Here is a 114,185-nt window from a genome sequence, read left to right on the forward strand (position 1 = left end):
GCCGCCAAAGTGCTGGCTGCCGAAGCCTTCCGCTTCGTCACGGAAGAGATGGTGCAGCTTCACGGCGGCATCGGCCTTACTGACGAGCATCCCTGCCACCTGTTCCTCAAGCGCGCGCTGCTGAACCTGCAGCTCTGCGGCAATGCAGACCTCTGGAACGAGCGCGTGGGGCGCGAAGCACTCGCCTGAAAAGGCGGGACTTGCGCAACCTTGCGGGGGCGGTGACAGTTGGGACTCCCAAGTCCCCGCAGGAACCGTCCCCGATGAGCGAGCCAGCCAGCGTTACCGCGCACTTCAAGGCCAATATCGTCCTCTACGGCGCGCTCGCGGCCAATCTCGGCATCGCCGGCGCCAAGTTCACGGCCGCCGCGATCAGCGGTTCCTCCTCGATGCTGACCGAGGGCGTGCACTCGCTGGTCGACAGCGGCAACCAGATCCTGCTGCTCTACGGCCAGAAGCGCGCCAGCCGCCCCGCCGACCTTTCACACCCCTTCGGCTATGGGCGTGAACTCTATTTCTGGGCTTTCGTCGTCGCCATCCTGATCTTTGCGGTGGGCGCGGGCGTGTCGATCTACGAGGGGCTGCTCCACATCACCAACCCGCGCCGGATCGAGGATCCGACGCTGAACTATATCGTGCTGGCCATCGCTTTCGTCTTGGAAGGCGCCTCATGGACCCTTGCCGTCCGTGAGTTCAATGCCGGTCGCGGCGACCAGACCTGGTGGCGCGCGATCCACCGCAGCAAGGACCCTCCCGGCTTCATCGTGCTGTTCGAGGACAGCGCCGCGCTGATCGGCCTCGTCATCGCCGCGATCGGCATCTGGGCCGCGATCCACTTCGACGATCCGCGCATCGATGGCGTGGCCTCGGTCCTGATCGGCTGCGTGCTGGCGGGTGTGGCCATCGTCCTGGCGCGCGAAGCGAAGGGTCTTCTGATCGGCGAAGCGGCCGACCCGGTGCTCATCGGCCAGCTTCGCGGCGTGCTCGACGGCCATCCGCGTATCGATGCCGTCAATCACATCCGCACCATCCACACGAGCCCGCAGGCAATCTTTGTGGCCATCAGCGCCGACTTCGCTGACGACCTGCTGATGGGCGAGGCGGAAACCCTGATCGAGGAACTGGAGCACCGGATGAAAGCGCTCTCACCGTGGATCACCTCGATCTACATTCGGCCCGAAAAACGGGCGGATGCGATGGTGTGGTAGACTAACTCGGCAATTCCGACATCGTGGCCCGGCCTGGCTTGGCTTGGCTTGGCTTGGCTCTGCTCTGCCTCGCACCCTCCCCCAGACACCGTCGCCCCCGCGAAGGCGGGGGCCCCGCTGCCTTTTTGCCACGCGCGCAAGAAAAGCGGGGTCCCCGCCTTCGCGGGGACGACGGGAGAGGTCTGGTTTGGACTAAGTTGGATGGGTTAGATGTGTGGCGGTCTACAGCGGTCCCGGCCTCAAGCTTGGTCAGCACAAAATCGCCACGTTCAACACCTTTGCCATTCCCCGCAAACGAAAAGGCCCCCGCATTGCTGCGGAGGCCCTTCGTTTTCGTAACGCGGCGCTGCCGGATCAGCCCATCGCGACGAGGCGCTGCGCCTCGGCAATGATTTCGGGCGGCTGCACGAGGAAAGCGTCTTCCAGCTTCTTGGCGAAAGGCACCGAGCAATAAGGCGCGCCAAGGCGGCCGACCGGGGCCTTGAGCTTGCCGAACAGCGTTTCCTGCACGGTCGCGGCGATTTCCGCGCCCGGGCCGAAGTTGCGGCCGGCTTCGTGAACCACGAGCAGGCGACCGGTCTTCTCGGCCGAAGCCAGCACGGTTTCCTTGTCCCACGGCGAGATCGTGCGCAGGTCGATCACTTCGACCGAGACGCCTGCCTTGGTCAGTTCTTCATAGGCCTGCATCACGGTGAACATCATCTGGCCATAGGAAACGATCGTGATATCGCTACCCGGTGCAACGACGTTCGCCTTGCCCAGCGGGATCGGGCCCTGGTTCACCGGCACGTCCATCGGCACGAACAGCGTCTTGCCGCTTTCGACGATGATGACCGGATCCGGGTCCTGAATGGCCGAGAGGTAGAGGCCCTTGAAATCCGCCGGGGTCCAGGGGATCACCACCTTGATGCCTGCGGTGTGGCAGAACCATGCCTCGTAGAAGTCGGCATGCTGGCCGGCGGTCTGGTTGCCCGCGCCGGTCAGGGTGCGGATCACCATCGGCACCTGGCTCTGGCCGCCCGACATGAAGCGCAGCTTGGCCGCGTGGTTCACGATCATGTCCATGGCCACGGTCGTGAAGTTCATCAGCATGATTTCGGCAACGGGCTTGTAGCCGCCCATGGCCGCGCCGATGGCCGCACCGATGATCGCCTGTTCCGAGATCGGCGTCGAGCGCACACGCATCGTACCGAACTTGGTGGAAAGACCGCGCGTGACGCCGACGACGCCGCCGCCTTCGTTGTCCGCAATGTCCTCGCCCAGCACGAGAACCTTGGGATCGGCCTCCATCGCCTCCATCAACGCGGCGTTGATCGCCTGGAGGCCGTTCATCTTCACCGTTTCGACGGTGGTGGTTTCAAGGGTATCGGTGCTCATGCCGGAATCTCCTCGGCAAAGACGTCGCGGCGCAGTTCGTCGTCGGACGGGAATTCGCAGGCCATCGCGAATTCGATGGCGTCGTTCACTTCGGCCTCGATCTTCGCGGTCAGCGCGTCGAGTTCCTCAGCCGTCGCAATGCCGTCGTCGATCAGCTTCTGGCGGTAGATCGGCAGCGGATCCTTGGCCATCGCCTCGGCCTTCTCTTCCTTGGTCATGTAGCCGTCGGCATCGCCGAAGACGTGACCCATGAAGCGGAAGGTCTTGCATTCAAGGAGCGTCGGCCCCTCGCCCGCGCGGGCACGCTCGATGGCGGCATGGGCGTGGGCATAGACGTCGACCGGGTCGTTGCCGTCCACGGTGTAGCCCGGCATGCCGTAGCCGATCGCGCGCTTCGAGATCTGGTCTACCGAAGTGCCGTTCTCGTAGCGAGTGTGCTCGGCAAAGCCGTTGTTCTGGCACACGAAGATCACCGGCAGCTTCCACACGGAGGCCAGGTTCAGCGCTTCGTGGAACGCGCCGATGTTGCTGGCGCCGTCGCCGAAATAGGCGACCGTCACCTGCTTGGTGCCGTCCAGCAGCGCCGCCCAGCCGAAGCCGTTGGCGATCGGCATGGACGAACCGACGATGCCGGTGGTGACCATCACGCCGGTTTCCGGGTGGGTAAGGTGCATCGGGCCGCCCTTGCCCTTGCAGGTGCCGTCGACGCGGCCGCAGATCTCTGCCCAGAGCGGGCGGAGCGGCATGTCCTTGGCGACCATGTCGTGGATGCCGCGATAGATCGTGCAGATCTTGTCGTCGTTATTCAGCAGCACCGAGATGGCCGAAGGAATGCATTCCTGCCCGCGCGCCGAGTAGTACGGCGCGGTAATGCGGCCGCGACGGATCTGGGTGCGGGTGGCGTCGTCGTTGCGCTCGATCCGGATCATCCGGCGATAAATGTCGAGCTGGGTCTTGGCGTCGGGCTTGGCCCGGTTCTCCAGTGTCTGGCTCATAAGTCCTCTCTAGAACAGCCTCATTCCGCCCAGTCATGAACGGGGCTGGCTGAACTCAAGTTCAGTACCCCAAGGCCGCCTTCACGCAAGGGTGGGCCGGACCGCCTCGGCGTTATCCGCCGCCAGCCGGGCGACCGCCAGCGCGCGAACTTCGCTTGACTTCACTTTTTCACTGCCGGTGATGGCGTAGTCTTCATCGCGGAAGAACAGCACCCGGCGCGGCACCTTGAAGCTGGCGATCTCCGCCTTGCAGGAGGCGATGACAGTCGCTTCGTCGAGCGCCGCCCCGTCGATCGGAACGATGCAGGCGACCACCATTTCGCCCAGCAGATCGTCCGGCACGCCCACTGTCTGGGTCCGTTTCACCCCCGGAATCCGGGCGATCACATCGTCCACCTCGATCGGTGCGACATTGGCCCCGCCGGTCTTGATCATCTCGGTCATGCGCCCTTCCCAGAAGAAGCGCCCCGCCTCGTCGACCCGTCCGGCGTCTCCCGTGCAGAAGAAACCCTCTGCATCGAAGCATTCCTCCGGCGCCTTGCCGAGGTAGCCGGACATCAGCGTCGGCCCCTTGATGCACATCTCTCCAACCGTTCCGACGGGTACCGGACGGCCCGATATCGGCTCTACGATTTTTAGGAAATTCCCCGGCAAAGGGGCCCCGAACGAGCCTTCGAAGCCATGTTCGGTGTCGCCCGCAACGAAGGACGTGCAGATCGTCATCGTTTCGGTGCAGCCGAACGACATCGGCACTTCCCACTCGGTGTTCACAGTCGGGTGCTGCCAGATCAGTTCGCCGCGCGGCACATATTTCACGCTGGAGAGGTCGGCGCCCGCCCACTTCGGAGAGGCCTGAAGCCGCGCCCACTGGTGCGGCCGCCCATTGAGGAAGGTCACGTGCTCCTTCTCTGCCAATTCGAGCGCCTCGTCGGCATCGAACACGCGCTGGAGCACCACCGTACCACCGGTCGAAAGCGCCGTACCCACCACCATCGAGACATTGCCCGACCAGAAGAAGCCGTTGCCCGTCCAGCTTCGCACCGGTTCATACATCGCGAAAAGCCGGGGCCAGCGCCACCACTGCACCGCGAAAGCCCGCTGTGAATGGACCACGCCCTTGGGCAGACTAGTCGTGCCGGATGAGAAGAAGATGCCGCCGACATCAGCCGGATGCACGTCATCGGCCCGCGCCAGCACGAGATCGTCGGCGATCCCGGTGCCATGGGCAACGAATTCGTCCCACGTCTCCACCGCGCCGCCCGCTTCTACCGCGAAAGGCTCCGCTTCGCCGCGCAGCCCGCCGAGCGCCACAAGCTGCCGCAGATAAGGGAAATGCGCCGAAGCCAGCTCCCCCCGCCGCGCGGTGGCAATCGCCGGCTCCAATTCGCGCAGCATCGCGCCGAAGTCCTTCTTGAGCACCCGCGCCTCATAGAGCAGCAGCGTGATCTCGGACGCGCGCAGCAGGTGATCCAGCTCCTGCGGCGTCGAAAAAGTGCTGAGCGCCACCGGCACCCCGCCCGCCAGCGCCGTGCCGAACAGGCTGGAGAGAAACTCCGGCCGGTTGGTCATCAGGATGCCTACGCGTTCACCCTTGCCGATTCCGCAAGCGATCAACGCGCGGGCCACGTCCATCGAACGCGCCAGAAGCTCGTCGTAGGACCATGCAATGCGGTGCTCGCACTTGCGCAGAACGACAGCCTCGCACGGCCCATGGCGGCGGACGACCTCGCGCAAATAACCGGCGATTGTATGCGCGCCCTGGCCCTCTTCCTGAGCCAAAGGCGGCGCCTTCACCAGTGATTGCCCGCGATCCGGCAACTCGCAAGCGCCCGTGCCGGCTTGATGCATGATCCTTATTCCTTCCCAGTCGTGCGTCTTTATATTACAACAGCGACTAGCAGCGGCGCATAGTACGGTTAAAGCTGAGATCATATGCAAGGTCAGCGCAGTCACTTCGCTGCGCCGATGCAGACAACCAAATAGTTTGGAACCGATCGAACGCACATCACTTATTGCCTTTGGAAGGCCCGTTACATCCATTCATCTCAGTGGATGCACGGTCGACCAGAATCGCATTGTTCGCGCTCTCACGCTCGGCTTGGAGCGTATTGGGGCGGTTACACGGTAGAAACAGTAGGAGTGAATGCGATGTCATTACATCTGACGAAATTTGCCCCTGTCGCAGTAATCCTCGCGGGATCGATTGGTCTCAGTGGCTGTGCCACCGAGAAATATGTGAACGATCAGATCGCGACCGTGAACCAGCGCATCGATGGGCTGGATGCGAAGCTCCAACAGACTGACGGCACTGCCAAACAGGCCCTTTCCGAGGCGCAGGCCGCCTCAGGTCAGGCTCAGCAGAACAGCCAGCGGATCGATCAGCTGAGCGGCCGTGTCGACGGTGTCGAACAGCAGTTGGCGGCCATGAAGACCAAGCCCAAGAAGGCTCGCAACTAAGCGAACCTTCGGCTCAATTGATGATGTGATGTGTCGGCGCCTTCGTGACGCCGACCATTCCTGTCGATTATTTCGAGTACGTGTTTTCTGCGACCTATTTTCCACGCGATTTTCTTCGAGTACACTTACACAATGATCAGTGTCCCCATGGCGTTTGCAGCGCTAGCGCTGGCTGGTGCCGCTCCGGCACAGGCGAAGCCGCCCGTCCACAAGCCGGCGACTTCCGAACAGACGGCCAAGAAGAAAACCGCCCCGAAAAAGGCCAAAGCCGCACCGGCAGATGCTTCAGCAAAGGAAGCAAAGCCCGCGAAGACGTTGGAAATTTCCGTCGATGCCGCCCGCGTGGCCGACTGGGTCGGTTCTTCGGGCGACAACCAGTCGCTGCCTTACGTCATCGTCGATAAGCCGGCCGCGCGTGCCTATCTGTACGATGCCGATGGCAAGTTGCTGGCCAATGCGCCGGTACTGATCGGCAAGGCGCTCGGCGACGAAGCAACCCCCGGCATCGGCGCCAAGTCGCTGTCCGAGATCGGCCCGGCCGAGAAGACCACACCTGCCGGCCGTTTCCTGGCGAAGTTCGGATTTGCCGCGGGTCAGCAGAAAGTGCTCTGGGTCGATTATGCGACGTCGGTGGCGCTCCACACGATTCCGGTCGGCAACAAGGAAAACCGCAAGGCGCGAATGCTGTCGCCGACGATCGACGACAACCGCATCACCTTCGGTTGCATCAACGTGCCGCAGGCCTTCTACAAAAGGGGCGTAGAACCCCTGTTCGCGAAGAAGGGCGGCTATGTCTACGTGCTGCCCGATAGCACGCCGATCGAGGACGTCTTCCCCCGCCTACGCGTTCAGTCATTCGTGACCACCACGGCTGCTGCAGGTAACTGATGTCCTGAAGCCGACATCGGCGGATTCGCGGCCCGGACCTAAAATGCGTACAATAGAGCGGTGACCCGTCCCCAAACCGCATTCGCCATCAAAGCCAAAATTCGCGATACCGAAGCGAGCACGTTCGCGTTCACCGCACTAAAGACCATGTACGGCGGAAAGCATATCCGTGCCGGTGACATCATCTTCCTGTTCGCGAGCGAGAATGAGGGAGGATCCGGACTATTTGCATGCGGCAGGGTCACCGCCAGCGAAGCGATACCCAAACGCGAAGACGCCGCCCGTGAAACGCCCCGCGTATCGATCCAGGTCCAGCGCATTGCGACGGCAAAGCGGCCACTGGGTCGATCCGAATTGCGCGGCTGGGTGAACTGGGACGACGGTCACGCCGAAACGGAACTGAACTTCAAGTTTTACCGTCAGGCCACCAACAAGATCGTCAGCCTGACGGAAGCGACCGCAAAATTCCTGAACGATTTTTTCTAACCGATTTCAAAAACCGGAGGCGGCAAGAATCAGGCGGGAGGCGGGAGTCGTTGCGAAGCCGTCGCATGGAGTGATGACCTTCGCTTTCTGCCTCAATGACAAGAGGCGCGATCTCGTCACCTAGCACCGTCATTTTTCGCAATTCAACAGGTTGCATGCCCAGCCCACCATGATGGATGGCGCCGCCTTATCCCATGCCCGGCACGCAAGCGCTCTCCGCCCAAACTCACATTCACGGAGCATCCCGGCGCCACCTCGCGGGACGCCGGGCCGAACGGATCAAAGCTGGTTGCCGAGCCCCGCCGCATGCTTCGCCGCGACCCAGCCGAATGTCATCGACGGCCCCACGCTCGCACCCGCACCGGGGTAGACCCGGCCCATCGGTGAGGCCGTGACGACGCCGCAGGCATAAAGCCCCTCGATCGGCGTACCGTCCGCCTTCAGCACCCGGGAATCGCAGTCGCAGATCACGCCGCCATAAGTGCCGACATCGCCGGGAACCACGGGAATGGCGTAGAATGGCCCCTTCTCAATGGTGCCCATGCAGGCATTGGGGCCGTCCTTGAAGAACGGGTCGCCCAGCCAATTGTCATAGGCGCGCTCGCCGCGGTGGAAGTCTTCGTCCTTGCCGCCGCGAACGAAGCCGTTCCAACGCTCTACCGTGGTTTTCAGGGTCTCCGCCGGCACGCCGATCTGCTGGCCGAGCGCTTCCACCGTATCCGCCTTGCGCATCCAGCCGGAAGCGAGCCAGCTTGCCATGTTCTTCTTGGCCGTGCCTTTACCGGCCACGGCGTATTCGTCCATGTACTGCTGGTCCATGATCGCCCAACTCGGGATCGCGGGAACCGTGCGGTTGCGCACCAGCATGTTCTCGCAGAACTCCTCGTAGGAGCCGCCCTCGTTCATGTAGCGCACGCCGGACTGATCGACCTGAATCGCGTGGGGCTTGCCGGTGGTGCTCTGGGTGCCGGGCTTGACGTAATCGGTATCCCAGCCGGGCGCCTCGCTCATCTGGAAGCCGACCATCTGGTCCATCTGTGCGAGCACCGCGCCCTTGCGCTCCAGCTCGACGTGCATGTCGCCCGCATCGCTCTCGATCCCGTTTGACCACACCGCACGGGTGCCGGGCATGTACCGGTCGCGCATGGGCTGGTTCTGCGAGAAGCCGCCCGCGTTCATCAGCACACCGAGACGGGCGCCCACGCGCCAAGGCTTGCCGTCCTTCTTGGTGACAACGCCAACGGCCTTGCCGTCCTCGATAATCACTTCGGAAACCGGCGATTCCAGACGGATGTCGGCGGCGTCCTTCTCGATGACGGCCTTGAGCATCCGCCCTTGCAGCGCCGCCCCCGCCGTGACCCAGTGCTTGCCGGTGAGCTTGCCCGCAATGATCTTGAGCCCGATGCGCACGAGCAGCATCTTGATAGCCCACGAGTGCTTGGCAAACGGCAGCTTCATGCCGTCGTCCAGCTTGACCGGCACTTCGGCGAAGCCCTGACGCAGCCGGGGCGCCCATTCCTTGCCCAGCTGGTTCTTGTCGAACGGCAGCGCGGTGACGGTGCGGCTGGTCTTCATGCCGCCGGGAAGATCGTCATAATAGTCCGGCCAGAAGGCGGAGCCGCGCTCCATCGCCACGCCTTGCGAGACGATGAAGTCCAGCATCTTCGGCGCTTCGCGCGCATAGGCGCGGCGGCGTTCGGGACTGGTGCCGGGGCTGTCCTCGCCATCGGGGACGACCGCGTCGAGGTACTGGCAGGCACGCTCGAAGCTGTCCTCGCCGGGATCCATGAAGCGGTTGTTCGGAATCCACATGACGCCGCCGGACTTGGCAGTGGTGCCGCCGACCCATTGCGCCTTTTCGAGAATGACGACCGACTTGCCCGCCTGCTTCATCAGCAGAGCCGAAGCCATCGAGCCCGCCCCGCTGCCCACGACCACCCAGTCGAACGTCTCGTCGAACTCAGCCATCTCGCCCTCTCACCCGTGCCCCGCGCTTACATGCGCGGGCTTTGGGCGAGGTAGATCGGACTTGCCGCCCAATGGCAAGCGAAGCGGACCATCAAGGCCTTGTCACCACGCATGTTTCGCCCCGGCGAAGGCTTCGCTCACCGGACGATTGCAGGTGGCCGAACGCGGCGAGGCGATTATGAGCGAGGGAAACGAAGGGAGACACGCCGAAAATGAGCGACGATCTGCTGCCGCTGCCGGAGTTCGGCACCATCCTGCTTGCCCGTGAGGGGCGGCTCCTGCGCATCACGCTCAATCGGCCCGATGCGATGAATGCGGTGAACCTCCAGCTTCACGACGAACTGGCGGAGGCGCTGTGGTTCGCCCAGAACGATGCCGGGTCGGACGTGATCGTGCTGACCGGCGCCGGTCGCGCCTTCTCGGCCGGGGGCGACCTTGACCACATCGAGAACTCGGCGCGCAATCCGCACCTCTTCGATCACGAGGCCCGCGTCGCCAAACGCATCGTCCTGACCCTGCTCGACATCGACAAGCCGGTGGTGTGCCGGCTGAACGGTCATGCCGTGGGCCTTGGCGCGACGCTGGCGCTGCTGTGCGACGTGATCTTCGCCGCCGAAGGCGCCAAGATCGGCGATCCTCACGTGGGCATCGGCCTAGTCGCCGGTGATGGCGGCGCGGTGATCTGGGCCCAGCGCATCGGCCTGACCCGCGCCAAGGAATACCTGCTGACCGGCGAATTGCTCACCGCGAGCAAGGCCGCCGAAATCGGTCTGGTCAATCACTGCGTGCCCGCAGGCGAACTCGACGAGAAGGTCGATGCCTTCTGCGCGAAATTACTCGGCGGCGCGACCATGGCGATCCGCGCGACCAAGCTGCTGACCAATCTGGAACTGAAGCGCCTCGCCACGGCGCTGATGGACGCCGGCATCGCCTACGAAAGCGTCAGCGTGCGCAGTGCCGACCATCTGGAGGCGGTTCTGGCGCTCAAGGAAAAGCGGGCGCCGAAGTTCATCGGCCGCTGAAAGTCGTACGGAGAATGCCCCGCCCGGGGCATTCTCCGCTGACGGTTCAGGCCGGCAGCACCGGTGCGCCCAGTTCCGTGAACAGCGCGGTGTAGCACACCGCCATGTCGGAGGCGTCGCTCTGGGTGAGTTCGCCGGCAGCGGTCGCCTTGCCGATCGCGCCGAGCAGGGCCATCGGGTCCTCGCACTCGATGTCATAGATGGCGAGATAGGGGTTGGTGTCGTTGCCGATAAGTTTGGCAACCAGCTCGTAGCGCTGCGCGCCGTTCATGCCGAACTTGTTGACCAGCTCGGGCAAGTGCTTGGTATTGTACCACTCGTGGTAGTCGTCCTCACGGCCAGGCAGCGGCGTGGTCAGCGCGACAAGCTTGTAACGGGGCATCGGAAATCATCCTCTCATGCGTTTGCGGGCGAACATCGCCCTGCCCCGCACGCCTGCGCAAGCGCCGCGGCGAGACGGACGAAGGCATCGCCGGGGCGACATGCACCCCGGCCGCGGGAACAGGAATTACTGGAGCAGGCTGGAGCCGGAGACGAATTCGCCAAACCCGGCCGCCCCGGTGGATGAGGGTGTGAGCGCGGGCCGCACAGGCACTTCCGATCCGCAATCGCCCCGATATTCGCGAGGATTGGCCCCGAAGACCCGCTTGAACATCCGGCTGAAGTGCGCCGGGCTCTTGAAGCCGACGCCATAGGCGATCTCGCTGATCGAGATGTCGCGAGGGTCGGAATCGGTCAGCCAGTCACGCGCCTTGGTCAGCCGCTGTTCCCAGACCAGTTCGGAGAACGACGTCTCGCGCAGCCGCAGCAGGAAAGAGAGGTAGCGCGGGCTGATTCCACAGCCCTTGGCCACCATCGCGGTCGAGAGCTGCGGGTCGGACAAGTGCACCTCGATGAAGCGCAGAACATCCTCGAGCCGCCGTTCGGCTATCGATTGGCGGGCCGGACGCGGCTCTTCCAGCGCGCGCACGGCATGGCCGATCAGCCCGAAAGCCGTTTCGACCAGCAGCCGCGCCGAATTCTCGCAAAGACGGCCGTCATCCGCAAACACGTCGCCCAACAGTTGTTCGGCAATTGCCAGTTCGGGGACCATCCGCGCCCGCAGCGCCGGCACGACCAGCGCGCTGTTGCAATCCTGCGCGACATGCGAGCGCAGCAGGTGCGTGGGCACGGTGACGTGCAGCACTTCGCTCTGCCCCGCCTCGTCCGTGCGGCATTCGATCAGGAACGGCTCCATAGAGCGGGTGATGACGAAATCACCCTCCACCGCGACTTTGGCGCCGCACTGGTTGGAGAACGCGAATTCGCCGCGCCGGACGAACCACAGGATCGAAAGATCGGTGGCATCCTCGCGAATATGCTGGCGCGAGCGGCGGAAAAACAGGTTGCTCGCCGAACGCTGGCGAATGATCGAAACCGGGCCGACGGCCCGGCGTTCCGACCGGACGTCGACATTGGGTGCATCTTCCACCCAGAAGTCGCCGCGATAGTATTCCTGCGCCCGGTCCCCCCGGAACACTTTCTGACCTTCGTGAACATTGCGCCTGTCCAGCGCGAACAATGTTTCAGCCATGACCCTCTCCTCGGGTGCTGGGGCCGGTGCATTGCTGCGCGCGACCCGTTGTGGCGAGGCTGCGGCCGACTGCTGACGGTCTCGCAAGCTCTCGATGAACCTATCATCAGAACGCGCCGCAACTCTACATCTCATGCACCGCAATCTGCAATGCGTGCATATATTGGCCAAAGCTGCAATTTGACGCGTCTGTTGCAGCCGCGCGCGGCTTGTCCGCGCACGACTGCGGGCCCAAAATCAGCCCTTCCGGCCCTTCATCGAGAGACGCCATTCGGGCGGATAGTTCTCGTCATGGCCCTTCACGACTTTGCCGATGCCCTGCTTGAACGTGCTGCCCTTGCCGAGATTGACGTCGTTCTCGCCATCGTCCTTCATCAGCGGCAGCATGCCTTCCAGCCAGCCGGTGAGCAGGCTGCCCATATATTCGCCGCGATACTGCTTGTAGGCTTCGATGAAGGTCTTCTGCGCCACCACCACGTCGGTCGGGCGGGTGATCGAGCAAGCGTGCGCATACTTGGCGGTCTCCGCCTCCAGCTGGTCCCTGGGCACGACCGAGTTCACGAAGTTGCAGTTGTTCATCTCGTCCGCCGTGAACGGGCGGCCGGTGAACAGCATCTCCGAGAAGCGGCGCAGGCCGACCATCTCCAGCCACTGCCACATGCGCGGGCCCCAGCCGGCGTAGCGGAACGAGGGATGACCGAACAGCGCATCGTCGGACGAGACGATGATGTCCGCATCGGCGCACTGATAGAAGTGCCAGCCATAGCAATAGCCCTTGGCCTCTATGATCGAGATCTTCTTGAATTCCTGAAGCGGCCGGTTCCCCGAACGCGCCTTGGCGTAATAGTCGGTCAGGCCGTGGAGATAGCGGAACGAACCCGGCGGCGGGTACTTCACGTCCGGATCCTCGATCTCCAGATCGACAAGGAAACCGTCGCCCGGCTGCGGATTCAGGTAGAGATCGCCATGCTCGTCGAGATCGCCGCCGCTGCCGAGGTGATCGCCCATGCCGCGGATCACCAGCACTTTCACGTCGTCGTCGATGTTCGCCTTGAACACCAGCTCGCCAAAGCGCGCGCGCATGCCGATCGTGGCGGTATTGTGCTTTTCCAGACGGTTGAACGTGATCGTGGCGATCTTGGTCACCGGGTCCTTCTCGTAGAGGACATGCTGTTCGGCGACCTTCTTGTGGTCGGCAATCGTCTTCATGGTTCTCTCCCATTCTCCCGCATGGCGCCAAAGCTGACCCCCGGGGCTTGCCCGAGTGCTGCCACAGGCAAGGCAAGGGGGATTGGCATTAGGCGCGGCATTCTCGATATTGGATGCGCGACATGAAGAGGCGGAACTGCCCGAAATACATGCGCGAGAGGACGATGCCGAAAAGGACGCCGATGGACCGCAACAGCTTCTTCAGCCTCGATGGCCCGCTGGACGTCACACCCAGCGGCGGGCAAGTGCGCGCGGCCAATTTCGCGGGGCTCGCCAATCTGGCGCGCAGCCACGGACGCGATGCGCGCGGCATTGTCGAGCGGCACGGCATGGAAGCGCGCGTGCTGACCGATCCGGAAAGCCTGATCGCCCCGCAGCAAGTGGCGGACACTTTCGAATATTGCAGCGCGATCTTCGACGATCCGCTGTTCGGCCTCCACTTCGGCTCGATGCAGGATCCGGAAGTGTTCGGCTGCGTCACCGCGCTGTGCCGCGCCGCGCCCACCGTGCGCGCAGGCATTCGCTGCCTGATCGAGTTCCTGCCCGTCGTCCACGCGCCCGATTGCGAGGTCGTGCTGATCGAGGGCCGCGAAACCGCCGAACTGACCTGGCTGGTGAACACCGATATCGGGCTGAACGATCAGGCCAATTATCAGGCCGCCATGCTCAACCTGAAGCTGCTGCAAGCGATCGGAGGGCCCGCGTTCCGGCCGAACTGGGTAAGTCTTTCGGCCGATCCGCGTTCCAGCGACTTGCCGGAAATCGAGAAACTGCTGGGCTGCAAGGTACGCGGCCATTCGCCGCGCAATTCGGTAGCCTTCCCGGTGCGCACGCTGGAACAACCGGTGCCGAGCGCCAACCGGCTGCTCTACAAGCTGCTGGGGTCCTATCTCCAGCAAGTGAAATCGTCGCACAGCCCTTCGATCGTCGACAAGGTGAACAGCTACATTCGTGGCGCGCTCGCCTCGGGAAGCTGCTCGATCGAGCGCTGCGCGGAAAAGACCGGAATCTCGGTGCGTACCCTGCAATCGCGACTGGCCGAACAGGGCATGCGCTTCTCCGAATTGGTCGAGAAACAGCGCGAGGCGCTTGCCCGCGCCCACCTTGCCGACCGCCGCCTGTCTTTGGACGAGATCGCCGACAGGCTAGGCTATGGCGAACAGACCAGCTTCGGCCGCGCATTCAAGCGCTGGACCGGCATCACGCCGCAGCAATTCCGAGCTGGGTCCTGATTGAAGCGAAGGCGAATACCCGCCTTCACCCCCAATCCCCGTCGTCCCCGCGAACGCGGGGACCCCGCTTTTCTTCAGATAACACGCCGCCCCCGCCAAGCGAGGGCGACGCTGGAAGCCTACTTCTTCTCCACTTCCGCCAACATGACCTTCGCCAGCGTCAGGAAATTCTCGGTATCCTGCTGGGCCGAGGGGATATCCTTGCGGAACGTGGTGAAGCCGTGGACCAGCCCCCTGCCCTCGTAATAGACCGTCGGCACCCCGGCCTCGACCAGCTTGGCGGCATAGGCGCGGCCCTGATCGCGCAGCGGATCGAGCCCGGCGGTCACCAGAACGGTCGGCGGCAAGCCCTTGAGATCGCCCAGAAGCGGCGACGTGCGCAGGCTGTTCGGATCTGCCGCATAATGCTTGCGGAACAGGTCCGTCGAACTCTTGTCCAGCCCGTAGCCGTTGGCAAACAGGTGTGTGGAGGGATAGTCGCCGACGAAATCCGTCGCCGGATAGATCGGCACTTGCATGATGACCGGAACCGCTGCCGGCTTGTCGCGCAACGCAGCGGCGACGATCAGCGTCAGGTTGCCGCCCGCGCTGTCTCCGCTGAGCACCAGTCCGGTGACGTCGCGGCCCAGCGCCTTGCCATTGGCGGCGATCCAGCGGGCGGCGGCTTCGCCATCGTCCGGCGCGGCGGGCCAGGGATTCTCGGGCGCAAGACGATATTCGATCGAGACCACCGGCAGGTCGAGGCGGCGGGCGATTTCGGCCGCTAGCGCGGCATGGGTGTCGATGCTGCCGAGAATGTAGCCGCCGCCGTGATAGAACACGAGCACCGGCCCGGGTCCGCGCTTGGCGCGCGCGTCGAACAGGCGCAACTTGATGGGGCCCGCCGGTCCGGGCATCTCGAGATCCTTGCTTACCGCGATCTCACCGACCGGCACGTCGCGCGACGGCAGGGCGCCGGGTGGAAGCTTGCGGATCTGAGCCAGCACTTCAGCGGTCATCGCCGGCAGAGGATGGGCCTCCTGCGCCTTCAGATAGGCCGCCACATCGGGGCGAATGTATGGCGTATCGGCGGTTGCAACGGCCGTTGTCGAAGTGGTGGCGGGCGCATCGGCCAGCGCAAGGCTCAGTGGCACCAGCGCCGCGGCAGCGAGCGCCATGGCCAGAGCAGACTTCCGGTAACCCCCTGCACGATCGATCTTATTCATCGATGGATCCTCTCCCTGTTCCGGAAGCGATCCTAACCACGCTAGGTGTAACTGGCGAGACGGCCCGGGCAATCGCTTGCCCGGGCCGTCAAATCATCCATCTCGGACAGTCAGTAAACTCCGCCCTGCTCTTCGACGAAGTCAGTCGTGTCGCCGGAATTGGCGCCTGCCGCCGCTTCGCGCACGTCGCGGGCATGGCGGATTTCAGCCACCAGCGCGTCACGGCGACGGGTGAACTCATCCTCGGGCGTATACTGGCGTGGTTCCGTGTCGGGCTTGAAGGCCTCCCAGATCACCGCAGCCTTGGGATCGTCGCTGGGCTCCACGCCCATGACCCGCTTGCCGGTCACGCGGTCGATCCGGACCATGCGGATACCGGCAGGCGCGATGAAGGGCTGCATCGACCAGCGCGGGCGGGTGGTATCGACGACCTGCTTGAAGATCGGTGCCGCAATGCGGCCACCCTGCGCATAGCCGCCCAGTGAGCGCGGGTTGTCGTAACCGAGGTAGACGCCGCCGATATAGTCCTGCGTGCCGCCCACGAACCACACGTCGGTCGGGCCGTTGGTGGTGCCGGTCTTGCCGAACAGCGGCATGTTGAGTTCGCGCAGGCGCGCAGCGGTACCGCGGGTAACCACGCCCTCCAGCATGTGGACGACCTGAAACGCCGTGGGTGCATCCAGCACTTGCTTGCCGCGACGATCCACGCGCGGCATCGGCTTGCCGTCCCACTCGGGCATGTTGCAGGTATCGCAGCGGCGATTGTCCGACTTCCAGATAACCTTGCCGTTGCGGTCCTGAATGTAGTCGATCGGCGAGGACTGGAACTGCACGCCATTGTTGGCCAGCGCGGAGTAGGCGTTGACCATGCGCGCGACCGTGGTTTCGCCCGCGCCCAGCGCGAAGGACAGGTACGGCTTGAAATCGCCGATGCCGACGTTGTGGAACGTCTTGATCACGCGCGGCATGCCGGTGTCGTTGGCGATGCGCACGGTCATCAGGTTGCGTGACTGTTCGAGGCCCCAGCGCATGGTGTGACTGCCCGCCCCGCCCTCGTTGCCGAAGTTGCGGAAGCATTTGTCGCCCAGCGCCGCGCCCTGATAGACGCAGAACGTGCCGTCCAGCACCTGCGTCGCCGGGGTCATGCCGTACTGGAGCGCGGTGGCGTAGACGAAGGGCTTGATCGTCGAGCCCGGCTGCCGCTCGGCCTGAACCGCGCGATTGAACGAATCGAGCCCGGCATCGAAACCGCCCTGCATGGCGACGATGCGGCCGCTGCCCGGCTCCTGCATCATCATGCCGCCCGAAACCTCGGGGATCGTCCGCAGCGCATAAGTCCCCGCACCGACCGGCGCGACAGCAACGATGTCACCCGGCCGCGCCGCATCCGCGACATTGGCAAGCGTGCCCACATTGCCATCGGAGAAGCCGACACGCCCGGTACTGCCCGACCGGTCGAGGATGATGCCGACGCGCCAGTCCTTGTAGTCGATCGTCTTGTTGGCGACGATCAGCTGGGTCTGCCAATTCTCAAGATCGTCGACATGCGCGATGGGATGCGCCCATTCGCGGTTGCCCTGATAGTTGAGCAGGCCCGCGCGCAGCGAGTCGCGCACCGCCTTCTGCATCTCGGTATCAAGCGAGGTGCGCACCCAGAGACCGCCTGCATAGACGCTATTGGGGCCGTCCTCGGCCTTCTCGCCATACTGGTCGATCAGGCGGCGGCGCACTTCCTCGATGAAATAGGCGTTGGCGGTGTCGTAAGTCTCGACGCGGCGGGGGATCAGCCCCAGCGGCTGCGCCTTGGCGGCATCGGCGTCGGCGCGCGTGGCCCAGCCGTTCGACACCATCTGGTCGAGCACCCAGTTACGGCGATTGATCGCCATTTCCTCGTACTGCTTGCGGCCATAGCGCTCGGGCGCCTTGGGCAGGATCGCGAGGAACGCCGCCTCATGGAGGTCAAGCTGGTCCACGTCCTTGCCGAAATAGGCGCGCGCTGCCGCCTGCACGCCGAAGCTCTGGCGGCCGAGCGGAATCTCGTTGAGGTAGAGTTCGAGGATCTGCTGCTTGGTCAGCACGCCCTCGATCCGCCGCGCCAGGATCATTTCCTTGAGCTTGCGGGTGACCGAATACTCGTCACCGATCAGGATATTCTTGGCGACCTGCTGGGTGATCGTCGAACCGCCGCGTGCGCGCCCGCCCGAGCCGAGCTTGGACGCATAGTCGACAACCGCGCCGGCAAGACCGCCGAAATCGACGCCACCGTGGGTCCAGAACGTCTTGTCCTCGGCCGAGAGGAAAGCGTCGACCAGCTTGGGCGGAAAATCGACGTAACGCAGCTGCACGCGGCGCTCGCGGGCATAGCTGTAGACGATCTCGCCATCGACGCCGCGCACCATGGTCGGCAGCGGCGGCTGGTATTCGAGCAGCTTGTTGGCGTCAGGCAGGCCATAGCCGATCGCGACGTAGCTGCCGCCAAGCACGATGGCGCCCGCTGCGGCCAGATAGCCGAAGCGGCGGAACCACTTACGCTCGCGCCAGGTCTTGCGCAGCCCCGCAAGGCGACCGGAAATGGCGGCACGGGCACCCCCACGGCGCAGGCGGAAGTGAGCGTCCCCGGGGTTCTGCTCGGCGCCGTTTTCGCTGATATCGTCAGTCATTGCGACCGCCCTCTAGCATGGGGATTTTGTGCTAGGCCAGACAGGACACGATCCGCCGCGCGCTTTTCGCGTCGGACGATGCCCATCCGTCACGCCCCGGCCCGGCGCGCGAACCACGCCCGGACCGCTCGCGCGGCCGCTTCAGCAAGCTGTTGCTGCCCTTGGTGCGAGCCCAGAAAGCGCGCATCGTCCGGGTTGTTGATGTATCCGGTTTCGAACAGGACCGAGGGGATATCCGGCGCCTTGAGCACTGCCAGCGCGGCGGTCTCGATCTGGTCATGGTGCAATCCCAGCCCGCCATCCTGCATCTCGCGCAGAATAAGACCGGCGAACTGGCTCGACCCCTGTTGCGCACCGCGCTGCGAGAGATCGAGCAGGATAGCCCCGACATCCTGGCTGGTCTGCGTGAGCGTCACGCCATTGACTTTGCCCGACTGGTTTTCGCGCGCGGCGAAACGCTCGGCCGCCTCGCTCGATCCGCGTTCGGACAGGACGTAGACGCTTGCGCCTCGCGCCCCGTCGCTTTCGGCGCTGTCGGCGTGGATGGACAGGAACAGGTCGGCATTGAGCCGCCGCGCGATATCGGGCCTGTCGGCCAACGCGATGAAACGGTCCGTGTCACGCGTCAGCGCCACGCGAATGCCGCCTGCCGCCAATAGCTTCTCGCGGATCGCCAGCGCGACCTGAAGCGCCACCGTCTTCTCGCGCAAGTCGCCCTGCCCGGCGCCCGGATCGAAACCGCCGTGACCGGCATCGATCACCACCAGCGGACGGCTTGCATCCGCAGGGCCATCGACGCGCGGAAGGTTCACCGGCGCATCGGCGGTCGGCAGGTCGAAGCGGACGACATATTCGAGATCGCGCGCCGAAACCGCCAGACGCGGATAGAGCACAGGCAACGCCGCCAGCAGCGCCAGAGGCGCCGACAGGAGGAGAAGCAATTGCAGCCTGCGCGACATGGGCCTGTGACTAGGCGGCGGCAATGCGCTCGGCAATCCCGCAGGGCCACGCTTTCCCCCGGTTATCGGCGGAAAAACTTGTTGCGCCGGCAACCCGCCCTCCCCCGCCGAACCGGCCAATATTCCCAGGCCATCCAACAGGCTCCCCCATGCAATGAAAGCATGGCAATGACCTTGCCGTGCAAGGCTATGAATGCTAGGCGTTTCGGCCCGGGCCCATAAAACTTCCGGTCCAAGCAATTCGGCAAGTGCATGCCTACATGCCGCCGGACAGGACCGAAGAAGCCAGTACCCGGTTGCAAGATCCGGATGAATTCTGTCCGGAACGAACAGGTTGATGCGAGAGATGAGAAGCCAATTGCCGCCCTGCAAGCCGACGCCCGAAGGGGCGTGGGCAGCTTGGCTGCAATTTTCCGCGTATCCAAGATCGCATTCCGGATCACTGCGCGAACTCACTCTGGCAGACACGCTCACGTCCGCAGGCACGCCATCCGGCATGCCCGCAAGGACGATAGACAACAGAGTCGCATCCCGGGAGCCAAACGGCCCCGACTTCACCTTTACCCCCGTCCGCGCCGACGTGAGCCCAATTTCGGGTTCTGTCTCATCAGGCCTCGCTGGATACAGCGGCGCTGATGCCAAGGCTGCGGACATCATCGAACAGGATCGCGCCGTCACCGCCTTCGAGGCCGGGACCGAGCGCGCATGGAGAATACACAATGGCAACGCGCATGCTCATCGATGCGCGCCACCCGGAAGAAACGCGGGTGGCGGTACTCAAGGGAAATCGCATTGAAGAGTTCGATTTCGAATCGGCCGACAGGAAGCAGATAAAGGGCAATATCTACCTGGCGAAGGTTACCCGCGTGGAACCTTCGCTTCAGGCAGCGTTCGTCGATTTCGGCGGCAATCGCCACGGCTTCCTGGCCTTCAGCGAAATTCACCCTGATTACTACCAGATCCCCAAGGAGGACCGCGAGGCCCTGCTGGCCGAAGAGGCAGCTCATGCCGAGGAAGAAGCCGCTCTGCGCGCTTCGGAAGGCGATGACGAGGACGAGGAAGGCGGCGAAGGCTACGACGATGGCGGCCTGACCGAGGTCGACACGTCCGAGAAGGACCATGTCGCCACGATCGAGGACGGCAACGTCGAGAACGGCTTCGAAACCGCGGACGAAGACGCTGCCGAGGACGAAGGCGGCGAGAATTCGAATCGTGGCCGTCGCGGCCGTGGCCGCCGTCAGGGTGGCCGCAATTCGGGCCGCTCGAAGGAAGCCGATGACCTGCGCGCCAAGCGCATGGCACTGCGCCGCCGCTACAAGATCCAGGACGTCATCCAGCGCCGCCAGGTTCTGCTCGTGCAGGTCGTCAAGGAAGAGCGCGGCAACAAGGGCGCTGCCCTCACCACCTACCTCAGCCTCGCTGGCCGCTACTGCGTGCTCATGCCGAATTCGAGCCATGGCGGCGGCATCAGCCGCAAGATCAGCTCGGCATCGGACCGCAAGCGCCTGAAGTCGATCATTGCCGAAATGGCGCTACCCCGTTCGATGGGCTGCATCGTGCGCACGGCCGGCCTCCAGCGCACCAAGACCGAGATCAAGCGCGACTTCGACTACCTCGCCCGCCTGTGGGACGAGCTGCGCGAACAGACGATGCGCTCGGCCGCTCCGGCGCTGATCCATTCGGACAGCGACCTCATCAAGCGCGCCATCCGCGACATCTACAACCGCGACATCGAGGAAGTGATCGTCGAGGGCGAGGAAGGCTACCGCGCGGCGAAGGACTTCATGAAGCTCCTGATGCCCAGCCACGGCCGCAAGGTTAAGCCTTACGCCGATCCGGTTCCGCTGTTCCAACGCTTCGGCGCAGAAGACCAGCTCACCGCGATGTACGACCCGGTCGTGCAGCTGCGTTCGGGTGGCTATATCGTCATCAACCCGACCGAGGCGCTGGTCTCGATCGACATCAACTCGGGCCGCGCCACCAAGGAGCACGGGATCGAGCAGACGGCGGTCGCCACCAACCTCGAAGCCGCGCAGGAAATCGCCCGCCAGCTTCGCCTGCGCGACATGGCCGGCCTCGTCGTCATCGACTTCATCGACATGGAGTACGGCTCCAACGTCCGCAAGGTCGAGAAGGCGATGAAGGAAGCGCTCAAGAACGACCGCGCGCGCATTCAGGTCGGCCGCATTTCCAGCTTCGGCCTGATGGAAATGAGCCGCCAGCGCCTGCGCACCGGCGTTCTGGAAGCGACCACGCGTTCCTGCCCGCACTGCGACGGTACCGGCCTCGTCCGCACCGCCAGCTCGGCAGGTCTCTCGGCGCTGCGTCTCATTGAAGACGAAGCCGCCAAGGGCAAGGGCATCGTCGTGTCGCTCTTCGCATCGACCGAAGCGGCCATCTACCTGCTCAACGCCAAGCGCACCGACCTTGCCGACATCGAGGATCGTTACGGCGTCACTGTCGAAGTGATCCCTGAGGGCGAGAACGAAGGCGCGAAGATGCGCGTCGTTTCCTCGGGCCCGCGCAACGACTTCGTGCCGCGCTTCGAACCCATCGCCGAAGAGGTCGAGGACGACTTCATCGACGACGAGGAGGAGTTCGAGGAAGAGGAAGTCCGCGAGGAATCGCGCGGCCGTGACGGCGGCGACGATGCCAATGGCGAAGGAGGCTCGCGCCGCAAGCGCCGCAAGCGCCGTCGGGGCCGCAACCGCGACCGTGGTGACGAGCAGACCTCCGAGGACGCCGAAGGCGAAAACGAAGCCGACGACAGCGACGCTGACGAAGGTGCCGAAGAGAGCAACGAAGCCGAGGCCGAAGGCGAAGAGGGCATTGCCCCCGCAGCCGAGGACGAGGATGGCGAAGCTCCCCGCAAGCGCCGCCGCCGTGGTGGCCGTCGCCGTCGCAACCGCCGCAACGGTGAGAATGGCGAGCACGGCACCGAAAACGGCGAGGCGAGCGAAGGCTCCGAAGACGGTTCGTACGAAGACGACGCTTATGACGCCCCGGCGGAAGCAGTCGTAGTCGTCGAAGCGATCGCCGAGCCGGTTGCAGTCGAAGCCGAGGAAGCTCCGAAGCCGAAGCGCACGCGTCGCAGGAAGGCCGATGCCGTGGCGGAAGCTCCGGCAGCAGCCGAGCAGGTTGTGGTCGAAGCCGAGGAAGCGCCTGCGCCCGCAGCGGAAAAGCCCAAGCGCACGCGTCGCAAGAAGGCCGAACCCGCCGAAGCCGCTGCTGCCGTGGTAACCGAGGTTGCCGCCGAGGAAGCGCCCGCTCCCGCAGCGGAAAAGCCGAAGCGCACGCGCCGCAAGAAGGCCGAGCCTGCCGAAGCCGTCACTGAGGAAGCACCCGCTCCCGCAGCGGAAAAGCCGAAGCGCACGCGCCGCAAGAAGGTCGAAACCGTCGAAGCGACGGCTGAAGCCCCGGCCGAGCCGGTCACCGAAGCCGCCCTGCCCGCCGCTCCGGTAGCCGAGGAAGCCACGGTATCGGCCGGTGAAGACGGCGGCGACGACTCCTCGCCGCGTCGCGGCTGGTGGCAGCGCACGTTCGGCAACTGATCCGGCCAGGGGAGCGTAAACCGCTCCTCTCCGGCACGACAGCCGACATGAACAGGGCCCCGCATGGCAACATGCGGGGCCCTTTCGTTTGCGCCGAGAATCAATCGGACGGGAATTCTGTATTCAGACCATGCAGTTGCGCTCGGTGGTGGGATCGATCATCCCGACCACTTCGGTGATCTTGTTGGCGGGAAAGCCCGATTTCTCGGCATGCTTGCGGATCTTATCCTCGCTCTCGGCAAGGTAGATACAGAACGTCTTGTCGGCGGTGACATAGGAATGCTCCCACTGAATTCCGGGTATTTCCGCCAGAGCATCGTTCGACACTTTAGTCGCGCCGCCCAGTTCCGGGGCGCTCATGCTGCCCACGCCCGGCAAGTCCCGCTCGATCACATATCGCTTCAACATCGCCAGAATCCTTCCGTTCACAAGCCGGACAGGGCCGAGCGAGACTCGCCGCGTTCGCGGATCGGGGCCGCCCTGCCCTTGCCTCCAAACCCAGATTACCGCGAAAAGGCCGCGATTTCGTCATGCGAATTCGAGGGAGACGCGCTTGCAAGCCCGCTCTGCGCTTGCATTTCACGCCGTGGCGCATGCAATCCGCCACGGCGCGTACACTTGCCCTTGCTCCGCGCCGTTGAATCGCTAGAGGGGGTCATCAGTCGCGGTTCATGCCGCAGTGCAAGATCACGGGGATTCTTTCATGGCGACCTTCACCCTCCCGGCCAACAGCAAGATCAAGAAGCAGGGCAACGTCCACAAGGCGGAAGGCGCGTCGCACGTGAAGAAGTTCACTGTGTACCGCTACGACCCCGATTCGGGCGAAAATCCGCGCTACGACACGTTCGAGATCGATCTCGACAACTGCGGCCCGATGGTTCTCGACGCGCTCATCAAGATGAAGAGCGAGCAGGATCCTTCGCTCACCTTCCGCCGCTCGTGCCGCGAAGGCATCTGCGGTTCGTGTGCGATGAACATCAACGGCTCGAACGGCCTCGCCTGCACCACCGCAATCGAGGACCTCCAGGGTGACATCCGCATCACCCCGCTGCCGCACATGGAAGTCATCAAGGACCTCGTCCCTGATTTCACGCACTTCTACGCGCAGTATGCCTCGATTCGCCCCTGGCTCCAGACGGTTTCGACCACGCCCGGCAAGGAGCGCCTCCAGAGCCCCGAACAGCGCGAAAAGCTGGACGGCCTCTACGAGTGCATCCTCTGTGCCTGCTGCTCGACCTCGTGCCCGAGCTACTGGTGGAATTCCGACAAGTTCCTGGGCCCGGCGATCCTGCTCCAGGCCTATCGCTGGCTGGCCGACAGCCGCGACGAAATGACCGGCGAGCGTCTGGATGATCTGGAAGATCCGTTCCGCCTCTACCGCTGCCACACCATCATGAACTGCGCCAACGTGTGCCCGAAGGGCCTTTCGCCCGCACGCGCGATCGCAGAGATCAAGAAGATGCAGGCAGAACGCCAGGTCTGATCGCGCCCGATCGCCTGACGGCCTGACAGAACGTGATCCGGATTGACGCAGCGGAGTGCCGACCCAATATCCGGCTCGATGTCCGCTGCGCCGCGCATCGAGCGGTGTTCCGCAAGCTTACCGTGCATCCGTCCCATTTGGCCAAGCGCACTCTGCCATGACTGCCATACTCGAACGCTATGAAACGCTGGTCGCGACCGGCGAGCTTCGCTCCGATCCGGAGCAGGCTGCCGCTGCCTTGCGGCTCGACCGCCTTCAGCGCGAGCTTTACAAGGCGAACGCGGCGGGCGGCCTGTTCGGCAAGCTTCTCGGCAAGAAAGCGCCGCCGCCGCGCGGTCTCTACATGTGGGGCGGCGTCGGGCGCGGCAAGTCGATGCTGATGGACTTGTTCCACAACACGCTCGACATCCCCGACAAGCGCCGCATCCACTTCCATGCCTTCATGCTGGAAGTTCACGCGCGCCTGCGGGACGAGCGCAAGAAGGAAACCGGGGATCCGATCCCGCCGGTGGCTGCTGCCATCGCGCGCGACGTGCGCTGCCTCGCCTTCGACGAGATGGTCGTCAACAACTCCGCCGATGCCATGATCATGAGCCGGCTGTTCACGCACCTCATCGTCAATGAGGGTGTGACCGTGGTGACGACGTCCAACCGCGCGCCCAAGGATCTCTACAAGAACGGTCTTAACCGCGAGCACTTCCTGCCCTTCATCGACCTGATCGAGAAGGAAATGGATGTGCTGACGCTCAATGGCCCCACCGACTATCGCCTGCACCGCCTTGGTGGCATGGCGACCTGGCACTATCCGCTGGGCGAAGACGCGACCGAGCAGACGCGTGAAGCCTTCTACCGCCTGACCGACTACCCGCCGGAAGACAGCGACCACGTACCGTCGGCCGAACTCGATGTCGGCGGCGGACGCATGTTGCACGTTCCCAAGAGCCTCAAGGGCGTGGGCGTCTTCAGCTTCAAACGCCTCTGCGGCGAAGCGCGTGGCGCAGCCGACTATCTGGCGGTTGCACGCGCCTATCACACCGTCATCGTCGTCGGCATTCCGAAGATGGGGCCCGACCGCCGCAACGAAGCGGCACGCTTCGTGACGCTGATCGACGCGCTCTACGAGCACAAGGTCAAGCTGATCGCCGCCGCCGACGCCCCGCCCGAGGACCTCTACGCGGCTGGAGACGGTCGTTTCGAATTCGAGCGCACTGTCAGCCGGCTTAACGAGATGCAGAGCGCTGAGTACCTCGCCATGGGTCACGGCGAAGACTGACCCCCTGCCTTACCGGCGTTAACGAAGTTGCGTATCGGCCAAGTCTTGCCGCAAGTCTTGCCCGGCGAAGCCTGCTGTTAACATTTTGCAAGACTAGTGACGACTAGTCTTTGAAGGCTCGTTAAGGTCTCGAATCCCGACAAAAGTTAACGATCGAAGCCTTAACGATCGACTCGATGGCAGCGACTCCGCCCGGAGACCATGCGCCCCCCACACCATTCACGCACCCGGTCTAGCGCCCATTCTTCAGGCAAAATTAAAGCGCCCGATCCTTGGCAGGAAGGGCGCTGTAGGTGAAACCTATTAAAAGACCAGGTATTGAACCTGGTATTTTTCGCAGATTTCCGTCGTTTTCTTAATTTGGTTGCGGCGTTTCAAAAGTTCAACTCATGAAACGCCGCAAAAATTAACTATTAACGGCCGCCGAGGCCCGTCCAGCCGTAGCCCCAAAAGTCCTTGGTCATTGTAATTACCCCATGTGAACCGCCGCTGTTTCGCGGCTGCCCAAATGGATAACAATGCGTTAAAAGGTCATCAAGACTTTTTTAACCAGTACGCCTTGCCTCCCGGCCCTTAATTTCCGTGACGAGATCCCGGAATGGGACAGGACGGCAGACATAGTACCCTTGGATGATGTCGCAATTCATGGCCCGCAGGATCTCGAGCGCGGCCAATGTCTCCACGCCTTCGGCTACGACCGTCCGGTCTTGCGAGTGCGCCATCTCGACAATCGACTGCACCAGCAGCAGGTCTTCCTTGTTGGCCTCCATCGCCTGGACGAAGACCTTGTCGATCTTGACCTCGCCCGCGGGCAGGTAGCGCAAGTAATCGATCGTGGCGTTGCCTGTACCGAAGTCGTCGATCGACAGCTTGAGACCGGCCTGAACGAGCTTCTGGAGCATCTGGAAGGTGCGCGAGCTGCGATCGAGCCTGTCGGTCTCGGTGATCTCCAGCGTCAGCTTCTCGGGATCGAGACCATGCAACGCGAGGATGTCGAGGATCATGCCCGGCAGTCCGGGATTGCGCAGGAGCTGCGCCGAAATGTTGACCGAAATCGACAGATCCAGCCCCTGCCGCCGCAATTCCACCGCAGCACGCACCGCTTCGTTGACGACGAAGCGGGTAATGCGTTCGATGCGGTGGAATTCCTCGGCAATACGGATGAACTTGTCGGGGCTGATCGGCCCACGCTCCGGATGGGTCCAGCGCACCAGCGCCTCAGCCCCGGTGACACGGTTGGTCGCGACGTCGAGCTTGGGCTGATAGGCCACCCAGACCTCGCCATTGTCGATGGCGCGGTCAAGCTGGGTAAGCAGCGAGATCTCCCAGCGCGCTTCGTGCTTATGGCTGTCGTACTTGTAGACGAGCTCATCGTTGCGCACCGCCTCTTCGGCGGACTGCATGGCGCTGGCGACGCGGCTCGATACCTGACGATCGAACTCGGAATCGATACCGCAGTTAAACGAGAGGTCGATGTCGAGCCCGCCGACCTGAATGCCGTTCTGGACGATGCGGTGCAGCCCCTCGAGGTTCTCGAACAGGTCGAAAGTGCTGCGGATGGTCGAGAGCCAGAGGAACATGCCGCCTTCGTGGTAGACCACCACCTGACTGTCGCTGATCCGGATGCGCCGCACGATCTCGTGCGCGATCTGCGCTTCAAGCTCGCCGGCAAAGCTGCCGATGATGGCGGCGTAGTTGCGAATCTTGAGGGCCACCAGAATCCGGTTCGACACCTCGTCGTATTTGCGCAGCGCCTGAACGCTAGGCAGGCCCGAGCCGGCATTGGTTTCGCCTGCTACCTCGATCTTGTCGAGGTGCCGCATGCGAAACACCGCCACTGCTGCCATGGCAATCGCAGGTACGACATCGACCTGGATATTATGACCATCGAGAAGCAACGGCATGGCTATCAGAACAACAACGAGACCCGTGAAGCGGTAGATATCGAGAGCCCGACCTCTGCCTACACCGGACACAATCACCACCAGGATTAGCAAGAACGGCGGCAACCATCCGAGTTGCATGGGCACGCCTCGCTTTAAGGTCTCAGCGGCAATCGCATGGAAAAAAGCTCCCGGCGCATAGCCTTGCGTCGGCATAGGGTGCCCATCGTGATAGGTAATCGCGCTGAGGCCGATGATCACGTCTTTACCGCGCACAATCCGTGGATCGAGCCGTCCCTTTAGTACGTCGACGTAGCTCGCGGTCGGGATGGTCCTGTAGTTGATCGAATAATCGGGCCGAAAGAGATCATTCACCGAACCCGATACGCCAGCAATTCTGGCTGCCAAGCTTGGAATGCGGCCAATCGGGCTGTCAGACGCGAATGGCATACTGATGCTGAGATTGAACGGATGGTTCAGCGCAAGCAATGATACGACATCGACATCCGCGCGATATGCGGTGGGCGGAATGGTCGCAGCGTAATTGCCGCCCGCCTGCTCGCTGCTTGGAAGCGCGCCAAGGAAGATCCGCCCACGGTGGGCCTTCAGTGTTTTGATGAAGGCCTCGTTACCGGGGTCGTCACTTGCAAAGCTGAGCGACCGATCGAAAAATACGCGCCGGGCGCCGGCTGCGAACAGATTGTTGATCATGGTGGCATCGTCTGCGCGCGGGATCTCCGCAAGCTGCAACTCTTCCAGGGTCCGGTCATCCTGGAACACCATGGCGATCTGCCCATCGGACGGGTGGCTTCGCAGCATCGAGCGGCCGTTGACGATCATATCCTCAAGCGGGAGGCACGCGTTGCTCACACCAAGGAGCACGCCGGTCAGCGCGGCCCAGAACACGATGCGGAATCGCGGGCTCTTCCAGATCTTGACGAGGCGCGAAAGGATCTCAGCCACGGAACCGCCTTGGAGAATTATCTCCACCCGCACCCACACAGCGCACGGATTCGAGAGGCGCGAAAATCGCGCGCTCTGGCGTCCGATAATGGCGACCTGCTATCTTCATGCACGTCCTGCAATGGGGCCTGGTGACCGGACCTAGGCCAAAGGTCCTAAGAATAGGTTAGGTTAATCCACGTTCACGATGATTCGCCGCGGGACCTGCTTGCGCGCGGCATCAGGCTCAGGCGATCCCCAGCCGCGCGAGCGACCTGTCCAGCATCAGAAGCTGCCACAAGAGCCGCGAGTGATCGGCCCGCCCGGCAATATGCGCCTCCGCCAGCGCGGTCAGGCGCCTCAGATCGAACCAGCCGGTGCGCCCGAGTGTGGCGCTGGTCGCGATTTCCCGGGCGGTATTCGCAAGCGGTCCGCGCAGCCACTGCGCGATGGGTGTCACGAAGCCCTGTTTCGGGCGATAGAGAATGTCGTCCGGCAACATCCGCCGCATCGTTCGCTTCATCAGCCATTTGCCCTGCCCGCTCCGCACGCGCATCGATTCGGGCAGGCTGGCGGCAAATTCGATTAGGCGGTGGTCGAGCAGCGGCTCACGCGCTTCAAGGCTGACCGCCATGCTCGTGCGGTCGACCTTTGTGAGGATATCGCCCGGCAACCAGTGCTTGAGATCGGCATATTGCGCGCGGTCTAGACCCGAGCGGGCCGGGGCGCCGCGCATCGTCTCGATCACCGCGTCCTCGGCCCGATATTCGCCGCGCAGGCGCAGGAAGGCGTCCGAATAGAGCGTGTCGCGCAGTTCCGGCGGCGTGAAGCAGATGGCGCGCGCATAACCCGTCGCACTGTCCGCCGCGAGCGACTGGAAGGTCGCCTTGGCGCGCAGCGGACGCGGCGCCCAGTCCGCCTTGGGCCAGATTCGCCCTGCCGTTCCGAACACCGGACCACGCAGCGACTGCGGCAGCACCGAGCGCACCCGATCCTCCCCATGCTGGAACACGTGGCGCCGATAGCCCGCGAAAGCCTCGTCCGCGCCGTCGCCCGAGAGCGCCACCGTCACCGATTCCCGCGCCAATTGGCACACGCGCCAGGTCGGCAAGGCGGAGGCATCGGCGAAAGGCTCGTCGAACATTGCCGAAAGCGTATCGATCGCATCGAAATCATCCGGCGAGACCCGGCGCGAAACATGGTCGGTGGAGAAGCGCCGGGCGATCTCGTCCGCATAGCCGGTCTCGTCCAGCGCAGCGACGTCGAAGCCGATCGAGCACGTCCGCACCGGGCGCGAAGACGCCTCGGCCATCAGCGCAACCACGCTCGAACTGTCCACCCCACCCGACAGGAACGCGCCCAGCGGCACATCGGCAACCATGCGCGACGTCACCGCCTCGCGCATGAGGTGGAGCAGTTCCGCCTCAAGATCAGCGATCCGGCCCTTGCGCCGCTCGGCGAAAGTCACGTCCCAGTACTGCACCGGCTTCGGCATCGGCGCGCCATGGCGCAGCAGCAGCGTATGGCCCGCCGGAAGCTTGGAAACGCCCTTGAGGATCGCCCGGCTGTCCGGCACGTAGCCCCAGGCGAGATAGTCCTCCACCGCCAGCGGATCGATCTCGCGCCGCAGCAGGGGATGCGCCAACAGCGCCTTGAGTTCGGAACCGAACGCCAGACTGCCGTCGCTCAGCGGTGCAAGATAGAGCGGCTTCACCCCCAGCCTGTCGCGCGCCAGGAACAGCGATCGCGCTTCCAGGTCGTAGATCGCGAAGGCGAACATGCCGTGGAGGCGCGAGACACAGGAAGGCCCCCAGCGCTGCCACGCGGCGAGGATCACCTCGCTGTCGCCCTGCGTGCGGAACGTGGCGCCATGGGCTTCCAGTTCGCTGCGCAGCGCCTGAAAATTGTAGATCTCGCCGTTGAACACCAGCATCGCCCGGCCATCGGGCGAAGCCATGGGTTGCGGCGAGCCGGCGACGTCGATGATCGAGAGGCGGCGATGGCCCAATGCAACGCCCGGCGCCGTCCAGACGCCCTGCCCATCAGGCCCGCGATGGGCGATGGCATCGCACATCGCCTCAACCCGCGCGGGATCGACGGGCTTGGGCGTCTCGAGATGGTAGATACCGGCAATCCCGCACATATATGACGGACCTAGCGGAGCTTGCCGATGCGGTCCATCCACCCTGAGGGGCGGTCCGTCGCGGCGACGAACCGGGCGACCGCACGTTCCGCCGGTCGGCCGGGCCGATCTTCGGCGGAAAGAATCAGCATCATCGTCGGCCGTTCCCGCAGCAGCAGATGATCGCCGATCACCGCCAGCTTGAGACGGGCATTGCTGCCGGTCAGCAAGGCTCCGGTGCGGTACCATGTTACCGCGAGGCGCTCGACCGTTCCGGCACCGAGAAGCCGTTCGCTGCGACCATCGGCAAAGGCGGGGCCGACACCCTGCCAGGCCCACGGGCTGTCCGGCGTCAAGGCGCCCTGCCCGAAGCCTCCGGCCTCACGTCCTTCTCCCTGACTGGCATAGAGTGCCACGAAGACATCGACCTGATCGCCCTCACCATCCGCGTAGCGGCCAAGCAGTCGGTGGTCGGCACCCTCGGCGCGCGGTTGCCACCAGATCGCCGGGGCATAATCGACCCGGTGCCACCCTGCGACCTCCGGCAAATCGATACGCGCAGGCACGGAAGCCTTCAGATTGTCGGCATGGTGCGCCCACAGGAATGCGCCTGTCACGATGGCTGTCATCGCCAGTAGCGCCAGCGTTGCCGAAATCCGCGCGCCTCCAAGTCGGGCCAACAGGGGATCGGCTTCGATCCGTTCGGCATCGATCATCGGCGTGTCGAGCGGGCGGTCGAAGAGGCGCCAGCCTCCGGCGATCACTCCCGCCAGCACCAGCGCGAAGAAGATCCAGCCGTAGACGATGTGGTCGAACCCCGCCGCCTTCTCGGTGCCCACGAACTGCGCGGCGAAGATCGTCGCCCAGGCGCGTACCCCGTTGGCCAGCACCGGTACGACGACACAGGCCAGCAAAAACGCCGCGCGCCGCCTCCAGCTGACGAAGCAGACATTGGCGGCGAGCACGCCGAACGCGATCATGGCGATCAGGAACTTCACGCCGGAGCAGGCCTCGGCGACCTCGAACAGCCCGGCGCGCGTATCGATGAACACGCCGTCGATCCGCGCCTCGATCCCGGAGAGATGCGTCAGTGCAATCGTTATCCGGGCCGTCACGGTCTGAAGAACTTCGACCAGTTCCTCTCCGAACGGCACGAGGAAGGCCATGTAGCAAAGTGGGAACAGCAGTGCGGCGGTCACTTGCGGCCCCAGCAACAGCGGCACCGATGAGGCGAGCAGCGCCACCGCCCCGGCCTGCCTTGCAAGGTCGAGGCCCGAAAGCGCGCCCAGCAGCCAGAGGAAGGCCGCCATCGCGAAGGGAACGACGCCCGGCCACCAGCAAGATGGCGTCAGTTTCGCCAGTTCGTCCCGCCGCTGCCAGACCAGCCAGCCAATGATCGGCGGGATCAGGATCACGTGGTTGTAGGTCGAAATATCCCACCACTGCCGCGCCATTGCCGACCAGTCGGGGAAAAAGGCCGCGATCAGCGCCAGCCAGCCCAGAGAGATACGCAGGAGCGCGCCGCGCCAGTGCTCCGGAACCGCATGCGCCCGCGCGAGCGAAAGCGCTTCAGGCGGCATCGCTGAGCCCCAGAGCATTGCATCCCATCAGTCCCGGCAGCGCGGCGAGCGCGGCATCCCAGCCTGCATGAGCCTCGATCCACGCGCGCGCGGCTTGCCCCATTGCCTTCGCCCTCGCGGGATCCGCCGCCAGTGTGCAGACTGCCTCGGCCAGCGCCGTATCGTTCTCTCCCACGAGGAAATCGCGTCCGTCCTCGGCGGGGATGCCGGTGGCCGCGCCAGACGAGAGAACCACGGGAAGGCCCATGCTCATCGCCTCAAGCACCTTGTTCTGCACGCCGCGCGCGATTTCGAGCGGGACCAGCGCCATGTCGGCCGCTGCCAGAAACGGGCGAACATCGTCCACCCGGCCCCAAACGTGAATGCCGTCGCGCCCATGGTGCGCGGTCAATGCGGGTGGCGGATTGCGGCCGACGACGTGAAGGCTTGCACCCGGAAAACGCGCGCGGACGGCGGGTAGGATCCGGTTGATCGCGCCCTTCACTGCAGCGACATTGGGCGCATAATCCATCTGGCCGGTGAAGATCAGACGCGGCCCGGTCATGCCCGCCATGCGCGGCTCGAGCGAGATTCCGGCCGGATCGAACAGGTCGCTGTCGATGCCATTGCCCATCGCTTCCACGCGGCAGGAGGGATCGGCCAGCCGTTCGCGGAACAGCCGGGCCTCGGCGTCGCTGACGAGCAGCGTGGCATCGGCGCGGCGGGCGATATCGGCTTCCTCGCGGGCGAGCAGGCGGCCTTCGCGCCGCTCCATCCATGCGCGCAGGCCGCGGCTCTTCGCGCCATAAGCCTCGAACTTGGCCGAATCGACATCGACGAGATCGGCGATCACGCGCCCGGCGAACTCGGCCGGGACATATTGCGCCACCTGACCGGAAAAGAGGTAGGTCGCGGCAATCGGACGGGTCCGCAGCGTTTCGGAGACCCAGCGCGCCATGCGGGCATCGTGGAACGCCGTGATGCTGAGCGGCCGCCCGCGCGCCAGCGCCTCAATCCCCGCCAGCACCAGCGGCTTGGTGCGATCGAGCAGCAAGTGGCTCGCCGCGAGTGCCGCCAGATCGCTCTCGCTGTCCCGGTCGGCGGGGTCATCGGCGAAGCAGCCGACATGGACCGGCGCCAGCCGCGCCAGCGCCTTCAGGATATGGTTCGAGCGGATCTTGTCGCCGCGATCCGGGGGAAAAGGAATCCGGTGGGCGAGGAACAGGATCTCCATCACCCGATCCCGCGCGCGATCAACGGCCCCAACCGGTTGGCGACGAAGAGCGGCAGGCGCTGCCAGACCCGTATCTGAAGCGAGAGCCCGGCGCTTGTGGGATCGGCATTGCGTCTGGCCGCCCCCGGCGCGGTCCAGGTTCCGTAAGTCAGCGGCTCGGGCTCGAACCCCCAGTTGCGCTTGAAGTGATAGGCGCCGCTCGCGGTCTTCGAACGGCCGAAGTCGAAATGCGTGCAGCCGCGCGTGCGGGCGTGGCGCATGAGTTCGAAGTACATGCGGTCGTTGGCACGAAGCCCCCGCGCCGCATGGGTTCCGCCGCCCCAGTAGGGCATCGCCGCGCCCCGGTGATAGAGCGTGATGACGCTGGCTACCGGCGCTCCGGCATGGCGCACGGTCAGAATGTCGGCGTCCGACCCGAACGCATCGATCACCGCATCGAGCAGCGCGCGCGGAAAGACCGGCGTGCCCAGATTGCGATAGCTCTCGGCAAAAACGGCGTAATGCGCCGCGCGGTCACGTTCGGCGGTGCCGATTTCGATTTCGAGATCGTTGGCGAGCCCCTTACGCACTTCAGCGCGCTGCTTGCGCGGGATCGCGAGCAGTTCGGCCTCGTCATCCGCTGCGAGCGGGCGGGGGAAGTTGCAGTGGCTCTCGGTCTTGAGCGCCCAGTTCGCGCGCGCATCGGGCAGCACGCCGCCGCGCAGTTCGATGGCGGGGCATGAGAGCCGCAGCGCCAGTTCCTCCAGCGCGGCGAAGATCGCCTCGACATCGGCCTCCGGCGTCGCCAGCAGACCGCCGCCGACGGCAAAGCCGCTCGACGCCAGCAGGCGCCCGAAGACCGGCGAGTGGATCGCATCGAGCGGCAGGAAAGCGACGATTTCGCCGTGCCGCTCCTGCACCAGCGCCAGCGCGCGGTTGCCGGTGGCCTTGGCGACCGCGATGAACCAACACGGACGATGGAACGGCGTGGCATCGGGATGGCGCGCCAGAAAGTCCTCGATCCGGGCAAGTTCGCCGGGATCGTCGAGATCGGGCAGGCGCAGGCTCGCCGGAAGCGAAAACGGCGCGTTCATGCCGCCAGTGCCGTCACGCCCGCCGCCTCACGCGCGGCGATCTCGTCCATCCGGCCCCAGCGGAACTCGCCGATGAGCCGGCGCAGCTTCCCGGCCATCACGGCCAGATTGGTATAGTGGCGCAGCCACGACCGCAGCGGTGCATTGTCGACGCGCGGCTGACCTGGGTCGATTTCCCAAGGGTGGAAGTAGAACACCGCCGGGCGCCCCTCGCCGTTCACTTGCCGGATCGCCCAGCGCGAGAAGGCGTACGGTAGGACGCGAAAGAAACCGCCACCGCCCGCCGCCAGTCGCCGTCCTCGGAAGAGCGCGGTGGTCACCGGAATCTCGACGAAATCCGACCCGGCGATCGGCTGGAATGCGAAACGCGGCGCCTCGCGCCAGCCGTAGTGATCGTGCACCACCGGCGCGACGCTGGACGAGTAGCGATAGCCCTGCTCCGCCAGCACATCGAAGGCCCACGGCGTGCGCGCGTCGATGGAGAAGCTCGGCGCGCGGTAGCCGGTGACGGCCACGCCCGCCGCATCCTCGATGGTCTTGCGTGCGCGGGACAGATCCTCGCCGAAACGGTGCGGGTCCATGCGGAACACGCGCTCGTGGTCCCAGCCGTGGCTGGCGATCTCGTGCCCGGCCTCGGCAATGCGGCGGATCACCGCTGGATACCGCTCGGCGATCCAGCCCAGCGTGAAGAACGTACCGACCACACCGGCCTCGGCAAAAAGCGCCAGAATTTCATCGCAGTTCCGCTCGACCCGGCAGGGCAGCGAGGGCCACTGGGCGCGGTCGATCACCGTCTCGAAGGCGCCGACCTGAAACCAGTCCTCGACGTCGACCGAAAGCCCGTTGATCGGCCGCATATCACGCATGTCTGGCTCCAATTCCCGGCGCGCGCAGTCGGATCAGGCCGCCGCGCGGTGGCCTTCGCCGCCCTCAAACCATTCGATGAGCATGGTCAGCATGTGGCGCAGCGTGGCCTCCTGCTCCTCGACGCGCGTTTCCAGCCGGGCGACTTGCGCCTGTGCCTGCGCGAGCTGGTTCTGAAGCGTAGCGATTGCCTGCGGATCGCCAGTGGCGGTGCGATCCACATGCTCCGCCGCAGCGGCGAGTTCGAGAACCGCGCGTTGCAGTTCGTCGATCTGCATATCGCGCTCGGCCAGAGCGCTCTCGATCATCGCGGCGGTGGCCCCGGTATCGAGAACCACGGCCTGGCCAGCCGGTTCGGTGTGCACAGGCGCCGGCGAAGGCGCCTTGGACGGCCGCGGGCTGACGAGCGCGATGGCGCCATCGTCATCAAGCTCGCCCAGCACTTCGTTCAGCATGGAGACGTCGATCCGCACCCGCTGCTCGACCGCTCCCAGCAGCAGCAGGCGGTTGAGTACCTGATTGATCCGGCGCGGAATGCCGCCGGTCGCGGCATGGATAGCACCATGAACCTCGTCGTCGAAGGCGGGACGGCCCTGCCATCCGACGCAGGCGAGCCGGTGCTCGACATAGCCGCGCACTTCGCCTGCCGTCATCGCGGTAAGATGATGCGTCGCGATCACGCGCTGGCGCAATTGCTCCAGCTGGTCGCTTTCGAGCAGCGTCGTGCGGAACTCGGGCTGGCCCAGCAGCAGCGTCTGCAACAGCGGATGCGCGCCAAGCTGGAAGTTCGAGAGCATGCGCAGTTCTTCGATGGCGCTGATCGAAAGGTTCTGCGCCTCGTCCACGATCAGCAAGCAGCGGCGACCGGCGCGCGCCTCGCCGTGGAGGAAGTGCTCGATCGCGCCCAGCGCCGAGGCCTTGTCGTGCCCCGCCACCGGTAGGCCGAACTCCTGCGCAACGATGTGGACGATCTCCTCCCCGTCAAGCGCGCTGGTCACCACGAGCGCGGCGGTCAGCTGCGCGGGGTCGATCGTCGCCATGAGGTGCGCCACCAGAGTGGACTTGCCCGCACCCACCTCGCCGGTGATGACCACGAAGCCCTCACCCTGCGCAAGGCCGTAGCCAAGGTAGGACAGCGCCTTGCGGTGCGTCGCGCTCTCGAAATAGAACGCCGGATCGGGGGTGAGCTGGAAGGGCCTGGCCCGGAGCCCGTAGAAATCTTCGAACATTTCCTGTTCTCCTCGCGCACTGCTTAAAGCGCGAATTAAAGCGGAACTCTTAAAAACTGTACCTCAAGCCGGCGAGGGCAGATGCGGTCCAGATATCGTCATCGAACGTATCGTCGCGGCTGGCATCGATGCTGAGCGCGAGCGACGCACGCAGGCGGCGGGCCAGCATGCGGTAATAGGAAGCGCTGCCGCCATAGCCGGTGACATTCCCGGTCAGCGGGTCGCTGCTCGACAGCCAGTTGGCGTAGACACTGGTGGACCAGCCCGCCTCGCGGCCCAGACGGCCCGAGAGATAGGCGGCCAGCCACCAGTTCTCGTCCACCGTACCGTTGGCGGCGGCCAGCACCGAATCCTCGCGGGCGATGAAGCGGCGGTGGTCGTAACCCGCGCCGATCCCGGCATCGAGGCGACCGAAGCGCGTCGAATAACTCGCTGCGAAGCCCTGCGCCCGGAACACCGCCGAGCGCACCGATCCCAGCGCGCCCGAGAGGCAAGTGCCGCCGTCGAGCGAGGACACGCAGCCGCGCAGGTCACCCGTAACCGGATCGCGCACCGCCTCGAAATCGTCGGGCAACTGGTCGATCACGCGGTTGAGCTGGCCGCCGAAGCCCGAGATATTGTTGTAGACCGCAAGGTTCACGCTGCTGCGGTCGTTCGGCGCCCAGGCCAGCGTGCCGCCATAGGCCGTTCCGCCGTAGCGCCGCCCGACATGGGCCGAGAGCGAAGTGCGCCGGCTGGGCCGCCACATCACCGCCACATCCCAGATCAGCCCGCTGACATCGTAGGCGAGTTCGCGCGGCGCGCTCTTGTCGGTCCGATAACGGCCGTCGCTGCCGATCACCGGGTTACCGTCGGCATCGCGCAGCGCATCGCGGCTGGACACCTCGACATCCTCGTAACCGAGCGCGCCGACGACACGCACGGTGCGGCTGACCGGCACCGTCACCATCCCCCGCGCCTGCATGTCGCGCACGCGCTGGTCGAGGTTGGAGATGTCTTCCTGATAGAAGCTGCCGCCGACGCCAAGGCCCACGGGCAGGATCACATCGGGTTCGACGCCCGCTTCCAGATCGGCGACCTGGGTGACGCTGCTGTCGAAGATGTCGGGTCCTACCGCGCCACCGGGCGTGACCGCATAGGCACTGGGCTCGTCCACCTTGGTGTAACCGGCGCGGTAATCCGCCGAGACATTGAGGTCGCCAGTGCGGGTCTTGAACGAAGGGCCGCCATAGACGGTGTAGATATTGGTGCGCGAGGTGCCCGGCAGCGTGCCGCCGGAGAGCGCCGATCCGCCCGAACCTACCCGCGTCTGCGTCGCCAGTGCACCGGCTTCCAGCGTCAGCCCCGGCAGCACGGTGGTATAGCCGCGCGCGACACCGCTCAGCACGTCGCCATTCGACGCCCGGCCCCAGCCGATCTGCTTCTGGTAGCGGACCGAGGCGGCAAGCGCATTGTTGCGCCCGGTGATCGAGGCATCGACGCCGACCGCGAGCTGGGTCCAGGTAAGAACGTCGCTACCCGGCGAAAGTTCGGCGGTAACGATCTGATCAACCTCGATATAAGGCGTGACGGCAAGCTGGCGAGCGCCTTTCGCGCCGCCGTTTCCCGTGCCCCCGGCACTCTTGCCCGTGGCACCGGAATCGGCGCCCATGGCACTCGTGCCGCCCATGCCGGAACCCGTACCGGCCATGCCCGCCGCACCGCTACCCGCGACTTGCGCCTGGGCTGCGACGGGTACCAGCATCATTACGGCAAGACACGCTAAGGCCGGGTACGCAAACACACTTCCAACGCTCATCCACTGTACCCGTAATAGGATCCGAAGCGGCGACCGCTTGGGCTGAACTGCGCGCCGTTAAGCAGCAGTTGGACATTGGGGCAGGCATCGAGCAACGACACCGCATCGTCGAGCGCGCCCTGCCCGGTCCGGTCGGCGCGCACGATCACCACGGCTTGCCCGACATGCTTGGCAAGCTCGGCAGCGGGCGACGCGGCCAATGCCGGGGGCGAATCGAAGATCACGATCCGGCGCTGGGTACCCTCGGTCAGGCGGCCGAGCACTTCGGCGGTGCGCGAGGTGGAAAGATATTCACTGTCGTTGACGGTCGTATCGCCAGCCGGAAGCACCCAGAGCCCGGGCACGTCGGTGCCGAGCACGCAGTCGGCCACGTCGATGGTTTCGTCCATCAGCGCGTCCATCAGCCCCCGCCCGCCCGGCAGACCGAGGGTCGAAAGGATCGACGGCTTGGCGAAGTCGGCATCGACCAGCAGCACTTCGTTTTCCTTCTCCGCCGCGATGGCGAGCGCGAGGTTAAGCGCGCAATAGGTCTTGCCCTCACCCGGATGCGGCGAGCAGATCAGCACGCGCTGCGCGGCCGCACCGGCATTCTGGCGCCGCAGGTCCGCCGCCTGCACCAAGAGCTGGCGCTTGACGATGCGGAACTCCTCCAGAAGCGCGGTCACGGTGCCTTCGGGCACGATCAGGCCCTGCTCGCGCAGCCGTTCGCGGTCGATCGGATGACGCGGGCCGGTGAAAGTCACCGGGGACGGCGTGGCAGGTTCCGCCGGAACGGGGGCGGGCTGGACAACCGGTTGCGCGGGTGCGGGCAGCGCGGCTTGGACCTGAGCCGACGGAACCTCGGGCACAGCCGGAAGCACGGGACGCGTCATGCGCGAGAAATCGAAGCGGCCGGCCGCGCGCTCGATCAGCGATTCACGCTTGGCCGGGGCAGCATCGTCTGCGGTCGCGCCGGGCTGCGGGATCTTGCTGTGTTCGGTCATAGTCACGGTCCTCAGGTCACCGTGCCGCGCTGGATGAACTCCACCGCGAGCAACACCACGAAGAGCCCCCCGAGCGCCGCCCCGCCGCCATAGAACAGCTTGAGCTTGCGGCGACGCATCGTCCGCACGCCATCGGTCACGTGCTGGGAAATCGCGCCGAGAACCGGCAGTCCGGTGGCCTTCTCAAGCCCTCCGGCCGTGGCGAAGACGGAACGGACGCGGCCCAGTGCGAAGGCCGCCACGCAGCCACCGCCGATCCCCACCAGCAACACGCCGAAAAGCAGCAGCGGGCGGTTGGGCGCGATCGGCTTGCGCGGGCTCGTCGGCGGGTCGACCACCTGGAACTTCACGGCCTCGCGCCCGGTCTTGACCTCGCCGCGCAGACGCAGTTCCTCGCGGTCTTGCAGGAGCTTGTCGTACTGTTCCTTGAGGACGTCGTAATCGCGGTTGATCCGCTGCGCCTCGGTCGCCAGCGCGGGGTCCTGAATGGCCGAGGCGGTCAGCGAGCCGATGTCGGACTGGAGCCCGGCCTTGCGGGCGACGAGCGCCTGAACGGCGGCCTGACGCTCGGCACGGATCGACTGGAGCGAACTGTACGCGGGGTTCGGCGTGCCGCCGCCGCTCGCGGCCTCCTGCGCCGCCGGGCCCTTGAGTGCGGCGATCTGGTTGCGGGCGGCAATCACGTCGGGATGGTTTTCGGTAAGGCCCCGGCCGCGCAGTTGAACCAGATCGGCCTGCGCATGGGCCAGCGCGGCCGCCGCGCCGCCAACGCCGGTACCGGCGATCGTGCGCGGCATGCTGGAAAGCTGACCGTCGATCGAGGCCAGCGCGCTCTGCGCGGCGACGAGATCGGCCTCGACATCGCGAAGCTGCGTGCGTGAGGATTCCAGTCGCTGCACGACGGCGGCGCCGCCTTGCGCCATTTCCGGGTGCTGCGCCTCGAAAGTGGTGCGGCGCTGTTCGGCGCTTTCCAGTTCCTTCTCGCGGACCTGTAGCTGGCCGTTCACGAACGTCAGCGTTTCCGCCATGTCGCCCCGGTCGCCCGAGAGATTTTCCTCACGGAAGATGTCGATCATCTTCTGCGCCACTTCGTGCGCCAGCCGGGCATTCTCGGCATCGGAGAACGAGCCGTAGTCGGCCCTGGCGGTGATTTCGAAGAGGTTGTCCTCCTGGCTGACCACCTTGACCTTGTCGCCCAGCCGCAGCACCGCCGCTTCCATCTGGGCAGGCGTATTGACGGTTTCGCCAAGCCGGGTGCCGCGCACGACCTTCTCGAGGTTGACGGCGCTGGTCAGCGTCTGGCGAATGCGCTCGATATCGCGCTTCTTGTCCGCCACGCCGATGCCGACCTGCTCGGCCAGCGCATCGTCGAGCTGGATGAAAATGCGCGCCTGCGATTCGTAGGCGTTGGGAATCAGGGCGACCACCAGCCAGCCAAGCAGGCAGATCGCCCAGGCCACGCCCAGCGCAATCCAGCGCCGGTGCCAGACGCTGTGGATCGCGCTCAGCAGTTCTTCGTAGAGGCCGTTCATATCACCCTAGGTCCCTCTTAGAACATGCTTTCGGGAATGATGATCACGTCACCGGGGCTGAGCATCACGTTGGCCTTGCTCTCGCCCTTCTTGAGCAGATCGGCGAGGCGCAGCTGGTATTCCTTCTGGGTGCCGCTCGCCTTGTCGAAGCGGATCAGCCGGGCGCGGTTGCCCGCCGCATATTCGGACAGGCCGCCCACCGCGATCATCGCATCGAGCACGGTCATGTTGGCGCGGTAGGGGATCGAGGCGGGCTTCTCCGTCGCCCCGACCACGCGGATCTGCTGGCTGAACGTGCCTGCAAAACCGTCGACAATGACGGAAACGAGCGGGTCCTGGATATATTGCGAGAGCTGAAGGCGGATGTCCTCGGCCAGCATCGCAGGCGTCTTGCCGACGGCCGGCATGTCGCTGATCAGCGGCGTGGTGATGCGCCCATCGGGCCGAACCTGCACTTTGGCGCCCAGTTCCGGGTTCCGCCAGACGAAGACCGTCAGCTGGTCCAGCGGGCCGATCACGTACTCCTCGCCGGGGCCCTCCTGCATCGCCACGAACTGCGCGGGCGGCAGCTGTGGGCGCGAGGCTGCGCTTGCAGACGCCGTCAGGACCACGCTGGCAAGCGCGGTTCCGCCCAGCAGACGGACAAAGCGGGAGTGCGGCATAAGCTCTTCCTTCCAGCGCCGATCCACCGAGGAAATGCTTCCCCGTCGCGGACCCGGCAGAATTCAGCCTCCGCTATCGGTTGAAAGGGTGAACATTGCGTTAGCCAATTTGCCCGGAATCCGGTCAGTCCCGGAATGAGACAACCTGAAAGAGAGTCTTAACGCCCTCTCACACCAGCATTTCGCGGGCCGGACCCTGCCCCAGGAAGGCGGCCGGACTGGCGCTGGCCCCATAGGCCCCGGCAAGGAACACCGCGACCAGATCGCCCACTTCGGCGCGCGGAAAACCGCCCTTGTCCGCCAGTTTGTCGAGCGGAGTGCAAAGGCATCCGACGATCGAAGCCTCCTCCTCCACCGAGGCGTCGAAACGCGTGGCGATGGCCGAGGGATAGTTGCGGCGCACCACGGTTCCGAAGTTGCCCGAAGCGGCAAGCTGATGGTGAAGACCGCCGTCGGTCACGAGAAAGACCTCTCCGTGGCTCTCCTTCCGGTCGATCACGCGGGCGATATAGACCCCCGCCTCGCCCACCAGATAGCGCCCGAGTTCGATGCAGAAGTCGGTCTCTCGCAGGACTTCCGGCAGCGATTCGAAGCGCTCGGCCAGACGCGCGCCCACTTCGGCAAGATCCAGCGGCACATCGCCGGGGAAATAGGGAATGCCGAAACCACCGCCCAGATTGCAGTGCGGCAGCGCCACGCCGCTCTCCTCGGCCAGCCGCGCGGCGAGGTCCAGCGTCTGCCCCTGCGTCTCCGCAATGGCGGCAGCGTCGAGTGCCTGCGAGCCCGCAAAAATGTGGAAGCCGCGCCATTCCGCGCCGCTCGTCACCACTTCGCGCACCAATGCGGGCACACGCGCGGCGTCGACGCCGAAAGGCTTGGCACCGCCGCCCATCTTCATGCCGGAACCCTTGAGGTCGAAATCGGGATTCACGCGAATGGCAAGGCGCGGTGCACGGCCCAGTTTCTCGCCGATGGCGAAGGCCCGGCGCGCTTCGGCCTCGGATTCGAGATTGAGCGTGACGCCTGCCGCAATCGCCGCCTCGATCTCGCGATCACGCTTGCCCGGGCCGGCAAAGCTGACTTTCGCAAGGTCGATCCCGGCCCCGCGAACGATCTCCAGCTCGCCGCACGAGGCAATATCAAACCCGTCGACAAGGCCATTCATCAGCGCAAGCAAGGGAACGAAGGGATTGGCCTTCACGGCATAGTGCAGCGCCAACCGTGCAGGCATGGCGGCGCGCAATTGCGCGACCCGCGCGCGGACAAGATCGGCGCTGTAGAGGAACAGCGGCGTATCGCCCGCCTGCTCGACCCATTCAGTCACCGGCTTGCCGCCGACGGCCAGCACGCCATCGGTTGCCGCATAACCAGCCGGAATCGGACCGAGCGGCTTCACGACGCCATCTCAGCCAGCTCGGCGGCAAGGCCGGTGCGGTCGATCTTGCCATTGGGGCCGATCGGCATGGCTTCGCGCCAGTGAATGGATTTTGGAATCATAAAATTAGGCAAATCTTCCTTGAGCTTGCGTGCCAGTTCTTCGTCCACACCTGAACTTCTCTTCATCGCCCTCACGACAAGGTGAACCGCCTGACCCAGACGCGGATCGGGCAGGCCCAGCGCCACCGCCTCGGCAACCAGCCCGGTTGCCAGCGCAGCCTCCTCGACTTCCTGCGGGCTGATGCGGTTGCCGGCAGACTTGATCATGGCGTCACGGCGTCCGACGAAATAGAGCAGGCCATCGGCCGCCCGCCGCACCCGGTCTCCGGACCAGACGGCCATGCCGCCATAGCGCGACGCCGCCGGAGCGGGCTTGTAGCGCTCTGCGGTGCGTTCCGGATCCTGCCAATAGCCTTGCGCGACCAGTGGCCCGGAATGGACGAGTTCACCCTCCTCTCCGTCCTGAGAAATATCTCCTAATACATTGATAACTAACACTTCTGCATGCGGTATTGCCATCCCCATCGAGGTAGGGTGTGTATCGATCAGCATGGGATCGAGGTACGTCGAACGGAACGCCTCGGTCAGGCCATACATGGCGAAAAGCCGCGCATCCGGGAACAGCGCGCGCAGCCGCCGGACGAGATCCACCGTCAAGGCTCCGCCACTGTTGGTGAGGCGGCGCAGCTTGGCCGCCGTCTCGGCCGGCCAGTCGAGTTCGGCAATCTGCACCCAAAGCGGCGGCACGGCCGCCAAAGTGGTAATGCCGTGCCGCTCGACCGCCTTCACGACATCGCGCGGAACGAGATAATCAAGCGGAACCACGCAGCCCCCCGCAAACCAGGTCGAAAACAACTGGTTCTGGCCGTAATCGAACGAGAGCGGCAGAACCGCCAGCGTGCGGTCATCGGGCTCAAGCCCGAGATATTGGGCCACACTCTCTGCCCCTAACCACATATTGGCATGGCTGAGCATGACGCCCTTGGGGCGGCCGGTGGACCCACTGGTATAGAGAATCGCTGCCAGTTCGTCCGGATCAGCCTGAGACGGCGCCAGATCGCCGGCGAATTCCGCCGCCTCGGACAGTGCGGCCGCTTCCTCAACAACACGGCAGGCGACCGGCACATCCGCGTCGCCCAACGTCGCCAGTCGCGCGGGAGTGCCGATCAGCATCACGGCGCCGCTATCCGCAAGGATATGCGCGACTTGCGCGTGCTTGAGCAGCGGGTTCACCGGCACATGGATCAGCCCCGCGCGTGCGGCAGCCAGCGGCATAAGGCAGGTGAGTTCGCCTTTGGCCGCCCAAGTCGCTACGCGCGCACCCTTTTGCGGAATTTCCTGGGCCAGCCACGCCGCCAGGCGGGAGACACGCGATCTTAAGGCATTGTAGTCCAGAGTCTCCCCACGCAGCACCAGCGCCGGGGCATCGTCTTGCCCGCACAGCGCCAGATGGTCGAGCGGCAGGATCGGAGTATCGGGACTGCCACTCATGTCGAGGAAAAGCTCCGCAGAAGGTTGTTAGGCTACGTGATAAAGGTCGATTATCACCGCGATCTTAAGCAAGTGCAATCGGACGGCCAGCTAGCGCTCCGGCTTTCCGAGAGCAACCAGCACGCCCCGTTCGACCGGCTCGACTGGTTCGCTATGCTGGCCGAGCACTGCGACATGGATCCATTGATCGCCGTCGCGCGCGATGGAGACACTCTGGCTGCGCTGGCGCTGGCCAATAAATTGGGTGAACTTCAGGCGCTATCCAACTGGTATACTTTTCGTTTTCGCCCGGTCGCGAGCGATACCGAGGCCTTGTTGACCACGCTTGCCCGCGATCTTGGAAAACGGGCGCACCGGCTGACGTTGCGCGGTGTGCCGGACGAGGACGACAGCGCGGCCTTGCTCGCACGCACGTTCGCACGGGCAGGCTGGCGGGTCTTCCGCGAACCTTGCGACGTCAATCACGTCCTCCCCGTAAGTGGCCGCAGTTATGAAGAATATATCGCCGCGCGCCCCGGCCCCTTGCGCACCACGCTGAAGCGCAAGTCCGGCAAGGTCTCCACCATGATCCTCGATCATTTCGATGCCTCGGCATGGTCGGCTTACGAAGATATCTACGCGGAAAGCTGGAAAGTCGCGGAAGGCAGCCCCGCTTTCCTGCGGGCCTTTGCCATGGCCGAGGGCCAGGCGGGGCGGCTGCGTCTTGGCATCGCTCAGGTCGGCGGCGAGGCCGTGGCGGCACAGATGTGGACAGTCGAGGGCGGCACCGCGTGGATCCACAAGCTGGCGCACCGCGAAAGCGCCAAGCCGTTTTCGCCCGGCTCGGTGCTGAGCGCGGCCCTTTTTCGTCATGTCATCGATGTGGACAAGGTCGATCTCGTCGACTTCGGCACCGGCGACGATCCCTACAAGCGCGATTGGATGGAAATTGTGCGACCGCGATACAGACTGGAGATGTACAGGCCGCTCGATCCCAGAAACTGGCCGAATATCGCCAAGGGGACCGCACGCCGCCTTGCCGCAGCCGCGAAGCGCGGCTAGAGGCGCGGAGATTACGATAATGCCCGAAGAGAGGGGCCATGCCAGACGATACCGACCTGCTGCTGCGCCGAATCCTGACGGACGTGCTGGGCCTCAAGCAGGGACAAGCCGATACTTTCCAGGCGGATACCGGCCTGTTCGGACACTTGCCCGAGCTCGACTCGATGGCGGTGGCCGGCCTACTGACCGAGTTGGAAGACCGACTGGACATCATCATCGAGGACGACGAGATCGACGGCGAGATGCTGGAGACCTTCGGCGGCCTGCTCGAATTTGCCCAGGCCAAGCGCGCCACGGCCTGACCGGCCTTAGCGTTGTTACCGGGGGGACCGTCGCATGACTCCCCTGCTCTGGCGTTGCCCGCAAGCGCATCTCGGCGCGGGCGAGGAATATGCGCTCGTCTGCGATCGGAGCCGCGCGCGGCGACTGCTGATGGTGCCCGCCCTGTTCGACGAAGCAAACCGTCTGCGGCGCTTTACGGTCGAGGTGATGCGGCGACTCGATCGGGCCGGCGTAGACACCTTCCTGCCCGACTTTCCCGGCACCAACGAAAGCTCGCGCAATCTTTGCGATCAGGACGCCGATAGCTGGCGCGCGGCTATGACCCTCGCCGCAGAGCATTTCGGCGCGACGCATATGCTTGCCCTGCGCGGAGGGTGCCTGTTCGCTCCGGTTGGGCTTCCCTCATGGCATTACGCCCCGGTGAAAGGCACGAGCATCCTGCGCTCGATGGTTCGGGCCCGCGTGCTCGCAAGCCGCGAGGCGGGGCGAGAGGAAGCACGCGAGGTCCTGACCGAAATGGCGCACCGCGAAGGCGTGGTTCTGGCCGGATATTCGCTCGGTGCGGCCCTGTTCGGCGATCTGGAAACCCGCGAACCGGATCCGTCCGCTACGGTGATTGCGCAGGAGCAACTCGGCGGCAGCGGCCTCTGGTTGCGCGCCGAGCCTGACGAGGATGCCGCGCAGGCCGATGCGCTTGCCGCCCTGCTTATCGCGGGATTGGGCGCATGAACCGGCGGCATTTCAGCTTTGCCTGCGAAGGTGCGCAGCTTGCCGCGACGCTCGACGAGGCATCGGGCTCCACCGCCTTGCTCATCGTCTCCGGGGGCAACGAGACACGGGCGGGGGCATGGAACAGTCAGGCCCTCCTTGCCGCCCGCGTCGCGGCCGAGGGCTATCCGGTCCTCCGATTTGACCGAAGGGGTGTTGGCGACAGCGAGGGAGACAACCGAGGCTTCCGTTCGAGCGGGCCGGATATCGCGGCCGCACTCGCCGCCCTGCGCACGGCGTGCCCGCAGGTCACGCGCGTCGTCGGATTCGGAAATTGCGATGCGGCCAGCGCGCTGATGCTGGCTGGCGGAGCGGGTTTCGACGCCTTGATCCTTTCAAACCCCTGGACTTTCGAAGAAGATTCCTCCGACGAGGCCCCTGCGGAGGTCGTGCGCAATCACTATCGACGGCGGCTTGCTGATGCGGCTGCATTGAAGCGCCTGCTGACCGGCAAAGTCGCCATTGCACCCTTGCTGCGCAGTCTACTTGCTGCCGCGAGACCTGCTCCCGCTGCGCCGAAGGGTCTTGCCGCCGAGATCGCTTCCGGCCTTGCGGGCTTCAGGAGGCCTATACGCTTCCTGGTTGCCGGGCGGGACCGCACGGGGCTCGCTTTTCTGGCGAATTGGGACAAGTCGGACGACCGCTCGCGCATCTGTTCCGATGCCACGCACAGCTACGTCGAGCCTGAGGCTCAGGACTGGTTGTTCAGGCAGGTTTTGGAAACGCTGCACACCGAAGCTTAGACCGGGTGCCCCGGCTATCTAGTCGAGGCTACCCCGTAACACTGCGTCGCCCCCGCGAAGGCGGGGCCCCGCTTCCTTTCTCGCCTCGCAAGAACAAGCGGGGTCCCCGCCTTCGCGGGGACGACGGGGTTCTATGTCCGGAATGTGAGATCCAGAGCCTGACAGGCAGGATTTAAATCGGGGTCGGCATTCAGGCGGGAGAGCCGTCTTCGGAGCGCTCTCCCGCCCGATCGAATAGTTACGCCTCGACCTTCGCGGCCTCTGCGAAGTCGCGATGGGCAAGGTAGCGCTCGGCATCGAGCGCTGCCATGCAGCCGGTGCCGGCAGCCGTGATCGCCTGGCGATAGGTGTGGTCCATAACGTCACCGCAAGCGAAGACGCCCGGAATTTCGGTCTTGGGCGTGCCGGGCTCGACCAGCAGGTAGCCGGTTTCGTCCATCGGCAGCTTGCCCTTGAACAGTTCGGTCGCCGGAGCATGGCCGATGGCGACGAAAGCGCCGTCGGTGAGGATTTCGCTCTGCTCGCCGGTCTGGGTGTCGATCAGGGCCAGAGCGCGCAGGTCGCCGTTCTCGCCTTCCATGAAGCGCTCGACGCGCTTGTTCCACACGACCTTGATCTTCGGGTTGGCGAAGAGGCGGTCCTGCAGGATCTTCTCGGCGCGAAGGCTGTCGCGGCGGTGGATCAGGGTCACTTCATCCGAGTGGTTGGTGAGGTAAAGCGCTTCCTCGACAGCGGTGTTGCCGCCGCCGATCACCACGACCTTCTTGCCGCGATAGAAGAAGCCGTCGCAAGTGGCGCAGGCGGAAACGCCCTTGCCCGAAAGCTCCTGCTCACCCGGAACGCCCAGCCACTGCGCCTGCGCGCCAGTGGCGATGACGAGCGTATCGCCTTCGTAGATGTCGCCCGAATCGCCAACGGCCGTGAACACCGGGCCCTTGAGATCGACCGAAGTGATCACGTCGTACATCATCCGCGTGCCGACATGGACGGCCTGCGCCTCCATTTCCTGCATCAGCCAGGGGCCCTGGATCACTTCGCGGAAGCCGGGATAGTTCTCGACATCGGTGGTGATGGTCAGCTGGCCGCCCGGCTGAAGACCCTGCACCACAATGGGTTGCATGCCGGCACGCGCACCGTAGATCGCGGCGGACAGGCCGCCGGGGCCGGAGCCGATAATGAGCATGCGGGTCTTGTGCGTGGTCGCCATTTACGAAGCCTCCGGCCTAATATCTCTTGAAATTGATTTCGTGAAAATCGTCGGGGCGCGAGATAGGGCCAAGCCGCCCGGTTTGCCAAGCGTTTCGGGCCTCATCGAAATACTTGATCCCCGCAAATCATCGCTTCGTCGCAGTTGACCTTATCCCCATGGCAGATCACGTTTCGATGATGGACAGCCAACTCGGACCTACCTCGAACCGCTTCGTTTCGCAGCGCCTGCGCCTCAACTATGTCGATTGGGGCAATGCGGAAGCACCGCCACTGATCCTCCAGCACGGCGGGCGCGACCATTGCCGCAGCTGGGACTGGGTGGCGGAGGAACTGCGCCGCGACTGGCACGTGATCTGCCCGGACTTGCGCGGTCACGGCGATTCCGAATGGTCGCCCGAAGGGCACTACGGCATGGACGCGATGGTCTACGATTTCGCGCAGCTCGTGCACACGCTGGGTTACGACAAGGTCACGATCATCGCCCATTCGCTGGGCGGCGGGATCACCACGCGCTTCGCCGGGATGTTTCCCGAGAAGGTGGAGAAGTTCGTCAATATCGAGGGCCTCGGTCCCCCGCAGCATATCCGCCGCCAGATGGAAGAGCGCGGCGCGGGCGAACGGCTGCGCCAGTGGGTGGACGACAAGCGCCGTGCCTCGGGCCGCACGCCGCGCAAATATGCGACCCGGCGCGACGCCTATCAGCGCATGAAGGAGGAAAATTCCTTCCTCACCGACGAGCAGGCCCGCCACCTCACCATCCACGGCACCAACCGTAACGAGGATGGCACCTGGAGCTGGAAGTTCGACAATTACGTGAACATCTGGTCGGTTTCCGACATGCCCACCAGCGATGTGATCTCCTTATGGCGGGCGATCACCTGTCCGATGCTGATGCTCTGGGGCAAGAACAGCTTCTCGCAGAGCCCGGCCACCGACGGCCGCGTGGACTATTTTCCGTCGGCCGAACTGATCGAGTACGAGAATGCCGGCCACTGGCTGCACCACGATCAGTTCGACCGTTTCATGACCGATGTGAAAGCCTTCCTCGCCCGCTGAATTCTTCCCGCGTCTTCAGCCAAAATCGCATTCGCGATCAGGCCCACGTTCCTCTTGCGATCCTCGCATAGCTGATACTAACTATGCTTACTATCTGTGCCCCCGAGTCTCTCGTCCGGGAGCCGAGGGGCACGCGAAGGAACCAGAATGAACGCGGAAACCTCGATCGTGGCCGAAGACGAAGGTGTCTCGGCTCCCTCCGCCCGCCGCAAGCCCTTGCGCGCGGTGCTGATGCTGGCGGGTCCGCTGATCGTGCTGGCCGGAGCCGGATGGTTCTATCTCTCCGGCGGGCGCTACGAGGAAACCGACAATGCCGCGCTCCAGACCGGCATGGTCGCGATCAGCCCGAATGTGGCCGGCACCGTGGTCGACATCGCGGTCCGCGAGAACGAGCATGTCCGCAAGGGACAAGTGCTGTTTCGCATCCGTCCCACCAACTTCACGGCCGCTGTCGATTCCGCCGAGGCCGAGCTTGCCAAAGCCCAAACGGACGCCGCTTCGCGCCGCGCCGATTATCAGGAAGCGCTGACCCAGGTCTCCGCGGCCCAGGCCCGTCACGATTTCGCCATGGGCGAGGCCTCGCGGCAGAAGTCGCTGACCGGCGAGGGCATTTCCTCACGCGCCCAGTTCGAACAGGCCTCGACCGAGGCGCGCACGGCGCTTCAGGCCATTGCCGCCGCCGAAGCGCGCGCCGAGAGCCTCCGTGCCGGTCTCGCCGGGCATGTCGAGGGCGATACTTCTGCGCTTCCCGACGTGCGCAAGGCGGCCGCCAAGCTGGCGCAGGCACGCATCGACCTTGCCGATACCGAAGTCCGCGCGCCACAGGACGGCATCGTCACCCGCGTCAACCAGCTTCAGGTCGGCAACTACGTATCACCCGGCCGCGCGGTGTTCATGCTGACCGGGCTCAATTTCTGGGTGCAGGCGAACTTCAAGGAAGACCAGCTGCGCTACATGCGCGCCGGGCAGCCGGCGACGGTAACGCTGGACGCCTTCCCCGATCATGCCTTCAAGGCCCATGTCCAGAGCTTCAGCCCCGGGACCGGATCGAGTTTCTCGGTGCTTCCGGCCGAAAATGCCACGGGCAACTGGGTGAAAGTGGTGCAGCGCCTCCCGGTGCAGGTCACGCTGGACGAACCGGCGGGTAACCTGCCGCTCGGCGCGGGCCTGAGCGCCAGCGTCAAAGTCGATACCGGCCACGAACGCCACCTCTTCGCCGCCGATACCTCGTCCAATTCCGCCGCGCGCAAACCCTGAGCCGGTGCGGATGCCGCCGGTGCCCGCAGCGCCCTCCCCCTATCCGTCGCCGTTGCAACGGCTGCTGATCACAATCCCCTGCATGTTGGCCTCGACCATGGTCGCGGTGGACATAACCATTGCCAATGTCGCCCTGCCGCACATGCAGGCCAGCCTTTCCGCCTCGCAGGAACAGGTGCTCTGGGTGCTGACCAGCTACCTCGTCGCCAGCGCCATCGCCACGCCGCTCAGCGGCTGGCTGGCCGGGCGCGTGGGCCGCAAGAACGTGATGCTGTTCTCGGTCGCCGGGTTCACGCTGGCCTCCGCACTCTGCGGGCTCGCCACCGATCTCCAGACGATCATCCTCGCCCGTTTCCTGCAAGGCGCTTGCGGGGCGGGCCTGGTTCCGCTCAGTCAGGCGATCCTCCTCGACATCAATCCGCCCGAAGAACACGGCAAGGCCATGGCGATCTTCGCGCTCGGCTCCATGGCCGGGCCGATCATCGGGCCAACGCTGGGTGGGTGGCTGACCGACGCGCTGACGTGGCGCTGGGTCTTCTTCATCAACCTTCCGTTCGGCGCCCTGTCTTTCCTGGGCATGCTGGCATTCCTGCGCCGCCGCCCGAGCCGATTGCAGACGCGGTTCGACCTGCTGGGATTCGTGCTCGTCTCCGTTGCGCTGACGACGCTGCAACTGATCCTCGACCGCGGCGAGCACCTCGACTGGTTCGATTCCGGAGAAATCCGGATCTACGCCCTGATCTGCGGGCTCGCGAGCTATCTCATGGTCGTGCACATGGCGACCGCGCGCGATACCTTTATCCGCCCCGGCCTGTTCAAGGACCGCAACTTCGCGATCGGCTCAATCTTCTCGATGATGATCGGCGTAGTCGCCTTCGCGACGATCCCGATGATCGTGGTGATGACGCAGTCGCTGCTCGGCTACTCGGCACTACAGGCGGGCTTCATCAGCCTGCCGCGCGCGATCGGCACGCTGACATCGATGCTGTTGGTCTCGCGCCTGCTCAAGTACGTGGACACCCGCGCGGTGATCGTCACCGGGCTCGTGCTCATGGGCTCGGGCATGCTGATGTACTCGCATGTCGACCTTTATGTGGACCAGCGCACGTTGGTTTTCGCGGGGCTTGTGCAAGGGCTGGGCAGCGGGATGATCTTTGTGCCGCTATCCGTCATCGTGTTCTCGACGCTCGATCCGGCCTTGCGCAACGAAGGCGCGGCGATCTTTGCGCTCACTCGCAATGTCGGCAATGCTGTCGGCATCTCCGCGATCCAGTACGAATATCTCCACTTCATCGCCCAGTCGCAAAACGACCTCGTCCAGCACGTACGGCCTGATAATCCCATGTTCGCCTGGGCGCGGCCCGATTTCGACTTCGGATCGCAGCAGGCCATGAGCGCGATTTATGGCGAAATTTCGCGACAGGCGACGATGGTGGGCAATATCACACTGTTCCATTTCGTATTCGTGTTGACCCTTTGCCTGATCCCGCTCGTGCTGCTGATGCGCGTGCGCAAGGTCGAGGCGGACACCCATACACTGCCCATCGGGGAATGACCTTGCGCAAGACCGCTACCCTTCTTCCGCTCATGCTTTGCGCCGCCTGCACGACGGTGGGGCCGAACTATGCGCCACCGGCCCAGCCCTCGGCCGAAGCCGGTTATGGCGCTGCATCGGGCGAACAGGCGGCGCTCGGCGATGCGGCGCAGGCCGATTGGTGGAAGGCTTTCGGCAATCCGGATCTCGACACGCTGGTGGCCCGCGCGCTGGCCGGCAACCACTCGCTCGCGGCTTCGCGCGCGACGCTGGAGAAGGCCCGCCAGCAGGTCGCCGCCGTGGCCGGACGCCAGCTGCCGCAAGTCGATGCCAATGCCCGCGCCGAATATCAGCGCGTCAATCTGGCGGCTTTCGGCCTTTCCAGCGATTCCCAGTTTGGTTCGATCCCCAATCCGAAGTTCGACCTCTATACGCTGGGCGGGGGCGTCAGCTACGATCTCGACTTGTTCGGTGGCACCCGCCGCGCACTTGAACGGGCCGGCGCTCAGGCCGAAGCCGAAACCCGCGCGACCGAAGCCGCGCATCTGATGATCGCCGCACGCGTGGTGGGTCAGGTCCTCGCCATCGCCGCGCTCAATGACCGCCTTGCCACCGAAAAGGCCCTGATTGCCGAGGATGAGCGCAACGTCTCGCTCACCCAGAAGCGCGAACATGCCGGCGAAGGCACTGGCGTCGAGGTGCTGAGCGCGCAGGGCCAGCTCGCCAACGACCTTGCGGACGTGCCCTCTGTCGAGCAGCAACTGGCTGAAGGCCGGGCGATGCTGGCGGTACTGCTGGGCATCTCGCCAGCGGAACTGGGTGCAACCGGGTTCGGGCTCCAGGCCTTCACGCTGCCCGCCAGCGTACCGGTCGCCCTGCCCTCGGCGCTCGTCCATTCCCGCCCTGACATCCGCGAAGCCGAGGCGCGGCTTCATGCCGCCGTTGCAGGCGTGGGTGTCGCCACGGCCAATCTCTATCCCGACATCACGCTGGGGGTGACCTCAAGCCAGTCGACGTCCGAGCTGGACAAGATGTTCAGCAACAAGTTCAATGCCTTCGACATCTTCGCCGGGCTTTCCGCGCCAATCTTCCACGGCGGCACGCTCAAGGCCGAAAAGCGCGGGGCAGAAGCCGAAGCCCGTGCCGCCGCCGCGCAATATCAGGAGGTCGTCACCGAGGCATTCGGGCAAGTTTCCGGCCTGCTGGCGGCTCTGGGCAATGATACGCGCGAACTCGCCGCGCGCGAGACGGCGGCGCAAGTTGCCGACCACTCGCTGCGGCTATCGCGCCGGAGCTTCGAAGTCGGCAACAGCGGCGTGTTGCAAGTGCTGGATTCGGGCCGTTCCTACCAGCACGCCCAGTTGGCGCTGGTGGATACGCGCGCGCGCCAGTTCCAGAACGTCGCCCGGCTCTACGCCGCCACGGCCGGTGGCTGGGTGCCCGCGCCGCCGGTCGCCGCGCGCTGAATGCCACCCGTTTCAGGACAACAGGTAGCAGCCCAGCAAGACCCAGCAGGCAATGCACATCGCCACTGCGATAGTTAGCGAACGAACATCGCGTCCCTGGCGATTTCCGTCTCGTTCCGCACTACCGAGCGCCAATTCCGGCCCGGGAATCATCATTCCAATGGCCGAATCGAGACGGCGTTCGAAGCGGACAATCTTTTCGTCGGCAATCTTCATCCACGCATCCTCTCTCGTGCGCGGGCGCGACCGGAGGGCTTTTGCCCCCTGTTCCTTTTCCGGACCGCCCCCGCGACTCCCTTATCGCCCGACTTTTTGACGTGGCGATCCGAAGCCAATGGCCTCATCGGGGATGCTATCAGATAGATGCCTTCCTGCAACGCCTCTCCAATCGCGCACTTCCGCGTGGATTGACCGGGCCGGCAATGGCATAGGCTCCATCATGACTGGCCGTTTTCCTCAACTCTCGATCCGATCGCGGCTTCTGTGCGGCGAGGAGATCGCCATGGGCCCGGGCAAGGCCGACCTGCTTGAGGCGATCCGCGCGCATGGCTCGATCTCTGCTGCGGCGCGGGCGATGGACATGAGCTATCGCCGTGCCTGGCTGCTCGTCGACGCGATGAATCGCTGCTGGGCGCAGCCGCTAGTGGCCACTTCACCCGGCCGCGCGGGTGGCTCCGGCGCGCAGCTCACCGAGGCGGGGGAGACGATTCTGGCCCATTACCGCGCCCTGGAGCAGCAAATTGAACAAGCGGCGGACAATCCCGACACCGCCGCGCTCGCCGCCCTGCTGCGCCCGATTCCGACAGAGCGGCAAGAGCACTGAACCGTACCTGAAGGTGCCCTAGGCAAGACCTGCGCGACCATATACAGCCGAATACAGTTGTTTCGGGAGGTATTTGAAGATGCTTAGGCTTCGCGCCCTGTTCCTGCCTGTCCTGCTCCTTCTTGCGTCGCTCTGTTCGCCTGCCATGGCCCAGTCCGACGGCCCGCTGGTGCTGGCCGCCGCGAGCCTTCAGGAAGCGATGAATGCCGCAGCCGATGGCTGGGCCGCGAAGGGCCATCCGCGCCCGAAGATCTCCTTCGCCGCATCCTCGGCGCTGGCCCGCCAGATCGAGGCCGGGGCGCCCGCCGACGTCTTCGTATCCGCCGACGAGCCGTGGATGGACGAAGTCCAGGGCAAGGGCCTGATCCGCAACAACACCCGCGTTTCGTTCCTCACCAACAGCCTCGTGCTGGTGGCACCGAAGGGCAATGCGCAGAACATCGCCATCAAGCCCGGCTTCCCGCTGGCCCGCGCGCTCGGCAACGGGCGGCTCGCGGTGGGCGATCCGGCGGCAGTTCCGGCAGGCATCTATGCCAAGCAGGCGCTGACCAATCTGGGCGTGTGGGATTCGGTCAAGGACCACCTCGCCCCGGCCGAAAACGTGCGCGCCGCGCTGGCTCTCGTGGGACGCGGCGTCGCCCCGCTCGGCATCGTCTATGCCACTGATGCCCGCGCCGAACCCGCCGTGCGTGTAGCGGGCTTGTTCCCGGCCAATTCGCACGCCCCGATCAGTTATCCGGTGGCGGTGCTGACCGCCTCGCGCCACCCGGATGCGGAAGGCTTCCGCCGCTTCCTGCTTTCAGGCGAAGGCAAGGCCCTGTTCCGCCGCTTCGGCTTCGGCACGAAGTAACCGGCCCTAAGCACAAGAGGGCCGCATGACCGCACTGACCAGCGAGGAATGGGAAGTCCTGCTGCTGTCGCTCAAGGTCAGCGGCGTCGCCATGGCCTGTGCGCTGCCGCTGGCTTTCGCGCTGGCCTGGGTGCTGGCGCGCTGGCGCTTTCCCGGCGCCATCGTGCTGGACGCGCTGGTCCATTTGCCGCTGGTGCTGCCGCCGGTGGTGACGGGCTGGCTGCTGCTGATCGCGCTTGCCCCGAACACCGCGCTCGGCCGCTTCTTCGAGAACACGTTCGGCCTTACCTTCATGTTCCGCTGGACCGGCGCGGCGCTGGCCGCCGCGATCATGGCACTGCCGCTGATGGTGCGCGCCATGCGCCTGTCGATCGAGGCGGTGGACCGGCGCTACGAGCAGGCCGCCCGCACCCTTGGCGCGGGCCGCCTGCGCACATTCGCCACGATCACCCTGCCCCTCACCCTGCCCGGTATATTGGCGGGACTGGTGCTTGGCTTCGCGCGGTCGGTGGGCGAATTCGGCGCGACGATCACCTTCGCCTCAAACATTCCGGGCGAGACGCGCACCCTGCCACTCGCCATCTACAGCGCCTTGCAGGTTCCCGGAGCGGAATGGCAGGTGGCGCGGCTGGCGGGCCTGTCCATCCTGCTGTCGCTGGCCGCGCTGGTCATTTCGGAATGGCTGGCCCGCCGCCACCGGGCAGGAGCGATGCGCTATGTCATTTGACATCTCGATCGGCCTCAAGCGCGGCGGCCGCACGTTCGAATATACCTTCAAGGCCGAGCAAGGCGGGCTGACCGCGCTGTTCGGCCCGTCCGGCGCGGGCAAGACCACCCTGCTCGACATGATTGCCGGGCTCGTACGCCCGAGCAGCGGCCATATCGTGATTTCCGACGAAGTGCTGTTCGACCGCGAACGCCGCATAGACCTGCCGCCCGAACGCCGCCGCTGCGGCTATGTGTTTCAGGACCTGCGCCTCTTCCCGCACCGCAATGTGCGCGAGAATCTGCTCTATGGCTGGCGGCTCGCCGTGCCGGAGCACCGCTGGCTCGATCTCGACACCGCGCTGGACGTGCTCGGGATCGGCCATCTGCTCGGCCGGAGGCCCGCCACGCTCTCGGGCGGCGAGGCCCAGCGCGTGGCCATCGGCCGAGCCTTGCTCTCGGGTCCGCGCGTGCTGCTGATGGACGAACCGCTCGCCTCGGTCGATGCCGAGCGGCGCGAGGAAATCCTGCACGTGATCGAACGCGTGCGCGACGAACTGCGGCTGCCGATCCTTTACGTCAGCCACGACCGCGCCGAAGTGGACAGGCTGGCCGACCGCGTCATAGCGATCGGAGCCCACCCCGCCACCTTGCCGCCAGCACCGTAGGCCTGGGGCCAAATAGCCTCAGCCCGTGAGCCCAATCGCCAGTGCGGCTGCAAGGCCGATCAACGACGCGATCAGCAATCTGTCTTCGGATTTCCAAAATCGTGCGCGCTTGTCGCCGCGTCCGGGATGCCGACCGGAATAAAGGCGGGCGTGCTTCATGCTCATCCTCCTCCGCAGGCCGGATTTCTCCCGGCCGCCCCGAAGAATGGCATGGCGATGGTTTCGGTGGATTTGATCTTTACGGTGAAGAGGTCTTAACCCGCGCGGCATTGCCCCTCCGCGCGGCGGCCCTATATCTGCCGGCGTTGCGATTCACTTGCAGACAAAGGATTAACTCCATGACCATCGCCGTTGGTGACAAGCTGCCCGACGTGAAGCTGACCAAGGCCGGCGAAAGCGGCCCCGAACCGGTACAGAGCGCCGACTTCTTTGCCGGCAAAAAGGTCGCCCTGTTCTCGGTTCCCGGCGCTTTCACGCCGACCTGCTCGGCCAAGCACCTGCCGGGCTTCGTGGACAAGGCCGCCGAACTCAAGGCCAAGGGCATCGACGAGATCGTCTGCACCGCCGTCAACGATGCCTTCGTGATGGGCGCCTGGAACAAGGCCTCGGGCTCGGCCGACGTGACCATGCTGGCGGACGGCAATGGCGATTTCGTCAAGGCCATCGACCTCGTGATGGACGGCAGCGGTTTCGGCATGGGCGAACGCGGCAAGCGCTTCTCTATGGTCGTCAATGACGGCGTTGTCGAACAGCTCAACATCGAAGCGCCGGGCGCTTTCGAGGTCAGCTCGGCCGACCACATGCTCGGCCAGCTCTGATCCCGGACTGATAATGCGGAAGGCGGCTCTTCCTCGGAAGAGCCGCCTTTTTCGTGCCTGAACTGTCGGTATTTCGCATCGGCGGGGCGTTGGCTTGAGGACGGCTGCCCTCCCCGGCTTGTCGCCCCCCGGCCCGCGCGATAGCCTCGACGCAAATAGAGGAGTTTCCATGGCCCGTTCGGTTATCGTCACCGGTGGATTCGGTGTTCTCGGCAATGCCGTCGCCGCCGCCTTCGCCGCCCGGGGCGACAAGGTCGCCCGCATCGACTTCGCGCCCTCGGCCAAGGAGCCGCTTGCGGGCGCGCTCGATATCGGGGGCGTCGATCTCACCGATGCACAGGCGACGGGCGCGGCGCTCGACGAAGTGGTGAGCGCGCATGGCGGGATCGACATTCTGGTCAACATCGCGGGCGGCTTCGTCTGGGAAACGCTGGAAGGCGGATCGCTCGCCTCGTGGGCGAAGATGCAGACGATGAACCTGACCACTGCGGCCACCATCACCCAGCTTGCGCTGCCCGGGCTCAAGGCTTCTGCCGCCGGGCGCGTGATCAACATTGGCGCGGGTGCGGCGGTCAAGGCGGGCATGGGCATGGGCGCCTATGCCGCGTCGAAGTCCGGCGTCCACCGCCTGACCGAAGCCCTGGCAGAGGAACTGGCAGGCACCAGCGTCACGGTGAATGCGATCCTGCCCAGCATCATCGACACCCCCACCAACCGCGCCGACATGCCCGACGCCGATTTCTCGACCTGGGTCCGGCCCGAGGCGATTGCCGATGTGATCCTGTACCTCGCCTCCGACGCCGCGCGTGCGGTTACGGGCGCGCTGGTGCCGGTCACGCGCGGCGGCTGAATATCGTCCAATCCCGTCGTCCCCGCGCAGGCGGGGGCGACGAGAGTATGATTTAAAGCTCCGCGCCCCTTGGACGGATCGAACTGTCAGTGCTTGCGCCTGACATAGACCACCACCCCATCCTCCCCCCGGAAGATCCGCGTCCAGTGCGGCGAACGAGCCAGTTCCCCCGCGAGCGGGGCATTGTGATCTTCCTGAATGAGAAACGCGACCGGGTGCCACTTGGCCACCACGTCGACCAGCGGGACGTACCCGTTCTCGATCCCGCCGTTGTACTGCCACTCGTCGTGGCCATAGCGGTAATAGCGCCCGTCATAGGCCACGCGCCAGTCGGGCCATCCCGCATCGATGATCGGGCCGCCATAGGGGAAATCGGCATAGACGGTGCCGCGCAGGTGCTCCTGCCGCAGCCGGGCGATGCTCTCCAGCGGCAAAGTCGCGGCGAAGCGCGTGGGCGCGAGCAAGGGCGTCACCACCGCGACCAGCGCCACAGCAGCGACCGGAAGCCAGCGCGGGATGGCAGCCTCGTCCTGCTCCCCCGAACTTGCGCCGCGCGCGATTACCGGCACCATCGACAGCGCCCAGAACAGCGCGAAGCGATAGGCCAGCGCGGTCATCGCCAGCAAGGCCAGCGCCACCAGCACTTCCGTCACCTCATAACGGCGCGTGCGCAGCACGATGCGCAGCGTCAGCAGCACGACCGCCAGCACCGGCCATGCATTGGTCCAGTTGGCCGAGATCCACAGCGGCCGCCATTCGCTGGCGCCGATAGCCAGACTCATCTCTGCATTGGTGGCCGAAATCGCGAGGATCGAGAAACCGTCCGGCGTCGCGAAAATCGCCGCCATCGCGATCACCGTCAGCACGGCGGCGGCGATGGGCAAGGGCCGCGTGCGGTCGCGCAGCCAGTCCACCAGACCGACGGCAGTGTAGATCCCCAGCGCCAGCGCGCCGATGCTCACCGAAGGATGGAAATTCTGCCACAGCACCAATAGCGGCGCGCCGAGCGCGATCGTCACCAGCGGGCGCAGGCGCAATTGCAGCAACGCCAGCAGCAGGCCGAAGCACAGCGCGGCGAAACTCTGCGGGCGGATGCTCGCGGTCGGCAAGGCGGCAAAGAATGCGAGCGTCAGCGCAAGCGCCACGGCCAGACGGCCCGCTCCGCGGTGACGGCAGGCCGCCGCCACGGCCCAGAATCCGCCAAGCCAGCACAGCGCGTCAAACACCCGCAGCGCGCCCCAGCCCCCAGCCATGCGCACCGCCGCCATGCTCGCCTGCGCCAGCCAACCGACGGCGGGCAACGGTTCTCTAAGGTGAAGCGCGGCGAAAGGCTCACGCGCAATCGGGCCGCCGTGGGCAAGGATGATCTCGCCCAGCTTGAGCTGCCAGAAGATATCGACGTCCCAGACGCGGCGTAGCAGCAGCACCAGCAACATGGCCGCCGGAACCAGCACGGCCGCACGGTCCAGCCACAGGCGTACAGCGCTTGTGCCCCCACCCGAGCACCGCCCCTCGCCCGGCGCTTTGACAGTTTCGATCCGGCCGCTCAAACCCACCCCCGCGCGGCACCGTGAATGGTGCCGCCCGGCATCCATCACCGCATGCCGGGGCGCTGTTCAAGCCCCCCCGTATGCTAAAACCGCGCGGAAACGGGGATAAGCGTCAGTAGCCCATCAGGCTGAGCACTTCCTTGCGGCTGCGCTCGTCCTCAAGGAACGTGCCCATCATGCGGCTGGTGATCATGCTGACGCCTGGCGTGCGCACGCCGCGCGCGGACATGCAGGCGTGGCTGGCCTCGATCACCACGGCAACACCGTGCGGCTTCAGATGGGTCCAGATGCATTCGGCCACTTCGGCGGTCAGGCGCTCCTGGATCTGCAGGCGTTGCGCATAGCCCTGCAGCACGCGCGCGAGCTTGGAGATGCCCACCACGTGGTTGCGCGGCAGATAGGCAATCGCCGCCTTGCCGATGATCGGCGCCATGTGATGTTCGCAATGCGACTGGAACGGAATGTCCTTGAGCAGCACGACTTCGTCATAGCCGCCCACTTCCTCGAACACGCGCTTGAGGTGGATGGCCGGATCCTCGCCATAACCCTGGCAATATTCCTTCCACGCCCGCGCCACGCGCTTGGGCGTATCGATCAGGCCCTCGCGCTCCGGATCGTCGCCGGACCAGCGTATCAAGGTGCGGATCGCATCCTGCACTTCTTCCGGCACCGGGGGCTTCTTTTCGAAAGGGCTGTCCTCGTCGGGACCGACCAGGCTGCTCATCCCTTGATACTCCTTCGCAATCTTTCCTGTAGGTGCAGCCGCATGAGCTGCCCCTTGCGGCGAAACAGACCGCGCCGCTCGATCGGCTCGAACATCTCCCCGGGTCGTTCCGGATCGAGCAGAGCGCTTTCCCCCAGCGCTCTTTCAGCATCGGAGAGATGTTTCAAGGGCAAGCGTTCGAGATGTTTGCCCACCGGCACAAGGCTTTCGATCATCGCGGCCATCGAATCGTGGCGATCCAGCGCCTCCACGATCACGTCCTCCCGCTTCCCGCAGTGTTCGGCAAGCAATCGAATGCGCAAGGCGCGGATCGCGGGCACGACATGGGCATTGGCCGGCCGCGCCGCGTCGATGAACACGTCGCACTCCGAATCGAGCCCCATCGAACGGTTGTTCATGTTGGCCGAACCCACGCGCAGGATCTCGTCATCGACGATCAGCAGCTTGGCATGGACATAGATCGGCGTGCCGTCCGACGCGCGCGGGTGGAAGACGTGGAAGCGCCCCGCATGGTCGGCATTGCGCAGCGTCTTGATCAGTTCGACGCGCGCGGTGTCCATCGCTACCTGTTCGAGCCAGCCGCTGGCACTTAGCGGGTTGATGATGACGAATTCGGGCGGATCGGGCTCGATCAGGCGTTCGGCGATGGCCTCGGCCACCGCGCGCGAGGCGAAATACTGCGTCTCGGCATAGACGAAACGGCGCGCGCGGCGGATCTGCTCGACGAACAGCTCCTCGATCTCGGCCACTTGCGTACAGCCTTCGTACTCGGCGCGGGTGCGAGCGATGCCGATCTCGACATTCTCGAACTCGGCCACGAGATCGGACGGCCAGGGGCTGAACTCCTGCGGTGCGCACGGCGCCAATTCGGCGCCCCCTGCAACCTGCCAGCGATCGCGCCCGAGATCGCCCAGCGTGGCCGCCACCTCCCCTTCCATCACCATGGTGACATCGTGCCAGGGTCCATAGAGCCGCCCGCTCGGCTTGCGGCGGCGCGGATCATGCGGGCGGTGTTCCGGCGTGTCCCAGCGGTCGGAAGTCATGTCGATCCCCCCGCAGGCCGCGAAGACATCGTCGATCACCACGATCTTCTGGTGATGGCTGCATCCGATGGGATGCGCACCGTCGAAGCGGAAGTGAATGCGCTTGCGCAGCGCCCAGCGCACCAGATCGATGACCATGGTGCCGCGAAACAGCGACTTCACCAGCGAGACATTCCACTTGAGCAGCAGGATTTCCAGCTTCGGCTTGGTGTGGACCAGCCAGACGATGAATGATCCCAGTCGTGCTGGAAAATGCTCCCCCCGCCCGCCTTGCCACCAGCGTCGGCCGGCGGGGAGCAGGATGCGCGAATCGAAGTCCCAGCCGATCATGAAGATCCGCTGCCGGGCATCGTCCATCGCTTCCCGGATCACCCCGAAATAGGCGGCGGCATCAATCACGACATGCGCGCGCCGGGCCTTGGCATAGCGCCAGACCGACGGGGAGACCGCCCCATCGTCGATCCCGCTCGAATTCTCGGTATTCACGCGTCCACCCGTCCGATCCGGTAACCACCACCAGGGGCCCCAGCGAACCAGAGCGCAACATGTTCCCGAGAGCAAGCGGAAGGCTTCGATCACATGACGGTGGGATGACCGCACAGTTCATCGCATGTAGCCACCGAGGCGCCGGATTTACGCCGATTCGCCGCAAATCGCGGTCGGTCCGACGGTTGATCCGGCACCGTTCACCCGCCATTCCGTTCCAAACATGCACATCGCATGTCTTTCATCCCCGCTCCTTCCCACGCGCAAAAGCGCGCGGAGCGGGTTCCGGCAAATGCCGGGCAGAGCCGTCCGGGTCGTCTTTTTCCGGACCAGTTTTTTGAGGCCCTCTCGCGTTGGAGGGTTGCGTGTCGGTCGCCGCCGGGTCGGTGCCCGCATGGAGAAGGAGTTACGCCATGAAGAAATCGCTCATCGCTGCCGCGCTGGCTGCCGCAACGCTCGTTCCCGCCGCCGCCATGGCACAGGCTGCACCGGCTGCTGCCACCCCCGCGGCAGGCGCCAAGGTCTACGACCCCGAAGGCAATGAAGTGGGTTCGGTCGAAGCGGTTCAGGGCGACGTCGTGACGCTCAACACCGGCACCGCGCGCGCCGGCCTGCCCAAATCGGCCTTCGCCACGCGCGACAAGGGCCTGACCATCGGCATGACCAAGGCTCAGCTTGAAGCCGCCGTTCAGGGCGCGCAGGCGAAGTCGGCCGAGACGCTGTCTTCCGCGCTCGTCGTCGATGCCCCGGTCAAGAGCGCCGACGGCGTCGTTCTCGGCACCGTCAGCAAGGTCGACGGCGACAACGTGACCGTGGCGCTGAAGACCGGCTCTGCCGTCGCTCTCCAGAAGAGCGCCATCGGCGTCGGCACCGATGGCACCCTCGCGCTTGGCGTGACGGCGGCCCAGTTCAACTCGCAGGTTCAGGCCGGTGCTGCCGCTTCGGGCGCCGCCGCCGCAGGCACCGCGGGCGCCGGCAAGTAAACGCCAGACGCGAATCGGGCTGCGGCGCAACCCGCTCCGAATCGACAAATCCGGAAGGGCCGGGATCGCCATGTGCGCTCCCGGCCCTTTTGCGTATTTTCGGGGAAAGTCCTTGCGACGCGCGGCCGCCCGGGGGCATTGGAGCATTTCCGGATCAGGTGAAATCCTGTCGACTCGGAAAGTGCGGCTACCAAGGGGGTGCCGCAAGCCCGCCGCACGGTTCCGGTGCGGCGATCCCTTGCCTCCTTTGCGAACGGAACTCCATTGCCTCTCGCGGATCACCTCCGGACCTTCCAGAAGTCCGTACCCGGTATCGACCAATCGCTGGACATGGCCCGCCGCCGCGCCGCCACCGTGATCGGCGCCATCCTGCTTGGCCTCGTTGCGATCCTGTTCGCGTGGATGGGCGACCTTGCCCAGAAGATCTTCAGCCAGTTCCAGGCCGAGCACCGGTTCGCACCGCTGGTACTCACGCCGCTGGTCTTCGCCGCCACGGTGGCGATCGCCCATCGCTGGGCTCCGGGAGCGCGAGGCTCCGGCATTCCGCAAGTCATGGCGGCCGGACAGGATCTTGAACTTACCCGTTCGCGGTTGCTTGCCCTGCCCACCGCCGTCACCAAGCTACTGCTGACAACGGTGATGCTGCTGGCCGGCGCCTCGGTGGGACGCGAGGGGCCCACGGTGCAAGTGGCCGCCTCGATCATGGTGACCTGCCACCGCATCCTGCGCGTGCCGATCTCGGCCGGCGTACTCATCGCCGGGGGCGCGGCAGGTGTTGCCGCCGCTTTCAATACGCCTCTGGCCGGTGTCGTGTTCGCCATCGAGGAACTGGCGGCCGCTTTCGAGCAGAAAGTCGCTGTACTGGTCATGGGCGCCGTCGTCATTTCGGGCCTCGTCAGCCTCGCGGTGGCGGGCGACTATGTCTACTTCGGCACGATGCGCGAGACGCTGGGCGTGGTCCCGGTGCTGCTGGTGACGCCAGTTGCGGGAATCGCAGGCGGCGTGCTGGGCGGACTGTTCTCGCGCACATTGCTGGCTTTCGCGCGTAGCGCCCATCCCGCCTTCCTGGCCGTACGGCGACGCCCGGTGTTACTCGCCCTCGCCTGCGGGTTCGTGGTCGCGGTGGTCGGCGTGGTGAGCGGCGGATCGACCTGGGGCACCGGCTACGAAACCACCCGCCACATGATCGAAGGGCACGGCACCGCCTCTCCCTGGTTCGGCCCCGCCAAGTTCCTGGCGACCGCCGCCACGGCGGTCTCAGGTGCGCCGGGGGGCATTTTTGCGCCCTCGCTCTCGGTCGGCGCCGGGCTCGGGCAATTGCTTGCCTACGGCTTCCCCGACTATCCCATGCCGGCCATCGTGCTGCTGGGCATGGTCGGCTATTTCGTCGGCGTGGTGCGCGCGCCGCTGACCGCCGTCATCATCCTGATGGAGACGACGGCGAGCCGAGGAATGATCGTGCCATTGTTCCTGACCGCGATCATCGCGGATGGTGCAAGCACGCTGGTCTGCAAGGAAAAACTCTATCACGGCCTCTCGAAGGGCTTCGCGCGGCCGAAGCGCCCGGACGACGCCGAGCAGGTGCATAGCTGAGTCGGGTGCAGGCACCGACCGTTCGGCCCGTGTGAGACCGAAACACGAAAAACCCCGCCAAGGTCAGAGCCTTGCGGGGTTTTTCGTATGTCGCTGGCAATTGGTGCGCCCGGAACGATTCGAACGTCCGACCCTCAGATTCGTAGTCTGATGCTCTATCCAGCTGAGCTACGGGCGCACAGATTGCCTATGTATCCAACCATCAACACAAAGCCACGAAAACTCCCGAAGGAGAATGGTGCGCCCGGAACGATTCGAACGTCCGACCCTCAGATTCGTAGTCTGATGCTCTATCCAGCTGAGCTACGGGCGCAAAGTGCTTTATGTATCCATCCACCAACACGAAGCCACAAAGACCCCGGAAGGAGAATGGTGCGCCCGGAACGATTCGAACGTCCGACCCTCAGATTCGTAGTCTGATGCTCTATCCAGCTGAGCTACGGGCGCGTTGGAGAGGCGCCAATAGGAGGGGATTCTCACCCCGTCAACGCCTATATCGCACTCAGGTGAAGGAATTTACACAAGGCCGCCGCCAGCGGATAATCGAGCGGCGGCATTGTCAGGCCCGGAACCGCATCCGGGGCATACCAGTCCAGCATTTCCGCCTCATGCGCATGCGGCCCCCCCTGCCATTCCCGGCAAACGTAAAGAAGTATGACAAGCGAACGCGCGCCTGCATGCGCGCCCGCGTGCCCGCTCGCGAAGGCTACCGGCACCAGGGATTCGGCGTGGAGCGCCAGCCCCAACTCCTCCTCCAGCTCGCGAACGGCGGCTTGCTCCGGCGTTTCACCGGGCTCCACCTTCCCGCCCGGAAATTCCCAGAGCCCGCCATGCGCGCTCTTAAAAGGTCTCTGCTGCATCAGCACGCGCCCGTCTGCGCGTATCAGCGCCACGGCGACAACCAGCAGCGGTGTAAAAGAATTTTCCAGCTTCGATATCCTTCTTAGGAACTCATTAACGCCAAGATGGCATTTCCTCGAATGATCTGGCGAACTGTAGGGTTGCTCATGACTATCCGATCGATCGGCATCCGTATTCTCAAGGACGATACAGCCGCGACCGCTGTGGAATACGGCCTCATCCTCGGGATGATTGTAATGGTGATGATCGTGTCCTTAAGCGGCGCCGCCAATGAGATCATCGGCATGTGGAATACCATTGCATCGAAGTCAGCTACTGCAATCGGTTCCCAATAATAGTCACGCAAACTTAAGTGTTTTTCAACACTTCCTCTCTAAAAACGAAATTGTCCGGAGCGCTGAAGCAAGACGCCAGGCGGGAAGGACCGGGTACATGAAGACTGCTTACATCAGGAGACATACCATGAAGTTTCTCGCCAAGCTGCGTCGCAATGAAGAAGGCGCCACCGCTATCGAATACGGCCTGATTGCCGCTCTGATCGCCGTTGCCGCGATCGCCGCTCTGCAGGGCATGGGCTCGCAGCTCACCTCGACCTTCTCGAAGACTTCGTCGACGCTCGCTTCGACGAACTAATCGGAAGCTTTCGAGCTAAACGGTTCGGGGCGGCAGGCAAAACCTGCCGCCCCTTTCCGTTTTGGCCGCCTATCTGCGGGCTGCTGGACACCGGAAAGCGAGCCATCTCCTATCGGGGAAGGCCATGCGCGGGTCCGACGACGCGAAAGTGTCGTCCTGCTTGACAATAACAAGTCCCGGAGACACCGAAAGCTGTTGACGCCCCGTCAGCGAAACGCCCCCTGTACCTCGTTCGTGTCCGCGCGAACCTGCTGTAGGTTCTGCGGATGGGCCACCCTGCCGGGAGCGACCAATTCGCCCCCTGCGCCTTGAGCACCTGGGGGGGGGGGGGACATGTGCCCCGACAGGTGGCCGCGATGACGTCCCGTGGGGAGTTTGCGCCTGGAGCGCCAGTACAGGGAACGACGAAGATCGCGGTTGGCCCGGACCATAGGAGGTCAAGGCCATGGAAAACGAGAGGCGTTGGTTCGTCGGTATCGACTGGGCTTCTGAAATTCATCAAGTCCGGTTGTCGGATGTTCACGGCACCAAAATTGGGGAGCGGTCCGTCAAGCACGGCGCTGAAGGGATAGCCGAACTGGCGAACTGGATACTGCAGCTGACCCAGGCGCCGCCGGGCTGCATTCATATCGCCATCGAGGTGCCTCATGGGCCCGTCGTCGAAAGCCTCGTGGAGCGCGGCTTTCACGTCTACGCGATCAACCCGAAGCAACTCGATCGATTCAGAGACCGCTTCTCGCCGGCCGGGGCGAAGGATGACAGCCCGGACGCCTGGGTCTTGTGCGATGCCTTGAGAACCGATGCCCGTTGCTTCCGCGCGCTAGCCACTCTCGATCCCATCCTTGTCGAGCTGCGCGAATGGTCACGCATTGCCGAGGAGTTGCGCCATGAACGCAACCGACTCGGCAACCGCGTGCGAGAGCTCCTGTGGCGATACTACCCGCAGCTTCTCGAATTGACCGACGATGTCGCGGCAACTTGGTTCCTCGACCTCTGGCGCCTTGTACCCACCCCAGGAAAAGCAGCGCGCGTGCGTGAAGTGACCGTTGCCAAGCTCCTCAAACATCATCGAATACGCCGGCTCACCGCATGCCAGGTGCTTGAGAAACTGCATGAGCCGGCCATCCCAGTTGCCCCGGGAACGATCGAAGCTGCAACAGGCCACCTTGGTGCCATTGCTATCCGCCTGGCTCTCGTCAACCGACAGGTATCTCAAGCCGAGGCCCAACTCGACAAGCTCACCGGCCAACTCGCGGAAAAGGAAACTCCTGAGAACGGCGACCAAGCTGAGCAGCGTGACGTGACGATCCTGCGATCCTTGCCGGGCGTCGGAAGAATCGTCCTCGCCACGCTGCTCGCAGAAGCATCCGATGCTCTGCAGCGTCGAGATTACCACGCGCTACGCTGTTTGTCCGGCGTTGCCCCAATCACCAAGCGATCTGGCAAAAGCCGGATTGTCCTGATGCACCAGGCAGTCCACGTCAGGTTACGAAACAGCGTCTACCATTGGGCACGCGTTGCCGTTCAACACGGTCTGCTCAGCAAAGCGAAATACGCCGCACTTCGTGCACGCGGGCACGGCCACGGCCGGGCGCTGCGATCAGTTGCCGATCGACTTCTCGCCGTTGCGTGCACGATGCTGAAAAACCAAACTACTTTTGACCCGTTGCACACAGCCTGAGCACGGCACTAAAAATCAATGGACTCCGCTACGAAGCATGCTCCGTAGCGTCGCCATTCCGCGCGCCTGCCCAACCAAGTGCCCTACGTTCAGCGCATCCCTTGCCAAACGGTGGGGAGCCCCCCCCCCCCCCGCTCATCAGAGATAGCCTTAGCCGCGCCTGGCCAACGGGTGCCGCGCGTTGACGAGGGCCACCAGCCGCGCGCTCTCGACGTGGGTGTAGATTTGCGTGGTGGCGATGTCCGCATGGCCGAGCAGCGTCTGCAACACGCGCAAGTCCGCGCCGCCCTCCAGCAGATGCGTAGCGAAGGCATGCCGCAGCACGTGGGGCGAGACTCGCTCCGGATCGAGCCCGGCACGAGCAGCCAGCTCGCGCAGAAGCTGGAACAGCCGCACCCGCGTGAGATGGCCGCTCTCGCCACGCGAGGGGAAGAGATGCCGCGAGGTACCCTTCCTCACCGCCAGCCACCGCGACAGCACGGCCCGCGCCCGGGTGCTGACCGGCACCATCCGCTGCTGCCCGCCCTTGCCCGTGACGTGGAGGAACGGCGCATCGCGCGGTACCGCCGTGGCCGGCAGCGAGACCAGTTCGCTCGCGCGCAGGCCGGAGCCGTAAAGCAATTCGAGCAAGGCCAGCAGGCGCACCGATTCGGGCCGATCTCCCGCCGCTTCCTCTTCCGCCCGCGTCAGGAAGCGCTCGACCTCATCGCGCGAGAGCACGCGCGGCAGCGGACGCCGTGCCCGCGCGCGCGGCAAGGCGGGGGAAGGATCGTCCTCGCGCAGCCCTTCATCGACAAGAAAGCCGTAAAACTGCCGCAGCGCCGAGCAGCGCCGCGCAAGTGTCGCGGGCGAAACCGCACTCCACGCCTCGCCCAGCGAGGCGAGCGCATCGCCGTCGGCCATGACGAGATCGCCGAGTTCGTCGGCCGCCGCATCGAGATCGCGGCGATAGGCCGCCAGCGTATTGGCGGCCGCCCCGCGCTCGGCGGCAAGCATGGTGAGGAAGCGCTCGGGCGCGCCGACCGGCGAGCCGCGCGACGTCACCGGATCAGGCCCGCGCCACGGCCTCGGCCGCGATCATCCGCGCATCGGCCTCAAGCCCCACGGTGCGCAGCGCCGAGACGATGTGGAAGAGATACCGCGGCGTCATCCGGTGCCAGTCGTCACCCTGCATGCCAAGCCCGACAAGCAGCGCCACGCCGGCGGAATCGCCATTGGCAGCGGCGCGGTCGAGCGCGGCGGTGTAGCGAGTGCTGCTATCAAGCCCCAACCCAAGCTGGCCGGAAAAGCTGCCTGCATCGCTCGAATCGATGCGCCCCAGCGCCGCCAGACCGGCAACGAGGAAAGCACTGCGGCGCTTGTCGGTGCTGTTGTCCGCATCGATATAGGTGTTCACCGGACTGGCACCGACCGTGCGAATGCGGCCCGGAGCGGCAAGGACCAACAAGGCCCAGCCCTGACTGCCCGAAGCCACCACCGGCGACCAGGCCAGCGCGTTGGAATCGAATCCGGCCGCCAGCATCGAGGTCAGCAGCGCCGGAGCCTGATCCTCCATATCCTTGGTGGGCGCAATGCGGGCGGCGGCGGCGGCGGTCAGCACCTGCCGCGCATAGACGGCATCGGCGCCATTGGCCCCGTTCCACAAGCTCTGCATCGCCGAGAAGCGCGCGGACGGATCCTCCAGCACATAGGCATTGCGCAGCGTTTCCGCACGCTGTTGCCAGTCGCCGGTCACTTCGGGATCGGAATAGAGCTGGCCGTAAAGATCGACCATCGCCGCATTCGACAGCACGCCGCTGGAACCAGCGTGATCGGCCGCGGCGGCGCGCCGCTCCAGCCCGACCATCGGCGCAAGCGCCGTCATCGCATTATAAAGCGGATCGGCATCGGCCATGGCGCTGTCCGGCGGCGTCAGGCCAACGGCATTGGCCAGTCCGAAGCGCCAGGGCGTCATCGTCGTGACGCCGTCCCACTCGATCGTCACGGCCTTGCGCGAACGACCTGCGGCACCGGCATATTTCTGTGCAAGCAGCAGATCGATGCGCTCCATCGAACCGTGCACGCGCATCTTGTCGAGCTTGGCCATGGCCGAGGCGCCGCTGCCGCGAAACGCCTCGCAGATCGCCTTGGCCGCATCCCACTGCGCATCGTCGCGCAGCGAACCCGCGGATGAGAAGACCGGGCAAAGACCAGTGAAATCGGCCGCGCGCTGGTATGTCTCGAACGCCTGATCGCCGAGTTCCGGCGTGTAATTGGCAATGTCGATGTCCTGCAACACGGCCCGCGCGGCATCGCTTTCGCCCATGCGCAGCAGCAGCGCCACACGCAGTGCAAGGAAGCGCTGCGGGCTCATCCCGGCAGGCGGGGCAAGGCGCGAAATCAGCGCACGGCGGAGCAGGATATGCCCCCAGCGCGACACCAGCTGGCCCTGATTGGCCGCCAGCGCCGCTTCAACCACAGAGGCACTCTGCGATCCCAGCGAGGCGGCAGGCAGGCCCCCTTCGCTATCGTCCATCAGGCCGATCTGTTCCATCGAGCGGCGCGCCTGCGGCGGCATGTCGAGATCGATCTTGTTGCCGAGCAGATCCTCGAAATCCTCGGGCGACATGCGCTCAAGCTCTTCGAGCGTGGGCACGCGGGTCAGCCCGCCCTGACCGAGAAGCGCGGGAATCGCCGCTCCCGCATCGACGGCCGCAGGCGCGGCACCGGGAATCGGCTGCACCATGGGCGTGGAAATCGCACGCGGCGCGGCGGCGTTGCCGCCCGCAGCCGGCGCCGCATTGGGCGTAGGTGTTGGCGTGGGCTCCTCGAACCCCTTGGGCAGGAGCGATTCGGGCGCATCCTGCGCCACCGCCCATACCGACGTGAGCGCAAGGGCGGTGCCGACCATGACATGCCAGGCGCGGATACGGGAATTCATCGCGGAAGCTCCGGAACAGACACCGGCTGAACGATATCGCGGATCTGCCGGCGACCACCGTCAGCCCAGGCCATGCCCCCGACAACCACCACAATCGCGACGACCACAGCCGCAGTCACGCCCGGAAGCCTTCGCCTGCCCTTTGGTATCGTCACTCACCTTCCTTCACCGATGCTTGCGCTGCGACCTAGCGCAACTATAGGCGGTGGGGCAATGGACGTTCAACAGACCCGCTTTTCCGCGCAAGAAATTGCCGCTCTCGCCCGGCGGATCGACAGGCCTATCGTGCTGGTCGGCATGATGGGCGTGGGCAAGTCCAGCGTGGGTAAGCGGCTGGCCACGCTGCTCGAATTTCCCTTCGTCGACGCGGACGAGGAAATCGAACGCTCGGCGCAGATGACGATCCCCGAGATCTTCGAAACCTATGGCGAGGCCTATTTCCGCGACGGCGAGCGCCGCGTGATCGCGCGCCTGCTGGGAGCGGGCCTTGCCCCCTGCGTCGTTGCTACCGGCGGCGGGGCCTTCTGCAATGAAGAGACGCGCGCGCTGATCCTCGATCATGCTATCACTGTCTGGCTCGACAGCGAGGTGGACACGCTGGTCGAACGCACCGCGCGCAAGGACAATCGCCCGCTGCTGCAAGGCGGCGAGCCGCGCGAAATTCTGGCGCGCCTGCGCGAGGATCGCCGGCCGCACTATGCGCAGGCACCGATTCACGTGGTCAGCGCCAGCGGACCGCACGTCCAGACGATCAACAAGGTACTTCAGGGACTCTCGCAATGGCTGTGATCTCCGTCGACATCGCTGGACGCCCCTACGAAGTGCGCGTGAGCGCCGGGCTGCTGGCCGAACTCGTGCCGAACTGCCGGGGGCTGCTGCGCAAGCGCGGCGTGCCGATCGTCACCGACAGCAATGTCCACGCCGCATGGGGAGGCGTGATCGAAGCCTCGCTGCGCGAAAACGGGCACGAGCCGCACTGGCGCATCCTCCCTGCGGGCGAGGGAACAAAGTCGTGGGAAGAACTGGCCGCCACGGTCAACTGGCTGCTCGAACTCGGCGTCGAGCGCGGGGACAGCGTGATCGCGCTGGGCGGCGGCGTGATCGGCGATCTCACCGGCTTCTGCGCCTCCGTGCTCAAGCGCGGCTGCAAGTTCATCCAGGTGCCCACCACGCTGCTGGCGCAAGTCGATTCGAGCGTGGGCGGCAAGACCGCGATCAATACGCCCGCCGGCAAGAACCTGGTGGGCGCGTTCCATCAGCCCTCGCTGGTGCTGGCCGATCTCTCCGCGCTTGAAACCCTGCCCCGGCGCGAACTGCTGGCAGGCTATGCCGAAGTCGTGAAATACGGCCTCATCGACGATGCGGACTTCTTCGCCTGGTGCGACGCGCATGGCGCGGCGATGATCGATGGCGATGCCGCGCTGCGCGAATATGCCGTGGCCCATTCGGTGGCCAGCAAGGCCCGAATCGTTGCCGAGGACGAGTTCGAGACCACCGGCAAGCGCGCCCTGCTCAACCTTGGCCACACTTTCGGCCATGCACTGGAGGCCGAGACCGGCTTTTCGAGCCGCCTGCTGCACGGCGAAGGCGTCGCGCTGGGCATGGTGCTTGCCGCCCGCTATTCGGCGCGCAGGGGCCTTATGCCGCAGGCCACGGCCGAGCATGTCGCCCGCCATATCGGCGAAATCGGGCTACCCGCGAGTCTCGCGGCGCTGGGCCTCGATTGCGACGGCAAGGCGCTGGTGGATCACATGCTCCACGACAAGAAGATGGACGCAGGCACCCTGCCCTTCCTGCTGATGAAGGGCATCGGCCAGACTTATCTGGACCGCGAAGTCTCGCTTGAGGACGTGGCCCAGTTCCTCGACGCAGAACTGGCGCGCAGCCCGGCCTGACCGGGCGCGGTTTCGGCGTTTTTCGGGAACTTCGGTGTCGTGACGCGCGTCCTTCCTTGCATAACCGCAAGGGAGAGACCGCCATGCCAGCCAAGTCCAAAGCCCAGCAGAAAGCCGCCGGTGCGGCCCTCTCCGCCAAGCGCGGAGAGACGGCGAAGAGCGCCCTCAAAGGCGCCTCGCGCGAGATGGTCGATTCGATGAGCGAGAAGCAGCTTGAAGAGCTTGCCGCCACCAAGCGGAAGGGCAAGCCCGAGCACGTCAAAAACTGACGAGCAATGCAGCGGAATTCGACGCCATGACGTCAACGACGTGACATTTCCGGGACACGTCATTATAGGCATGCGTCAAGAACACAAACATCCTTAAAATATAACAATATTTCCGGGAATGCGATGACTATTGCCGAAGCCACCCCCGAGCTGGACTTCCCCGAGGAAGCCGAGCGCGACGACCGCGCCTTCCTCGGCCATCCGCGCGGACTGGGTTACCTCTCGTTCGTCGAAGGCTGTGAGCGCTTTTCGTACTATTCGATGCAGACGCTGCTCGTGCTCTACATGGTCAAGTATCTGCTTTTGCCCGAGAACGTGGGTAAAGTGCTGGGCCTTCAGTGGCTGCGCGGCTGGCACTATGCCGGGCTGGAAGGTCAGCCGCTCGCATCGGCGATCTTCGGCGACTACACCTCGCTTGTCTACCTGACACCGATCCTCGGCGGTGTGATCGCGGACCGTTGGCTGGGCCGCCGCGCGACGCTGATCGCGGGCGGGATCGTCATGTCGCTCGGCCACTTCCTGATGGCGTTCGAGGGGATGTTCCTACTCGCGCTGATCTCGCTGGTGGTGGGCGTCGGCCTGTTCAAGGGCAACATCGCCAGCCAGGTGGGTGAACTCTACAAGCCGGAAGACTTGCGCCGCGCCATGGCGTTCCAGATCTTCTACATCGGCATCAATGTCTCGGTGATCGCCGCCCCGCTGATCGCCGGTACGCTGGGCGAGAAGGTCGGCTGGCACTACGGTTTCGGCACTGCCGGCGTGGTCATGGTGATCGGCCTGCTGATCTACCTAAAGGCGCGGCCCTGGCTGCCGGAAGACAACCGCGCGGCGCGCGGGCAAAAGGTGCCCCGCCAGCCCCTCACCCGCAGCGATTGGCCGCGCCTTGGGGCGCTGGCCGTGCTGGTGCCGGTGCTGGCCATTTCGATGATGAGCAACCAGCAGATCTTCAACGCCTATCTCGTTTGGGCCGACGCGAAGTTCCAGCTGACCTTCTTCGGCGAGACCCTGCCGACGAGCTGGATGATCACGGTGGACGCGACGCTCAGCTTCTCGATGCTGGTCGCGGTCGCCGCGTTCTGGAAGTGGCACGCCAACCGCACCGGGCGCGAGCCGGACGAACTGGGCAAGATGATCATCGGCTCGCTTTTCTCGATGGCCGGCGGCATGTGCCTGGTGATCGCTGCGGCAACGGCCGGGGGCGGCAAGATTGGCCTGTTCTGGCCGGTGATGTTCCACCTGTTCAACTCAATCGGCTTTGCGCACATCATGCCGGTGAGCCTTGCGCTGTTCACCAAGATCGCCCCGCGTTCGCTCAATGCGACCGTGGTGGGCATCTATTATCTGGCGTTCTTCGGAGCCAACAAGATCGTCGGCGTAGTCGGCGGCTGGTACTCGACGATGGACATCGTGTCGTTCTGGCTGATGCACGTCGGTGCAGCCACTTTGGGGCTCGTCGCCTTCTCGGTGTTCAAGATCGTGCTGGGCAAGACGCTGGCGGGTGAGCCGAACCCCGCCTGACCGGATAGACCCGTCATCCCTGCGAAGGCGGGGATCCCGCTTGTTCTTCAAACCTTGCGCATGGGGCAAGGAAAGCGGGGCCCCCGCCTTCGCGGGGGCGACGGGGAGTTTTGTTGAAATGGCAGGTGGAGTGGCGGCTCGCGCTCAGCCGAACACGGCGACCGACTGCAACCCGGCAATCACCGGCCTGCCCGAGGCGCTCCACTGGTGAATATGCTCACTCGCCCCGCCATCGCGGGCGAATTCGCTGGTCGAACGCAGCAGCCACCAGCCGTCCTCGGTCGTAGGCGCGGGCTCAAGCATGTTGACGTGCCAGTGCATCGAACTGATCGGCACGCGGAAATTGAGCAGCGGCAGCACCGCCGTCGGCAGCCCATCCCCCACGAGCACAGCCTCCACGGCCGGATCGAGGCCCTCGCGTTCCTTGAGCCGTACCCACCAGCACAAGTCCGCCTCGCCCAGCGCCGATTTCGGCAGGGCGAAACGCGCATCGAAGTTCTGCTTCAGGAACACCGGCGCATGGTCCATCGGCACCGGCTTGGCGCTCTCGACCGGGCTCACGCCTTCCGGCATCGTATAGCCCGCGATGTCGGCCGCGCTCTCGATCTGGCGCATGAACACGAAGCTGGCGCTGAAACCCACGCCCTTCCCGTCCGACAGTTCCGCCGCAACCCAGGTCGCATTGCGCCCCTTGCGCACGATCCGCGCCCGTGCCTCGACCCGACCGGCCAGCGGCGCGATCATCGCGAACTGGCCTGAGCGCAGTGGCGGCAATTCAGGATCGACCCGCCGCGCGGCGGCCAGAGCGATTGCCGACGTCAGCCCGCCATAGGCAGTGCGCCCCTGCAGCCAATCCTCTGTGATATCGAACGCGAAGCCGCCCTCGATCTCCGGCGCTTCGGACAGGAGCGCGGCAAAACCCGCCATCAGAACAACCTCGAACCGTTGGGAACCGGCTTGTCCGGCGCGAAAAGGACCACCCGGCCCTCCTCGTCCGCAAAGCCCAGCGTCAGCGCTTCGGACAGCGCCTTGCCGATCTGCCGCTTGGGAAAGTTCACGACCGCCGCCACCTGCCGGCCGATCAGTTCCTCGGGAGAATAGAGCGCCGCGACTTGCCCGACGCTTTTCTTCTCGCCGATGCCGGGACCGAAATCGATCCGCAGCTTGAGGCTCGGCTTGCGAGCCCCTTCATAGACCTCCGCAGCGACAATGGTGCCGATGCGGATGTCTACGGAAAGGAACTGATCGAAGGTGATTTCGTCGCCGACAGGTGCGGCGGGGTCATGATCTAGATGCATTTATTCCATTTCGAGGATCACGGCGTCCACTGCAAGGCTTTCGCCTGCCTTGGCGTTGACCGCCTTCACCACGCCCGACTTCTCGGCGCGCAGGATGTTCTCCATCTTCATGGCCTCGACGACGGCAAGCGGCTGTCCGGCTTCCACCTTGTCCCCCTCGCCCACATGGAGCGCGACGAGCAGACCCGGCATCGGGCAGATCAGGAACTTCGAAAGATCCGGCGGGATCTTTTCGATCATGTGCTTGGTCAGCGAAGCCACGCGGCTGGGCAGGATCTGCACGTCGTGGATCGCCCCGCGCGTGGTCATCTTCAGACCCGTGCGCGTGGGCGCGACGCGGATGCCGATAGCCTCGCCGTCGATCTCGGCGTCGATCAGGCGGTCGCCCGGCGTATATTCCATCGCGAGGTTGACGGAGATGCCGTTCACCGTCACGTCCTCATCGTCGATGACGACTTCGAAAGGCGCCTTGTCGATGATGACGGTCCATTCCGACGGCGGCGCCAGACGGCGCGAGGCGAGCTGCCCGTCGACCCGGCGCGCACGGTCGGCCCGTGCGGTAGCGACGAAGGCGGCAACGGCAGCCAGCTTGCCCTTCAGTTCCTCCGACGCAGGCGCGCCGGTGAAGCCTTCGGGATATTCCTCGGCAATGAAGCCCGTGGTCAGCTCGCCCGAGCGGAAGCGCGGGTGCTGCATGATGGCCGAGACGAAATCGATGTTGTGGCCAAGGCCCTCGATCTCGAACAGGTCGAGAGCGGCAACCTGCTTGTCGGCCGCCTCGTCGCGGGTCTCGCCCCAGGTGATCAGCTTGGCGATCATCGGGTCGTAGAACATCGAGACTTCGCCGCCCTCGTAGACGCCGTCATCGACACGCACGCCGTCGATACCGCGACGGCCGTTTGCGGAGCCGTCGTCGTCCCAGCCGTCAACCGGCGGCTGATAGCGCACGAGGCGGCCGGTCGAGGGCAGGAAGCCGCGATAGGGATCTTCGGCATAGACGCGGTTTTCGATGGCCCAGCCGTCGATCTTGACGTCGGCCTGCGTCATCTCCAGCTTCTCGCCTGCGGCGACGCGGATCATCTGCTCGACCAGATCGACACCGGTGATCGCTTCAGTGACCGGGTGTTCGACCTGAAGGCGGGTGTTCATTTCGAGGAAATAGAAGCTCTCGCCCGTCGGGTCGGCGCCCGAGACGATCAGTTCCACCGTACCGGCCGAATAGTAGCCTACTGCGCGCGACAAGGCGACGCACTGCTCGCCCATGGCCTTGCGCATCTTTTCGGTGACGAAGGGCGACGGCGCTTCCTCGACCACCTTCTGGTGGCGGCGCTGGATCGAGCATTCGCGCTCGTTCAGGTAGAGAATGTTGCCGTGCTTATCGCCGAGGATCTGGATCTCGATGTGGCGCGGGTTGAGGATGAACTTCTCGATGAAGACGCGGTCATCACCGAAGGAGTTCAGGCCTTCGCGCTTCACGGACTCGAAGCCCTCGCGCACGTCCTTTTCGTCGTAGGCAAGGCGCATGCCCTTGCCGCCGCCGCCGGCCGAGGCCTTCATCATCACCGGATAGCCGATCTCGTTCGAGATGCGCACGGCGTGCTCGGTATCCTCGATCTCGCCCACGAAGCCGGGGACGACGTTGACGCCGGCCTGCTTGGCAAGCTTCTTGGATTCGATCTTGTCGCCCATCGCGGCGATGGCGCCGACGGGAGGGCCGATGAACTCGATGCCTTCTGCGGCCAGCGCCTCTGCGAAGGAGGTACGCTCGGACAGGAAGCCATAGCCCGGATGGACGGCTTCGGCGCCGGTCTGCTTGCAGGCCTGAATAATCTTGTCGGCAATCAGGTACGACTGCGCGGCCGGCGCGGGGCCGATGTGGACGGCCTCATCGGCCATCTGCACGAAAGGCGCGCGGGCATCGGCGTCCGAATAGACGGCCACCGTCTGAATGCCCATGCGGCGCGCGGTCTTGATCACGCGGCAGGCAATCTCGCCCCGGTTTGCGATGAGGATTTTCTTGAACATCTCAATCCCTGTCTTTTGTCATGCGCCAAGCGGCGAAAAGTCCCACCAAGATCAGAACGATCAGGCTCCCCGGAAACATGAGGAACTTGATCAACCCATCATTCTCGCATTCCACACTGCCCGGACGGCCGCAGTCTCCCATCGCCGCGCCGAACAGCATCATCACCACAAACGCCGCTCCCAGCAGACCGAGCGCGATGCAGCCGACGCTCCGTGCCGAATTCGAACCTTCGCTGAAACTCAACCGCCACCCATTCCTCCATCGTCACCCTGAACTTGTTTCAGGGTCCATCTCGCCCCGCAGACCACCGGTCCGAGGCGAGAAATGGATGCTGAAACAAGTTCAGCATGACGGATTTGCGAGCGGAAGGCGTGGAGCATCAATTCCCCGCATTCCCATAGTCACGCAGTTGTTTTGTGCGCGCCACGGTCAATTCCTTGAGGCAACCGTTCTGCTGGAGCGGCCAGATCGTGCCGCTTTCCTCACGCGGGCCGTTCTCTGCGAGGCACTGAGCGTCCCGATAAGCGAGCCACTTGCGCTGCGCATCGAGCAGCCGATTGAAATTTCCACCGGGGCCCTGCTTGTCGGCCGCCTTCGCCGCCGCTGCCACCTTCCCCCAGGCCTCGTTCATCGCGCGGTCGGCCGACTGGAAGTCGCGGTACGAACACACATTCATGTCCGTCTGCGTCATCGCGTTGGCGCAATCGATCGCGGGCTCCGAGGCCAGGAGGAGGATCGGCAGGATCACCCGTGGATCACTCGGCCGCTTCCAGCTTCGCACAGCCCTTGGGCATGCGCTGGGCTTCGACTTGCGCCGGGGTCAGTTCGATGGCCATCGGCTTGATGCCGAGGCGCGCGAACATCGCCGCGTCATTGTCATCGCCGGAGTTCGGCGCGGTCAGCAGCTTGTCGCCGGTGAAGATCGAGTTCGCGCCGGCCATGAAGCACATCGCCTGCGTCATTTCGGACATCGATTCGCGGCCGGCTGAGAGGCGCACCATCGACAGCGGCATGGTGATGCGCGCCACCGCAACGGTGCGCACGAATTCCACGTCGTCGATCTTGGCGAGCGGGGTGTCGGCCAGCATGTCGCCCAGCACGGTGCCCTTCACGGGAACCAGCGCGTTAACCGGCACCGACTGCGGGTGATCGGGCAGCGTCGCCAGCGTGTGGACGAAGCCAACGCGGTCAGCCCGCGTCTCACCCATGCCGACGATGCCGCCAGAGCAGACGTTGATGCCTGCCATGCGCACGTTCGACAGCGTGTCGAGGCGGTCGTCCATCGTGCGCGTGGTGATCACCTGATCGTAACGCTCAGGCGAGGTGTCGATGTTGTGGTTGTAGTAGTCGAGACCCGCTTCGGAGAGCATGTCCGCCTGATCGGGCGTCAGCATGCCCAGCGTCATGCAGGTTTCCATGCCCATGGCGCGCACGCCCTTCACCATCTCGATGATGGCAGGCATGTCGCGGTCCTTGGGGTTGCGCCAGGCCGCGCCCATGCAGAAGCGGGTCGAGCCCTGATCCGCCGCCTGCGCCGCGCGCTGCAGCACCTGCTGCACTTCCATCAGCTTGGTCGCCTTGACGCCACTGTTGGCCGAAACCGACTGCGAGCAATAGCCGCAGTCTTCCACGCAGCCGCCGGTCTTGATCGAAAGCAGCGTGGAAAGCTGCACTTCGTTGTGCGGATGGCTGGCGCGATGGACTTCGGCTGCGCGGAACACCAGTTCGGTGAACGGCAGATCGAACAGCGCCGCGATTTCCTCACGGGTCCAGTCGTTTCGGGCCAAGGGGCGGGTGGTGACGGCGGGGGTCTCGGTCATAGTCATTCCTCAGGCAGCCGGAACGCGCGCGGGATAACGCGGGGCCAAAGCTCCGCCATAATCACAAGCGCGGCGTCGATCCAGCATCGCCGTCCTTATTCCGCCGCTTCCAGCGAAGAACCGAGCGGCGGCATGTTGTGGCCGAGCAGGCGCAATACGTCCGCCGCGCACTCCACCACGTTCGTACCGGGCCCGTAGATGCCCTGAACGCCGGCATTGCGCAGGAACTCATAGTCCTGCGGCGGGATGACGCCGCCGGCGATCACCTTGATATCGCTGCGACCGGCTTCGCGCAGTTTCTGGATCAGTTCGGGGATCAGCGTCTTGTGACCGGCTGCAAGGCTGGACGCGCCGACCACGTCGACCGCGCTCTCCAGCGCCAGCACCACGGTTTCTTCCGGCGTCTGGAACAGCGGGCCGGAAACAACGTCGAAGCCCATATCCCCAAAGGCGGAGGCGATCACGTTCGCACCGCGATCATGACCGTCCTGGCCCATCTTGGCGACCAGCACCTTGGGCTTGCGGCCGAGACGACGCTCCACGGCCTGCACACCGTCCAGCACCTGCTGCCAGCGGCTGTCACCCTCGTAGGGCGCGGCATAGACGCCCTTCACCGGGGTCGGCTGGGTACCATAGCGCTGGAAGCTGTCTTCCATGGCCGAGCTGATCTCGCCCAGCGTAGCGCGGGCGCGGGCGCATTCGACGGCAAGTGCGAGCAGGTTGTTCTCGATGCTGGCGGGCGCGGCGGCACCGTCGCGCAGGGCCTTGAGCGCGGCCTGGCAAGCAGCCTCGTCACGCTCCGCCTTCATCTTGTTGATGCGGGCGATCTGGCCTTCGCGGACCTTGGCGTTGTCCACTTCCAGCGTTTCCAGCAGGTCTTCGCTGGCAAGGCGGTACTTGTTGACGCCGACGATCACGTCGTCGCCCCGGTCCACACGCGCCTGACGGGCGGCGGCAGCGGTCTCGATCATCGCCTTGGGCCAACCGGCAGCGACGGCCTTGGCCATGCCGCCTTCGGCCTGAACGCGATCGATGATCTCCCAGGCCTGGTCGACCAGCTGCTGCGTCAGCGATTCAATGTAGTAGGACCCACCCAGCGGATCGACGACATTGCACATGCCGGTCTCTTCCTGGATGATGATCTGCGTGTTGCGGGCGATGCGGGCCGAGAAGTCGGTCGGCAGCGCGATCGCTTCGTCCAGCGCGTTGGTGTGCAGCGACTGGGTGCCGCCCAGCATCGAGGCCATCGCCTCGATCGTGGTACGGATGACGTTGTTGTAGGGGTCCTGCTCCTGCAAGCTCACGCCCGAAGTCTGGCAGTGCGTGCGCAGCATCTTCGAACGCTCGTCCTTGGCGCCCAGATCGGTCATCACCCGGTGCCACAGCACGCGCGCGGCGCGCAGCTTGGCCACTTCCATGAAGAAGTTCATGCCGATGGCGAAGAAGAACGAGAGGCGACCCGCGAACTTGTCGATATCGAGGCCAGAGGCCACGCCGTACTTCACGTATTCCGCGCCGTCGGCGATGGTGAAGGCCAGTTCCTGCACCTGCGTCGCGCCGGCTTCCTGCATGTGGTAGCCGGAAATCGAGATCGAGTTGAACTTCGGCATCTCGCGGCTGGTGTAGCCGAAAATGTCCGAGATGATCCGCATCGAAGGCTCTGGCGGGTAGATGTAGGTGTTGCGGACCATGAACTCCTTGAGGATGTCGTTCTGGATGGTCCCGTCGAGCAGCTTGCGGTCTACGCCCTGCTCTTCGCCGGCAACGATGAAGAAGGCCAGGATCGGGATCACCGCGCCGTTCATCGTCATCGAAACCGACATCTTGTCGAGCGGAATACCGTCGAACAGGATCTTCATATCCTCGACCGAATCGATGGCGACGCCGGCCTTGCCCACATCACCCACGACGCGTGGATGGTCGCTGTCGTAACCGCGATGGGTGGCAAGGTCGAAGGCGACCGAAAGGCCCTTCTGACCCGCTGCAAGATTGCGGCGATAGAAGGCGTTCGATTCCTCGGCAGTGGAGAAGCCCGCATACTGGCGGATGGTCCAGGGACGGCCGGCATACATCGAGGCACGCACGCCGCGCGTGAACGGCGCGAAGCCGGGAAGGCCGGGATCGACGGTCACGTCCTCTGCGGTGTAGAGCGGCTTTACCGCAATACCCTCGGGCGTGTTCCAGGTCAGGTCCTTGCCCTTGACCTCCTTGTCGGCGGCTGCCTTCCAGTCGTTGATGTTCGGTCCCTCGGTCATCGCACTACCCTTGCAGCTTCGTCATCCTGAACTCGTTTCAGGATCCATTCCTCGCCCTCTCACCGTCGTCGCCCGGAGGCGAAATGGATCCTGAAAAGAGTTCAGGATGACGGTGGAGCTTGGGCGACGGCTTCTATTCAATGCGCCTCTTTGGGCGTTTCCATGATCTCGGTGAGCTGACCGCCCATGTCCTTGGGGTGGACGAAGAAGATCAGCGTCCCGTGCGCGCCCATGCGCGGCTCACCCAGCACGCGCTTGCCAAGGCCTTCGAACCACGCCTTGGCCGCGTGAATGTCCGGCACTTCGTAGCAGATGTGGTGCTGGCCCCCGAGCGGGTTCTTCTCCAGCCACTTGCCCACGGCCGAGTCCGGCGTGGTGGGCTGGAGCAGTTCGATCTGCGTACCGGCAGTGCCATCTTCACCCGGTGTGTTGACGAAGCAGACGCGCACTTGCTGGCTTTCGAGCACGAACGGCTCGGTAATGTCGGTGGCGCCCATCACGTCACGATAGAACGCGATCGAGGCGTCGAGATCAGGCGTGGCGACGCCGATGTGGTTGAGACGACCCAGCTTCACGCCACATTCTCCAGCACGAGGGCGATGCCCTGGCCGCCGCCGATGCACATGGTAACAAGGCCGTACTTCCCGCCCGTGCGCTTCAGCTCGTACATGCACTTGATGGCGAGCATCGTGCCTGTCGCGCCGACCGGGTGGCCGATGGAGACGCCCGAACCGTTGGGGTTCACCTTCTCAGGATCGAAGCCGAGCACCTTGGAAACGGCGGCAGCCTGCGCGGCGAAAGCCTCGTTGCTCTCGATCACGTCGATCTGGTCGAGCGAGAGCCCGGCGCGCTTCAGAGCCACCGGTACAGCCTTGATCGGGCCTTCGCCCATGTAGGCAGGCTCGACACCGGCATGGCCCCAGGCGACGATCTTCGCCATCGGCTTCAACCCGCGCTTCTCGACTTCCGAAGCCGTCGCCAGCACCACGGCGGCAGCGCCGTCGTTGATGCCCGAGGCATTGCCCGCCGTGACCGTGCCGTCCTTCTTGAACGCCGGACGCATCGCGCCGAGCGTCTCGACGGTGGTGTCCGCGCGGACATGTTCGTCGGTATCGAAGACGGTGACGCCCTTGCGGGTCTTCACTTCGACGGGGAGGATCTGCTCCTTGAAGCGGCCTTCCGCGATAGCCTTGGCGGCGCGCTGGTGGCTGGTCGCGGCGACCGTGTCCATATCCTCACGCGAGATGCAGTGGCGCTCCGCCACGTTCTCGGCGGTGATGCCCATGTGGTAGCCGCCGATGGCGTCCGACAGGCCGACGGTCAGCGCGTCTTCCTGCGTGTTGTCGCCCATCTTCTTGCCCCAGCGCACGCCGTGGTCGTGATAGGGCACGTTCGACATCGATTCCGCGCCGCCCGCGACGGTGATCCCCGCCTCGCCCAGCTTCATCATCTGCGCGGCGGAAACGATCGCCTGCACACCCGATCCGCAGAGGCGGTTCAGCGTCATCGAAGGCACTTCGAACGGCACGCCCGCGTTAAGGCCGATCACGCGGCTGAGCATCTCGTCCTTGGCGCTGGTCGGCATGACCTGGCCGATGACGATATGGCCGACGTCCTCAGGCGAAACGCCCGCGCGGGCCAGCGCCTCGGTCACGACCTTGCCGCCGAGATCGGAGGGCATGAACGACTTCAGCGAGCCGCCGAAATCACCAACTGCCGTGCGTACGCCGCTGACGATGTAGATGTCTTCCATGACCTGACTTCCCAATCTGGTTTTTCGATGCGTGCCGTCTTTCGCGGCTGGGGTGGATCGCGGTGTCCGCCCAAAGGCGATACGCCGCGATCCGTGACGCTATCAAAGCGGAATGTTGTCGTGCTTCTTCCAGGGGTTTTCGAGACTCTTGGTCCGCAGCTTGCGCAGCCCCAGCGCGATGCGCTTGCGGGTCGAGTGCGGGTAGATCACCTCGTCGATATAGCCCCGGCTCGCCGCCACGAAGGGGTTGGCGAAGCGGTCTTCGTATTCCTTGGTCTTCTCGGCAATGCCCTCGGGCGAGAGGCCGCGGAAGATGATCTCCACCGCGCCCTTGGCGCCCATCACCGCGATTTCGGCGGTCGGCCAGGCATAGTTGAGATCGCCGCGCAGGTGCTTGGACGCCATAACGTCGTAAGCGCCGCCATAGGCCTTGCGGGTGATCACGGTGATCTTCGGCACGGTCGCCTCGGCATAGGCGAACAGCAGCTTGGCGCCGTGCTTGATGATGCCGTTGTGCTCCTGATCGGTGCCCGGCAGGAAGCCGGGAACGTCCACGAAAGTGATGATCGGGATGTTGAACGCATCGCAGAAGCGCACGAAACGCGCGGCCTTCTTGGACGAGTTGATGTCCAGCACGCCCGCCAGCACCATCGGCTGGTTGGCGACGACGCCCACGGTCTTGCCCTCGATACGGCCGAAACCGACGATGATGTTCCCGGCATGCAGCGGCTGAACCTCGAAAAAATCGCCCTCGTCGAGCGTCTTCTTGATCACCTCATGCATGTCATAAGGCTGGTTGGCCGAAGGCGGGATCACGGTGTCGAGGCTTTCCTCGGCACGGTCCCACGGATCGGCGCAAGGACGCTCGGGCACTTCCTCGCGGTTGTTGAGCGGCAGGAAGTCGAAGAAATCGCGCGCGGCCAGCAGCGCCTCGATATCGTTCTCCAGCGCGAGGTCGGACACGGAGGTCTTGCTGGAGTGCGTGATCGCACCGCCCAGTTCCTCTTGCGTGACGACCTCGTTGGTGACGGTCTTCACCACGTCCGGTCCGGTGACGAACATGTAGGAGCTGTCCTTCACCATGAAGATGAAGTCAGTCATCGCCGGCGAATAGACCGCACCGCCGGCGCAGGGACCCATGATCAGCGAAAGCTGCGGCACCACGCCCGAAGCGAGTACGTTGCGCTGGAACACTTCGGCATAGCCGCCGAGCGAAGCCACGCCTTCCTGAATGCGCGCGCCGCCGGAATCGTTGAGGCCGATCACCGGGGCGCCGACCTTCATCGCGTTGTCCATCAGCTTGCAGATCTTCTGCGCGTGACGATGCGAGAGCGAGCCGCCGAACACCGTGAAGTCCTGGCTGAACACGTAGACAAGGCGGCCGTTGATGGTGCCCGATCCGGTGACGACGCCGTCGCCCGGGATCTTCTGGCTCTCCATGCCGAAATCGGTGCAGTCATGCTCGACGTAAAGATCGAACTCTTCAAAGCTGTCTTCGTCCAGCAGGATATCGAGGCGTTCGCGCGCGGTCAGCTTGCCCTTGGCGTGCTGTGCGGCAATGCGCTTCTCACCACCACCCAGCTTTGCTGCGGCGCGGCGCTTCTCCATTTCGGCGATATTGGCTGACATCCGTTATCCCTTGGCAGTGACCTTGACGGCACGAATTCGTTGCACTTGCTAAGGCAGGTTGAAACGCCAAGGTCAATAGTTTTAATCGCACGGTTAAACGACAAAAGTGGCACATTCGGGCCGATTTCGCCCCACCGATGGGTTTGGGCATGCAGCCATCGCCTGTGCGACAAGATGCTCCCGCCCTCCACCTTTCCGGCGCCCCGAAGCAAATGCAAAAGGGCCGCGGCGACTGAACGAACAGTCACCGCGGCCCCGGTTGCCAATCAGTCGGACGAAACCGCCCGCGATCACTTCATCAGCACGAGTTCCTCGGACATCGTCGGATGAACGGCGATGGTGGCGTCGAAGTCCGCCTTGGTCAGCTTCGCCTTCACGGCGATGGCGGCGGCCTGGATGATCTCGGGCGATTCCGGCCCGATCATGTGCAGGCCCAGCACGCGGCCGGTGCCCGCCTCGCAGACCATCTTGTAAAGCGAACGCTCATTGCGATGCGCGACCACGTTCTTCATCGGCCGGAAGTCGCTCGTGTAGATCTCCACCGTACCGTACTGCGCACGCGCCTGCGCCTCGGTAAGGCCCACCGAGCCGATCGGCGGATGGCTGAACACCGCCGAGGGAATGCACGAATAGTCGACCGTCGTCGGCTTGCCGCCGAACACGGTGTCGGCAAAGGCCTGCCCCTCGCGGATCGCGACCGGGGTCAGCTGCACGCGGTTGGTCACATCGCCCACGGCATAGATGTGGTCGATGTTGGTCTGCGAATAGTCGTCGACCTGAATGGCATTCTTGTCGTCCAGCGCGACGCCGACGTTCTCCAGTCCGAGCCCCTCGACATTGGGTACGCGGCCGGTGGCGAACATCACGCAGTCGACTTCGAGCGGCTCGTGGTTGGTCATCGAGACGGTCAGCGAGCCATCGGCATTCTTCTCGATGCCGCGGAAGTCGGCATTGAAGCGGAAGTCGATGCCCTTGGCGATCGAGATCTCCAGCAGGCGGTCGCGCAGCTGCTCGTCATAGCCGCGCAGGAGCTGGTCGGAGCGGTTGATGAGCGTCACCTTGGCGCCGAATTCATTGAAGATGCCGGCGAACTCATTGGCGATATAGCCTGCCCCGGCGATCAGGACGCGCTGGGGAATGGCATCGAGATGGAACGCCTCGTTCGACGTGATGCCCAGTTCGTGCCCCGGGCAATTGGGCACTTGCGGACGCGCGCCGGTGGCGATGAGGATGACCTTGGCGGTCTTCTTCTCGCCGCTCGACAGCGTGATCTCGTGCGGGCCGGTGATCGTCGCGCGCTCGTGGAAGATCTCGACTTTGTTGTTTTCAAGCGTCTGCGTGTAGAGCCCGTTGAGCCGATCGACATCGCCCAGCACGTTGTCGCGCAGCTTCACCCAGTCGAACTTCGCTTCGGGAATGTCCCAGCCGAACTGCTTGGCGTCTTCCAGATCCTCAGCGAAGTGCGCGCCGTAGACGAGCATCTTCTTGGGCACGCAGCCGCGAATCACGCAGGTCCCGCCGACCCGGTACTCCTCCGCCACCGCCACCCGCGCACCGTGCGACGCCGCAATCCGGCTGGCCCGCACGCCGCCCGATCCGGCGCCGATCGTGAAGAGGTCGTAGTCGAATTCGGACATGCGGCTTGCTCCTGATGCGCCCCTTGGCGCGCTTGGTTCCGGGCCCGGTCCCGGGCCGGGGGCATATGGGGCATGGGCGGGCCGATTGCCAACGCATCATTTGCGGACAGGTGCATGGGGCCGGGCTGCCCTCACCTTAACGGATCATCGAAAGCGGCCCTCCGCTGGGCGCAGACTCATTGTCAACTCATTTGGTTGAGTTTATAGGAGTCGCATCGCCCTCCGGTCTCCCCCCTCATCGCCGGCGGGCGCCCCTTACGGGAGAAGATAAATGGCACAGACGCAAATCCCTGAAGCGCCTGCCGAAAAGCCGCTCGTCCTGCTCATCCCCGGCCTTGACGGCAGCGGGGCAGGTCATTGGCAGCGCCGCTGGGCAGACGAAATGGAAGACGCCCAGATGGTCGACCTCGGCCTATGGGAAAAGCCGCATCGCAACACCTGGATCAACCGGCTGAACCTTTCCGTGCAGCGCGCCGGACGTCCGGTGGTGCTGGTTGCCCATAGCCTGGGCTGCCTGCTCACCGCGTGGTGGGCCAAGTTCGAGCAGCCCGGCTGGTCGAATCCCGTGATCGGTGCCCTCCTGGTGGCCCCGCCCGAGGTCGACTTCTTCCCGCGCGACGATCGGCTCAACGGCTTTGCACCCACTCCGGCGGATGCGCTGCCCTTCCCCTCGATCCTTGTCGCCAGCCGCAACGATCCATGGATCGGCTTTCCGACGGCCAAGCTCCTCGCCAAGCAATGGGGCAGCCAATTCGAGGACGCGGGCGACGCCGGCCATATCAATGCCGATTCCAAGCTTGGAAGCTGGGACGAAGGCAAGCGCCTGCTGCACCGCCTGATGAATACGCAGCCTGCTGCCGCCACATCGCATGTCCCGCTGAACGGCGACTGGTCGGAAGGGCTTGAATACCGCTCCTGAAAGCGAAGGGCCGGGGACGCCGTGTGCGCTCCGGCCCCGATGCGGCTTCAGCGCAGCGAGAGGCGCCAGGTGCCGAGCAGCCGAACGTCCCCGCCGTCCGCCCTCGCCGCCGCCGCAAGCTGCAATTGCGACGCTTTGCTGTTCTTCTCGAAGCCGAACGTGAGCAGCGGGTCGATGCCCTTGCCGAAGCCGACCTTGCGCTGGCCGAACACCAGCGAGCGGCTCTCAAGATCGTAGCCCGTCGCGAGCGTGTAAGTGCCCTGGCCCGCGATCACGGTCAGCGGCTGCGCAAAGCCGATGCGCAGCACGCCGCCCGCGAGGCCTCGGTTCGCCGTCAGCGCAAAGCGCGTGGTGGCCATCGTGCCCGCATGGGTAAGCAGCATGTCGTCCGCCAGCTTGAGCCGCGTTGCGCCAAGGCTGGCATAGCCTGACAGCCCCCAGCCTCCGCCCAGCGGCACGGACTGCGCCGCTTCGATAAACGTCGTGGTCGCGCCGTCTCCGAAGCGCAGCGCACCACCGCCTGTCGGCGTGCCGAAGACCGCGTTGTCCTCATCGATCACGCCCGCCTTGAGACTGGTCCCCTGCGCGCGCCAGTTCACCACCGCACCCGCCGCGCGGGGCTGGCGGACCGCTTCGCTGCGCTCGGAACCACCCACCACGGTGATCCCCAGCCTGCCACCCGCCAGCGGATGTTCCGCGCCGAACGCCATGTCGGCGAGCGGCGAATAGGCGAACACCGCGTCCGAACTCGGCGCGATGCCCAAGAACTCGGGCGAGACGGCGTTGGTGGAATGGAGCGAGGCCGTGAGCCATGTCGAACCCGTGCGCACCGCCAGTTCGCCGCTGGTGAGGAACCCGCGCATTTCGCTGCCGTCCGGCCCGGCCCGCAGCGCGGAGAAGCCCATGCTGGCTTGCAGATCGCCGGTATCGAAGCGGGTGCTCCCGGCGCGGCTTTGCACCTCCACTTGCCGCTCCATGCTACGTGGCACATCGCGGGGCCGGGCCACGAGACCGGACAGATCGCCGCTGAAATCCCGCCCGAACGCATCGAGCACCGTCACCGACGACAGTGCCTTGGCCTTGACGCCCGTTGCCGCAACGGCATCCGGCAGCAGCAGCTCGGTAGTACCCGCCGCCGTGGCGACGGTGCTGTTCGAAAGCGTGGGATTCACCGGAGAGAGCGCGGCCTGCACATCGATCAGCCCGTGGCCGAAAACCGGATCGACACCGGGAACCCCGATGTCTCGCGCGGTGGCGAGGATCACCTGCCCCGCCTGTTGGCCGGTAAGCTGCGGCCATTTGGACAGGATCAGCGCGGCAAGTCCGGAGACTTGCGGCGCCGCTGCACTCGTGCCTGAAAACCAGTCATAGCTGCCGTCCACCGCCTGCGTGGCACTGGTGCCCATCGCGGCAACGCAGTGGTCCATGACGGCAGCGCCGCACTGGTTCGAATAATCGGTCAGCTGATAGCTGGTCTGCGTGCCTTCGAGCGCGACCACGAAAAGCCAGGCATCGCGATTGGCGGCGGCGACATCCAGATAGCCATCGGCATTGGCAAGGCCTTCGTTGCCCGCCGCATTGACGAACAGACCGCCGGTCGCCGCGTATTTCGCCACTGCCTGCGACCAATTGGCGCTGGGCACCGAAGAATCGACTTTGGCAATCGAGGCGTTGACCACCTTGATCCCGTTCTGCCCCGCGTAGTCGAGCGCCTCGGCCATGTGGATGCCCAGCGTTTCGGCCTTTTCGGTATCGCTCTCATCGAGATCGACGGCACTGATGCGCAGCGCGACGACCTTGGCGTCGGGCGCTATGCCCTGAACCCCTGCCCCGTCGTTCTTCGCGGCGATCACCCCGGCGACCATGGTGCCGTGATCCGACCAGTCGTCCCCCACGACATTGCGGCTCGTCGTCACTCCGCCTTGCGTGACGGTGCCGAAGTCACGGCTGAGCGAGGAAATCTGCCCCGAAAGTTCGGAGACCGCCTTCACCCCGTCGTCGAGCACGCCGACCAGCACGCCCTGCCCGGTATGACCGGAATCGAGCGCGTAGAGCGCGTTCACATATTCGAATGAGACGTAATTGCGCCGGTATTCGGCGTCATCATTGCCGGAGCGCTTTGCCTGCTGGGCGGCGGGCGTGATGACATAGCCGGACGGTATCGAGGATGTCGGCGTGGGTGTGGGCGTCGGGGTTGGTGTTGGGGTCGGCGTGGGAACGGGCGTCGAATTCACGCCGCCACCGGTGCCTCCACCGCAGCCCGCCAGAGCAAGTGCCAGCAAACTCGCCGTCGCAGCGCCGTGCCATGCCGAAGCCGTCCGCCCCGGAGCCTTTCGCGCTCCCCCCATCGCCGCCATTCCCCATGATACGGCCGGCCGCCCGTGCCTTTCGGCACCGGTGGCCCCGGCCATGTCCCCATGGGGTCATTATAGAGCGGGACATCGCAAGACGATTGAAGGCCCCCGCAGTATTGCTGCGGAGGCCTTCAATTTACGAGCAGTGTTCTCGCGGACTTACTTGATGCCCGCCAATGCGAGCAGCGCCTCGGTCGAAGGATCGAACGCGGTATCGCCCTTCTCGATCTGCTTGGCGATTTCCTTGCCCAGCTCGACGCCGAACTGGTCGAAGGGATTGATGCCCATCAGCACGGCGTTGGCGAAGGTGCGATGCTCGTGGAAGGCTACCAGCGCGCCGAACGTGGCGGGGATGACTTCGTCGAGCAGGATCGTCGCCGAAGGACGGTCGCCCGGATAGGCGCGCGCCGGATCGTCGCTTTCCTTGCCGGCCATCAGCGCGGCGCCCTGCGCGAAGCAGTTGGAGAGCAGGATGCGGTGATGCGCGGGGTTGAGATCGTCACCCGGCGCGATGGCGGCGATGAAGTCCACCGGCACGATGTTGGTGCCCTGATGCAGGAGCTGGAACACCGCGTGCTGGGCATCGGTGCCAACGCCGCCCCAGGTGATCGGCGCGGTCGGCCCATCGATCGGCGCACCGTCGGCCGTGACCGACTTGCCGTTCGATTCCATCTCCAGCTGCTGGAGATAGTCCGGCAGCAGCGCAAGGCGCTCGTCATAGGCGAAGACACCGCGCGTCTGGCAGCCGCGCAGGCGCGTGTAGTACTGGTCGCCGAAAGCCGCGCGCAGCGGCAGGTTGGCAAGGCCGTCGGTATCACGGAAGTGGACGTCCATCGCCGCCGCCCCGTTCAGGAACTCGGCAAAGTCCGGCCAGCCCAGCGCCATGGCGACCGGGAACCCGATCGAGGACCACAGCGAATAACGCCCGCCCACGCTTTCCGAGAACGGCAGGATGCGGGTCTCGTCGACGCCCCATTCAATGGCATTGTCCGGCGCGGCGGTCAGCGCGACGATGCGGCCATAGGGATCCTCGACACCGTTCTCGCGCAGCCACGTGATCGCGCTCTCGGCATTGGTCATGGTTTCGATAGTGGTGAAGGTCTTGGATGCCACCGCCAGCATGGTCGTGGCCGGATCGCACTTGGCGAAAGCCGCTTCCAGCGCGCAGCCATCGATATTGGAGACGACGTGAACGTCGACCATCGCACCGTCACGCGCCAGCGCATCTATCGCCAGCGCCGGACCCAGCGCCGAACCGCCAATACCGATGTGGATGAGGTGCTTCACCTCGCCCATGGCGCCGCGGTGGATGGCCTCGACAATGGCGGCCATGCGGTGGTGATACTCGGCGGCGAGTTCGACGCTCTCTTCCTTGCCGACGCCGCGCTGCGCGGTGTGCTCGGCGGCGCGTCCCTCGGTGGGGTTGACGATCTCACCGGCGAACAGCGCGGCGCGGCGGCCGGCGAAGTTCATCGTTTCGGCCAGTTCCTCGAAAGCGGCGACATGGGCGGCATCGAGATGGGTCTTCGACCAGTCGAACAGCATGCCGCAGGCGGCTTCCGGATCGCCCGCCTCGAAACGCGTGGCAAAAGTGTCCAGACGGCCGGAATCGGCAGCGAAGAGCTCCTTCAGGCTCAGCTTGGGAAGGCTCTCCAGCTTGTTCCACGCCGCTTTGCTCATGCCTTGTATCCCTTCATTCGAATTTGCGGCCAAATTCCGGCCCGAATTGCACCCTAATCGCGCGGGGCGTTATGCAGGGCTTGACCCACTTGGCCAAGACCATTGTTGCAGACCAATCATCCCCGGATGATGACGATTTTGGTCGATCAACGTCGCCAATTCGGCGGGATTGCGCTTGACGGAAGCGCGCGCGCGCAACAAGGGTTTGCCTCATGAGCGAAACCGACACAGCGGCCTCCGCAAACCCCACCCCAAACCCCGGTGCACCCACGTCGGCCGCGCGCGACAAGCGCTCCGATCAGCCTGCCAAGAAGGACGAGAGCTTCCTCGCGTTCCTGTTCTGGCTGGTGCTTGGCGTGGTGGTCTTGCGCAGCTTCATCATCTCGCCGTTCAACATCCCGAGCGAATCGATGCTGCCGCGCCTGCTCAATGGCGACTACCTGTTCGCCACGAAATGGTCCTATGGCTATTCGAAGTATTCGCTGCCGTTCAGCCTGCCGCTGATCCCGGGCCGCGTCTTCGCCAGCCAGCCCGAGCGCGGCGACGTGGTGATCTTCAAGGCCCCTCCCGGCAACGACGTGGACTACATCAAGCGCGTGATCGGCCTTCCGGGTGACGAGATTCAGGTCAAGGGTGGTCAGGTCTGGATCAACGCCAAGCCGGTGCCGCGCGTGAAGCAGCCCGATTTCGCGCTGCCGGTGACGCCCAACACCCATTGCTACGCCCCCGAGTTCGAGGGCACCGACGCCAAGGGCGGCCCGGTCTGCAACTATCCGCAGTACCGCGAGACGCTGCCGAACGGAAAGAGCTACAACGTGCTCGACCTCGGCCACACGCCGCAGGACGATACCGGCGTCTATGTCGTGCCCGAAGGCCATATGTTCCTGATGGGCGACAACCGCGACAACTCGCTCGACAGCCGCTTCCCCGCCGTCGAAGGACAGGGCATCGGCATCGTTCCGCAGGACAATCTGGTCGGCCGTGCGGCCATCATGATGTTCTCCACCGACGGTTCGGCCAGCTGGTTCGAACCCTGGACCTGGTTCACAGCGGCGCGCTGGAGCCGCATCGGGAGCTTGATCTGAGTGCTTGACGCGCAGGATCGCGCCTTCATCGCCGAAATCTCGGGCGCCGTGCCCGCCGACGAAGCCCTCTGGCTCGCCGCGCTAACCCACGGCAGCACCGGCGAGAAGCGCAATTACGAACGCCTCGAATTCCTCGGCGACCGCGTGCTTGGGCTCACGGTCGCCGAATGGCTTTACGAGAACAGCGAAGAAGCGGAGGGCCGCCTCTCGCAGCGCCTGAACGCGCTTGTCGCCCGCGCCACGTGCGCGCTGGTGGCGCGCGGCATCGATCTGGGTCCGCGCATGCGGCTCGGCAAGCAGGCGCGCGACGATGGCGGGCTGGACAGCGACAACATCCTTGGCGACGTGATGGAAGCGCTGATCGGCGCCTGCTTCATCGAGCGCGGCTTCGAATCCGCGCGCGCCATGGTGCGCAAGCTCTGGCACGATGCTATGCAGGGCAAGGCGGGCAAGCGTAAGCATCCCAAGTCCGCGCTACAGGAATGGGCAGCCGGCAATCGCCGGCGAATGCCCGAATACAAGCTGGTCGAGCGCTCAGGCCCCGACCATGCCTCGAAATTCACTGTCGAGGTTTCGATTCACAATGTCGGCTCGGCGCGCGCAACCGCGAACTCCAAGCAGGATGCGGAAACGCACGCCGCCGAGGAATTCATGAGGAAATTCGGATGAGCCAGGATGGCGCTCCCGAGAATATTGGCGAGAATAACGGCTTGCCCCAGAAGTGCGGCCTCGTCGCGGTTATCGGCGCGCCCAATGCGGGCAAGTCGACGCTGGTCAACGCACTCGTCGGCCAGAAGGTAGCGATCACCTCGGCCAAGGCGCAGACCACCCGCGCCCGCCTGATCGGCATTGCTCTGGACGGTCCGGTCCAGATCATCCTGGCCGATACTCCCGGTATCTTCGCCCCCAAGCGCCGCCTTGACCGCGCAATGGTCGCTGCCGCCTGGGAAGGCGCGCAGGAGGCCGACGCGGTCCTGCTGGTGGTCGATCCGATCAAGAAGCGCCGCCACGAGCTGGAGCCCCTGCTCGAATCGCTGGCGACGCGCCCGGAACGCAAGATCCTGGTCATCAACAAGGTCGATGCCGGCGCCAAGGAACCGCTGCTGGTGCTGGCGCAGGAACTGACCGGCAAAGTCCAGTTCGACGAAGTGTTCTTCGTCTCGGCGCTCTCGGGCGACGGCGTGCCGGAACTCAAGGCGCACCTTGCCGGGCTGATGCCTGAAGGTCCCTGGCACTATCCCGAGGATCAGGTCTCCGACGCCAGCGAGCGCCTGCTCGCCTGCGAGATCACGCGTGAGCAGCTCTACCGCCAGCTTCACGAGGAACTGCCCTACGATGCCGCCGTGCGCCCCGAAGCCTACGAGCAGCGCAGGGATGGTTCGGTGGAGATCCGCCAGCAGATCGTCGTCACCCGCGACAACCAGCGCGCTATCGTGCTGGGCAAGGGCGGCTCCAAGATCAAGGCGATCGGTGAAGCGGCGCGCAAGGAACTCGCCGACGTGCTGGGCCAGAAGGTCCACCTCTTCCTGCACGTGAAGGTCGAGGAAAACTGGGCCGACGCACGCGACCTCTATGAGGAAATCGGACTGGACTGGGTGAAGTAATGCCAAGGAATACCCTGGCGGGCTTGACCGCCACGGCATTGTTGCTCGGCGGCTGCGCCACATCGTTCACGACTGCCCACGCCGCCCAGGCGGATCCCACCGCGCAAGTGGAAGAGACGCTGGCCGGCCAGCGCTACGTCGCAATCGGCTCGTCCTTCGCGGCCGGGCCGATGCTGCCGCCCGCCAAGGGCGGCGCGCCGGCGCGCTGCGGGCAGAGCCTCAACAACTATCCCTCGCTGCTGGCCGAACGCTTCGGCATGGTGCTCACCGACCGTTCGTGCTCCGGTGCGACGACCGACAATGTGCTGGGCCCCTGGGGCGACATTGCGCCGCAGATCAACGCGGTGACGCCGCAGACCCGGCTGGTCACGCTCACCATCGGCGGGAACGACCTCAACTACGTCGGCAACCTGTTCAACGCGTCCTGCGCCTATCGTGCGAAGCAGTCGTTTGCGGCGGGCGGCAAGCCGCGCCCTTGTGCGGCGGTCAAGATTCCGACCGAATACGACTATGCGCGCGACGAAATGCAGCTGATGGAGATCGCCCGGCGCATCCGCACGCAGGCACCCCACGCGCGGCTCGTCTTCGTCCAGTATCTGACCCCGCTGCCCGCGCCCGGCAAGCTCTGTGCCGATACGCCGATCAGCGAGGAACACGCCGCGATCGTACGCCAGATCGGCGTTCGTCTGGCCGACATCACCACCCGCGTGGCTTCGGCCAATGGCGCCGTGCTGGTGGAAATGAACCAGTCCTCAGCCACGCACACGCCTTGCGATGCGATGCCGTGGATGATCGGTTCGCCCGATGGCTATGACGGTCATCTGGGCCTTCAGTGGCACCTCAACTATGCGGGCATGGAAGCCACCGCCAACGAAATCGCCTGGTGGCTGACGCGCGTGGGGGTCAAATCGGTGCGGCCCAATCTGCTGCCGCAGCCGGTGCCGCTCGTGGTGCCGCCGCCCGTGCCCCCGCAGACGACGTCCCCGACCGGCACCCGCAACAACTAGGTCTTCTCCGCCAGCCTCCACCGTACGAGGCTGGCGAAAGCCGCCACGGCCGCCAGCACCGCGCAAGCGAGCATCGGCACCGGGCCCTCTCCCAACCCCAACGACAGCGTGATGCCGACCAGCGCCGCACCCAGCGTCTGGCCGAAGAGCCGCCCGGTCGCGAGCAGTCCGCCCGCCGCCGCCGCGCGCTCACGCGGCGAGTTGCCAACGATCATGCGCGCATTGGGAGAGAAGAACAGCGAGAAGCCGAGCGCGGCGACCACCAGCCGCCATGCAATTGCGACCACGCCTGCATGGTCGGGCAGGAACGCCAGAAAGCACAGGCCGGCCACGGCGATGATCATGCCGATCAGCCCCATGATCGAGGGCGAGGCGTGGTCCGACAGCCAGCCCGCAATCGGCGCCACGACCAGCATGGTGAGCGGAAACGGCAGGACCAGCAGGCCCACTTCCTGCGGCGTGTAGCCCATCCCCTGCTCCAGCCGGAACGGCAGCGCTACGACCAGCGCGGCCGAACCAACGAAAGCGGCAATGGCGGCCAGCGTCGACAGGCCGATCGACGGCATGGCCAGAAGGTCGACCGGAAACACCGGGTTCGTCCGCTGCCGCTCGCGCCAGGCCAGCGCCAGTGCCGAGCCGAGGCCCGCCAGCGCGATCACGACGCCAAGAGCGACCATGCCGCCATGGGCGGCCAGTTCGATGCCCCCGATCAGCAGGGCGAAGCTCGCCGAGCTCCACAGCCCCGAACGCCAGTCGAACGGCGTGGATCCTCGCACGGGGTCCGGCAGGAATCGCCCGATCAGCAGCGACAGCGCCGCCAGCGGCACCGCCGCCACAAAGACCCAGCGCCAGTCGGCATGGGCCACGATCAAGCCGCCCAGAACCGGCGCGAGCGCGTTGGAACTGGCGACGATCACCGAGTTGATGCCCAGCCCGCTGCCAAGGCTGCGCTTCGAATAGATCTGCCGGATCAGCGCGGCCGACACGCTCATCGCCATGCCCGCGCCGAACGCCTGTCCCGCGCGCACGATTAGCAGCGTGGGCAGCGAGTGGGCCAAAAACGCCAGTGCCGAAGCGGCCATGAAGATCAACTGCCCGGTCTGGTAGACCCGTCGCAGACCCAGCCGCTCGCCAAGGTTGGCGAAAGGCAGCAACGCCATGACCATGACCAACTGGTAGACCGTCACCACATTGACGACGACGCCTTGCTCCACCGACAAGTCGCGAGCAATGGTGGGCAGCGCGACATTGGCGATCGTGCCGTCCAGCACGAAAAGCGCCGTGCCGAAGGAAATCGCCACGATCGCCCAGAGCCGGCGCGGCATTTCCAGACCGGTGTCGATATCGGCCATATCGGGCGCACCGATGTCGGTTTGCCGGGCCTCGGGCACCTTGGCCCGATCATCATCTCGCATTTGCAGCATGTCTTGACCAACGCCCCAAGGCCGCCTTCGAAGCAAGTCCGGCGCTGTAAGAAATTGTCGCAGGCTGCGCCGCAAAGGCAAGCTGCTGATTCTGACCCGTGGCGGCGTCTCTAAATTGCCATCTTCAACTTCCATGACGAAGCGGCGACATCATTGCCCCATCCTGCGGCGGGCGCGGACAATACGAAGGGTCGACCATGATCGCAGCAACCGGGCGCCTGTTTGCCCGTACCGGACGGATTGTCCGCCCGGGCATGGCATCTCCCGCACTCTACATCGTCGTCGGCCTTGTGGTGCGGCTGATGATGCTGGGCAAGCCCGCGTTCCAGTCGGACGAGCAGTTCTACCTGCTGGTCGGCCAGCGCATGGCGGCGGGCGCGCTGCCCTTCGTCGATATCTGGGACCGCAAGCCCTGGGGCCTCTTCGCGATCTATCGCGGGGTCTACCTGCTGCCCTTCGACCCGGTGTTGACCTATCAGCTGCTGGGGCTGGCGTGCTCGGTGCTGACCGCGCTGGTGATCGAACGCATGGCCCGCTGGATCGCCCCGCCGCGCGCCGCCCAGGCAGCGGGGATCGTCTATCTGCTCTGGCAGGTCGTATTCAACGCGGCGCTAGGGCAAGCTCCGGTGTTCTACAATCTGCCGGTGGCACTGGCCGCGATGCTGACTATCGAGGCCTGCCAACGGGTCCGCGATCCGCTGCTGGGACGGCGAGCGCTCGTGCCGATGGTGCTGCTCGGCCTGGCCATGCAGGTCAAGTACACGGTGCTGTTCGAGGGGATCGGCTTCGGTCTGCTGCTGCTCGCGCGCGCGCGTGCCGATGGCTGGCGGCTGCCGCGCCTTGTCGCCGCCGGAGCGCTCTGGGCCTTCGTGGCCCTGCTGCCGACCATGGCGGTCGCCGCCGGCTATGCCATGGCCGGGCACTTCGACGCCTTCGTCCAGAGCAACATGCTCTCGATTTTCGGCCGGGCCACCGACCATGCCGACGCTTTTGCCCAGCTCGGCAAGGAAGTGCTGGCGATGACGCCCTTTGCGCTGGCGATCCTGCTCGCGCCCTACCGCCTGTCGCCGATCCGGCTTTCCACCTCGCGCGGCGAGCGGCCGGGGGTGCTTCCGGCCCTGCGGATCTGGGCGCTCTTCGCGATCGGCGGTTTTCTGGTGTTCGGGACCTGGTACGATCACTACCTCGGCCCGGTTCTGGTGCCGCTGTCCGTGCTCGCCGCACCTGCCCTTGCGCGGACGCGCAAGGGTGAGCGCTGGTACGGCAACCTGCTGATCGGCCTTGGCCTGATCGGCGCCGTGCTGGTGCCCGCCTTCCAGATCCGCGAGAAAGGCACGGCCGCCGATTTCGCGCAGGCGAGCAATCTGGTCGCCCGCGAACTCCACGGCCGCTGCCTCTACGTCTATGAGGGTGACAGCGCGCTCTACCGCACGACGAACGCCTGCATTCCCACGCGCTTCGCCTATCCCAGCCACCTCAATGCCATGAACGAGGCCGGAGCGCTGGGGGTCGATCCCAGCGCCGAAGTCGCACGCGTGTTCGATACGCGCCCGGGCGTGGTCGTGGTGGCCGAATCCGGCCGCCCGAACCTTCCCAACCTCGCCACCCGCGCGCTCGTCCGCCAGCGGCTTGCCGCGGCCTACGAGCGCTATGCAGGGGTGACCCTTGGCACCCGCAAATACGGGCTATACCGCCTCAGGCCGTGAAATCAGCGCGCCTTGGCAACGGCGAACCCATGCTGGCGCGCCGCATCCTTGGTCGATTCCTCGGTGCGGTTGAGAGCCTTGGCGATCTCCTTCAGACCCTTGCCCTTTCCGGCAAGGACCTGAAGCTTCTGAAGCTCTTCGGGCTTCCACGGCTGCTTGTGCTTGGCGATCTTGTCGCTCATTCGGCGGCCTCCTTCTTCGCTGCGGCCTTGGGAGCGGCCTTCTTGGCCGGAGCCTTCTTGGCAGGCGCCTTTTTCGCAGCAGGTGCCTTTTCCGAAGCCGCCTTGGCCGGGGCCTTCTTGGCAGCAGCCTTCTTCGGCGCGGCCTTCTTCTTGCCCTTCACCGGGCCCTTGGCAGCCTTCGCATCGATCAGCGCGATGGCCTGCTCGGCCGTCAGATCCTCAGGCTTCTGGTCGCGCGGGAGCGTGGCGTTGGTGGTGCCGTCGGTCACATAGGGACCATAGCGGCCTGCCATGACCTTGATCTCACCGGCCGTGGTCGGGTGTGCGCCCAGAACCTTGATCGGCTCCGCCTTGGTGCGCGACCCGGCGCCGCCGCGATTGGCGGCATCGGCGAGCAGCGAAACGGCGGCGTTCATGCCCGTCTCGAACACTTCGGCGGTATTGCGCAGGCGCGCATATTTGCCGTTGTGCGCCAGATAGGGGCCATAGCGGCCAATGCTCGCGGTGATCTCGTTGCCCGTCTCCGGGTGCGGACCGATCGCGCGCGGCAGGCTGAGCAGCTTGATGCCCCATTCCAGCGTCAACTCGTCGATGTCCTTGGGAATCGACGCGCGCTTGGCCTCCTTGCCCTCGCCAAGCTGGATATAGGGACCGAAGCGGCCGGTACGGCGCACGATTTCCAACCCGGTTTCCGGATCCTTGCCCAGCGCCTCATCATCGCCGCCGCCATCGGCGCTGCCGCCGGGCTGCGCGAACTTGCGGGTGAACTTGCACTCGGGATAGTTGGAGCAGGCGACGAACGCGCCATAACGCCCGCCGCGCAGCGACAGACGCCCCTCGCCGCACTTCGGGCAAAGGCGCGGATCGGTGCCATCGGCCTTGGGCGGGAACAGGTAGTCCGACAGGAACTCATCGAGCGCCTCGGTCACTTCCGAGGGCTTCTTCTCCATGACTTCGTCCGACTTCGGCTTGAAATCGCGCCAGAAGGCTTCGAGCAGCGCCTTCCATTCCTGGCGGCCGCCGGAAACGTCGTCGAGCTCGTCTTCCATGCCCGCCGTGAATTCGTAGGCGACATAGCGCTGGAAGAAGCGTTCGAGGAACGAGGTCAGCAGTCGGCCCGATTCTTCCGCGAAGAAACGGTTCTTTTCGGTGCGGACGTAGTTGCGATCCTTGATGACCTGAATCGTCGCCGCATACGTCGACGGACGGCCGATGCCCAGCTCTTCCAGACGCTTGACGAGGCTCGCTTCCGAGAAGCGCGGCGGCGGCTGGGTGAAGTGCTGTTCGGCGGTGACGTCCTTCTTGGCCGGCATGTCGCCCGCCTTCATAAAGGGCAGCAGGCCCGAATCGTCGTCGTCGGACTTGTTGTCCTGGCCTTCCTCGTAGACCGCGAGGAAGCCCGGGAACTTCACGACCTGACCGGTTGCACGCAGTTCGTGCTGGCCGGTGCCGTCCCGCAGCGTGACGGTGGTGCGCTCAAGCGCCGCGGAAGCCATCTGGCTGGCCATCGCGCGCTTGAAGATGAGGTCGTAAAGACGGCCCTCGTCACCCGAGCCGTAACGGTCCCTGGTGAACTCGGTGGGGCGAATCGCTTCGTGCGCTTCCTGCGCGTTCTTCGCCTTGGTCTCGTAGTGGCGCGGCTTCTCGGGGAGGTAGTGGCCCGAGAAACGGTCCGAGATCGCCGAGCGGCAGGCCGAAACCGCGCTCGGGTCCATCTGCACACCGTCGGTACGCATATAGGTGATCGCGCCCGCTTCGTAGAGCGTCTGCGCCACGCGCATCGTCTGGCTGGCCGAGAAGCCGAGCTTGCGCGCGGCCTCCTGCTGGAGCGTGGAGGTGGTGAACGGCGGCTGCGGGTTGCGCTTGTGCGGCTTGGTCTCGACCGATTCGACGCGGAACGCGCCGCTCTCGACAGCGGCCTTGGCGCGAAGGGCGGTGCCTTCGTCGCCGATGCTGAGACGGTCCAGCTTCTGGCCCTCGAACGTCACCAGACGGGTGGTGAAGTCCGTGCCGTCATGCGCCATCTGCGCCGCGACCGACCAGTATTCCTGCGCTGTGAACGCCTCGATCTCACGCTCGCGATCGACGATCAGGCGCAGCGCGACCGACTGCACGCGGCCCGCCGACTTGGCGCCGGGCAGCTTGCGCCAGAGCACCGGCGAAAGCGTGAAGCCGAACAGGTAATCCAGCGCGCGGCGGGCGAGATAGGCATCGATCAGGTCCTGATCGAGCTCGCGCGGGTGCTGCATCGCCTTGGTCACCGTTTCCTTGGTGATGGCGTTGAACGTCACCCGCTGCACGTCCTTCGGCAGCGCCTTTCGCTTGGCCAGCAGTTCCTTCACGTGCCACGAAATCGCCTCACCCTCGCGATCAGGGTCAGTGGCGAGGATCAGGCGGTCAGCCTCCTTCGCGGCGTCGGTGATGGCCTTCACCTGGCGCTGTTTGTCTCCGTAGAGTTCCCAGTCCATTTCGAAGCCCTCGTCCGGGCGGACCGAGCCGTCCTTGGGCGGCAGGTCTCGGACGTGACCGTAGCTGGCGAGGACCTTGTAGTCCTTGCCGAGGTACTTCTCGATGGTTTTGGCCTTGGCCGGCGATTCGACGATGACTAGCTGCATTCGTTACTCTTATAGCCCCTACGCGCGCGCTCCCACGCGGGCGCATGTGTGTACACGCATAGGGTGAGAAGCTTTGGGGCGCTTCGTCAAGCACCCCGATGCGACAAAAGGATGTCAGCGGCGGGTATCAAGCGAAGACTTCGGTTTCGGCGCCCGCATTTTCAAGCAAGAGGGCAAAAAGAGCCACGCTCGAACAGACGACGACACCCGAAACGAGATTTTGCAGCATGCTGCCGACAAGCTGAAGCCCCAATTTGGTCACACTGACCTCTGTGGGAAGGCCCTCGCGAAGACTGATAATGCCCATTCCCGCCATGACAGGAAACGTAATTGCCATGATCACCAGCCCGAACAGGCAATAGAATCCTATGATCGTCCACGTACGCGACCGGGTCATCTCCCAGCTTTCGGCCATCGCATCGAACACTCCCGTTCCTCGGGCCGTAATCAGCGGGAGCGCCGCAGACCAGCGCGCCATGAGCAGCAGGCCCGGCACGATCAGGAGCAGCATGCCAAAGCAGCTTGCGATACCCATGACGATAGTGGCGCCGAGATAGAGGAAATAACGCCCTCCGGAAAACGAAGTCGTGGCAAAATCGAGGTGATCGAGGATATGCCACACAAGTACGTATCCGGCGATGTTGGAGAGGAGCGTTGCAGCAATCGTGGCCGCCAAGCCGCCTCCTGAGAAGGGATATCCGCCGTTGCGCGCAAGCGCGAATTGCAACCCGCTTGTGAGCAGGGCCACGAAGACCGCATAGATGGCTGTGGCTCGCCAATTCGCAACGAAGACGGCAAAAGTTTTGGTGAAGATATCACCCACTGTGAAGGCGCCCAAATAACCGCTCAAGATGTCCCCCATAAAGAATTCCGCAGTCAAACTGCTGAAAATATACAATGTTTGGCAAGTCGCCCCATCGACCTGCGGATAGTCACCCCAGACTCACCCTGCCTCCGGCGTGGCGGACCAGCCTTCCGGCGATCTCCAGTTCCAGCAATTCCAGTTGCACGACAGACGGGCTTGCTCCGGACTGCCGGATGATTTCGTCTACAGCGACTGGCGCCGTGGTGAGCATTTGGGCGAGCCCGGCCGGCTCACCTGGACCAGCAGGTTCCGAACCGGCTCCTTCCGGCGGCTGCGGCCTTTCGGCCTCGCCTTCCCGAAAAGTCGCGCGCGGCGTCCCGTCGAAATGGGTGAGCAGTTCGATCACATCCGCGACCGACTGAACCAGCACCGCACCGTCACGGATCAGCTGGTTGCACCCCTGAGACCGTGGATCGAGCGGTGAGCCCGGCACGGCCATGACCTCGCGCCCCATTTCTCCCGCAAGCCTTGCGGTGATGAGCGAACCCGACTTGGGCGCCGCCTCCACCACTAAAGTGCCTGCCGAGAGCCCGGCAATGATGCGATTGCGCGTGGGGAAGTGGCGGGCCAGCGGCTCGGTACCCGGTGGCTGCTCGGCTATCAGCAGGCCTTCCTTGGCGACGCGCTCCTGAAGCTGGGCATGTTCGGGCGGATAGGCGATGTCGATCCCGCTGGCGATCACGCCGATCGTCGCCCCACCGGCCAGCGCGCCTTGATGCGCAGCACCGTCGATCCCGCGCGCAAGGCCGGAGACCACCGTGAAACCGGCCTCCGCCAGCCCTTGCGCAAACCCGCGCGCCAGTCGTACCGCGCCGGCCGAGGCATTGCGCGCGCCGACCACGGCGACGCAGGGGCGGCCCAGCAGTGCCGGATCGCCGCGCAGCGTCAGGATCGGCGGAGCGCCCTCGCTCTGTGCCAGCAGGCCGGGATAGTCCGGAGAATCGTGAAAGAGATAGCTTGCTCCCGCCTTGCGGATGCGGGCGACTTCCGCCTCGACCAGTCCTTCGGGCGCGGGCTGGTAGCGCCGCCCGGCGCGGCCGGCGAGTTCGGGCAAGGCCTTGATCGCCGCCTCGGCGCTCCCGCAGCGGGCAAGCAGCTGACGGTATGTGACAGGACCGTTATTGGGCGAGCGCAGCAGACGGATGCGCGCGAACGCCTCGTCCTGCGAGAGTGCGGTCTTGCTGTCCCCCCCGGCTCGGCTCACGGCTTCTTGCCGCTCCCGACCTTCGGTTCGGTCCCTGCGCGCAGGCGGGCAATGTTCTCACGGTGCAGGAAGAGTACGATCACCGCGATCACCGCGAGCACCCCTGCCGCCTGCCCGTGTCCGAGCGCGAAAGCGGCAATCGGCGCGACGACAGCGGCCGTCATCCCCGCAACGGAACTGATTCGCACCGTCAGCAGCAGCCCGATCCAGGTAAGCGCGTAAGCCAGTCCCACCGGCCATGCGAGGCCGAAGGCGACCCCCGCCATGGTCGCCACGCCCTTGCCGCCCTTGAAGCCCAGCCAGACCGGGAAGCAGTGGCCCAGGAACGCGCCGAGCGCGCCCAGCCACGCCCATTCCGGCCAGAAATGCGCGGCGATCAGCACCGCGGCGAGGCCCTTCAGCAAGTCGAGCAGCAGCGTCGCCGCGGCCAGCCCCTTGCGGCCGGTGCGCAGCACATTGGTCGCGCCGATATTGCCGGATCCGATCGAGCGCAAATCGCCGCCTCCCGCGATGCGCGTGAGGAGAAGGCCGAAGGGCACCGAACCAAGGGCGTAGCCGAGAACGAGAGGGAGAATCCAATACATGTCCGGCCTCTTAGCGGCTCGAACGCTTTAGGCGAAGTAACTTGCAGCTTTCGAGATTGCCCTTGGCACCCCGGCGCGGTTAACAGTGTGCAAGGTACAGGGAAAAACGATGCCTTCCGAAAGTTCCGCCGTGTCGACCGCCTTGCAGGTCGACCCCGCCGCGCCGATCCTGGTTTTCGATTCGGGCGTGGGCGGCCTCACCGTGCTCGCCGAATTGCGCCGGGCATTGCCGCAGGCGCCAGTGATCTACGCCGCCGATACCGCCGGTCTGCCTTATGGCACCAAGACCGAGGCGCAAGTCGCCGCGCGCGTTGCCGGGCTGCTGGGGCGCATGACCGAGCGTTTTTCGCCGCGCCTCGTCTGCATCGCCTGCAACACCGCCTCGACCATCGCGCTCGGCATGGTGCGCGAGGTGCTGGAAGTGCCGATTGTCGGCACTGTGCCCGCGATCAAGCCGGCAGCAGCGATGACGCGCACCGGCACCATCGGGTTGCTCGGCACGCAGGCAACGATCCGGCAAGCATACGTCGACCGGCTTGAACAGGAATTCGCCGCCGACAAGCGGCTGCTGCGCCACGGCGCCCCCGAACTGGTAGAGGCCGCCGAAGCCAAGCTGCGCGGCGAACCAGTCGATCCCGCCGTCATTCGCCGCGCCGCAGAGGCCCTGCGCAGCATGCCCGGCGGCATGGAGATCGACACGGTCGTCCTCGCCTGCACGCATTTCCCGCTGCTGGAAGAGGAACTGGCCGAAGCCTTTGGCCCCGGCGTCGCCTTTGTCCACGGCGCACAGGGTATCGCCCGCCAGATCACCCGGCTGACCGAGGGGCAGGACTTTGCCCGCGCGGTCCCCGACCGGGCCCTTTTCACCGGGACCAGAGACCTGACCTCATCTTACGCCATTGCCCTGGCGCGATACGGACTTGAAGGGGGCGGGCTGCTTTGACGCCGAAATTCAACGTCTTCGTGCTCGCGTTGCTGCTGCTCGTCGGACTGCCGCTCTACTGGTTCCAGTTCGACGCCAGCGCGCCCGATGCCCACGCCAAGCCGCTCGACATCGGCGAGTTGCGCACGCTTGCGAAGTCTATCGACGGCGCGCATCCCACCCAGATCCGTCATGAGCTGATCGGCACGCGCATGTCGCTGCACAACCAGCTCGCGGCCGGAACCGGCCTGCGCCCCATTCGCACCGGCATCCGGGCCTACGAACTGCTGGTGCCCGGCTCGCGTCCAATCGTCATCGACGCCGGCACGACGGCCGAAATCGCCGAGGAAAACAACGTCTCCGAGTTCGATTCCATCGCCCAGCGGCGCGTGGACCACGAAGTCGCACAGGCCGGCTTGCGACTGCAACTGCTGGACCGGCCCTCGCACCGGGGCAATCCCGCGGTCCATTCTCCCGAAGCGCTGCCCTTGCCCGATCTCAGCGACGGCCACCCGCACGCGGTCGCCCCCGGAATCGTGGCCATCCCCCAGCTCGATCTGCCCAATCGCGCCACGATGTACTTCGTGCAATTGGCGGACGGCCGGGAATTTCTGTTTACCGGCGATGTCGCGCAAGTATCCGAAAGCTGGCAGGATTTGCGGCCGCCGGCGCGGACGTTCGCCGATCTGGGCCACCCGGACAAGCGCATCGCGATCGCGTCATGGTTGATGACCATTCAGGCGCTCAAGCGGGCTGCGCCGAGTCTTGTGGTGATCCCGGGACATGATCCGGCAGCGCCGGACGGCGTACCTTGGGGTTTCGTGAAATCCTGAGGGCAATCATCTCGAAACCCGCCTCGATGCGAAAATGTCGTCCGCGAGACGATTTATTTCAAGCCGATCCTGAGGCGATATCGATCACGGTAACTGATACAACCGTCTGGTCAGGCCTCGAACGATGCGGTATTGGCGCCCAATAACAGGTAGAAGCCACTTCACGGCCAGTGCAGGATAGAGCCCAGGTGAACTACGAGCACATTTTCGAACAGGCGATCGAACGTCTGCATTCCGAAGGTCGCTACCGCGTCTTCATCGATATCCTGCGCAACAAGGGGGCCTACCCCAACGCCCGCTGCTTTGCGGGCCACAATGGGCCCAAGCCGATCACCGTCTGGTGCTCGAACGACTACCTGTCGATGGGCCAGCACCCCAAGGTGATCGAGGCGATGGAAGAGGCGCTGCACGACGTCGGCGCCGGTTCCGGCGGCACCCGCAACATCGGCGGCAACACGCACTACCACATCGAACTCGAGCAGGAACTGGCGGACCTGCATGGCAAGGAAGGCGCGCTGCTGTTCACGTCGGGCTATGTCTCGAACGATGCCACGCTCTCCACGCTCGCCAAGCTCCTGCCGGGCTGCGTGATCTTCTCGGACGAGCTGAACCACGCCTCGATGATCGCGGGCATCCGCAATTCGGGCTGCGAGAAGAAGGTCTGGCGCCACAACGACCTCGAACATCTTGAGGAACTGCTGGCCGCCACCGATCCGAACCTGCCCAAGCTGGTCGCCTTCGAGTCGGTCTATTCGATGGACGGCGATATCGCCCCGATCCACGCGATCTGCGATCTGGCAGAGAAGTACAACGCGCTCACCTATATCGACGAAGTCCACGCCGTCGGCATGTACGGCCCGCGCGGCGGCGGCATTACCGATCGGGATGAGGCGGCGCACCGCATCAACATCATCGAAGGCACGCTGGGCAAGGCGTTCGGCGTGATGGGCGGCTATATCGCGGCCGACCAGAAGGTGATCGACTGCATCCGCAGCTATGCCCCCGGCTTCATCTTCACCACCTCGCTTTCGCCGGTGCTGGTGGCGGGCGTGCTGGCCTCGGTGAAGCACCTCAAGAGCTCCAGTGCCGAGCGCGAAGCGCAGCAGCACTCGGCCGCGACGCTCAAGCAGATGTTCCGCGACGCGGGCCTGCCGGTGATGAATTCCACCACGCACATCGTGCCGCTGATGGTCGGCGACCCGGTCAAGGCCAAGAAGATCAGTGACATCCTGCTGGCCGAATACGGTGCCTATGTGCAGCCGATCAATTTCCCCACCGTGCCGCGCGGCACCGAACGCCTGCGTTTCACCCCCGGGCCGACGCATACCGAAGCGATGATGCGCAGCCTGACCGATGCGCTGGTCGAGATCTGGGAACGTCTGGAAATGCGCCTCGCCGCCTGACCGGTCCAGAGCGCCTTTCGCGGCCGCAACATAATCTTTTCATGGAAGGGCCCCCGCACGCGCGAGGGGCCCTTTTCATTTGGCCCAGGCACCCCAAGTTGCCTGCCGTCGCAGGCGCCTCTCAGCGCGCCCTCCCCCTAGCTGCGACGACATGACCGGAAGGACCCCATGGCCAAGCTTTTCGAACCGACTTCCCTCGGCAAGCTCCCCCTCGCAAACCGCATCGTCATCGCGCCGATGTGTCAATATTCCGCCGAAGACGGCAAGATGACCGACTGGCATGTCCAGCATCTCGGCAACCTGTCCCAGTCGGGCGCAGCCATCCTCACCATCGAGGCCAGCGCCGTCAGCCCGGAAGGCCGCATCTCCTATGCCGACGTGGGGCTGTGGGATGACGAGACCGAGGCCGCCATGGGCAAGGTACTCGAATCCGTGCGCCGCTGGTCGGACATGCCCATCGCCATCCAGCTTGCGCATGCGGGCCGCAAAGCGAGCACCGCCAAGCCCTGGGACGGAGGCGGTCAGATAGCCCCTCAGGACGCGAACGGCTGGCAGACGGTCTCCGCATCAGACATTCCCTTCCTTCCGCATGAGAACGCGCCTGAGGCGCTCGACAGGGCCGGTCTTGTCCGCATCCGCGATGCCTTCGCCGACGCCGCTCGCCGTGCGGACCGTCTGGGCATCGACGCCATTCAGCTTCACGGCGCCCATGGCTACCTGCTGCACCAGTTCCTCTCGCCGCTCTCCAACAAGCGCACGGACGAATACGGCGGCAGCCTTGAAAACCGCATGCGCTTCCCGCTGGAAGTCTATGACGCCGTGCGCGCCGCCTTCCCGGCCGACAAACCGGTGACCATGCGCGTCTCCGGCACTGACTGGGTCGATGGCGGCTGGGACGTCGAGCAGACCATCGCTTTCGCCAAGGCGCTTGAAGCGCGTGGCTGCGACGGCTTCCACGTTTCCAGCGGCGGCCTTCATGCCGATCAGCAGATCCCGGTCGGCCCGAACTATCAGGTTCCGCTCGCCCACAAGGTGAAGGAAGCGGTGGACACCATGCCGGTGATCGCCGTGGGCCTCATCACCGAGCCCGAGCAGGCCGAGGCGATCCTTGCCAATGGCGAGGCGGACATGATCGCGATTGCCCGCACTGTACTCTACGATCCGCGCTGGCCGTGGCACGCCGCTGCCGCGCTAGGCGCTCAAATCAAGGTTTCGCCGCAATTCCTGCGCTGCCAGCCGTTTGGCCTGAAGGACTTGCTCACCGCGAACTGAAGCCCAACGAAAAAGGCCCCCGGTCAGCGATGACCGGGGGCCTTTTCTTGTTTCTATCGACTGGCGATCAGCGCAGCGAGACCACGTTATCCGAAACGCGCGGATCCTTGCGGTCGCCGCTGTAGAGGCTGGCCATCGGCTCGTCCGAAGCCGTCACCACGTCACCCGTGCCGAAGCCGTTGAACGCCGTGCGCATGGCCGCGCCATAGGCGCCCAGCATGCCCACTTCGATCCAGTCGCCCGCCTTGATGTCGGCGGGAAGCATGAACGGGCCTTCCATGAAGTCCGCATCGTCGCAGGTCGGGCCGTAGAACGAGAACTCCTGAAGGTCCTCAGAACGCTGGCCATCGCGCGCGATGCACTTCACCGGGAAGCGCCATGCCACGTGCGCCGCATCGTAGAGCGCGCCATAGGCACCCTCGTTGATGTAAAGCTCGTCACCGCGACGCTTCTCGACCTTGACGATCATCGAGCTGTATTCGGCGGAGAGCGCACGGCCCGGCTCGCACCACAGTTCGGCGTTGTACGCGATCGGCAGCGCCTCGAAGTGGCGGTGGATGATCTGGAAGTAGTCTTCCAACGGCGGCGGTTCCATGCCCGGATAGACCGAGGGGAAGCCACCACCGACGTCGATCATGTCGATAACCACGCCCGCGTCGGCAATCGCCGCACGCGCACGCTCCAGCGCCTGCACATAGGCAAACGGCGTCATCGCCTGCGAACCGACGTGGAAGCACACGCCCAGCCAGTCGGCAACCTGACGGGTAGCCTGAAGCAGCGGGCCGGCGTCGGCCAGATCGATACCGAACTTCGAGGCAAGGCTCAGTTCCGAATACTCGGACGAAACGCGAAGACGCACGCAGAGGCGCAGGTCGGTCGCCTGATTGCCATCGGCATCGGCGGTCGCTTCGAGGATCTTCTCTACTTCCTCGATGGTGTCGAGGCTGAAAGTGCGAACGCCATGCTCGAAATAGGCTTCGCGGATCGCGCTCGCGGTCTTGACCGGGTGCATGAAGCACAGGGTCGCAGCCGGCAGGGTCTTGCGGACCATGCGGACTTCACCGATCGAAGCTACGTCGAAATGCGTGATCCCATTGTCCCACAGGATCTGGATGAGATCCGGCGAGGGGTTCGCCTTCACGGCATAGAGCGACTTGCCCGGAAACTTCGTGGCGAAGAAACGAGCAGCGCGCGCGGCAGCATGCGGGCGATTGAGGATAACGGGTTCGTCAGGCGCGAGGGTGCGCGCTACGGCCGGTGCATCAAGATGTTCGAGCAACTCAAGGGACCCCCAAACGGAATTGTTAGCGAAAAGCTGCCTTGCGGTTTGGAAGTCCCCATGGGGCAGCGAGGGGCCGGATATAGGGCTGAGCGGATGAATCGCAAGTGAAAAAATCGGGCTTTCATGAAAACGTCACATAAGCTTCATGAACGACCGAAACACGCGCCCTAAAGCCGAATTTAGTCTTTCAAAACCAGATGGTTAAACCGTCATTACTCACCGGCCGGGAATGTCCCGGACAGGCAGAAAAAAGCATCGCAATTCACGGTTAAAACGCACCCCTTGCCGTGGGGTTCACGCGACTCGTCCGCGTGGGGGACCGGCCGGGGCCCCGGTCGTGGCAGGGGCAGGACGGACCGAGCCGCCCTGCCCTCGCTCCATCAGCGAAGTCCGATCAGCTCAGACGGGCCCGGAAATCCTCGTATTCGAAGCGGCGGATGCATTCGAGCGAGTCCGTCTCGGAATCCCAGAGCCAGATCGACGGCAGCGGCACGCCATTGAAGGTCGTGGTCTTGACCATCGAATAGTGCGCCTGATCGAGAAACGCGAAGCGCATGCCCGGTTCGGGACGTTCGGGCAGAACATAGTCGCCGATCACGTCACCCGCGAGGCAGGACGGACCACCAAGGCGCACGGGTTGGCCATCGCCATCCTCCCGCTCGCCCAGCATGGCGGGGCGATAGGGTGCCTCGATCACGTCGGGCATGTGGCAGGTGGCGGAGATGTCCACCACCGCCACCGGCATGCCGTTGTGGCCGATGTCGAGCACCGAACCGACCAGAATGCCGGCATCGAGCGCCACGGCTTCGCCAGGTTCCAGATAGACTTCGGCGCCAGTGTCTTCCTGAAGGTCGATCAGGAATTCCACCAGTTCGTCGCGCTGGTAATCGGCGCGGGTGATGTGGTGCCCGCCGCCAAGGTTGATCCACTTGAACTGGCCGAAGAAGGGTTCGAGGTAATCGAACGCCTTGTCCCACGTGCGGCGCAGCGGCTCGAAGTCCTGCTCGCACAGGGTGTGCATGTGGATGCCGTCGATCATTTCGATATGATCTTCGGTCAGCTGGTCGATCGGGAATCCGAGGCGCGAGTGCGGCGCGCAGGGATCGTACTTCGGCACTTCGCCTTCGGGATGCATCGGATTGACGCGCAGGCCGATGTCGAAAGCCTCACCGCGTGCGCGGGCGGCTTCGATCTGCGACCAGAAGCGCTCGATCTGCATCGGCGAGTTGAAGATCACATGGTCCGACAGGCGCAGGATCTCGTCGAGATCCTCACCCTTGTAGGCGGCGGAATAAGTGGCGATCTCGCCATCGTAGAACTCGCTGGCAAGGCGCGCTTCCCACAGGCCTGAAGTGCAGACGCCGTCCAGATACTCGCCGATGATCGGCGCGGTGGACCACATCGAGAAGGCCTTGAGCGCGGACAGCACCTTGACGCCTGCACGCTCGCCGATGTCGCTCAGCACACGCAGATTGTCTCGTAGCTTCGCGGCATCGACCACGAAGCTGGGGCTGTCGACACGCGACAGGTCGAAATGAACGAAGGCTCCCGGATCGCCGGCGCGGGTTTCCATCACTGAAGTCCTTTGCGAGAGGGGGACGGCCTCAGCCGAACGGCCCCTTGAAGATAAACCATGCCCCTGCGCCGACCAGCGAAAATCCGACCAGCTCGTTGAGCCCCGGCTTCTGGCCGAACAGCACCCATGCCACCAGCACGAAGGCGGTTAGCGAAAAGGCTTCCTGAAGCACTTTGAGCTGCCCCAGCGAATAGACGTGGCTGCCGATCCGGTTGGCCGGCACGGCAAGGCAATATTCGAAGAAAGCGATGCCCCAGCTCATGAGGATCGCCATCCACAGCGCCTTGCCCGGCATCTTGAGATGCAGATACCATGCGGTGTTCATGAACAGATTGGAGCCCGCGAGCATCGCTATGGGGGCAACGAAAGACCAGTTCATCAATGCCTCAATAGACGCGGATTACATGCGGCGCCTTGCCGCCCCGTGCTTCGGGGTAGCAGCCATAAAGGCTGTCGTCAGCCTGACATTGGCCCGTGGTCGGCCGCGCTCATATCGGCGCGGCGGAAAACTGCGGACCGTCCCCCTACGGGCAGGCCGTCGGCGCAAATGCGCCTAGCCCGCCCGCAGGGACGGTCCGCAGGATAGGCATCAGAACGCGAGCGGGCCGTCGAGTTCCTCGACCGTCCAGGGCAGGCCGTGCTTGTTCAGCATGTCCATGTAGGGATCGGGATCGAACTGCTCCATGTTAAACACGCCCTCACCCGACCATGCGCCGGTCAGCACCATGGCCGCGCCGATCATCGCCGGAACGCCGGTGGTGTAGCTGACGGCCTGGTTGCCGGTTTCGGCATAGGCGTCTTCGTGGTCGCAGATGTTCTTGATGTAGAACGTCTTCTCGCCCGAACCGTCCAGCGCTTCGCCGGTCGCAATGTCGCCGATGTTCGTCTTGCCCTTGGTGGTCGAGCCAAGCGAGCTGGGCTCGGGCAGCACGGCCTTCAGGAACTGGAGCGGAATGATTTCCACGCCGTTGTAGATCACCGGATCGATGCGGGTCATGCCCACGTTCTGCAGCACGGTGAGGTGCTTGATGTACTCGTCACCGAAGGTCATCCAGAAGCGCGCGCGCTCCATTTCAGGGATGAACCTGGCGAGGCTTTCCAGTTCCTCGTGGTACATCATGTACATGTTCTTGGGGCCGACGGCTTCGAAGTCGAAGCTCTGCTTCACGCCCATCGCCGGGGTTTCGACGAATTCGCCGTTTTCCCAGTGGCGGGCCGGCGCGGTGACTTCGCGGATGTTGATTTCCGGGTTGAAGTTCGTCGCGAAGGCCTGGCCGTGATCGCCGCCGTTGCAGTCCAGAATGTCCAGCGTGCGGATGGTCTTCAGCTTGTGCTTCTTCAGCCACATCGCGAAGACCGAGGTGACGCCCGGATCGAAGCCCGAACCCAGCAGCGCCATCAGGCCCGCCTGCTTGAAGCGCTCCTGATAGGCCCACTGCCAGTGGTATTCGAACTTGGCCACGTCCTTGGGCTCGTAGTTCGCGGTGTCCATGTAGTGCGTGCCGGTCGCCAGGCACGCGTCCATGATCGCGAGGTCCTGATAGGGCAGCGCCAGATTGACCACCAGCTTCGGACCGATCGAGCGGATCAGCGCCGCGGTCGCCTCAACGTCGTCGGCGTCGATCGCATAGGTGCTGATCGTCACGCCCGTGCGCTGCTTCACCGATTCGGCGATCGCTTCGCACTTGGAAACCGTGCGGCTGGCGAGATGAATGTCGGAAAAGATATCCGGATTCATCGCCATCTTGTGGACCGCGACCGAACCGACGCCGCCTGCGCCGATCACCAGAACCTTGCTCACCAATCTATCTCCTTGAACGCGCAAGCCGCGAAAGGGCCGCATATAGTGCCCCTGTGTGACAACTCAACTGTGAGAGTTTTCTGCCCTCCTCCTTCGTCATTGCGAGGAGGCGAAGCCGACGTGGCAATCCAGAGCGGTTCTGCGCGACGACTCTGGATTGCTTCGCTCCGCTCGCAATGACGAAAGGAGGGTGCGGGATGGCTCCGCCGAAACCAGGCGATCACCGGCAACGCGTCAAACCATATCCAACCACGGCTGTCATAATTCGCCATCATCCCGTCATCACGCGGTCACCCGGTGGGGGCATTGCCGCCGTGCCATTACCGATACGGCACCGGGGGACCACTACCATGCCAAACGCACGCCCTGCTTCCGATCTGATCGAGGGAGCGGTCGTCCGCTCGGAATCTTCGCGCGCGTCGCGCCTGCTCGACAAGGCCTTCGCCCTTGCCTTCAAGGGGCTGGTCTATGCGCAGATCTGGGAAGATCCGGTGGCAGACATGGCCGCGCTCCAGATCGGGCCCGAAAGCCGCGTGCTGACCATCGCCAGCGGCAGCTGCAATGCGCTTTCCTATCTCACCGCCGATCCAGCCGCGATCACCTGCGTCGATCTCAACACCGCACATATCGCACTCGGCCGCCTGAAGATCGCCGCGATCGAGAACCTCGATTATGCCGACTTGCGCAGCTTCATCGCCGAAGCCGACAAGCCGGAAAACGCCGCGATCTATCGCGAGAAGCTGGCGCCGCACCTCGACGAAGCGACGCGCCGCTATTGGGAAGGCCGCGATCTCGCCGGCCGCCGGCGCATCCGTGGCTTTACGCGCGGCATCTACAAGCGCGGCCTGCTGGGCCACTTCATCGGCGC

General features: G+C 64.8%; 99 protein-coding genes, 3 tRNA genes and 1 pseudogene (2 of these 103 running past the window's edge). 44 read left to right on the top strand and 59 right to left on the bottom strand.

Annotated features, from left to right (window positions below):
• Both AC1VVK_RS02935 and AC1VVK_RS02940 read left to right on the top strand, forming a co-directional pair.
• Positions 1-189 carry the 3' portion of an acyl-CoA dehydrogenase family protein gene (locus tag AC1VVK_RS02935; protein WP_482904311.1) on the top strand. 813 nt of this gene lie to the left of the window's left edge, so 189 of the gene's 1,002 nt are visible here — the last part of the coding sequence; its start codon lies off the left edge, out of view; the stop codon is at positions 187-189.
• 74 nt (positions 190-263) lie between these two features.
• The gene (locus AC1VVK_RS02940) at positions 264-1,208 is read left to right on the top strand and encodes a cation diffusion facilitator family transporter (protein WP_482904312.1); all 945 of its coding nucleotides are present in this window, start codon (positions 264-266) and stop codon (positions 1,206-1,208) included.
• A 354-nt stretch (positions 1,209-1,562) separates the two neighbouring features.
• Here AC1VVK_RS02940 and AC1VVK_RS02945 read toward each other — a convergent pair whose 3' ends face one another.
• From AC1VVK_RS02945 to AC1VVK_RS02955, 3 genes are all read right to left on the bottom strand, one after another.
• A complete protein-coding gene (locus tag AC1VVK_RS02945) occupies positions 1,563-2,585 on the bottom strand; it encodes an alpha-ketoacid dehydrogenase subunit beta (protein ID WP_482904313.1) in 1,023 nt (340 codons plus the stop codon).
• Positions 2,582-3,580 carry a thiamine pyrophosphate-dependent dehydrogenase E1 component subunit alpha gene (locus AC1VVK_RS02950; protein ID WP_132385542.1) on the bottom strand — a complete coding sequence of 333 codons (999 nt, stop codon included), beginning with the start codon at positions 3,578-3,580 and terminating at the stop codon, positions 2,582-2,584. Before AC1VVK_RS02950 ends, AC1VVK_RS02945 begins: the two co-directional genes overlap by 4 nt.
• A gap of 81 nt (positions 3,581-3,661) precedes the next feature.
• Positions 3,662-5,428, bottom strand: coding sequence for a class I adenylate-forming enzyme family protein (locus AC1VVK_RS02955; protein WP_482904314.1), 1,767 nt, complete (start codon positions 5,426-5,428; stop codon positions 3,662-3,664).
• A gap of 300 nt (positions 5,429-5,728) precedes the next feature.
• Between AC1VVK_RS02955 and AC1VVK_RS02960 the strand changes: the two genes are divergently transcribed.
• From AC1VVK_RS02960 to AC1VVK_RS02970, 3 genes are all read left to right on the top strand, one after another.
• Positions 5,729-6,037 (top strand): hypothetical protein, encoded by a 309-nt coding sequence (locus AC1VVK_RS02960; RefSeq protein WP_482904315.1) that lies wholly within the window; start codon positions 5,729-5,731, stop codon positions 6,035-6,037.
• A gap of 132 nt (positions 6,038-6,169) precedes the next feature.
• Positions 6,170-6,925, top strand: a complete 756-nt coding sequence (locus AC1VVK_RS02965) for a hypothetical protein (protein ID WP_482904316.1) — start codon at positions 6,170-6,172, stop codon at positions 6,923-6,925.
• A gap of 60 nt (positions 6,926-6,985) precedes the next feature.
• Positions 6,986-7,411 carry a hypothetical protein gene (locus tag AC1VVK_RS02970; protein ID WP_482904317.1) on the top strand — a complete coding sequence of 142 codons (426 nt, stop codon included), beginning with the start codon at positions 6,986-6,988 and terminating at the stop codon, positions 7,409-7,411.
• Between the two features lie 279 nt (positions 7,412-7,690).
• Here AC1VVK_RS02970 and AC1VVK_RS02975 read toward each other — a convergent pair whose 3' ends face one another.
• Positions 7,691-9,379, bottom strand: a complete 1,689-nt coding sequence (locus tag AC1VVK_RS02975) for an FAD-binding protein (protein ID WP_482904318.1) — start codon at positions 9,377-9,379, stop codon at positions 7,691-7,693.
• Between the two features lie 212 nt (positions 9,380-9,591).
• On the opposite strand from AC1VVK_RS02975, the gene AC1VVK_RS02980 reads away from it, so the two are divergent.
• Positions 9,592-10,401 (top strand): enoyl-CoA hydratase/isomerase family protein, encoded by an 810-nt coding sequence (locus AC1VVK_RS02980; protein ID WP_482904319.1) that lies wholly within the window; start codon positions 9,592-9,594, stop codon positions 10,399-10,401.
• A gap of 46 nt (positions 10,402-10,447) precedes the next feature.
• Here AC1VVK_RS02980 and AC1VVK_RS02985 read toward each other — a convergent pair whose 3' ends face one another.
• The 3 genes from AC1VVK_RS02985 to AC1VVK_RS02995 form a co-directional block, all read right to left on the bottom strand.
• Positions 10,448-10,783 carry a DUF4286 family protein gene (locus AC1VVK_RS02985; protein WP_132385548.1) on the bottom strand — a complete coding sequence of 112 codons (336 nt, stop codon included), beginning with the start codon at positions 10,781-10,783 and terminating at the stop codon, positions 10,448-10,450.
• Between the two features lie 126 nt (positions 10,784-10,909).
• Positions 10,910-11,974 (bottom strand): helix-turn-helix domain-containing protein, encoded by a 1,065-nt coding sequence (locus AC1VVK_RS02990; protein ID WP_482904320.1) that lies wholly within the window; start codon positions 11,972-11,974, stop codon positions 10,910-10,912.
• 237 nt (positions 11,975-12,211) lie between these two features.
• Positions 12,212-13,183, bottom strand: coding sequence for an enoyl-CoA hydratase/isomerase family protein (locus AC1VVK_RS02995; RefSeq protein ID WP_482904321.1), 972 nt, complete (start codon positions 13,181-13,183; stop codon positions 12,212-12,214).
• Between the two features lie 164 nt (positions 13,184-13,347).
• Here AC1VVK_RS02995 and AC1VVK_RS03000 point away from each other — a divergent pair, with 164 nt between their 5' ends.
• A complete protein-coding gene (locus AC1VVK_RS03000; protein WP_482904322.1) occupies positions 13,348-14,415 on the top strand; it encodes an AraC family transcriptional regulator in 1,068 nt (355 codons plus the stop codon).
• Positions 14,416-14,534: 119 nt separating this feature from the next.
• Here AC1VVK_RS03000 and AC1VVK_RS03005 read toward each other — a convergent pair whose 3' ends face one another.
• The 3 genes from AC1VVK_RS03005 to AC1VVK_RS03015 all read right to left on the bottom strand — a co-directional run bounded on the left by AC1VVK_RS03005 (position 14,535) and on the right by AC1VVK_RS03015 (position 19,239).
• Complete coding sequence (locus AC1VVK_RS03005) at positions 14,535-15,620, bottom strand: alpha/beta hydrolase (RefSeq protein WP_482904323.1); 1,086 nt, start codon at positions 15,618-15,620, stop codon at positions 14,535-14,537.
• A gap of 110 nt (positions 15,621-15,730) precedes the next feature.
• Entirely contained in the window at positions 15,731-18,280 is a 2,550-nt protein-coding gene (locus AC1VVK_RS03010) for a penicillin-binding protein 1A (protein WP_482904324.1), read from the bottom strand.
• Between the two features lie 89 nt (positions 18,281-18,369).
• Entirely contained in the window at positions 18,370-19,239 is an 870-nt protein-coding gene (locus AC1VVK_RS03015; RefSeq protein ID WP_482904325.1) for an N-acetylmuramoyl-L-alanine amidase family protein, read from the bottom strand.
• A gap of 719 nt (positions 19,240-19,958) precedes the next feature.
• On the opposite strand from AC1VVK_RS03015, the gene AC1VVK_RS03020 reads away from it, so the two are divergent.
• A complete protein-coding gene (locus AC1VVK_RS03020; RefSeq protein WP_482904326.1) occupies positions 19,959-22,790 on the top strand; it encodes an Rne/Rng family ribonuclease in 2,832 nt (943 codons plus the stop codon).
• A 123-nt stretch (positions 22,791-22,913) separates the two neighbouring features.
• Here the strand turns inward: AC1VVK_RS03020 and AC1VVK_RS03025 are convergent, their stop codons facing one another.
• On the bottom strand, positions 22,914-23,198 hold the full coding sequence (locus AC1VVK_RS03025; RefSeq protein WP_243652385.1) for a DUF4242 domain-containing protein: 285 nt from the start codon (positions 23,196-23,198) through the stop codon (positions 22,914-22,916).
• Between the two features lie 295 nt (positions 23,199-23,493).
• Here AC1VVK_RS03025 and AC1VVK_RS03030 point away from each other — a divergent pair, with 295 nt between their 5' ends.
• Entirely contained in the window at positions 23,494-24,273 is a 780-nt protein-coding gene (locus AC1VVK_RS03030; RefSeq protein WP_482904327.1) for a succinate dehydrogenase iron-sulfur subunit, read from the top strand.
• 157 nt (positions 24,274-24,430) lie between these two features.
• The gene (gene zapE, locus AC1VVK_RS03035) at positions 24,431-25,546 is read left to right on the top strand and encodes a cell division protein ZapE (RefSeq protein WP_132385555.1); all 1,116 of its coding nucleotides are present in this window, start codon (positions 24,431-24,433) and stop codon (positions 25,544-25,546) included.
• A 545-nt stretch (positions 25,547-26,091) separates the two neighbouring features.
• Here the strand turns inward: zapE and AC1VVK_RS03040 are convergent.
• From AC1VVK_RS03040 to AC1VVK_RS03100, 13 genes are all read right to left on the bottom strand, one after another.
• Positions 26,092-28,392: an EAL domain-containing protein gene (locus AC1VVK_RS03040; protein ID WP_482904328.1), complete on the bottom strand. Its 2,301-nt coding sequence runs from the start codon at positions 28,390-28,392 to the stop codon at positions 26,092-26,094.
• 226 nt (positions 28,393-28,618) lie between these two features.
• A complete protein-coding gene (locus AC1VVK_RS03045; RefSeq protein ID WP_482904329.1) occupies positions 28,619-30,514 on the bottom strand; it encodes an XrtA/PEP-CTERM system amidotransferase in 1,896 nt (631 codons plus the stop codon).
• Between the two features lie 11 nt (positions 30,515-30,525).
• Positions 30,526-32,091: an exosortase A gene (gene xrtA / locus AC1VVK_RS03050; RefSeq protein WP_482904330.1), complete on the bottom strand. Its 1,566-nt coding sequence runs from the start codon at positions 32,089-32,091 to the stop codon at positions 30,526-30,528.
• Positions 32,063-33,289: a TIGR03087 family PEP-CTERM/XrtA system glycosyltransferase gene (locus AC1VVK_RS03055; RefSeq protein ID WP_482904331.1), complete on the bottom strand. Its 1,227-nt coding sequence runs from the start codon at positions 33,287-33,289 to the stop codon at positions 32,063-32,065. Before AC1VVK_RS03055 ends, xrtA begins: the two co-directional genes overlap by 29 nt.
• Positions 33,286-34,359 carry a FemAB family XrtA/PEP-CTERM system-associated protein gene (locus AC1VVK_RS03060; RefSeq protein WP_482904332.1) on the bottom strand — a complete coding sequence of 358 codons (1,074 nt, stop codon included), beginning with the start codon at positions 34,357-34,359 and terminating at the stop codon, positions 33,286-33,288. Before AC1VVK_RS03060 ends, AC1VVK_RS03055 begins: the two co-directional genes overlap by 4 nt.
• Positions 34,356-35,225: an XrtA system polysaccharide deacetylase gene (locus AC1VVK_RS03065; RefSeq protein ID WP_482904333.1), complete on the bottom strand. Its 870-nt coding sequence runs from the start codon at positions 35,223-35,225 to the stop codon at positions 34,356-34,358. The genes AC1VVK_RS03060 and AC1VVK_RS03065 overlap by 4 nt, the downstream gene beginning before the upstream one ends.
• A 33-nt stretch (positions 35,226-35,258) precedes the next feature.
• Entirely contained in the window at positions 35,259-36,452 is a 1,194-nt protein-coding gene (locus tag AC1VVK_RS03070; RefSeq protein WP_482904334.1) for an XrtA/PEP-CTERM system-associated ATPase, read from the bottom strand.
• Positions 36,453-36,501: 49 nt separating this feature from the next.
• Entirely contained in the window at positions 36,502-38,199 is a 1,698-nt protein-coding gene (locus AC1VVK_RS03075) for a preprotein translocase subunit YajC (RefSeq protein WP_482904335.1), read from the bottom strand.
• 47 nt (positions 38,200-38,246) lie between these two features.
• Complete coding sequence (locus AC1VVK_RS03080; protein WP_482904336.1) at positions 38,247-39,233, bottom strand: P-loop NTPase family protein; 987 nt, start codon at positions 39,231-39,233, stop codon at positions 38,247-38,249.
• A gap of 11 nt (positions 39,234-39,244) precedes the next feature.
• The gene (locus AC1VVK_RS03085) at positions 39,245-40,765 is read right to left on the bottom strand and encodes an XrtA system polysaccharide chain length determinant (RefSeq protein ID WP_132385563.1); all 1,521 of its coding nucleotides are present in this window, start codon (positions 40,763-40,765) and stop codon (positions 39,245-39,247) included.
• 17 nt (positions 40,766-40,782) lie between these two features.
• Positions 40,783-41,427: an XrtA/PEP-CTERM system exopolysaccharide export protein gene (locus AC1VVK_RS03090; protein ID WP_132385564.1), complete on the bottom strand. Its 645-nt coding sequence runs from the start codon at positions 41,425-41,427 to the stop codon at positions 40,783-40,785.
• A gap of 169 nt (positions 41,428-41,596) precedes the next feature.
• Positions 41,597-42,823, bottom strand: a complete 1,227-nt coding sequence (locus tag AC1VVK_RS03095; RefSeq protein ID WP_482904337.1) for a pyridoxal-dependent decarboxylase, exosortase A system-associated — start codon at positions 42,821-42,823, stop codon at positions 41,597-41,599.
• Complete coding sequence (locus AC1VVK_RS03100) at positions 42,820-44,355, bottom strand: acyl-CoA ligase (AMP-forming), exosortase A system-associated (RefSeq protein ID WP_482904338.1); 1,536 nt, start codon at positions 44,353-44,355, stop codon at positions 42,820-42,822. The genes AC1VVK_RS03095 and AC1VVK_RS03100 overlap by 4 nt, the downstream gene beginning before the upstream one ends.
• 36 nt (positions 44,356-44,391) lie before the next feature.
• On the opposite strand from AC1VVK_RS03100, the gene AC1VVK_RS03105 reads away from it, so the two are divergent.
• Genes AC1VVK_RS03105 through AC1VVK_RS03120 form a run of 4 tightly spaced genes read left to right on the top strand, consistent with a single transcriptional unit; the run spans position 44,392 to position 47,189 of the window.
• Entirely contained in the window at positions 44,392-45,396 is a 1,005-nt protein-coding gene (locus tag AC1VVK_RS03105) for a GNAT family N-acetyltransferase (protein ID WP_482904339.1), read from the top strand.
• A 38-nt stretch (positions 45,397-45,434) separates the two neighbouring features.
• Complete coding sequence (locus AC1VVK_RS03110; protein WP_132385567.1) at positions 45,435-45,698, top strand: phosphopantetheine-binding protein; 264 nt, start codon at positions 45,435-45,437, stop codon at positions 45,696-45,698.
• A gap of 34 nt (positions 45,699-45,732) precedes the next feature.
• Positions 45,733-46,407, top strand: a complete 675-nt coding sequence (locus tag AC1VVK_RS03115; protein WP_482904340.1) for a hypothetical protein — start codon at positions 45,733-45,735, stop codon at positions 46,405-46,407.
• On the top strand, positions 46,404-47,189 hold the full coding sequence (locus tag AC1VVK_RS03120; RefSeq protein WP_482904341.1) for a hydrolase 1, exosortase A system-associated: 786 nt from the start codon (positions 46,404-46,406) through the stop codon (positions 47,187-47,189). Before AC1VVK_RS03115 ends, AC1VVK_RS03120 begins: the two co-directional genes overlap by 4 nt.
• A 238-nt stretch (positions 47,190-47,427) precedes the next feature.
• Here AC1VVK_RS03120 and trxB read toward each other — a convergent pair whose 3' ends face one another.
• Entirely contained in the window at positions 47,428-48,396 is a 969-nt protein-coding gene (gene trxB, locus AC1VVK_RS03125; protein WP_482904342.1) for a thioredoxin-disulfide reductase, read from the bottom strand.
• Between the two features lie 158 nt (positions 48,397-48,554).
• Between trxB and AC1VVK_RS03130 the strand changes: the two genes are divergently transcribed.
• The 4 genes from AC1VVK_RS03130 to AC1VVK_RS03145 all read left to right on the top strand — a co-directional run bounded on the left by AC1VVK_RS03130 (position 48,555) and on the right by AC1VVK_RS03145 (position 53,711).
• Complete coding sequence (locus AC1VVK_RS03130; protein ID WP_482904343.1) at positions 48,555-49,454, top strand: alpha/beta fold hydrolase; 900 nt, start codon at positions 48,555-48,557, stop codon at positions 49,452-49,454.
• Positions 49,455-49,601: 147 nt separating this feature from the next.
• Positions 49,602-50,711, top strand: coding sequence for an HlyD family secretion protein (locus tag AC1VVK_RS03135; protein ID WP_482904344.1), 1,110 nt, complete (start codon positions 49,602-49,604; stop codon positions 50,709-50,711).
• A gap of 82 nt (positions 50,712-50,793) precedes the next feature.
• Positions 50,794-52,266 carry an MDR family MFS transporter gene (locus AC1VVK_RS03140; RefSeq protein WP_482904345.1) on the top strand — a complete coding sequence of 491 codons (1,473 nt, stop codon included), beginning with the start codon at positions 50,794-50,796 and terminating at the stop codon, positions 52,264-52,266.
• Positions 52,263-53,711 carry an efflux transporter outer membrane subunit gene (locus tag AC1VVK_RS03145; protein WP_482904346.1) on the top strand — a complete coding sequence of 483 codons (1,449 nt, stop codon included), beginning with the start codon at positions 52,263-52,265 and terminating at the stop codon, positions 53,709-53,711. Before AC1VVK_RS03140 ends, AC1VVK_RS03145 begins: the two co-directional genes overlap by 4 nt.
• 12 nt (positions 53,712-53,723) lie before the next feature.
• Here the strand turns inward: AC1VVK_RS03145 and AC1VVK_RS03150 are convergent, their stop codons facing one another.
• Positions 53,724-53,927 (bottom strand): hypothetical protein, encoded by a 204-nt coding sequence (locus AC1VVK_RS03150; protein ID WP_132385574.1) that lies wholly within the window; start codon positions 53,925-53,927, stop codon positions 53,724-53,726.
• A gap of 223 nt (positions 53,928-54,150) precedes the next feature.
• Between AC1VVK_RS03150 and AC1VVK_RS03155 the strand changes: the two genes are divergently transcribed.
• The 4 genes and pseudogenes from AC1VVK_RS03155 to AC1VVK_RS03170 form a co-directional block, all read left to right on the top strand.
• A complete protein-coding gene (locus AC1VVK_RS03155) occupies positions 54,151-54,534 on the top strand; it encodes a winged helix-turn-helix domain-containing protein (protein ID WP_482904347.1) in 384 nt (127 codons plus the stop codon).
• Between the two features lie 79 nt (positions 54,535-54,613).
• On the top strand, positions 54,614-55,384 hold the full coding sequence (modA, locus tag AC1VVK_RS03160; RefSeq protein WP_482904348.1) for a molybdate ABC transporter substrate-binding protein: 771 nt from the start codon (positions 54,614-54,616) through the stop codon (positions 55,382-55,384).
• 25 nt (positions 55,385-55,409) lie between these two features.
• Positions 55,410-56,111: a molybdate ABC transporter permease subunit gene (gene modB, locus AC1VVK_RS03165; protein WP_482904349.1), complete on the top strand. Its 702-nt coding sequence runs from the start codon at positions 55,410-55,412 to the stop codon at positions 56,109-56,111.
• A gap of 52 nt (positions 56,112-56,163) precedes the next feature.
• A pseudogene (locus AC1VVK_RS03170) lies at positions 56,164-56,757 on the top strand (ATP-binding cassette domain-containing protein); the annotation flags it as partial.
• Between the two features lie 18 nt (positions 56,758-56,775).
• Here AC1VVK_RS03170 and AC1VVK_RS03175 read toward each other — a convergent pair.
• Positions 56,776-56,916, bottom strand: a complete 141-nt coding sequence (locus AC1VVK_RS03175) for a hypothetical protein (RefSeq protein WP_482904350.1) — start codon at positions 56,914-56,916, stop codon at positions 56,776-56,778.
• A gap of 179 nt (positions 56,917-57,095) precedes the next feature.
• Between AC1VVK_RS03175 and AC1VVK_RS03180 the strand changes: the two genes are divergently transcribed.
• Positions 57,096-57,575, top strand: a complete 480-nt coding sequence (locus tag AC1VVK_RS03180) for a peroxiredoxin (RefSeq protein ID WP_132385579.1) — start codon at positions 57,096-57,098, stop codon at positions 57,573-57,575.
• 169 nt (positions 57,576-57,744) lie between these two features.
• Positions 57,745-58,425, top strand: coding sequence for an SDR family NAD(P)-dependent oxidoreductase (locus tag AC1VVK_RS03185; protein WP_482904351.1), 681 nt, complete (start codon positions 57,745-57,747; stop codon positions 58,423-58,425).
• 86 nt (positions 58,426-58,511) lie between these two features.
• Here AC1VVK_RS03185 and AC1VVK_RS03190 read toward each other — a convergent pair whose 3' ends face one another.
• From AC1VVK_RS03190 to AC1VVK_RS03200, 3 genes are all read right to left on the bottom strand, one after another.
• Entirely contained in the window at positions 58,512-59,975 is a 1,464-nt protein-coding gene (locus AC1VVK_RS03190; RefSeq protein ID WP_482904352.1) for a hypothetical protein, read from the bottom strand.
• Between the two features lie 112 nt (positions 59,976-60,087).
• Positions 60,088-60,699: a GTP cyclohydrolase I FolE gene (folE, locus tag AC1VVK_RS03195; protein ID WP_132385581.1), complete on the bottom strand. Its 612-nt coding sequence runs from the start codon at positions 60,697-60,699 to the stop codon at positions 60,088-60,090.
• On the bottom strand, positions 60,696-62,228 hold the full coding sequence (locus AC1VVK_RS03200; RefSeq protein WP_243652393.1) for a phospholipase D-like domain-containing protein: 1,533 nt from the start codon (positions 62,226-62,228) through the stop codon (positions 60,696-60,698). Before AC1VVK_RS03200 ends, folE begins: the two co-directional genes overlap by 4 nt.
• A 413-nt stretch (positions 62,229-62,641) precedes the next feature.
• Here AC1VVK_RS03200 and AC1VVK_RS03205 point away from each other — a divergent pair, with 413 nt between their 5' ends.
• Together AC1VVK_RS03205 and AC1VVK_RS03210 are read left to right on the top strand one after the other, a co-directional pair.
• Positions 62,642-63,211, top strand: a complete 570-nt coding sequence (locus AC1VVK_RS03205; RefSeq protein ID WP_482904353.1) for a hypothetical protein — start codon at positions 62,642-62,644, stop codon at positions 63,209-63,211.
• Positions 63,212-63,541: 330 nt separating this feature from the next.
• Positions 63,542-64,804, top strand: coding sequence for a chloride channel protein (locus AC1VVK_RS03210; RefSeq protein WP_482905106.1), 1,263 nt, complete (start codon positions 63,542-63,544; stop codon positions 64,802-64,804).
• 101 nt (positions 64,805-64,905) lie between these two features.
• Here AC1VVK_RS03210 and AC1VVK_RS03215 read toward each other — a convergent pair.
• The 4 genes from AC1VVK_RS03215 to AC1VVK_RS03230 form a co-directional block, all read right to left on the bottom strand.
• Positions 64,906-64,982: transfer RNA gene (locus AC1VVK_RS03215), tRNA-Arg, on the bottom strand.
• 58 nt (positions 64,983-65,040) lie between these two features.
• A tRNA-Arg gene (locus tag AC1VVK_RS03220) sits at positions 65,041-65,117 on the bottom strand.
• Between the two features lie 57 nt (positions 65,118-65,174).
• Positions 65,175-65,251, bottom strand: a tRNA-Arg gene (locus tag AC1VVK_RS03225).
• 44 nt (positions 65,252-65,295) lie between these two features.
• Complete coding sequence (locus AC1VVK_RS03230) at positions 65,296-65,664, bottom strand: NUDIX domain-containing protein (protein ID WP_482904354.1); 369 nt, start codon at positions 65,662-65,664, stop codon at positions 65,296-65,298.
• 147 nt (positions 65,665-65,811) lie between these two features.
• Between AC1VVK_RS03230 and AC1VVK_RS03235 the strand changes: the two genes are divergently transcribed.
• The 3 genes from AC1VVK_RS03235 (at position 65,812) to AC1VVK_RS03245 (ending at position 67,979) form a co-directional block, all read left to right on the top strand.
• On the top strand, positions 65,812-66,000 hold the full coding sequence (locus AC1VVK_RS03235) for a Flp family type IVb pilin (protein ID WP_482904355.1): 189 nt from the start codon (positions 65,812-65,814) through the stop codon (positions 65,998-66,000).
• A 127-nt stretch (positions 66,001-66,127) separates the two neighbouring features.
• Positions 66,128-66,298, top strand: coding sequence for a Flp family type IVb pilin (locus tag AC1VVK_RS03240; RefSeq protein WP_482904356.1), 171 nt, complete (start codon positions 66,128-66,130; stop codon positions 66,296-66,298).
• 445 nt (positions 66,299-66,743) lie between these two features.
• Entirely contained in the window at positions 66,744-67,979 is a 1,236-nt protein-coding gene (locus AC1VVK_RS03245) for an IS110 family RNA-guided transposase (RefSeq protein ID WP_482904357.1), read from the top strand.
• A gap of 150 nt (positions 67,980-68,129) precedes the next feature.
• On the opposite strand, the gene AC1VVK_RS03250 is transcribed toward AC1VVK_RS03245, so the two are convergent.
• Together AC1VVK_RS03250 and AC1VVK_RS03255 are read right to left on the bottom strand one after the other, a co-directional pair.
• Entirely contained in the window at positions 68,130-68,975 is an 846-nt protein-coding gene (locus AC1VVK_RS03250; RefSeq protein WP_482905107.1) for a tyrosine recombinase, read from the bottom strand.
• Positions 68,976-69,027: 52 nt separating this feature from the next.
• On the bottom strand, positions 69,028-70,899 hold the full coding sequence (locus AC1VVK_RS03255) for a hypothetical protein (protein WP_482904358.1): 1,872 nt from the start codon (positions 70,897-70,899) through the stop codon (positions 69,028-69,030).
• A 213-nt stretch (positions 70,900-71,112) separates the two neighbouring features.
• Here AC1VVK_RS03255 and AC1VVK_RS03260 point away from each other — a divergent pair, with 213 nt between their 5' ends.
• From AC1VVK_RS03260 to AC1VVK_RS03275, 4 genes are all read left to right on the top strand, one after another.
• Complete coding sequence (locus tag AC1VVK_RS03260; protein WP_132385586.1) at positions 71,113-71,688, top strand: shikimate kinase; 576 nt, start codon at positions 71,113-71,115, stop codon at positions 71,686-71,688.
• A complete protein-coding gene (gene aroB, locus AC1VVK_RS03265; RefSeq protein ID WP_482904359.1) occupies positions 71,679-72,794 on the top strand; it encodes a 3-dehydroquinate synthase in 1,116 nt (371 codons plus the stop codon). Before AC1VVK_RS03260 ends, aroB begins: the two co-directional genes overlap by 10 nt.
• 83 nt (positions 72,795-72,877) lie before the next feature.
• Positions 72,878-73,063 (top strand): DUF3008 family protein, encoded by a 186-nt coding sequence (locus AC1VVK_RS03270; protein WP_482904360.1) that lies wholly within the window; start codon positions 72,878-72,880, stop codon positions 73,061-73,063.
• Between the two features lie 123 nt (positions 73,064-73,186).
• Positions 73,187-74,581, top strand: a complete 1,395-nt coding sequence (locus AC1VVK_RS03275) for a peptide MFS transporter (protein ID WP_482904361.1) — start codon at positions 73,187-73,189, stop codon at positions 74,579-74,581.
• A gap of 144 nt (positions 74,582-74,725) precedes the next feature.
• Here AC1VVK_RS03275 and AC1VVK_RS03280 read toward each other — a convergent pair whose 3' ends face one another.
• The 11 genes from AC1VVK_RS03280 to gor all read right to left on the bottom strand — a co-directional run bounded on the left by AC1VVK_RS03280 (position 74,726) and on the right by gor (position 86,999).
• Positions 74,726-75,508 carry a thioesterase family protein gene (locus AC1VVK_RS03280; RefSeq protein WP_482904362.1) on the bottom strand — a complete coding sequence of 261 codons (783 nt, stop codon included), beginning with the start codon at positions 75,506-75,508 and terminating at the stop codon, positions 74,726-74,728.
• Positions 75,508-75,879, bottom strand: coding sequence for a tRNA-binding protein (locus tag AC1VVK_RS03285; protein ID WP_482904363.1), 372 nt, complete (start codon positions 75,877-75,879; stop codon positions 75,508-75,510). Before AC1VVK_RS03285 ends, AC1VVK_RS03280 begins: the two co-directional genes overlap by 1 nt.
• Positions 75,880-77,904 carry an ATP-binding protein gene (locus tag AC1VVK_RS03290; protein ID WP_482904364.1) on the bottom strand — a complete coding sequence of 675 codons (2,025 nt, stop codon included), beginning with the start codon at positions 77,902-77,904 and terminating at the stop codon, positions 75,880-75,882. It lies immediately after the preceding gene.
• Position 77,905: 1 nt separating this feature from the next.
• A complete protein-coding gene (locus AC1VVK_RS03295; RefSeq protein ID WP_482904365.1) occupies positions 77,906-78,148 on the bottom strand; it encodes a hypothetical protein in 243 nt (80 codons plus the stop codon).
• Positions 78,149-78,284: 136 nt separating this feature from the next.
• Positions 78,285-78,653, bottom strand: a complete 369-nt coding sequence (locus AC1VVK_RS03300) for a lysozyme inhibitor LprI family protein (RefSeq protein WP_482904366.1) — start codon at positions 78,651-78,653, stop codon at positions 78,285-78,287.
• Positions 78,654-78,660: 7 nt separating this feature from the next.
• Positions 78,661-79,731, bottom strand: coding sequence for a biotin synthase BioB (gene bioB / locus AC1VVK_RS03305; RefSeq protein WP_482904367.1), 1,071 nt, complete (start codon positions 79,729-79,731; stop codon positions 78,661-78,663).
• 89 nt (positions 79,732-79,820) lie between these two features.
• Complete coding sequence (gene scpA, locus AC1VVK_RS03310; RefSeq protein WP_482904368.1) at positions 79,821-81,980, bottom strand: methylmalonyl-CoA mutase; 2,160 nt, start codon at positions 81,978-81,980, stop codon at positions 79,821-79,823.
• Between the two features lie 137 nt (positions 81,981-82,117).
• Positions 82,118-82,555: a methylmalonyl-CoA epimerase gene (gene mce / locus AC1VVK_RS03315; RefSeq protein WP_132385595.1), complete on the bottom strand. Its 438-nt coding sequence runs from the start codon at positions 82,553-82,555 to the stop codon at positions 82,118-82,120.
• Entirely contained in the window at positions 82,552-83,733 is a 1,182-nt protein-coding gene (bktB, locus tag AC1VVK_RS03320; RefSeq protein ID WP_482904369.1) for a beta-ketothiolase BktB, read from the bottom strand. The genes mce and bktB overlap by 4 nt, the downstream gene beginning before the upstream one ends.
• 102 nt (positions 83,734-83,835) lie before the next feature.
• Entirely contained in the window at positions 83,836-85,362 is a 1,527-nt protein-coding gene (locus tag AC1VVK_RS03325) for an acyl-CoA carboxylase subunit beta (RefSeq protein ID WP_443478670.1), read from the bottom strand.
• 290 nt (positions 85,363-85,652) lie between these two features.
• Positions 85,653-86,999, bottom strand: a complete 1,347-nt coding sequence (gene gor / locus AC1VVK_RS03330; RefSeq protein WP_482904370.1) for a glutathione-disulfide reductase — start codon at positions 86,997-86,999, stop codon at positions 85,653-85,655.
• Between the two features lie 271 nt (positions 87,000-87,270).
• Here gor and AC1VVK_RS03335 point away from each other — a divergent pair, with 271 nt between their 5' ends.
• Positions 87,271-87,918 carry an RBBP9/YdeN family alpha/beta hydrolase gene (locus tag AC1VVK_RS03335; RefSeq protein ID WP_482904371.1) on the top strand — a complete coding sequence of 216 codons (648 nt, stop codon included), beginning with the start codon at positions 87,271-87,273 and terminating at the stop codon, positions 87,916-87,918.
• Positions 87,919-87,965: 47 nt separating this feature from the next.
• Here the strand turns inward: AC1VVK_RS03335 and AC1VVK_RS03340 are convergent, their stop codons facing one another.
• Together AC1VVK_RS03340 and pgi are read right to left on the bottom strand one after the other, a co-directional pair.
• Positions 87,966-90,266, bottom strand: a complete 2,301-nt coding sequence (locus tag AC1VVK_RS03340) for a S8 family peptidase (RefSeq protein ID WP_482904372.1) — start codon at positions 90,264-90,266, stop codon at positions 87,966-87,968.
• A 165-nt stretch (positions 90,267-90,431) separates the two neighbouring features.
• Entirely contained in the window at positions 90,432-91,952 is a 1,521-nt protein-coding gene (gene pgi, locus AC1VVK_RS03345; protein WP_482904373.1) for a glucose-6-phosphate isomerase, read from the bottom strand.
• Between the two features lie 212 nt (positions 91,953-92,164).
• Here pgi and lepB point away from each other — a divergent pair, with 212 nt between their 5' ends.
• From lepB to AC1VVK_RS03365, 4 genes are read left to right on the top strand one after another with little or no spacing between them, the layout of a single operon-like run.
• A complete protein-coding gene (lepB, locus tag AC1VVK_RS03350; protein ID WP_132385602.1) occupies positions 92,165-93,037 on the top strand; it encodes a signal peptidase I in 873 nt (290 codons plus the stop codon).
• Positions 93,038-93,706: a ribonuclease III gene (gene rnc, locus AC1VVK_RS03355; RefSeq protein WP_132385603.1), complete on the top strand. Its 669-nt coding sequence runs from the start codon at positions 93,038-93,040 to the stop codon at positions 93,704-93,706. It begins immediately after the preceding gene.
• Entirely contained in the window at positions 93,703-94,641 is a 939-nt protein-coding gene (gene era / locus AC1VVK_RS03360; protein WP_482904374.1) for a GTPase Era, read from the top strand. Before rnc ends, era begins: the two co-directional genes overlap by 4 nt.
• The gene (locus tag AC1VVK_RS03365) at positions 94,641-95,648 is read left to right on the top strand and encodes an SGNH/GDSL hydrolase family protein (RefSeq protein WP_482904375.1); all 1,008 of its coding nucleotides are present in this window, start codon (positions 94,641-94,643) and stop codon (positions 95,646-95,648) included. Before era ends, AC1VVK_RS03365 begins: the two co-directional genes overlap by 1 nt.
• Here AC1VVK_RS03365 and AC1VVK_RS03370 read toward each other — a convergent pair.
• Positions 95,645-97,063, bottom strand: a complete 1,419-nt coding sequence (locus AC1VVK_RS03370) for an MFS transporter (protein WP_482904376.1) — start codon at positions 97,061-97,063, stop codon at positions 95,645-95,647. The two genes, AC1VVK_RS03365 and AC1VVK_RS03370, sit on opposite strands and share 4 nt — an antisense overlap.
• Positions 97,064-97,269: 206 nt before the next feature.
• On the opposite strand from AC1VVK_RS03370, the gene AC1VVK_RS03375 reads away from it, so the two are divergent.
• Positions 97,270-98,778: an ArnT family glycosyltransferase gene (locus tag AC1VVK_RS03375; protein WP_482904377.1), complete on the top strand. Its 1,509-nt coding sequence runs from the start codon at positions 97,270-97,272 to the stop codon at positions 98,776-98,778.
• A 2-nt stretch (positions 98,779-98,780) separates the two neighbouring features.
• On the opposite strand, the gene AC1VVK_RS03380 is transcribed toward AC1VVK_RS03375, so the two are convergent.
• From AC1VVK_RS03380 to plsY, 5 genes are all read right to left on the bottom strand, one after another.
• Entirely contained in the window at positions 98,781-98,960 is a 180-nt protein-coding gene (locus tag AC1VVK_RS03380; RefSeq protein WP_132385608.1) for a hypothetical protein, read from the bottom strand.
• Positions 98,957-101,575, bottom strand: coding sequence for a type I DNA topoisomerase (gene topA, locus AC1VVK_RS03385; RefSeq protein ID WP_482904378.1), 2,619 nt, complete (start codon positions 101,573-101,575; stop codon positions 98,957-98,959). The genes AC1VVK_RS03380 and topA overlap by 4 nt, the downstream gene beginning before the upstream one ends.
• Before the next feature lie 127 nt (positions 101,576-101,702).
• Positions 101,703-102,473 carry a glycerophosphoryl diester phosphodiesterase membrane domain-containing protein gene (locus AC1VVK_RS03390; RefSeq protein ID WP_482904379.1) on the bottom strand — a complete coding sequence of 257 codons (771 nt, stop codon included), beginning with the start codon at positions 102,471-102,473 and terminating at the stop codon, positions 101,703-101,705.
• 34 nt (positions 102,474-102,507) lie between these two features.
• A complete protein-coding gene (dprA, locus tag AC1VVK_RS03395; protein ID WP_482904380.1) occupies positions 102,508-103,644 on the bottom strand; it encodes a DNA-processing protein DprA in 1,137 nt (378 codons plus the stop codon).
• A complete protein-coding gene (gene plsY, locus AC1VVK_RS03400; protein WP_482904381.1) occupies positions 103,641-104,228 on the bottom strand; it encodes a glycerol-3-phosphate 1-O-acyltransferase PlsY in 588 nt (195 codons plus the stop codon). Before plsY ends, dprA begins: the two co-directional genes overlap by 4 nt.
• A gap of 109 nt (positions 104,229-104,337) precedes the next feature.
• Between plsY and murI the strand changes: the two genes are divergently transcribed.
• From murI to AC1VVK_RS03420, 4 genes are all read left to right on the top strand, one after another.
• The gene (gene murI, locus AC1VVK_RS03405) at positions 104,338-105,171 is read left to right on the top strand and encodes a glutamate racemase (RefSeq protein WP_482904382.1); all 834 of its coding nucleotides are present in this window, start codon (positions 104,338-104,340) and stop codon (positions 105,169-105,171) included.
• Entirely contained in the window at positions 105,168-105,983 is an 816-nt protein-coding gene (locus AC1VVK_RS03410) for a hypothetical protein (RefSeq protein ID WP_482904383.1), read from the top strand. The genes murI and AC1VVK_RS03410 overlap by 4 nt, the downstream gene beginning before the upstream one ends.
• Before the next feature lie 188 nt (positions 105,984-106,171).
• Entirely contained in the window at positions 106,172-107,386 is a 1,215-nt protein-coding gene (hemA, locus tag AC1VVK_RS03415) for a 5-aminolevulinate synthase (RefSeq protein ID WP_132385615.1), read from the top strand.
• Positions 107,387-107,554: 168 nt separating this feature from the next.
• Entirely contained in the window at positions 107,555-108,658 is a 1,104-nt protein-coding gene (locus AC1VVK_RS03420; RefSeq protein ID WP_482904384.1) for an NADH:flavin oxidoreductase/NADH oxidase, read from the top strand.
• A 67-nt stretch (positions 108,659-108,725) separates the two neighbouring features.
• Here the strand turns inward: AC1VVK_RS03420 and AC1VVK_RS03425 are convergent, their stop codons facing one another.
• The 4 genes from AC1VVK_RS03425 to AC1VVK_RS03440 all read right to left on the bottom strand — a co-directional run bounded on the left by AC1VVK_RS03425 (position 108,726) and on the right by AC1VVK_RS03440 (position 113,317).
• On the bottom strand, positions 108,726-109,937 hold the full coding sequence (locus tag AC1VVK_RS03425; RefSeq protein WP_482904385.1) for a type III PLP-dependent enzyme: 1,212 nt from the start codon (positions 109,935-109,937) through the stop codon (positions 108,726-108,728).
• Positions 109,938-110,334: 397 nt separating this feature from the next.
• Positions 110,335-111,513: a carboxynorspermidine decarboxylase gene (locus tag AC1VVK_RS03430; RefSeq protein WP_482904386.1), complete on the bottom strand. Its 1,179-nt coding sequence runs from the start codon at positions 111,511-111,513 to the stop codon at positions 110,335-110,337.
• A 31-nt stretch (positions 111,514-111,544) separates the two neighbouring features.
• The gene (locus tag AC1VVK_RS03435; protein ID WP_482904387.1) at positions 111,545-111,895 is read right to left on the bottom strand and encodes a DMT family protein; all 351 of its coding nucleotides are present in this window, start codon (positions 111,893-111,895) and stop codon (positions 111,545-111,547) included.
• Positions 111,896-112,105: 210 nt separating this feature from the next.
• A complete protein-coding gene (locus tag AC1VVK_RS03440; protein ID WP_482904388.1) occupies positions 112,106-113,317 on the bottom strand; it encodes a saccharopine dehydrogenase family protein in 1,212 nt (403 codons plus the stop codon).
• A 350-nt stretch (positions 113,318-113,667) separates the two neighbouring features.
• Between AC1VVK_RS03440 and AC1VVK_RS03445 the strand changes: the two genes are divergently transcribed.
• Positions 113,668-114,185, top strand: the beginning of a protein-coding gene (locus tag AC1VVK_RS03445; protein ID WP_482904389.1) for a BtaA family protein. It continues 703 nt past the right edge of the window; the window shows 518 of its 1,221 coding nt (coding positions 1-518); it begins with the start codon at positions 113,668-113,670; its stop codon lies off the right edge, out of view.

Source organism: Novosphingobium sp. BL-S-32 (genome assembly GCF_056857055.1).

Excerpts from the sequence above, each read along its gene's own strand:
- AC1VVK_RS02940 (WP_482904312.1), top strand. The coding sequence starts at position 264 with ATGAGCGAGCCAGCCAGCGTTACCGCGCACTTCAAGGCCAATATCGTC.
- AC1VVK_RS02945 (WP_482904313.1), bottom strand. The coding sequence starts at position 2,585 with ATGAGCACCGATACCCTTGAAACCACCACCGTCGAAACGGTGAAGATG.
- AC1VVK_RS02950 (WP_132385542.1), bottom strand. The coding sequence starts at position 3,580 with ATGAGCCAGACACTGGAGAACCGGGCCAAGCCCGACGCCAAGACCCAG.
- AC1VVK_RS02955 (WP_482904314.1), bottom strand. The coding sequence starts at position 5,428 with ATGCATCAAGCCGGCACGGGCGCTTGCGAGTTGCCGGATCGCGGGCAA.
- AC1VVK_RS02960 (WP_482904315.1), top strand. The coding sequence starts at position 5,729 with ATGTCATTACATCTGACGAAATTTGCCCCTGTCGCAGTAATCCTCGCG.
- AC1VVK_RS02965 (WP_482904316.1), top strand. The coding sequence starts at position 6,170 with ATGATCAGTGTCCCCATGGCGTTTGCAGCGCTAGCGCTGGCTGGTGCC.
- AC1VVK_RS02975 (WP_482904318.1), bottom strand. The coding sequence starts at position 9,379 with ATGGCTGAGTTCGACGAGACGTTCGACTGGGTGGTCGTGGGCAGCGGG.
- AC1VVK_RS02980 (WP_482904319.1), top strand. The coding sequence starts at position 9,592 with ATGAGCGACGATCTGCTGCCGCTGCCGGAGTTCGGCACCATCCTGCTT.
- AC1VVK_RS02985 (WP_132385548.1), bottom strand. The coding sequence starts at position 10,783 with ATGCCCCGTTACAAGCTTGTCGCGCTGACCACGCCGCTGCCTGGCCGT.
- AC1VVK_RS02990 (WP_482904320.1), bottom strand. The coding sequence starts at position 11,974 with ATGGCTGAAACATTGTTCGCGCTGGACAGGCGCAATGTTCACGAAGGT.
- AC1VVK_RS02995 (WP_482904321.1), bottom strand. The coding sequence starts at position 13,183 with ATGAAGACGATTGCCGACCACAAGAAGGTCGCCGAACAGCATGTCCTC.
- AC1VVK_RS03000 (WP_482904322.1), top strand. The coding sequence starts at position 13,348 with ATGCCGAAAAGGACGCCGATGGACCGCAACAGCTTCTTCAGCCTCGAT.
- AC1VVK_RS03005 (WP_482904323.1), bottom strand. The coding sequence starts at position 15,620 with ATGAATAAGATCGATCGTGCAGGGGGTTACCGGAAGTCTGCTCTGGCC.
- AC1VVK_RS03010 (WP_482904324.1), bottom strand. The coding sequence starts at position 18,280 with ATGACTGACGATATCAGCGAAAACGGCGCCGAGCAGAACCCCGGGGAC.
- AC1VVK_RS03015 (WP_482904325.1), bottom strand. The coding sequence starts at position 19,239 with ATGTCGCGCAGGCTGCAATTGCTTCTCCTCCTGTCGGCGCCTCTGGCG.
- AC1VVK_RS03020 (WP_482904326.1), top strand. The coding sequence starts at position 19,959 with ATGGCAACGCGCATGCTCATCGATGCGCGCCACCCGGAAGAAACGCGG.
- AC1VVK_RS03025 (WP_243652385.1), bottom strand. The coding sequence starts at position 23,198 with ATGTTGAAGCGATATGTGATCGAGCGGGACTTGCCGGGCGTGGGCAGC.
- AC1VVK_RS03030 (WP_482904327.1), top strand. The coding sequence starts at position 23,494 with ATGGCGACCTTCACCCTCCCGGCCAACAGCAAGATCAAGAAGCAGGGC.
- zapE (WP_132385555.1), top strand. The coding sequence starts at position 24,431 with ATGACTGCCATACTCGAACGCTATGAAACGCTGGTCGCGACCGGCGAG.
- AC1VVK_RS03045 (WP_482904329.1), bottom strand. The coding sequence starts at position 30,514 with ATGTGCGGGATTGCCGGTATCTACCATCTCGAGACGCCCAAGCCCGTC.
- xrtA (WP_482904330.1), bottom strand. The coding sequence starts at position 32,091 with ATGCTCTGGGGCTCAGCGATGCCGCCTGAAGCGCTTTCGCTCGCGCGG.
- AC1VVK_RS03060 (WP_482904332.1), bottom strand. The coding sequence starts at position 34,359 with ATGAACGCGCCGTTTTCGCTTCCGGCGAGCCTGCGCCTGCCCGATCTC.
- AC1VVK_RS03065 (WP_482904333.1), bottom strand. The coding sequence starts at position 35,225 with ATGCGTGATATGCGGCCGATCAACGGGCTTTCGGTCGACGTCGAGGAC.
- AC1VVK_RS03070 (WP_482904334.1), bottom strand. The coding sequence starts at position 36,452 with ATGTTCGAAGATTTCTACGGGCTCCGGGCCAGGCCCTTCCAGCTCACC.
- AC1VVK_RS03075 (WP_482904335.1), bottom strand. The coding sequence starts at position 38,199 with ATGATGCTGGTACCCGTCGCAGCCCAGGCGCAAGTCGCGGGTAGCGGT.
- AC1VVK_RS03080 (WP_482904336.1), bottom strand. The coding sequence starts at position 39,233 with ATGACCGAACACAGCAAGATCCCGCAGCCCGGCGCGACCGCAGACGAT.
- AC1VVK_RS03085 (WP_132385563.1), bottom strand. The coding sequence starts at position 40,765 with ATGAACGGCCTCTACGAAGAACTGCTGAGCGCGATCCACAGCGTCTGG.
- AC1VVK_RS03090 (WP_132385564.1), bottom strand. The coding sequence starts at position 41,427 with ATGCCGCACTCCCGCTTTGTCCGTCTGCTGGGCGGAACCGCGCTTGCC.
- AC1VVK_RS03100 (WP_482904338.1), bottom strand. The coding sequence starts at position 44,355 with ATGAGTGGCAGTCCCGATACTCCGATCCTGCCGCTCGACCATCTGGCG.
- AC1VVK_RS03110 (WP_132385567.1), top strand. The coding sequence starts at position 45,435 with ATGCCAGACGATACCGACCTGCTGCTGCGCCGAATCCTGACGGACGTG.
- AC1VVK_RS03115 (WP_482904340.1), top strand. The coding sequence starts at position 45,733 with ATGACTCCCCTGCTCTGGCGTTGCCCGCAAGCGCATCTCGGCGCGGGC.
- AC1VVK_RS03120 (WP_482904341.1), top strand. The coding sequence starts at position 46,404 with ATGAACCGGCGGCATTTCAGCTTTGCCTGCGAAGGTGCGCAGCTTGCC.
- trxB (WP_482904342.1), bottom strand. The coding sequence starts at position 48,396 with ATGGCGACCACGCACAAGACCCGCATGCTCATTATCGGCTCCGGCCCC.
- AC1VVK_RS03130 (WP_482904343.1), top strand. The coding sequence starts at position 48,555 with ATGGCAGATCACGTTTCGATGATGGACAGCCAACTCGGACCTACCTCG.
- AC1VVK_RS03135 (WP_482904344.1), top strand. The coding sequence starts at position 49,602 with ATGAACGCGGAAACCTCGATCGTGGCCGAAGACGAAGGTGTCTCGGCT.
- AC1VVK_RS03140 (WP_482904345.1), top strand. The coding sequence starts at position 50,794 with ATGTTGGCCTCGACCATGGTCGCGGTGGACATAACCATTGCCAATGTC.
- AC1VVK_RS03145 (WP_482904346.1), top strand. The coding sequence starts at position 52,263 with ATGACCTTGCGCAAGACCGCTACCCTTCTTCCGCTCATGCTTTGCGCC.
- AC1VVK_RS03150 (WP_132385574.1), bottom strand. The coding sequence starts at position 53,927 with ATGAAGATTGCCGACGAAAAGATTGTCCGCTTCGAACGCCGTCTCGAT.
- AC1VVK_RS03155 (WP_482904347.1), top strand. The coding sequence starts at position 54,151 with ATGACTGGCCGTTTTCCTCAACTCTCGATCCGATCGCGGCTTCTGTGC.
- modA (WP_482904348.1), top strand. The coding sequence starts at position 54,614 with ATGCTTAGGCTTCGCGCCCTGTTCCTGCCTGTCCTGCTCCTTCTTGCG.
- modB (WP_482904349.1), top strand. The coding sequence starts at position 55,410 with ATGACCGCACTGACCAGCGAGGAATGGGAAGTCCTGCTGCTGTCGCTC.
- AC1VVK_RS03175 (WP_482904350.1), bottom strand. The coding sequence starts at position 56,916 with ATGAAGCACGCCCGCCTTTATTCCGGTCGGCATCCCGGACGCGGCGAC.
- AC1VVK_RS03180 (WP_132385579.1), top strand. The coding sequence starts at position 57,096 with ATGACCATCGCCGTTGGTGACAAGCTGCCCGACGTGAAGCTGACCAAG.
- AC1VVK_RS03185 (WP_482904351.1), top strand. The coding sequence starts at position 57,745 with ATGGCCCGTTCGGTTATCGTCACCGGTGGATTCGGTGTTCTCGGCAAT.
- folE (WP_132385581.1), bottom strand. The coding sequence starts at position 60,699 with ATGAGCAGCCTGGTCGGTCCCGACGAGGACAGCCCTTTCGAAAAGAAG.
- AC1VVK_RS03205 (WP_482904353.1), top strand. The coding sequence starts at position 62,642 with ATGAAGAAATCGCTCATCGCTGCCGCGCTGGCTGCCGCAACGCTCGTT.
- AC1VVK_RS03210 (WP_482905106.1), top strand. The coding sequence starts at position 63,542 with ATGGCCCGCCGCCGCGCCGCCACCGTGATCGGCGCCATCCTGCTTGGC.
- AC1VVK_RS03230 (WP_482904354.1), bottom strand. The coding sequence starts at position 65,664 with ATGCAGCAGAGACCTTTTAAGAGCGCGCATGGCGGGCTCTGGGAATTT.
- AC1VVK_RS03235 (WP_482904355.1), top strand. The coding sequence starts at position 65,812 with ATGACTATCCGATCGATCGGCATCCGTATTCTCAAGGACGATACAGCC.
- AC1VVK_RS03240 (WP_482904356.1), top strand. The coding sequence starts at position 66,128 with ATGAAGTTTCTCGCCAAGCTGCGTCGCAATGAAGAAGGCGCCACCGCT.
- AC1VVK_RS03245 (WP_482904357.1), top strand. The coding sequence starts at position 66,744 with ATGGAAAACGAGAGGCGTTGGTTCGTCGGTATCGACTGGGCTTCTGAA.
- AC1VVK_RS03250 (WP_482905107.1), bottom strand. The coding sequence starts at position 68,975 with ATGCTTGCCGCCGAGCGCGGGGCGGCCGCCAATACGCTGGCGGCCTAT.
- AC1VVK_RS03255 (WP_482904358.1), bottom strand. The coding sequence starts at position 70,899 with ATGAATTCCCGTATCCGCGCCTGGCATGTCATGGTCGGCACCGCCCTT.
- AC1VVK_RS03260 (WP_132385586.1), top strand. The coding sequence starts at position 71,113 with ATGGACGTTCAACAGACCCGCTTTTCCGCGCAAGAAATTGCCGCTCTC.
- aroB (WP_482904359.1), top strand. The coding sequence starts at position 71,679 with ATGGCTGTGATCTCCGTCGACATCGCTGGACGCCCCTACGAAGTGCGC.
- AC1VVK_RS03270 (WP_482904360.1), top strand. The coding sequence starts at position 72,878 with ATGCCAGCCAAGTCCAAAGCCCAGCAGAAAGCCGCCGGTGCGGCCCTC.
- AC1VVK_RS03275 (WP_482904361.1), top strand. The coding sequence starts at position 73,187 with ATGACTATTGCCGAAGCCACCCCCGAGCTGGACTTCCCCGAGGAAGCC.
- AC1VVK_RS03280 (WP_482904362.1), bottom strand. The coding sequence starts at position 75,508 with ATGGCGGGTTTTGCCGCGCTCCTGTCCGAAGCGCCGGAGATCGAGGGC.
- AC1VVK_RS03285 (WP_482904363.1), bottom strand. The coding sequence starts at position 75,879 with ATGCATCTAGATCATGACCCCGCCGCACCTGTCGGCGACGAAATCACC.
- AC1VVK_RS03290 (WP_482904364.1), bottom strand. The coding sequence starts at position 77,904 with ATGTTCAAGAAAATCCTCATCGCAAACCGGGGCGAGATTGCCTGCCGC.
- bioB (WP_482904367.1), bottom strand. The coding sequence starts at position 79,731 with ATGACTATGACCGAGACCCCCGCCGTCACCACCCGCCCCTTGGCCCGA.
- scpA (WP_482904368.1), bottom strand. The coding sequence starts at position 81,980 with ATGACCGAGGGACCGAACATCAACGACTGGAAGGCAGCCGCCGACAAG.
- bktB (WP_482904369.1), bottom strand. The coding sequence starts at position 83,733 with ATGGAAGACATCTACATCGTCAGCGGCGTACGCACGGCAGTTGGTGAT.
- AC1VVK_RS03325 (WP_443478670.1), bottom strand. The coding sequence starts at position 85,362 with ATGTCAGCCAATATCGCCGAAATGGAGAAGCGCCGCGCCGCAGCAAAG.
- gor (WP_482904370.1), bottom strand. The coding sequence starts at position 86,999 with ATGTCCGAATTCGACTACGACCTCTTCACGATCGGCGCCGGATCGGGC.
- AC1VVK_RS03335 (WP_482904371.1), top strand. The coding sequence starts at position 87,271 with ATGGCACAGACGCAAATCCCTGAAGCGCCTGCCGAAAAGCCGCTCGTC.
- AC1VVK_RS03340 (WP_482904372.1), bottom strand. The coding sequence starts at position 90,266 with ATGGGGGGAGCGCGAAAGGCTCCGGGGCGGACGGCTTCGGCATGGCAC.
- pgi (WP_482904373.1), bottom strand. The coding sequence starts at position 91,952 with ATGAGCAAAGCGGCGTGGAACAAGCTGGAGAGCCTTCCCAAGCTGAGC.
- lepB (WP_132385602.1), top strand. The coding sequence starts at position 92,165 with ATGAGCGAAACCGACACAGCGGCCTCCGCAAACCCCACCCCAAACCCC.
- era (WP_482904374.1), top strand. The coding sequence starts at position 93,703 with ATGAGCCAGGATGGCGCTCCCGAGAATATTGGCGAGAATAACGGCTTG.
- AC1VVK_RS03365 (WP_482904375.1), top strand. The coding sequence starts at position 94,641 with ATGCCAAGGAATACCCTGGCGGGCTTGACCGCCACGGCATTGTTGCTC.
- AC1VVK_RS03370 (WP_482904376.1), bottom strand. The coding sequence starts at position 97,063 with ATGCGAGATGATGATCGGGCCAAGGTGCCCGAGGCCCGGCAAACCGAC.
- AC1VVK_RS03375 (WP_482904377.1), top strand. The coding sequence starts at position 97,270 with ATGATCGCAGCAACCGGGCGCCTGTTTGCCCGTACCGGACGGATTGTC.
- AC1VVK_RS03380 (WP_132385608.1), bottom strand. The coding sequence starts at position 98,960 with ATGAGCGACAAGATCGCCAAGCACAAGCAGCCGTGGAAGCCCGAAGAG.
- topA (WP_482904378.1), bottom strand. The coding sequence starts at position 101,575 with ATGCAGCTAGTCATCGTCGAATCGCCGGCCAAGGCCAAAACCATCGAG.
- plsY (WP_482904381.1), bottom strand. The coding sequence starts at position 104,228 with ATGTATTGGATTCTCCCTCTCGTTCTCGGCTACGCCCTTGGTTCGGTG.
- murI (WP_482904382.1), top strand. The coding sequence starts at position 104,338 with ATGCCTTCCGAAAGTTCCGCCGTGTCGACCGCCTTGCAGGTCGACCCC.
- AC1VVK_RS03420 (WP_482904384.1), top strand. The coding sequence starts at position 107,555 with ATGGCCAAGCTTTTCGAACCGACTTCCCTCGGCAAGCTCCCCCTCGCA.
- AC1VVK_RS03430 (WP_482904386.1), bottom strand. The coding sequence starts at position 111,513 with ATGGAAACCCGCGCCGGCGATCCGGGAGCCTTCGTTCATTTCGACCTG.
- AC1VVK_RS03435 (WP_482904387.1), bottom strand. The coding sequence starts at position 111,895 with ATGAACTGGTCTTTCGTTGCCCCCATAGCGATGCTCGCGGGCTCCAAT.